Source organism: Rhodococcus sp. FG69 (assembly GCF_057808915.1).
Genome location: NZ_JBMDIX010000026.1, coordinates 1 through 84,027, shown reverse-complemented (window position 1 = coordinate 84,027; position 84,027 = coordinate 1). Strand labels below are relative to the sequence as shown.

The window sequence follows — 84,027 nt, the reverse complement described above, 5'->3', positions numbered from 1 at the left end:
CCCCCCCCCCCCCCCCCCCCCCCCCCCCCCCCCCCCCCCCCCCCCCCCCCCCCGCTTCGGCTACCGGCGTGCAGACAGAATCGCGAACGAATGCCCGGGAATCCTTGTCGAAGAACCGGTCTCGGACGAGGCCGGTTCTTCCCATGCGAGCAGCGACGATCCGCCCACAGGCACGGTGACCTCGTTCTCGGACAGGTTGCACACCACCCGGAGCGAGCCCCGGTACATCACGATCCAGCGTTCGTCCTCGTCGTAGTCGATCCGCAGGTGCTCCAACCACGGATCGGTCAGATCCGCATGCTCGCGGCGCAGTGCGAGCAATCCCCGGTAGGCATCGAGAAGCCGTGCGTGATCAGCTGTTCCGAGCTCGGACCAGTCGAGTTTGGATCGGGTGAACGTGTCCGGATCCTGTGGGTCGGGGATGTCCGCCTTGTCCCAGCCATGTTCGGCGAACTCGGCCTTGCGTCCTTCGGCAGTGGCCTTGCCGAGCTCGGGTTCGGGGTGCGAGGTGAAGAATTGGAACGGAGTCGATGCTCCCCATTCTTCGCCCATGAACAGCATCGGCGTGTACGGCGAGGCCAACACCAACGCAGCTTTGACGGCGAGCTGACCGGGCGAGAGATAGAACCCGGGGCGATCTCCGATTGCGCGGTTGCCGACTTGATCGTGCGTCGTCGTGTACGTGACGAACGAACTCGCTGGAATACGCCTTGTGTCCACGGGACGGCCATGGGTGCGGCCACGGAAACTGGAGTAGGTACCAGCGTGAAAAAAGCCCTGCCGCAACGTGTTCGCGAGCCCTTGAAGTGACCCGAAATCTCCGTAGTAGCCTTGTCGCTCACCGGAGACCGCGGCGTGGATTGCATGGTGAATGTCGTCGTCCCACTGCGCGTCCAGTCCGTATCCGCCGCCCGATCGTGCCGTCACCAGGTTCGGATCGTTCAGATCGCTTTCCGCGATCAGCGTCAGCGGCCGCCTGAGATGGGCAGCCAACCTGCGGGTGTCGACGGCCAATTCCTCGAGCAGATGCACCGCAGTGTGATCGACGATGGCGTGTACGGCATCGAGTCGGAGGCCGTCGATATGGAATTCTTCGAACCACCGCAGTGCGTTCTCTATTGCGTACCGCCGTACGACGCCGGAGTCGGCCTCGGCGTAGTTGATCGCCTGACCCCAGCTGTTGGCGCCTTGCGCCATGTACGGACCGAACCGCTCGAGGTAGTTGCCGGACGGCCCGAGGTGGTTGTACACGACGTCGAGGATCACGCCGAGACCGCGGCTGTGGCAGGCGTCGACGAGCCGCTGCAGACCGTCGGGGCCGCCGTATGCCTCGTGAACGGTGTACCAGAGCACCCCGTCGTAACCCCAGTTGTGAGTTCCGTTGAAGCCGTTGACCGGCATGACCTCCACGAACGTCACCCCGAGGTCGACGAGGTGATCCAACCGATCGATTGCTGCGTCGAAAGTCCCTTCGGCAGTGAAGGTTCCGATGTGCAGCTCGTAGATCACGCCGCCTTGAAGTTGACGACCGGTCCACGACGAGTCGGTCCAGACCGACTCGTCGAGACGGTGCAACTGCGAGGGCTGGTGCACACCGTCCGGCTGCCGCGGCGATCTGGGATCGGGCAGGACGGTGGTGTCGTCGTCGAGCACGAAACCGTAGCGGGCATCGGGGGAGGCATCGACGTCGGCAGACCACCAGCCGCTCTCGCCCCGGTGCATCGGATGCAGAGAACCGTCGACGTTCAGGCGGACGGTGTCCGGCGTCGGTGCCCAGACTTCGAAGCGATGCGTCATGCGTCGTGCTCTCCTAAGATGTCGCCTTCGGATACTTCGCGAACCAGCAGTGCTACCGGCAATGCGGCAAACACTGTGTCCGCCTGTATGTCACCGCTGTACACCGTGTCGGTCAACCGGTCTCGCCAGCGACCTTCGGGGAGTACCACCGATGTCGATCCCCAACCCTGCGAGGCCAGAGTCAGCGAGTGGCGCGTGGCGAGGGCGATGACGTCAGGGTTGCCCGTCACCGGCCCGCGGGCGAAACCGATCACGTGTGTCGACGCGGATCCGGTCGCGTTCACCGGGGCGTACGTGCCACCGACGAAGCTGTCCGGTCGGTCACGGCGCAACCGCAGCGCTGCGCGCACGACCCGGAACTTGGCCGCTCCGGTGATGTCGACGAGAGGAACAGACGTGTCCGAGAGGCGTTGCCGGCGAACGGTGTAGTCGACGGGGCGTCGATTGTCGGGATCGACGAGGGAGTCCTCCCACAGTTCCGTGCCCTGATAGACGTCGGGCACCCCTGGACCGACGAGGTGCAACAGCTTCTGTCCCAACGAATCACTGCGGCCGTGTGGGTCGAGTCGCGCCACGAGCATCGTGACCGAGTCTGCGATCGTGCCCTGCAGAATCGAATCCAACCACGCGTGAACGGACTTCTCGAACGCCTCGTCCGGCTCGCTCCAGTTTGTTCGAAGGCCGGCCTCGCGCAGCGCCTTCTCGGCATAGGCGTGGATGCGCGAACGCAATTCCTCGTCGAGGAGGCCGTCTGCAGGCCACACCCCGAACAGGTTCTGCCACAGGAACAGTCCGCTTGCCCCGTCGGGACTCGGAGTCATCAGCTCCCAGTCAGCGATGCATCGCGCCCACAGTTGGGGAGTCTGCGAGAGAACCCCGATGCGTGCGCGTACGTCCTCGCCTCGCTTGGTGTCGTGGGTGGAGAGAGTGGTCATCGCAGCAGGCCACCTCACCGCTCGATCGGCGTTCGCGAGGTGGAATGCGGCGGGACTCACGCCGAACGCAGCCGGGTCGCCGCCGACCTCCTGTAACGAGACCAATCTAGTAGCGCGGTAGAACAGGCAGTCCTCGACGCCCTTCGCAGTGACGGCTCCGCAGACCTGTTCGAAGCGCACTGCGGACTCGCCATCCGAGATCAAGGCTGCCGTGAGGGCATCGATACCTACGCCCAGGTCGGGCTGCTCCTCTGCCAGTGTTCCGATCACCCGGCCGATGGTTCCTGCGAGCGGTGCGTAATCGGATCGGTAGTACGGCATACGTGCGACCACGGCAACGATCGCATCGACGATCGGCTCTAGGTCGACGTCGGTGCCGGATTCGCGGATCACGCAGCGCGCCAGGCGTCTGACCTCGGGTGCGAGGTCCCCGCGTGCGACCGAGGTCTTGAGAGCTTCCTCGGTGGAGTGAAGCCACGACGCATCGTCGCTCGTCCCCGTGCGCGCCTGCGACAGCTCCAGCAGAGCATCGGCACCGGACGCGTCGATGAATACCCCGCCCAGATCTGCGAGGGCGTCGTAGCCGGTGGTGCCGTCGACCGGCAAAGATTCGTCCAGTGGTTCTCCGCGCGCGAGGATCTTCTCGATCACCAACCAGCGGTCCTGGCCGATGAGTTCACGGAGTTCGATGAGATAGGTCGCGGGATCCGCCAGCCCGTCCGGGTGGTCGACTCGAAGTCCGTCGACGAGACCGTCGGTCATCCAGCTTGCGACCTGGCTGTGCGAGCGGGTGAAGACGTCCAAGTCCTCCTGGCGCAGACCGGCGAGTCCGTTGACGGAGAAGAACCGTCGATAGCCGACGAGTCCGGCCTTCCAACTCACGAGCCGGTAGGCCTGGCGAGCGTGTATCGATTCCGGGTCGCCGTCATCGGTTCCGTCCGCGATCGGGAATCGATGCTCGTAGTAGGCCAACAGCGGCTTCTCACCGGAGCGATCGACCGTCAGTTCCTTGGAGTCCTCGTCGGAGCCGAGTACAGGCAGGGCGATCTTGCCGTCGGCTCCGTTGTCGGGCGCCCAGTCTATGTCGAAGAAATCTGCGTACTCGGACAAGCGGCCTTTGCCCAGAACGTCCCACCACCACGCGTTCTGCCGCGGGTCGTCGACGCCCACATGGTTGGGCACGATGTCGACGATTACGCCCATACCGCGTGAGTGCAGTTCTGCAGCCAGTGCTTCGAACGCTTCGCGGCCACCGAGGGCAGCGGAGATGGTCGTAGGGTCGACGACGTCGTAGCCATGCGTCGACCCCTCGGTAGCGGAGAGGATCGGCGACAGATATGCATGGGTGACGCCGAGGTCGTCGAGATAATCGACGATGTCTCGGGCGTCGTCGAGAGTGAACTGGTCCCCTCGCAGTTGTAGTCGATATGTGCTGGAGGGGATCGGCATATTCTTCAGTCCGTCTTTCGTAGAACGAGTAGCGACCGGGCGGCCACTTCGACTGGTGTACCCGCTTCTATGACATTCTCACTTGCCCCGGTGGGAACGGCGGTGTCGAGAGCCACCGTCCATTCGTTGGCGTATTCACCGTCCGGCGTCAGGAACTCGATGGCTTCGTGATGGGCGTTGAAGCACAGCAGGAACGAGTCGTCGACGACGCGTTCACCACGCTGGTTGGGCTCGGGGATTCCTTCGCCGTTGAGGAAGACGGTGAGACTCTTCCCGAAACCACTGTCCCAGTCCTCCGGGGTCATCTCCTCACCTGCTGGGGTGAGCCACGCTATGTCGCGGGCCTGTTCACCGCTGCGGATGGGGAGGCCTTCGAAGAATCGTCGACGACGGAACACCGGGTGATTCTTGCGCAGCGCGATAGCTGCCCTGGTGAACTCGATGAGATCGGCGTTGGTCTCGGCGAGTGACCAGTCCATCCATGCCAGTTCCGAGTCCTGGCAGTAGACGTTGTTGTTGCCCTGCTGTGTTCGCCCGAGTTCGTCGCCGTGTGCGATCATCGGCGTGCCCTGACTCAGCAGGAGCGTCGCCATGATGTTGCGAATCTGACGCCCACGAAGATCGAGGATCTCTGGATCGTCGGTCGGGCCTTCGACGCCGCAGTTCCACGACCGGTTGTGGCTCTCACCGTCGTTGTTGTTCTCGCCGTTCGCGTCGTTGTGCTTCTCGTTGTACGACACGAGGTCGTTCAGCGTGAAGCCATCGTGCGCGATGACGAAGTTGATGCTGGCACCCGGCCGCCTGCCGGTGGCCTCGTACAGGTCCGAGGATCCGGTGAGGCGCGACGCGAACTCGCCGAGGGTGGCCGGCTCGCCGCGCCAGTAGTCGCGCACGGTGTCGCGGTACTTGCCGTTCCACTCGGTCCACAGACCGGGGAAGTTGCCGACCTGGTAGCCGCCCTCGCCGATGTCCCACGGTTCGGCGATGAGCTTGACCTGACTGACGACTGGATCCTGCTGCACCAGGTCGAAGAACGCGGAGAGTCGGTCGACGTCATGCAACTCGCGGGCGAGGGTGGACGCGAGGTCGAAACGGAAGCCGTCGACGTGCATTTCGGTGACCCAGTATCGGAGCGAGTCCATGATCAGTTGCAGCGTGTGCGGGTGACGGGCGTTGAGGCTGTTGCCCGTTCCGGTGTAGTCCATGTAATGCGCGTAGTCACCGTCGACGAGTCGGTAGTACGCGGCGTTGTCGATTCCGCGGAAGCTGATGGTCGGACCCATGTGATTGCCCTCGGCGGTGTGGTTGTAGACCACGTCGAGGATCACTTCGATGCCAGCGGCATGGAACTCGCGCACCATGGCCTTGAACTCGGTGACGGCTCCGCCGGCCGTCGGGTTCGAGGAGTAGTCGGCGTGCGGCGCGAGGAAGCCGAAGGTGTTGTAGCCCCAGTAGTTGCGCAGGCCCTTGTCGATGAGCGTTTGATCCTGCATGAACTGGTGCACCGGCATGAGTTCGATCGCGGTGATACCGAGATTCTTCAGGTGCTCGATGATCGACGGGTGTGCAAGCCCCGCGTAGGTGCCTCGCAGCGATTCCGGAACGTCCGGATGTGCGATGGTCATGCCCTTGACGTGAGCCTCGTAGATGACCGTCTCGTGGTACGGACGGCGGGGTGCACGGTCGGCCTGCCAGTCGAAGAACGGGTTGATGACGACGCTGGTCATCGTGTGGCCCAGGGAATCGTACTGAGGGAAGTCGTTTCGCGGCGTCTCGTCGTGTGCGACCGGGTCAGGTTCGATGATCTCGTCGTTCGGATCGATCAGATCGGCCTCGTCTTCGAACGGCTTCGCGTCCGGGTCCGTTGCCGGTTCGGGCTCGGGCTGGGGCTCGGGTGTGTCGAGGCTGTACGAGAACAGCGAGCGGTCGCCGTCGAACTCGCCCTCGAACGCCTTGCCGTACGGGTCGAGAAGGAGCTTGCTCGGATCACAGCGATGCCCCTGCGCGGGATCCCACGGTCCGTGAACGCGGTATCCGTACTTCTGGCCTGGGATGACCGATGGCAGGTACGCGTGCCAGACGTAGCCGTCGGACTCCTCGAACCGGATGCGCGTTTCGGTGCCGTCGTTGCTGATCAGACACAGATCGACTGCCTCGGCAACCTCGGAAAACAGAGCGAAATTCGTACCGGCGCCGTCGTAGGTGGCTCCCAGCGGATATGCCGAACCCGGCCATACTTCGATCGCGGGCGGTTCGGAGGGTGCTTCGACAGACATGGATGAAACCCTACTGTGAGCGGATGGAACCGGCTCACCACCAACCCGTCGCGGCGGAGATTTCGCGGCCTAACTCTCTGGTCAGAGTACGTACGTAGGTGGCAGTGAGGTGATGTTCGTCGCGGTAGACCAGTACGTTTCCGACGACCGCCGGGCAGATCGGTCCGTCGCACAGAGCACTCGTCAGGTCCAGCGGTCGGACAGTGGGAAGCCGGAACGACGAGGCCAGTGTCGGATTGATCGGATCGAGAGCGTCGCGTCGCGGCATGCCGCACGACATCGCACTTCCACCGTCGGCGAGGCAGTCGATGGCGCGGTACACGACCCCGTCTCGAACCAGCCACGGCGTGTCCCGCATCGCGAGGATCGGGATGCCATACGACGTGAGCTCGTTCCAGACGTCGACGTAGAAGTCGGGTGTGTAGTCGCCCTGTCCGCCCTCTCGCGGGCGTGTCGACGTTGTGAACACATATTCCGGACCTAGTTGTTCGATTTCGCCCATGACCGTCTGGGTCCAGTCGAGGCAGTCGGGATACTCGGTTTCGCCGAGCATGGGCATGGTGCTCAGCGTGAGCGGGCAGCCCATCTTCAAGAACGTGACGACTCGAAAGCCTCGGTCACGTCCGAGCAGGTCGAGCGCGGTCACCCAGTGCTCGGCATGGGAACTGCCGGCGAGAGCAACCGTCCGGGACGCGTTGAGGTCGCCGTACTCGCAGCTGATGGCGTCGCGGGTTTCGAAGTCTGCAATGCACCCTTCGACGGACGTGACGGGTAGATCCTCCGGTGCTGAGAACAACGCAGGAATAACGTCCGCATCGGCTGCCGCAATTCCGTCGGTAAGTTCGCGTGCGCCGGGATAGGTGAAGGGGTCGAGTTCGTCACTGGCCTGAAGGCCTGCGACCGAGCGTTGTATGTAGAAGTTCCAGCCAGCGGATCCGCACACCAGGACGGCTGCAAGGGCGGCGGCAGTCGCTGTGATCGCAATTCTCGGAATGGAACCGCCAGGTGCTTGGAGCGGCTGCTCGACGAGCCGGACGGTGGCCATCGCGAGTAGGACCGATGCTGCAATGATCACCGCCCCGGTCGCTAGGTCTGCGGTAGACCTCCCGGTGTACGCCAACGTGAAGATCAGCAGCGGCCAATGCCACAGGTAGAGCGGAAAGGCGATCGAACCCAGCCACAGGCCGAACCGTGAGCGCAGCAAATGCGCGACGTGGGTGTCGGGACCCGCGACGATCAATGCAATCGTGGCTAGCACCGGGAACAGGGCCCACGGGCCTGGGAACTCGTTCACTCCGTCGAGAAGAAATCCGCAGGCGACAACAGCGGCGATTCCGACGCCAGCGAGAACATTCCTGCCGATCCGGAACTCGGAGGATATCCGCTCGTGAGTCGGTCGCGGATGGCGCGCTGCGAACAGCGCAGCGACCGCACCTCCCAGAAGGATTTCCCATAGACGTGCACCGGTGTCGTAGTAGTTCCAGGACTGCAGCCGCGACGTGCCGTCCGCGGCGTAGACGAACGACACCAGGGAGGCGCCCGCGAAGAGAACCAGATAGATGTGCGGCGGCGGGCTGGTTCGGTGCGCGCCTCTCGACCGGCGAAGGACCCACGCGAGGCCGAATACGACGGCGACGGCCACGAGATAGAACTGAAACTGGACGGCGACCGACCACAGGTGCTGCAGTGGGCTGACGGTGGGGTCCGCAGCGAGGTAGTCCTGTGACGTCCAGGCCAGCTCCCAGTTGGCGTAGAAGAAGACCGCAGACATCAGTTGATTCGCGATGTCGACCCATCGCGTTCTCGGCAACAACAAGGCCGTCGCGACTGCTACTCCGACGAGAACGACTATCAACGGCGGGCCGAGCCGGCGAAGTACTCGTCCGATTCGGGTGAAGGAGTTCAGTGAGCCCCCGGACTGCGCGGTCCGAATCAGCGATGCGGTGAAGAAGAACCCTGTCAGGACAAGGAACACGTCGACGCCGCCGGAGACTCTGCCCATCCAGATGTGGAAAACCACGACGAGTGCGATGGCCACGCCTCGCAGCCCGTTCAAGTCTTCCCGTATCGGTGGTCTGGGAGCAGTCTGTTCGACGCCGGGGGCATCGCCTATGGATACGCCGGCAGGTTGGTACGGGGCGGGCATAAGAGGGTGACGGCTCCGGCGGTCGGCAGTATTCGGAAACGGATGCGCGGTATTTCGGACAAACCATACTGCGCTCGCGCCCCGAGCGTTCACTCAGCCGACAGATGCAGGCAATCGGTGGATGGCGTCGACGAGGGGCGCGAGCTCGGGGAGCTGCTGCGCGGCCGACAACGAATTTTCCAGAACGTCGTCGTGAGTCGGACGTGCTCGCTCGAGCAACTCGCGGCCTTCATCGGTCAACTCGGTGTACATCCCGCGTCGATCGTCCTTGCACAGGACTCGGGTGAGTATTCCGCGATCCTCGAGCCGATTGACGAGGCGAGTGGTCGCGCTACTGCTGAGCGCCGTTGCGCGGGCGAGTTGCTGCATCCGCATGTGCCACCCGTCCTGCCGGTGGAGGGCATCGAGAACCGTGTATTCGACGACCGAGAGAGTGTGCTCGGCTTGCAGCGCACGTTCGAGGTCAGCCTCGATGTGAGCGTGCAGCGCAGACAGCGTGCGCCAGCCCTGAGCACGGATAAGGGACGAATCGTCGGCGATTCCCACTGTTCCTCCTTGGAGCTCTGAACTGTGATGGCCAGTTTAGCAGCTTGCACAGATATCAGGCGTATGCAACTATTTATGACGCGCGTGCAACTACATGCATGCGCTCGATGTATGCGAACGCAACAATGAGGGAGTTACGCCACCATGCCGCTAGGACTGCTTGCACTTGCCATCGGAGGGTTCGGCATCGGACTCACCGAGTTCGTGATCATGGGATTGCTACCCGAAGTCGCCGCAGACTTCGGCATCACGGAAGGTGTGGCCGGATGGCTGATCACCGGCTACGCGCTCAGCGTCGTCGTGGGAGCCGTCGGAGTCACCGCAGTCGTCACACGCTTTCCGAGGAAGAACGTCCTGATTGCACTGATGGGGCTGTTCATTGCGGGCAACCTGGTGTCCGCGCTCGCGGGTACGTACGAGGCGATGATGTTCGGTCGGATCGTCGCCGCTCTGTGCCACGGTGCCTTCTTCGGCATCGGGGCGGTCGTCGCCGCGTCCTTGGTGGCGCCGGAGAAGAAAGCGGGTGCGATCGCCATGATGTTCGCCGGACTCACCGCGGCCAACGTTTTGGGTGTTCCTTTCGGAACACTGCTCGGTCAGACGTACGGCTGGCGATCGACTTTCTGGGCCATCACCGTCATCGGTGTCGTAGCGCTGGTCGGCATCGTCGCTCTGGTTCCCGCAACGTCCGACGCCGAAGAACGTGGAGATCTCCGTTCCGAGCTCGGAGCGTTCCGCCGACTCCAAGTGTGGCTGTCCATCGCGATCACGGTGTTGGGCTACGGCGGAATGTTCGGCGCGTTCACCTACATCGCGTTCACTCTCACCGATGTCAGCGGATTCGCATCCAGCTCGGTGCCGTGGCTACTCATCTTGTTCGGTGTAGGCCTGTTCATCGGTAACTACCTCGGCGGCAAGGCCGCCGATCGCAACCTGACCGCTACATTGCTCGTCCTGCTGGTTGCGCTGACCGCCATCCTCGTGTTCTTCGCGTTCACCGCCGAAAGTCAGATCGCGACGATCGCGTCCCTTTTCCTCATGGGAGCTTTCGGTTTCGCGACCGTGCCAGGTCTGCAGATGCGTGTGATGTCCTTCGCCGAGGATGCACCGACAATGGCCTCGGGCGCCAACATCGCCGCTTTCAATCTCGGGAATGCCCTCGGCGCGTGGATCGGCGGCGTCACGATCACCGCAGGACTCGGCTACACCTCACCGATCTGGGCCGGTGCTGTCATCACCGTCGCTGCCGTCGCGGTGCTCGTCGTTGCGACCGCAGTGCAGCGCGAGCGGCAACCGGCACTCGTGTGACCGATGTGCTCGCACGTACGAGAAACGGCCCCCGGAGCGCGAGCTCCGGGGGCCGTTGTCGAGTGGATGCTTAACGCTCTAGCTGGACGCGATCTCGCGGTGCGGTAGCTTCCATCCGGGGCGCACGAAGTGGCATGTGTACCCGGTCGGGTAGTTCTGCAGGTAGTCCTGATGCTCGGGTTCGGCTTCCCAGAACGGCCCGGCCGCAGTGACTTCTGTGACGACCTTGCCCGGCCACAGCCCGGACGCGTCGACGTCGGCGATGGTGTCCAGCGCGACACGCTTCTGCTCGTCGCTGGTGTAGTAGATCGCCGATCGGTAGCTCATCCCGACGTCGTTGCCTTGGCGGTTCTTGGTGGAAGGATCGTGGATCTGGAAGAAGAACTCCAACAGATCGCGGAACGAGATCACGGACGGATCGAACACGATCTCGACGGCCTCGGCATGAGTGCCGTGGTTTCGGTAGGTGGCGTTGTCGACGTCGCCTCCCGAGTAGCCCACGCGAGTGGATACGACGCCTGGCCGATGACGGATCAGCTCCTGCGCTCCCCAGAAGCAACCTCCGGCGAGGATGGCGGTCTCGGTAGATGTGCTCACTGCTGCGCTCCTTCGTCTGAACTTCCGGTGCTGTCGGATTCGTCGCCGAACTGTGCCCTGTATTCACCGTAACCCTCGGCTTCGAGGCGATCCACCGGCACGAACCTCAATGCAGCCGAGTTCATGCAGTAGCGGAGGCCGCCCTGGTCCTTCGGACCGTCCTTGAACAAATGTCCCAGGTGTGAATCGCCTGCGGCCGAGCGGACCTCGGTGCGCACCATGAGGTGGCTGAAGTCCCGCTTCTCGACGACACTCGTCGCAATCACCGGTTTGGTGAAACTCGGCCACCCCGAGTGGCTCTCGAACTTGTCGACGGACGAGAACAACGGCTCACCTGTCACCACGTCGACATAGATGCCTGGTTCGTGGTTGTCCCAGTATTCGTTGTCGAAGGCGCGTTCGGTGCCGTTCTTCTGAGTGACGCGGTACTGCTCGGGCGTCAACTTGTCGACAGATGCGGAATCCTTGCCATAGGAACGTGTCATCGTGTCCTTTCTGCTGAATGAGGGCATTTCGGCCCCGCATGGCTCAACAACGATCACCCGTCGATATTCCGCTTCAGTAGTCTGACTGGGGCGGTACTCGTAGCAGTGACTTCACAGCAGTGGATTGGTGGACAACGGTGGCTTCTGATCGGTTCTGGCGCATACTCGGGCGTTCGGCTCAGAAGGGTCAGACGCGCTCACGCACCAGCGTCGATCGAGCCGGCGGTCACGCCGACTGGGCCGGCGCATTGTCCGACGCCGACATGGCCGCCGCAGCCGCTGACTTGCGGGTCGAAGGTTCCGACGCCCTCGACGTACCCCGCTACCTCGCGCTCGTCCGCGAGGCTGCGGCGCGTTCTCTCGACATGAAGCCGTTCGATGTTCAGCTTCTCGCCGCCGTCCGGATGCGTGAGGGTGATGTCGTCGAGATGGCGACCGGTGAGGGCAAGACCCTTGCCGGGGCATTGGCTGCCGTCGGCTATGTGTTGTCCGGTCGTTCGGTGCACGTCATCTCGATCAACGACTTTCTTGCTCGTCGTGACGCCGAGTGGATGGGACCGTTCTATACCTTGCTCGGTCTGACCGTCGGTTCGGTCGCGGAGGGCTCCACAGCATCCGAACGCCGGGCTGCCTACCGATGCGATGTCACCTACGCCTCCGTCAACGAGATCGGCTTCGACGTATTGCGCGATCATCTCGTCGACGATGCCGCCGAACTCGTCACTCCGATTCCCGACGTCGCATTGATCGACGAAGCCGATTCGGTTCTCGTGGACGAGGCCCTCGTGCCGTTGGTTCTTGCCGGATCGGTATCGATGGACGTGCCCACCGACAAGGTGTTCGACGTAGTCCGATCGCTCGATCGGGGAACACACTTCGACACCGACGCAGAGGGCCGCAACGTGTTCCTGACGGATGCGGGCGCCGAACGATTGGAGGTCGAGCTCGGCGGCATCGATCTGTACTCCGAGGGCCACGTCGCAACCACGCTCGTCGCGGTCAACGTCGCCCTTCATGCTCAGGTCCTACTTCAGCGCGACGTGCACTACATCGTTCGTGACGGACGTGTCCAACTGGTCAACGCATCCCGGGGGCGTGTCGCCGAACTGCAGAGGTGGCCTGACGGGTTGCAGGCTGCAGTGGAGACGAAAGAAGGTCTCGATCCGACCGAGACCGGTGAAATCCTCGACACGATCACCGTGCAAGCGTTGATCGGCCGATACGCGACAGTGTGCGGAATGACCGGAACCGCACTGGCGGCAGGGGAGCAGCTCAAGAAGTTCTACGGACTCGGGGTGTCGCTTGTTCCGCCGAATCAGCCCAACATCCGCGTCGACGAGGAGGACCGCGTCTACGACACGGCCGCCAACAGGAACGCAGCCGTCGTCCGCTATGTGGCGGACGCACACGAGACCGGTCAACCGATTCTGATCGGGACGCACGACGTAGCCGAATCGGAAGAAATGGCGAAGCTCCTCGAGGAGGCCGGAATCTCGGCCGTCGTGCTCAATGCCAAGAACGATGCAGAGGAAGCAGCGGTGATCGCCCGCGCAGGCGTGCGCGGATCGGTTACCGTGTCCACTCAGATCGCCGGTCGCGGAACCGACATAAAACTCGGCGGACCGACAGGGGAGGGCGCAGCGAAGGACGAGGTCGCGAAGTTGGGCGGCCTCCTCGTCGTCGGCGTCGGACGCCACACGACCGAGCGTCTGGACAATCAACTGCGCGGACGGGCCGGGCGGCAGGGTGACCCCGGCAGATCGGTGTTCTTCTCCAGTTGGGAGGACGAGGTCGTCACCGCGAATCTGGCGCCGAAGGAGCAGCCGAAGAATCACGACGATTCGGGCCTGATCACGGCCAGTGGCGTTGCGGGAAAGATGGATCACGCGCAGCGCATCGCAGAAGGTGTCATGCTCGAAGTGCATTCGCGCACATGGCGATACAACCAGCTGACTGCGCAGCACCGCGACATCCTCGACAAGCGTCGTGCGGCGTTGTTGTTCTCCGGCGAAGCGCTCGAGCTGTTGTCGTCGGCGGCGCCCGACCGTGTCGCCGAACTGCGCAAGACAGTGCCGGAGGAGACACTGGTCGTGGTTGCGCGCCGAATCGTGCTGTTCCACTTGGACCGATCCTGGTCGGACTACCTCGCTCATCTCGCCGATGTGCGCGAGAGTATTCACTTGCGCGCGCTCGGTCGAGAGAATCCGCTCGACGAGTATCACCGCATTGCTGTCGATGCGTTCAAGACGGTGTCGGAGAAGGCCGTCGAGTTGGCGACGTCGACCTTCGAGACCGCCGAGATCACTGCCGAGGGAATCGACCTGGACGACGCCGGGTTGGCGCGTCCGACATCGACGTGGACATACATGGTGCACGACAATCCGTTTGCCGGGAACACTGCCAACAGTGCGGGACTCGGGCCTGTCTTCGGCGGTTAGGCGCGGGCGCGGTCGCCGAGCCGTGAGCGGACCCCGTCGACCAACAATGCCAGTCCGAAGTCGAATCGACTTGTAGGATCCGGCTTTTCGAACAGTGGTGATGTGCCGTCGGCTAGTGCGCCCACGGAGTCCATCTGCATTCGGGCTTGCTCGTCGACAGTATGGCCGAGGATGTAGTAAAGCAGCGTGTCGGCGGTCAGTTCGGATTCGTCCCGGGACAGTCCCGCACGGATACCGACGGCGGCGATCCGTTCTCGGATCCGGTTCGTGACCATCCGTGAGGCATAGGTTGCGGCGACGAGTTCGGCGCCGTCGCGGTGCGAGAGTAGGCGGTCGCGAAGGCGGTGTGCGAGCTCGCGCAACTGACCGTCCCAGTTCTCCTGCTCCGTCGGGGCGTCGACGTCAGCCAGCAGTGAGTCCGCGATGGCACCGAGCAGTGTCTGTTTGTCCTTGAAATGCCAGTACAAAGCGCCTGGCTGCACATGCAGCGAGGTCGCAACGCGGCGCATCGTCAAATCGCCGAGCCCGTACTCGTCGAGGATGGAAATTGCGCCCTCCAAGACGTCTGCTCGCCGCAGCTGCACTCCGCACTCCTTGGTCGTGGTGGTGACCGGTCCTGGCTTTGACACTAACCGACGCTCAGCCTAACGTGAACGGCGTTCAAGTTGAACAGTGTTCAAGTCAGTCTTTTCATGTATCGCCTACTCGACCCCAGGAGCAGTCCGTGACGCAGGGATCCGTACGAACCGACATTCTCGACATCGCCAGATCTCAGGTGGTGGAGGGCGGCGTCGGACTCGACGAACAACAGGTGTTGACTGTGCTCCGACTGCCCGACGAGCGACTCGAAGAACTGCTGGCGGTGGCACACGAGGCTCGGTTGGCATGGTGTGGTCCCGAAGTCGAGGTCGAGGGCATCATCAGCCTCAAGACCGGCGGCTGCCCGGAGGACTGCCACTTCTGCTCGCAGTCCGGACTGTTCGAGTCGCCCGTGCGTGCAGCACGGCTGGATATTCCGAGCCTGGTCGAGGCTGCCAAGCAGACTGCCAAGTCGGGTGCGACCGAGTTCTGCATCGTGGCGGCGGTGCGTGGGCCCGACGCCCGACTGCTCGCCCAGGTCGCTGCTGGCATCGAGGCGATCCGCAACGAGGTCGAGATCGACATCGCCTGCTCGCTCGGCATGCTGACACAGGAACAGGTCGACCAGCTCGTGTCGATGGGTGTGCATCGCTACAACCACAATCTCGAAACGTCCCGTTCGTACTTTCCCAACGTGGTCACCACGCACACATGGGAGGAACGGTGGGAGACACTTGCTATGGTGCGCGATGCGGGCATGGAGGTGTGCTGCGGCGGAATTCTCGGGATGGGCGAGACGCTCGAGCAACGCGCTGAGTTCACGGCCGATCTGGCACGTCTGGAACCCGATGAGGTCCCGTTGAACTTCCTCAATCCACGTCCCGGAACGCCGTTCGGCGACCTGGATGTGTTGCCCGCCTCGGACGCGCTTCGGGCTGTCGCTGCTTTCCGATTGGCCTTGCCTCGGACGATCCTCCGGTTTGCCGGTGGACGAGAAATCACCCTCGGTGACCTCGGGGCGCAACAGGGGATTCTCGGCGGCATCAACGCCGTCATCGTCGGTAACTACCTGACGACGCTCGGCAGGCCCGCGGAGCAGGATCTCGACCTGCTCGACTCCCTGCGGATGCCGATCAAGGCCCTGAATTCGACCATCTAAGGTGGACGGCGTGACGACCAGCGGCGACAAGTTCAACCCGTACACAGGTCGGGCCCTCGTGCCGAATGCGATCGATGCCACCCCGCAGGCGGCGCTGCTCGGTTTGGAGCCGCCGAGGTTCTGCGGTGACTGTGGTCGGCGTCTGGTCGTGCAGGTCATGCCAAACGGCTGGCATTCGGTGTGTTCCAGGCACGGCGGTGTCGACTCAGAGTCTCGTGGTCAACGGTGACACTTATTCCATCCCAGGCTCGCAAGGTAGGGGCCACGAAGGTCTTCGCTCGTGCGGTAGCGGTGTCGGTCTTGTTCGGCGTAGTGGGCGGTGTGGTGTGGGCCGCGGTGGCGCCGCCGGAACAGTTCGTCGTTGTCGATCCGGGGCGTGGCTCGGCGTTGACGGGGGAGAGTCTTCATCGGTTCGACGGAATTGCAATGTTCGTGTGCATCGCGTTGGTCGCGGGAATCGTTCTGCCCGTCGCCCTGTGGACATGGACATCGGTCCGGGGCCCGGTTCTGTTCCTCGGCGTGCTCGTCGGTGCTGCACTCGGTTCGTCGGCGATGCTCGGAGTCGGAGTCTGGGTTGCAGGGCTGATCGTCCCGAGCCCCGACGATCCGCCGATAGGAAGCGTCGTGTCGATTGCGCCCGGGTTCGAATCCCCGCTCGTGCTGGTGGTTCAACCGCTTCTCGCGTCGCTCGTCGTGCTCTTGCTGGCGGCGATGAATCCGCACGACAACCTTCGGTTCACCCCGGACCAGGAACTTGCGCTGTCCGAGTCGAACGAGGTCGACGCCGACCGCTAGCTCGGTGGGCGGAGCGCCGCGAACTCGTCCGTCACCCGAAGCGATGACTCGGTGAACCGGTACAGCGCAGGGGGGCGGCCGCCGGATTTGCCCGACGGTGAGGTGCGCCCGGTCGGCTCGACCACGTTTCTGCGCCCGAGGACGCGGCCGAGGTTGGTGGCATCGACCTGATAACCGAGTGCGGCCGCGTAGATCTCGCGCAGTGTCGACATCGCGAATTCGACGGGTGCGAGTGCGAACGCGATGTTCGTGTAGGAGAGCTTCGCCACCAGCCTGTTCCGTGCATGAAGTACGACGGTGCCGTGATCGAACGACGTTGTGGGTAAGCGGGCGACGGGATGCCACGCGGTGTCGGACGGAAGTTTCGGTTCGGAGTAGATCGGAACGAGTCCGAGGAAGTTCGACGCGATTCGGCGGCTCCCGGGTACCCGATTCGGGTCGCTGAAGATCGACAGTTGTTCGAGGTGTGCCACCGTCCGCACGTCGACCTTCTCGGCGAGCTGTCGACGGGCCGATGTCGAGAGGTCTTCGTCGTCCTCCAGGACCCCGCCGGGGAGTGACCACGATCCCTTGTCGGGTTCGAGGGCACGTTGCCACAGGAGCACTCCCAGTTCGGGGGTCTGGCCTGCGACGAAAGTCCTAACTTGAAACACCGCGATGAGGACTTCGTGGACAGTGCTACGATGTGGCATGTTTTCGATCATAAGTCGAAAACCCCTACGAAGGAAATCCGGACCGGAAGAGCAGCCCGCGGGAGCAACCCAGCAGGACTGCACAGACCGGGCGAACGATGAAGGAGTCCCGCGATGACGAGCAATGCAACCCGGCTCGGAACCAGTGGTTCAGCAGCAGTCGACAGCGCAGTGTGGGCGGGGGCTGCAGACATCGTCGACGGTCCAGGCGGATTCAGCGGGGTCGAGGCGTCCGAGGAGTGGGCGGCCGAGATCAAGCGCCTTGCCCGCAAGCGCGGCGCCACGATCCTGGCCCACAACTATCAGTTGCCGGCCATCCAGGACATTGCTGATCACGTCGGTGACTCGTTGGCGCTATCCCGATTGGCTGCCGAAGTACCCGAGGACGAGATCGTGTTCTGTGGGGTGCACTTCATGGCGGAGACGGCCAAGATTCTGAGTCCGGCCAAGACTGTCCTGATTCCTGACCAGCGGGCCGGTTGTTCGTTGGCCGATTCCATCACCGCCGAGCAATTGCGCGAGTGGAAGGCCGACTACCCGCAGGCCATCGTGGTGTCCTACGTCAATACGACCGCCGAGATCAAGGCGTTGACCGACATCTGCTGCACGTCGTCCAACGCGGTCGAGGTCGTCGAGTCGATCGATCCGAACCGCGAAATCCTGTTCCTGCCCGATCAGTTCCTCGGCGCGCACGTCAAGCGCATCACGAAGCGGGAGAACCTGCATATCTGGGCCGGTGAGTGCCACGTCCACGCAGGCATCAACGGTGACGAACTGGCTGCGAAATCTCGTGTCCACCCCGACGCCGAACTGTACGTCCACCCCGAATGCGGTTGTGCGACATCGGCTCTGTACCTGGCAGGCGAAGGCTTCGTCGCCGAGGACAAGGTCAAGATCCTTTCCACGGGTGGCATGTTGGACGCGGCCCGCACGACGGGGGCCAAGCAGGTCCTCGTGGCCACCGAGGTCGGCATGCTGCATCAGCTGCGCCGCGCAGCGCCCGACGTGGACTTCCTGGCCGTCAACGATCGCGCGTCCTGCGGATACATGAAGATGATCACCCCGGCGGCCTTGCTGAGATGCCTCGTGGAGGGCAAGGACGAGGTTCACGTCGATCTCGATACAGCGCACGTCGCCAGCAAGTCGGTGCAGCGCATGATCGAGATCGGCAACCCTGGTGGCGGCGAGTGACACCCGAGGTGAGCGTTCGATGGGAACGCTCGGCTGACCTCGTTGTCGTCGGTGGCGGCGTCGCGGGTCTGAGTGCCGCCCGCGCTGCGTCTCGCGTCGGCTCGACGGTGCTGACCGTGGCCAAGACCGGCCCGTCGGACACGTCCACTCAGTACGCGCAGGGCGGCATCGCCGTGCCCGCAGGGTTCACGAATGCCACAGAGTTCATCAACACCGATGCCATCGACTCGCACGTGTACGACACGTGCGAAGCGGGCGGTGGCCTGTGCGATCCGGTGGCAGTCCGATCGATCGTCGCCGCGGGACCGGACGCCGTCGCGACGTTGGAGTCGTTCGGTGCCACGTTCGACCGCAGGGCCGACGGTGGGCTGGCGCGAACCAGGGAGGGCGGGCACCGCGTCAGGCGGATAATTCACGCCGGGGGCGACGCCACCGGAGCGGAAGTTCAACGTGCGCTGGACATCACCGCTTCCACCGCACATGCAGGAGAAGTGCTGTTCGGGACCACCGCAGTTCGGGTCCTGACAACCGACGAAGGAGTCGTCGGACTGCTCGTGCACTCGGAAAGCGGATACGGCGTGATTCATTGCCCGGCCGTTCTTCTCGCGACAGGCGGGCTCGGGCAGTTGTACTCGTGCAGCACCAACCCGCCCGGTGCAACAGCCGACGGGATTTCCCTCGCCCTCGACGCCGGGGCGGACGTCGCCGATCTCGAATTCGTCCAATTCCATCCGACGGTTCTGTTCGAAGCAGGGTCAATCGGCAGGCGACCGCTCGTCAGCGAAGCAGTACGCGGCGAGGGTGCGCACCTGGTCGACCTCGACGGTCTCAGGTTCATGGAGGGAGTCCACCCGCTCGCGGATCTTGCTCCGCGAGATGTGGTCTCGCGTGCGATCGCCGAGCGACTGCGGATCACCGGCACCGACCATGTTCTCCTCGATGCGCGGTCGATCGACAATTTCCGCACGCGCTTCCCGACGGTGGCGGCATCCGCGCTCGCGGCCGGAATCGATCCGCTCGTCGACCTCATTCCGGTCGCGCCCGCTGCCCACTACTCGTGCGGTGGGGTCGTCACGGACGTGTGGGGAAGAACAGGAGTCGACGGTCTCTATGCCGCCGGCGAGGTTGCCAGAACCGGCATGCACGGCGCGAACCGGTTGGCGTCGAACAGCCTCCTCGAAGGCCTCGTGCTGGGCCAACGTGCCGGCGCTGCTGCTGCCGAGCGTCGGGGGCGACCGACTCCCGACGTCGCTGTGCACCTTCCTTTGCTGCGTCGTCTCCGGCGGTCGGACCTGCAGCAGCTGATGACCGAGCATGTGGGGGTCGTTCGCGACGCTGACGGGCTCGCGTTCGCCGCGTCCGCGCTGTCCGCACTTGCCGGCACGTCGGCAGACGAAACGGACGGGACCTCGCCGTCCGTTCTCGGTGCCACGGTCACGGCATTGGAGGACTCGGCACTGACGCTGACTGCGTCGGCTCTCATGACTGCGGCTGCCGAACGTGTGGAAAGTCGCGGTTGCCACACGCGTCGCGACCACCCGACGAGCTCGGAGCACATGCGGCACAGCATTCGAATCCGTCTCGGCTCCGATGGAGAGTTGGAATCGCGACCGGTCCCGATCGGCGACACACACGCACAGACCATGACAGGAGTGAGTTGACAGTGAACGCGCTGACGACGCAAGGATTGGACGTGGAGGAAGTGCGCGCGCTGGTCATTGCCGCACTGGCCGAGGATCTGAAGTACGGGCCCGACGTCACCACTATCGCCACCGTGTCCGCCGACGCAGTCGCCACGGCATCCGTTGTATCCAGGCAGTTCGGAACCGTTGCGGGGCTCGATGTCGGCCTGCTGGTCTTGGACGAGGTGCTGGGAGCGGAGTCCTACGTAGTCGAGGATCGAGTGGTCGATGGCACGGAGGTGGTGCCTGGACAGAGTGTTCTGACGATCACCGGTCCTACCCGCGGGCTGTTGACCGCGGAACGCACGATGCTGAACTTGCTGTGTCACCTGTCCGGAATTGCGACGGCCACCGCAGCCTGGGTCGCAGAGGTCGCCGACACCGACACGAAGATCAGGGACAGTCGAAAGACCCTGCCCGGCCTGCGCTCGTTGCAGAAATACGCCGTCCGGGCCGGAGGAGGCGTGAATCACCGTATGGGTCTCGGCGACGCGGCTCTGATCAAGGACAACCACGTCGCCGCCGCAGGTTCGGTGGTCGCGGCGCTGAAGGCGGTGCGGGCCGCGGCCCCGGACATCGAATGCGAGGTCGAGGTAGACAGTCTCGAGCAACTCGACGAGGTGCTGGCCGAGGATGTCGGTCTGGTGCTACTGGACAACTTTCCGCTGTGGCAGACCCAGATGGCTGTCCAGCGGCGCGCCACACTGTCTCCGTCGACTCGGCTCGAGTCCTCGGGTGGACTGACTCTCGACGTCGCCCATGACTACGCGAAAACTGGGGTCGATTACCTCGCGGTAGGTGGACTCACACACTCGGTCACCGTGCTCGACCTCGGGCTCGACATGTAGTTCGGCGAGTCTTGTAGATTCGTTTCGATGTCCGACATGCAGAGCGTTCGCCTCGACAGCTGGATCTGGGCCGTGCGCTTGTTCAAGACGCGATCTGCTGCTGCGGCCGCCTGTCGCGGTGGGCATGTTCGCGTCAACGGCACGCCGGCGAAGGCCGGTCAGCGCATCGGGCCCGACGACGAGATCAGGCTTCGAGTCGACGGTCTGGAGAAGATCGTCGTGGTAGTCCGCATCGTCGCCAAACGAGTGGGTGCGCCGGTCGCGGCCGAATGCATGATCGACCGAAGCCCGCCACCGCCGCCGAAGGAGGTCCTCGCCTCGCAACCCCGCCGAGACCGCGGGGCCGGGCGGCCGACGAAGCGTGAGCGTCGAGAACTCGACAAGTTGCGCGGGCTGGGTATCTGATCGGTCGTCAACGCCTCGGTCGCTTGCTTCGGGGTGTCACAGCACGCTGAACCTTCTTGGCGGGTTTCGCGGGCCGGGGCTTCTTGGTCTTGTCCGGTGCGGTAGGCGTCCCGCGAGAGCTACGGACCGAACGGCCCCGCACGATGCCGACGAATTCGTCGACGTTGTCGGTTGTCTCCTGGGTCGGCCACGCAATCGCGATCGACGAGCCGGCGACACCGTCGACCGGCCGGTACACGAGATCTTTGCGTGCGTGCAGACGCGCTATCGATTGCGGCACGATCGCGATTCCCAGCCCAGCAGCCACGTACTCGACGAGCTCGCTGTTGGACCCGATCGGAGGTAGCGCAAGTCGAGTGCCGTCCGCAACCTCCGAGGCGACGGCGGTCCACTCCGGAACCTCGTCGAGATCGTGCAGCAGGTGCTCGTCGGACAGGTCTGACACCGAGATTCGATCGAACGCAGCAACCGGATGATCCTTGGGTACCACCACGACGGGTACCTCCTCGTACAGACCGATGACGCTCAGCCCGTCGCGGTCGACCGGCAATCGAACGAATGCCACGTCCACGGCGCCCTCCCGCAGCTGCGAGAGCTGAGTGTCCGGTGTGGACGGCACAAGGTCGATCGCGATCTCGGGAAAGCGCTCTGCCCAGATACGAACCCATTTCGTCGGCGTGACGCCTTCGGTGTACCCGACGGTCAGAGTGCGTAGCTGAGACGCTCTGAGCGCGGCTTCCTCGGCGACACGACGTTCGTCCTCGTCTACGAGAACGCGGGCCGTCGAGAGAAACTGGATACCGTCATCGGTCAGTTGAGTGGGAGATGCCCCGCGAACGAACAGCGGGTAACCGAGTTCGGTTTCCAGGTCGATCACTGCCGCGCTCAGTGTGGTGCGGGCGATGTTCAACGACTTGGCGGCGCGCGCGAAGTGCAGTTCCTCCGCCACAGCGATGTACCAGCGGAGAGTCTGTACCTCGAAGTTCACGCGTCCAACACTAGGCGACTTGATCGATCGTTCGACGACGGTGGCATTTTGCTATCCATCGGGAAGTTAGGCTGTGCGAGTGAGCCCGGAGAAGAAACCACAGAACATGAAGCCCCTGACCGCGGCGAACAAGCTCGGTATCTACCTGCCAGCCGCCCCCGAGGAGTTCCAGTCCACTCCCGTGAGCAGGGCTGATCTCGACGCGCTGCGTGCCGATCCGCCGCAGTGGTTGCTCGAACTCCAGAACAACGGTCCGTTCCCGAAGGACGTCATTGCGCGACGGCTCGGCATCTCCATTGCAGGTCTTGCTCGTGCCGGAGTGACCGACGCCCTCACGGCCGAGCAGATCGATTCGTTACTCGAAGAGAAGCCGGACTGGTTGGTCAAGGAACGCCGCACGCAGGATGAGGTCCGTGCCGAGGCCGAGCGCGTCAAGGCGAAAGACGAAGCCCGTCGGGCGGCGAGCAATCGTCCGCAGAAGCTCCGCAAGTGATCAGGTACTGACCCTGCCGTCGAGATAGAACCATCGTCCGTTGTCCCGGACGAATCGACTGCGCTCGCGGAGCTCACCGCCCCCGTCGGGATGGCGATAGAACGCGCTGAACTCGACCCAACCGTCGTGATCGAGAAGACCACCGGCCCCGGTGCCGTGAATGTCGAGTCGGTACCACCGTTGACCCGGGTCCAATTCGAGGGTTTCGGGTGCGGTGGTCGGGTGCCAAGTATCGAGCAGGTACTGGGCGTCGCCGACGCTGAACGCGCTGAATCGCGACCTCATCAACTGTTCCGCTGTCGGAGCCGTGCGAGGACCGCGAAGAAAAGGTCCACAGCAGGCGTCGAATCGTTCGCCGCGCAGACATGGGCACAGACTGCTCCCGCTCAGGGTGCGGTCCTCCATCAGACCGGATTCGAGCGTCGAACGGTCGCCAAGAAGGCTGCGGCGAAGAAGAACAGCCCTGCGAAGGTCCTGTTCATCGTCACCTGCTGCCGCTGTGACCGCATGACTTTCAGTACTCGCGATGCGAGCGAGGTGTAGCCGGTCATCACCGCCGCGTCCACGGCGACCATCGTCGCTGCAATGATCAGATACTGCGGCGCAAGCGTGGCAGAGGGATCGATGAACTGCGGTAGGACTGCCAGCATGAAGACGACCGCTTTCGGGTTGCTCGCATTCACCAGGAATCCGCGGCCGAGCATCGAAAAACCCCGGTCGGCAATCGGTGGGGACTCGGCGATCTCGGTAGGCGCCGCCCGCCACTGCCGTACTCCCAGGTAGACGAGGTAGGCAACGCCGAACCACTTGATGGCGGAGAAGGCGACCTCGGATTCGGCCAACACGGCGCCGAGACCGATCGCAACGATGGCAATCTGCAGCAACAGTCCGATCTGCAGCCCGAAGATGTTCCAGTAGCCCCGCTTCAAGCCACAGCGGAGACCGGTGGACATCGACGCGATTGCGCCCGCACCCGGCGACAAGCTGATGACCACACTTGCTCCAAGGAACGCGAGCCACAGATGTATGTTCATTCGCCCATTGAACAATGCCCGCCGAACGAGGCGGGTCTCGGTACCGCAAGTCGTGCGCACTATCCTGGTGAGTAGAAACCGGACCTCGGTGTGCTTTGTCGAAGGGAAAACTATGCCTGCCCGCATCGAGCTCGCCCGCGTGGATCTACGCGGTCGAACTCCATCCACCGCCGAACTACGCGGCGCGCTTCCACGAGGTGGAGTGGATGTCGATGCGGTGTTGCATCAGGTTCGTCCAGTGGTCGAGGCTGTTCGCGACCGTGGCGTCGACGCCGCTCTCGAGTTCTGCGAGAAGTTCGACGGCGTTCGACCGGACAGCGTTCGGGTTCCTGCCGAGGCCTTGGTGAAGGCACTCGACGAGTTGGATCCTGCGGTGCGCACAGCGCTGGAGGTCGCGATCGAGCGGACCAGGATCGTGCACGCCGATCAGCGTCGCACCGACACCACCACGCAGGTAGTGCCGGGAGGAACCGTCACCGAGCGGTGGGTTCCGGTAGAGCGTGTCGGGCTGTACGTCCCCGGTGGTAACGCTGTATACCCGTCCTCGGTCGTGATGAATGTCGTGCCCGCCCAGACGGCAGGCGTCGGCTCGCTCGTGGTGGCGTCTCCGCCGCAGAAGGCTTTCGGCGGTCTGCCGCACCCGACCATCCTCGCGGCCGCGCAGCTCCTCGGCGTCGAAGAAGTCTGGGCCGTCGGAGGAGGACAGGGGATAGCGCTGCTCACCTACGGCGGCACCGACACCGACGGAATCGAACTGGAACCGGTCGACCTCATCACCGGTCCAGGCAACATCTACGTGACGGCAGCAAAGCGGTTGTGCCGCTCGCTGATCGGCATCGATTCCGAAGCCGGTCCTACCGAGATCGCGATTCTCGCCGACGAGTCCGCCGACCCGATTCACGTGGCGGCCGACATGATCAGCCAGGCCGAACACGACGTCATGGCAGCCAGCGTGCTCGTCACGACCAGCGTGCAGCTGGCTGATGCAGTCGACGAAGCACTTGCGGCCCAACTCGACTTCACCAAACACAGCAAACGCGTGCTGACGGCACTCACCGGTGCGCAGTCGGGCACCGTGCTGGTCGACGACATCGACCAGGGCTTGGACGTCGTCAACGCGTATGCCGCCGAGCACCTCGAGATTCAGACCGTGGATCCGTCCGCCGTCGCCGCTCGCGTGCGAAGCGCGGGTGCAGTGTTCGTCGGCGCGTGGTCTCCGGTCAGCTTGGGGGACTACTGCGCAGGATCCAATCACGTTCTTCCCACCGCGGGATGTGCGCGCCACTCCTCGGGCTTGAGCGTGCAGACGTTCCTGCGCGGTATCCACGTAGTGGACTACTCGGAGGCCGCGCTGAAGGATGTTGCCGCTCACGTGATCGCGCTCGCCGACGCCGAGGACCTGCCGGCGCACGGCGAAGCCGTCCGTCTGCGGTTCGAAGGACTCTCATCATGAGCGGCGTTATCGGACAAGGTGTTTCAGTGGACTCGCTTCCGATACGAGAGAATTTGCGAGGCAAGTCGGCGTACGGCGCTCCCCAGTTGACTGTCCCGGTGCAGCTCAACACGAACGAGAATCCGCACCCACCGACGCAGGCTCTCGTGGACGATGTCGCCGAGTCGGTCCGGCAGGCGGCGACGCAGCTGCACCGCTATCCGGATCGCGACGCCGTCGAGCTTCGTTCCGCGCTGGCGGAGTACCTGACCGGTCAGACCGGATTCGATGTCGACGTGAGCAACGTATGGGCAGCCAACGGCTCCAACGAGATCCTGCAGCAGCTGCTTCAGGCATTCGGTGGTCCGGGGCGGTCATCGCTCGGATTCGTACCGTCGTACTCGATGCATCCCATCATCGCGTCGGGAACGCAGACCGAGTGGATCGAGGCGAAGAGGCGCGCCGATTTCTCGCTCGACATCGACTTCGCCGTCTCGTCGATCGCCGAGCGCACTCCGGATATTGTCTTCGTCACCAGCCCGAACAACCCCACCGGCCATAGCATTCCGACCGAAGATCTCCGGCGCATTCTGGATGCAGCCTGCGGGATCGTAATTCTGGACGAGGCGTACGCCGAGTTCTCGGCGCAGCCGAGTGCAATCGGTCTGATCGCCGAGTATCCGACGAAGCTCGTCGTCAGCAGAACGATGAGCAAGGCATTTGCCTTCGCGGGCGGCCGGCTCGGCTACCTCGTCGCGGCTCCGGCAGTCGTGGACGCCATGCTGCTGGTGCGTTTGCCCTACCACCTGTCCGTCGTCACGCAGGCAGCTGCGCTGGCGGCGTTGCGACACGCGCCCGAGACACTCGGAAGCGTCGAGAGGCTCTCCGCCGAACGCGACCGCGTCATGGCACGGTTGACCGAATTAGGTTTCGACGTGATCCCCAGCGATGCCAATTTCGTGCTGTTCGGTCGGTTCGCGAGTGCAGCGGCGACGTGGAAGCGCTACCTCGAACAGGGCGTGTTGATCAGGGACGTCGGCATCGACGGGTACCTGCGCACCACGATCGGACTCGACTCCGAGAACGACAGGTTCCTCGAAGTGAGCGCATCGCTCGTGCAGAGTGAGCTCGAGGACACACAGCAATTTGCTACGAACGAGCACGTGGAGACGAACCGATGACGACACCATCCGAAGGCCGGCCACCGAGAATCGCGCGGATCGAACGCACGACCAAGGAATCGGACATCACCGTCGAACTGAACCTCGACGGCACCGGAGTGGTGGATATCTCCACTGGCGTCCCGTTCTACGATCACATGCTGACGGCGCTCGGAACGCATGGGCGGTTCGATCTGACGGTGCACGCGACGGGCGACATCGAGATCGATGCGCACCACACCGTCGAGGACACCGCGATCGTGCTCGGGCAGGCCCTCGGGCAGGCGCTCGGGGACAAGTCCGGCATCACCCGGTTCGGCGATGCTTTCATTCCGATGGACGAGACTCAGGTGCACGCCTCGGTCGACGTGTCGGGACGCCCGTACTGCGTACACACCGGCGAGCCCGATTACATGGTGCACTCCATCATCGGGGGTTATCCGGGTGTTCCGTACGCCACGGTCATCAACCGCCACGTGTTCGAGTCCCTGGCGATGAACGCGCGGATCGCGCTGCATGTTCGGGTTCTGTACGGCCGCGACCAGCACCACATCACCGAGGCCGAGTTCAAAGCAGTGGCGCGGGCGCTGCGACAGGCGGTCGAGTACGACCCTCGCGTCACCGGCATCCCGTCCACCAAGGGCAGTTTGTGACAGCGGTGTGACCTCGCGGTCCAATTCGCTGCTGTCGATCCGAGGCCTGCCTGCTGCGATGGCGATGGGCGCTGCGGCGTTCGGTGGGTGGGGCCTGTTGCTTCCGGTCGTGCCGCTCGCGGTGTCCTTGGGCGGTGGCTCGGATGCCCTCGCCGGAGCGAGCACTGCGGTGTTCATGGCCGCAACGGTCCTCACTCAGCTGTTCGTGCCTACGCTACTGGTCCGTTTCGGACACCGGCTCGTTTTGGCGGCCGGCTGTGTCTTTCTCGGACTTCCCGCTGTGCTGTTCGCAGTATCGGTCGGCGCCGCACCTGCGCTGACCGTGTCGGCTGTGCGGGGCATCGGCTTCGGATTGTTGACCGTTGCTTCCGCAGCGCTCGTAGCGGAACTCGCTCCACCCGATCAGCTGGGCCGGGCAACTGGGGCACAGGGGATCGCGGTTGCGCTGGCACAGATGGTGACCCTGCCTGCCGGTCTCGTCTTGTTTGCGCTGTCGCCGGCTTCTGTGTTTCTGATCGGTGCGGTAGTCCCACTGATCGGACTGATCGCCATCGCGTTTCTTCCGGCGACTCATCCGGTCGCACCGCCAGCGCGGAAAGCTGCCGAGACACGCTCGGCGGCAAAACAGTTCGTGGTTCCATGCCTGGCCATTGCCGCCGCAGCTGCCTCGTTCGGCGGACTGTCGAGCCTGCTGCCGATCGCCGAACCCGGCCGCGAGTCGATGATCGGCGTCGCTCTTGCCGTCGTCAGTGGATCGATGCTGGTAGGTCGCTACGTCGCCGGTGCCGTAGCAGACCGCATCGGCATCGGCCGAGCCCTCACCCCCGCTCTCGTCCTCGTCAGTGCTGGGGTCGCCCTGTTCGCATTCGCGGTCGCGGACTCGCGCCCTGCGGTCGTGTTCGTCGTAGCGGCAGCAGTATTCGGCATCGGGTACGGCGCCACCCAGAACGACAGCCTGGTCATGACGTTCCGAGTCGCCGGCCCGGAACGCTTCAGTCAGGCGAGCGCCGCGTGGAACATCGGGTTCGACGCCGGGACCGGTGCCGGGGCGATGGCGCTCGGCGTCATCGTCGGGACCGTCGGCTACACCTCCGGTTTTGCCACGGCCGCAGCAGTTGCACTCGTGATGGCCGTGGTAGTCGGGGTCTTCGGTGCACGCTCGGCCGGATAGACTCGAGGATATGAAGTCTGTGGCACTGCTCGACTACGGTTCGGGCAATCTTCACTCGGCACAGCGTGCCCTCGATCGGGTCGGTGCCGACGTCACCGTCACCTCCGACCCCAAGATTGCGCTTGCCGCGGACGGGCTCGTCGTACCGGGCGTCGGCGCGTTCGCAGCGTGCATGGAAGGTCTGCTCGAGGTCAAGGGTGACCGCCTTATCGGTCAACGACTCGCCGGTGGACGTCCCGTCCTCGGTATCTGCGTCGGAATGCAGATCATGTTCGACCGAGGCGTCGAATTCGGCGTCGAGGCGGACGGCTGCGGAGAGTGGCCGGGCACAGTGGAGCGGCTTCGAGCCGAGGTGCTCCCACACATGGGGTGGAATACCGTGCGAGCGCCCGAGAAGAGCGTGCTTTTCAACGGTATCGACGCCGACACCCGGTTCTACTTCGTGCACTCGTACGCGGTCCAGAAATGGGAGATGCCGGTAGGGGACACCATCGCAGCCCCATTGCTGACGTGGGCCGATCACGGAGGCGATTTTCTTGCCGCCGTGGAGAACGGCCCTCTGTCGGCGACGCAGTTCCACCCGGAGAAGTCGGGCGACGCAGGCGCAGAATTGTTGAAGAACTGGGTCGAGTCCCTGTGAGGATGCCCCGGTGACCGATCGGGAGTTCTCCTTCGGGCGGCTGGCGATCGCTTCCCTGGGGAGCGCGACGGGGGTGCTCGTGATCACCACTGTTGTCCTCGCGCTCGTCCGGCCAGGGCCAGGCGTGGGTCTGGCCATCGTGGCCGTCGGCATTGCAGCAGCAATCACCGCGATGGGAGTCGTGTCGACGTCGATGACGCGACGCAGTCTCGGCGACGACCGTCACGACGAGCACGAGTAAGACCCTGGCGGGCTTGTGTGTCGGGGGTGGCAGTAGCATAAGCGCACGTGAGCCTGGTCTTATTGCCTGCTGTCGATGTCGCAGGTGGCGAAGCTGTCCGTCTCGTTCAGGGAGAGGCCGGAAGCGAAACGAAGTACGGATCTCCGCGTGATGCTGCGCTGGCATGGCAGAACGACGGTGCCGAGTGGGTACATCTCGTCGATCTCGACGCCGCGTTCGGTCGCGGATCGAACCGTGAACTCCTCGCCGACGTCGTCGGTGAGCTGGACGTGAAAGTCGAGTTGTCCGGCGGGATCCGCGACGACGAATCGCTTCGTGCCGCATTGGCGACCGGCTGCGCACGAGTGAACCTCGGCACGGCGGCGCTCGAAGACCCCGAGTGGTGCGCGCGAGCGATCGGCGAGTTCGGTGACCGGGTTGCCGTCGGACTCGACGTGTTGATCGTCGACGGCCAGAGCCGTCTCCGCGGACGAGGCTGGGTCAGCGACGGCGGAGACCTGTGGGAAGTTCTCGAGCGCCTCGAGCGCGATGGCTGCTCGCGGTACGTCGTCACCGATGTCACCAAGGACGGCACATTGACGGGACCGAACCTCGATCTGCTCGCCCAGATGTGCGAGAAGACCGACAAGCCGGTCATCGCTTCAGGCGGCGTGTCCACCATCGACGATCTGCGCGCCATCGCCGGTCTCGTCGACAAGGGTGTCGAGGGTTCGATCGTCGGAAAGGCACTGTACGCAGGTCGATTCACCCTGCCCGACGCCCTCGCGGCAGTGTCCGGATAGCCACGGATGACTCTGCCGGAGGATCCACAACGGTTGCTGGAGATTGCCGGTCGGCTGCTCGACGGCACCCATGACCGGTTCGTCGCAGGGGTAGGCGCGCCGAGCGCCGTACAGAAGGGCCCCGACGATTTCGCGACGGCGGTGGACCTCGAGCTCGAGAAGCGGCTCGCCGCCGAGCTCTTCGAGCAGACCGGAATTCCGGTGCACGGTGAAGAATTCGGCGGTCCCGAGTTGGGTTCCGGCACGGTATGGGTGCTCGATCCCATCGACGGCACTTTCAACTATTCGGCCGGGTTGCCCTCTGCGGGAACGCTGTTGGCGCTGCTCGACGACGGGGTCCCGGTACTGGGTCTCACCTGGCTTCCGCTGGTACAACAACGATTTGCAGCTGCGGCGGGCGGACCGCTGTTGCTCAACGGCGAAGCGCTGCCGATGCTCACCGAACGCTCGTTGTCCGACTCGATGATCGGGTTCGGCGCGTTCAACATCGCCAGCCGCGGACGGACTCCGGGTCTCTACCGGGTACGGATCCTCGAGGAGCTCTCGAAGGTGTCCTCACGTCTGCGCATGCATGGCGCCACAGGCGTCGACCTGGCGTACACGGCGAGTGGAGTCCTCGGCGGATGCGTCGTGTTCGGCCACCGCGCGTGGGACAACGCTGCAGGTGCGCTCCTCGTGCAGGCCGCGGGGGGAATCGTCACCGATCTGGCCGGCAAGCCATGGACCATCGACTCGCAGTCGGTGCTCGCCGCCTCACCGAGTGCCCATGCGGAATTGCTGTCCGTGATCACCGATCTCGGTGACCCTGCGGATTTCCTGGAAGGACGAGTTCGATGACCGTCGCAGTACGCGTGATTCCGTGCCTGGACGTCGACGCGGGACGAGTGGTGAAGGGCGTCAACTTCGAGAACCTGCGCGACGCGGGCGATCCTGTCGCCCTCGCGGCTGCGTACGACGCACAGGGCGCCGACGAGTTGACGTTCCTCGACGTGACGGCGTCGACGTCGGACCGCGGCACCATGCTCGATGTCGTCAGCCGCACAGCGGAGCAAGTTTTCATCCCGCTGACGGTCGGCGGGGGTGTTCGCACGGTCGAAGATGTCGACCGATTACTGCGTGCGGGTGCGGACAAGGTGAGCGTCAACACCGCCGCCATCGCCAGGCCGGAGCTGCTTCGTGAACTGAGCGAGCGTTTCGGTTCGCAGTGCATCGTGCTGTCGGTCGATGCGAGAACGGTTCCCGCTGGGCAGCAGGGCACACCGTCCGGATGGGAAGTCACCACTCACGGTGGCAAGCGCGGCACCGGGATAGACGCCGTGGAGTGGGCAACTCGCGGAGCAGAACTGGGCGTCGGCGAGATCTTGTTGAACTCGATGGATGCAGACGGGACGAAGGCGGGATTCGATTTACCGATGATCTCCGCGGTCCGCCACGCGGTCCATGTACCGGTGATCGCCAGTGGCGGCGCGGGCGCGGTCGAGCACTTTCCGCCCGCAGTCACGGCGGGCGCCGACGCAGTCCTCGCGGCGAGCGTCTTCCACTTCGGCGATCTTACGATTGCCCAGGTCAAAGATGCTATGCGAGCGGACGGCATCGTCGTTCGCTGAATGATTCTTTTCGACCGGCCGGAAAAGGTACAACGGAGAACATGACTCTCGATCCGAACATTGCGGCACGCCTCAAGCGCAACGAGGCGGGTTTGTTCAGCGCGGTCGTGCAGGAGCGATCCTCAGGCGATGTCCTGATGGTGGCCTGGATGGACGACGAGGCTCTCGCACGGACACTCGAGACGCGCAAGGGGACCTACTATTCGCGATCCCGTCAGGCGTACTGGGTGAAGGGGGAGACGTCCGGGCACACGCAATACGTCCACGAGGTCAGGCTGGACTGCGACGGTGACGCGGTGTTGCTCGTCGTGGATCAACAGGGCGGGGCATGCCACACAGGTGATCACACCTGCTTCGACGCCGACGTTCTGTTGAGCTGAGCGTCAGGCCTTGCCGGTGCCCTCGGCGATCCCCTTGTCGAGCTGGGTCAACATGACCGAACTCAGCTCGCCCAAGCGCTCGACTTCCTCGTCGTTCAATCCTTCGAACAGCAACGCCTGAACCGTGGCGACATGGCCGGGCGCGGACTCGACGACCTTGTCCATCCCCGCATCGGTGAGTACGGCATACGATCCCCGGCTTCCTTCGATGCTCTCGCGTTTCACCCAGCCGAGCTTCTCCAGTTTGGTCACCACATGGGACAGCCTCGACAGCGACGCATTCGCGAACTTCGCCAGATCCCGCAACTGAATTCGACGGTTCGGATCCTCGGAAAGAACCGACAGTACGAAGTAATCGAAGTGGGTCAGCGACGAGTCACGTTGCAGCTGAGTGTCGAGTGCGGCAGGTAACCGGGTCACGAGGGCAACGAGCGACCGCCATGCAGCTTGTTGGCGGTCCGTCAGCCAGAGTGGATCGGGATGTTCTGCCGACTCGTCCATCACGAGAGCCTTCCTGTCGAGCGCACACAGTTGGTTGTAGTCACCACAGTGTTTCACTTGACGGGAGGTTCGTGCGGCTGCCCCGCTGTTCACTCAAGTCGTCGAGCGGCTCCGAAGGAACGCCAGAGCGTGATCGGCGTGTTCTTCGAATCTGAATTCGCTGCTGTACACGTCGAGGACGGTGCGGTCGGTATCGATGACGAACGTCGATCTCTTGACGGGAGACAGTTTGCCGAGCAGTCCGCGCTTGACGCCGAACTGTGCGGCAACGGTGCCTGCCTCGTCCGAAAGCAACGGATAGTCGAACGATTTCACGTCGGCGAACTCTGCCTGTTTTGCGACAGCATCGGTGCTGATTCCGGCACGCGATGCGCCTGCTTCGGCGAACTCCGTTGCAAGATCGCGGAAGTGGCAGGCTTCGACCGTGCATCCAGGGGTCAGTGCGCCCGGATAGAAGAACAAGACCAGCGGTCCGTTCTCGAGCAAGCTTTCCAGCGAGCGTGGGGTTCCGGTCTGGTCCGGCAGGGTGAAGTTCTCGACGCGATCGCCTTGTCTCATTCTTCGGAGGCTACCGCGCAGTAAGTTCGAAGGCCACCGCGCGCAGATCCGGGCACAGGGCACCTGGGAGGATGAACGAATGCATGGCGAGACCACAACCCTGCCCGACGGACAAGACCGCGGGACATCGGATTCGACCACCAGTCGAGAGGTATTCCGGAGGCTCGCCGCAGAGCACCGTGTCGTACCTGTCGTCCGTAAGGTTCTCGCCGATTCGGAGACCCCCCTGTCGGCTTACCGCAAGATCGGCGGTGACCGGCCGGGGACCTTTCTGCTCGAGTCAGCGGAGAACGGGCGATCATGGTCGAGATGGTCGTTCATCGGGGCAGGCACCCCGGCAGCTCTGACGACAGTCGACGGCGAGGCGGTCTGGCGCGGCAACGTCCCCGCCGGAGTGCCCTCGGGGGGCAATCCGCTCGACGTGCTCGGCCGGACACTGGAACTCCTTCGATCCGAGCGCTTGCCCGGGTTGCCTCCGCTGACGGGCGGAATGGTCGGCTATCTGGGTTACGACGCGGTGCGCCGCATCGAGAAGTTGCCCGAGCATGCCGAGGACGATCTTCAGGTGCCTGAAATGGTGATGCTCTTGGCGACCGATCTGGCTGCCGTGGATCACCACGAGGGCGCGATCACTCTCATCGCGAACGCGGTCAACTGGGACGGTACCGACGACCGTGTCGACGAAGCCTACGACGATGCAGTGCGCAGACTCGATCGGATGTGCGCGGATCTCGCCGCGCCGGCACCGTCGACGGTGTCGACCATGGCCAGACCCACACCCGAGTACCGCCGTCAGCGAACCTCGGAGGGCTTCGGTCGCGACGTCGACCGACTCGTCGAGGAGATCGAAGCAGGCGAGGCGTTCCAGGTCGTGCTCTCGCAACGGTTCGAGATGGACACAGACGCTTCGCCCTTCGACGTGTATCGCATGTTGCGGGCGTCGAATCCGAGCCCGTACATGTACCTGTTGCACGTGCCGGGGGCCGACGGCGAGACCGCGTTCTCCATTGTCGGATCGAGCCCGGAAGCGTTGGTGACGGTCGTCGACGGTGTTGCGACCACACATCCGATCGCGGGAACGCGGTGGCGCGGCAACTCCGAGGAAGAAGACATCCTGCTGGAGAAGGACCTTCTTGCCGACGAGAAGGAGAACGCCGAACATCTGATGCTCGTCGATCTCGGTCGGAACGATCTCGGCCGCGTCTGCACTCCGGGCACAGTGCGAGTCAGCGATTACCGACACATCGAGCGCTACAGCCACGTCATGCATCTCGTCTCCACGGTTGCGGGCACGCTCGCGGAGGGCAAACAGGCGCTCGACGCGGTCAAGGCATGCTTCCCGGCAGGCACCTTGTCCGGCGCACCGAAGGTCCGCGCGATGGAATTGATCGACGAACTCGAACCGACGAGGCGCGGGGTGTACGGCGGCATCGTCGGGTACTTGGACTTCGCCGGTGATGCGGACACAGCCATTGCAATCCGTACCGCACTGATGAAGGACGGCACCGCCTATGTCCAGGCGGGCGCGGGCGTCGTCGCCGACTCCGTGGCCGAGTACGAGGACACGGAGGCCAGAAACAAGGCCATGGCTGTACTCGGTGCGGTGGCTGCAGCCGAGTCGCTGCGTGCGGTCGGCGAGCCGTGAGCACGCAGGCACCGGTGCGCCGCCGCTCGGGCCGTGCGGCGGTTCCGGTCGCTTTGCTCCTGCTAGGGGCAGTGTGCCTGTGGGGTAGCTCGCGGATGACGTGGGTCGCTGTCACCTCCTCGGATGGACTCGGCGAGGCGCGGTCGACGGACTTGCTGGGAAGCACCTGGGCGCCGGCGTCGACACCGTTGGCTCTGGCGTTGTTGGCAGCGGTCGCGGCGTCGTTCGCGGTGAAGGGGTGGGCGTCGAGGGTTCTCGCCTTGCTCGTCGGACTCGTCGCGATCGGGGCGGGCTTTCCGGCGGCGCAGGCAGTCGGCGGCGATGTGGACGCAAAGAAGGCCGCCGTACTTGCCGAGCTGCCCGGGCGGGCGGAAGTATTGACGGCGCAGGCTTACACGCTGCCCGCGGTTCTCGCGCTGATCGGAGCAGGATGCGCGTTCGGTGCGGCGGTGATACTGGTGCGAAAACCAACCGCGCGGAAGGTACTCTCATCCAGGTACGACGCACCTGCCGCACGTCGCGACGAGGTTGCGCAACGCGCGAAGTCGGCGTCGGAGCGGGCCGAGGAGAACGGCGAGGGGGAAGACTTGACCGAACGAATGCTGTGGGACGCGATCGATGCGGGGGAGGACCCCACCGATCGGTCGGGCACCCGAAATTCAGAAGACTGAAACCGCCCTCTACGCTAGGGCAGACCTGAAATGAGTTTCCTCACATCAGGTCATCGATGGGAAAGGATTCGGGTCACCATGACTGTTCTCGATTCGATTCTGGACGGTGTAAGAGCCGACGTAGCTGCGCGCGAATCGGTGATCGATTTCGCGAGTGTGAAGGCAGCTGCCTCCAAGGCTTCGGCACCGCTCAATGCGACTGCGGCTCTGCACGAGGACGGAATCGGTGTCATTGCCGAGGTCAAGCGTGCGAGTCCATCCAAGGGTGCACTCGCAGATATCGGCGACCCGGCCTTGCTCGCGCAGGCGTACGAGTCCGGCGGCGCGCGAATCATCAGTGTTCTCACCGAGGAGCGACGCTTCCACGGATCACTCGCCGATCTGGACGCAGTACGCAAGGCCGTCAGTATCCCGGTTCTGCGCAAGGACTTCATCGTGGGGCCCTACCAGATTCACGAGGCCAGGGCGCACGGCGCCGACATGATTCTGCTGATAGTGGCTGCGCTCGAACAGGATGCGCTGGCGTCGTTGCTCGACCGCACCGAGTCGCTCGGAATGACCGCGCTGGTCGAGGTTCACACCGAGGCCGAAGCGGATCGCGCGCTCGAAGCCGGTGCACGCGTCATCGGAATCAACGCACGCAACCTCAAGACCCTCGAAATCGATCGCGACAGCTTTGGACGAATTGCGCCGGGATTGCCCAGCGAGGTCATCCGCGTCGCCGAATCCGGAGTACGTGGAACTGCCGACCTGCTCGCTTACGCGGGCGCAGGCGCCGATGCTGTTCTCGTCGGCGAGGGTCTGGTCACCAGCGGTGACCCACGCACTGCAGTATCGGACCTCGTGACCGCCGGAACCCACCCGTCCTGCCCCAAGCCGGCGCGCTGACCGAAAATCCGTCGGACCGCTCACGCGACAGCCCCGATGGGCGTCGTCGAGGGCTGCTGAGGCAGACTGATCGGGTGAGCAGCGAGCTATCGAACCCCCGTTTCAAGGGCGGCGATCTACCTCAGACCAGCCTCGGGTTGACCGACCGCAGTCAGCACGATCCCGATATCGGCGGCCATTTCGGCGTGTACGGCGGACGGTTCGTGCCGGAGGCGCTCATGAGCGTGATCGAGGAAGTCACCGCCGCGTACGACAAGGTGCGCAGCGACAACGAGTTCCTTACCGAACTCGACCGCCTGCAGCGTGACTACACCGGTCGGCCCTCTCCGGTCTTCGAAGCCACCCGGTTGTCGGAACACGCTGGTGGTGCACGAATTCTCCTCAAGCGAGAAGACCTCAACCACACGGGATCTCACAAGATCAACAACGTTCTCGGTCAGGTCCTGCTTGCGAAGAAGATGGGCAAGACTCGCATCATCGCCGAGACCGGAGCAGGCCAGCACGGTGTCGCGACCGCGACCGCGTGTGCGCTGCTCGGGCTCGAGTGCATCGTGTACATGGGTGAGGTCGACACCGAGCGTCAGGCGCTGAACGTCGCCCGTATGCGGTTGCTCGGATCCTCCGTCGTGGCAGTGAAGTCCGGATCGCGCACGCTCAAGGACGCCATCAACGAAGCCTTGCGTGACTGGGTTGCCCACGCCGACAACACTTATTACTGCTTCGGCACGGTTGCTGGACCACATCCCTTCCCGGCCATGGTCCGTGACTTCCAGCGGATCATCGGTCTGGAAGCTCGACAGCAGGTACTCGCGTCGACCGGGCGTCTGCCGGATGCGATCGCGGCATGCGTCGGCGGAGGGTCCAACGCAATCGGGATCTTCCACGCCTTCATCGACGATCCTGCGGTGCGGCTGATCGGTTTCGAAGCTGCAGGTGACGGGGTGGATACCGGACGACACGCGGCGACCATCAGTGGCGGTTCGCCGGGCACCTTGCATGGAACATACTCCTACCTGCTGCAGGACGAGGACGGCCAAACCGTCGAATCACACTCCATATCAGCAGGTTTGGATTACCCGGGCGTCGGTCCCGAGCATTCGTACCTCCACGACATCGGCCGCGCCGAGTACCGCGGAATCACCGACACCGAAGCGATGGACGCGTTCCGACTGCTCAGTCGAACCGAGGGCATCATCCCGGCAATCGAATCTGCGCACGCGGTGGCAGGCGCGCTGAAGCTCGGGCAGGAGCTGGGCAAGGACGCGATCATCCTCGTCAACCTGTCCGGTCGTGGCGACAAGGATGTCGACACGGCTGCCGAGTGGTTCGGACTCGTGGACGGTGACGGTGAAGCGCACGTCGACGCGGTCGAGGGCGATCCCGACAAGAGTGAGAGCGCGCAGAGCGCGACCGAGAAGGGTGTGCAGGCATGACCGAACGACGTTCGAGGCTTGCCGAGACGTTCGAGGCCTGCCGCAGCGAGAATCGCGCAGCCCTCGTCGGATACTTGCCGGCCGGATTCCCGACGGTGCCGAAGTCGGTCGAGGTGTTCGAGACGATGGTTGCGAATGGGTGCGACATCGTCGAGGTCGGTATTCCGTACTCGGATCCGGTCATGGACGGCCCGACGATCCAGGCTGCGGCAGACACCGCGCTGCGAGCAGGCGCACGCGTGCGTGACGTCTTCACCGTCGTCGAAAAGGTCTCCGCTGCCGGCGGCAAAGCAGTGGTGATGACGTACTGGAATCTGGTGATGCGCTACGGCATCGACGCGTTCGCTCGCGATCTCGCCGGTGCGGGAGGACTCGGCATCATCACCCCGGACCTCATTCCCGACGAAGCAGGGGAATGGATCGCCGCTTCGGACGAGCACGATCTCGATCGGATCTTTCTACTCGCCCCGTCGTCGACGGAGGAGCGGATCGCCAGCACCCTTGCCGCAAGCCGTGGCTTCGTCTACGCAGCGTCGACCATGGGTGTCACTGGCGCACGTGACTCGGTGTCCTCGGCAGCTCCTGAGCTGACTGCCCGTATTCGCAAGCATTCCGACATTCCGGTCGGGGTCGGCCTCGGAGTTCGCTCCGGCGCGCAGGCCGCCGAGATCGCCCGTTACGCGGACGCGGTAATCGTCGGATCAGCGCTCGTCAGCGCGGTCGACGAGGGATTGGGAGCAGTCGCCGCCCTCACGAGCGAACTCGCCGAAGGCGTCCGATCCGCTAACGTGGCGTCGTGATCTCCGGCACCTCGGCCTCGACTGCAGTCCTCGCGTACATTCCGAGTCCTCCTCAGGGAGTCTGGTACGTCGGTCCGCTTGCATTGCGCGCCTACGCCCTCTTCATCATCGTCGGCATCGTCGTCGCAATCGTCTGGGGCGATCGCCGCTGGGTTGCGCGTGGCGGTACAAAGGGCACGATCCTCGACGTGGCCGTCTGGGCGGTGCCGTTCGGACTGCTCGGTGGTCGTCTGTACCACGTGGCCACGGACTGGAGCACCTACTTCGGGCCTGGTGGTGACCCGATCCGAGCGCTCAAGGTATGGGAGGGCGGTCTCGGGATCTGGGGAGCGGTCCTACTCGGTGGCGTCGGCGCCTGGATCGCGTGCAGGCGACGCGGAATTCCGCTGCCCGCACTCGGCGACGCTGTCGGACCACCGATACTGTTGGCCCAAGCGATCGGGCGACTGGGAAACTACTTCAATCAAGAGCTGTACGGCCGGGAAACCACTCGACCGTGGGGCCTCGAGATCTACGAACGCGTCAACGACGCCGGTCGTGTCGACCCGCTGACCGGGGTCTCGACGGGTGTGATCGAGAAGGTCGTGCACCCGACGTTCCTCTACGAGATGCTGTGGAGCCTCGTCGTCGTCGTGCTGCTCGTGATCGTGGATCGGCGTTTCGTCATCGGCCACGGACGACTGTTCGCGCTGTACGTGGCGGGATACTGCGCCGGCCGATTCTGGGTCGAACTGCTTCGCGACGACTACGCCACGCACATTGCAGGCATCCGTATCAACACGTTCACATCTGCAATCGTGTTCGTTCTGGCGATCCTGTACTTCGCGTTGGCGACCAAGGGACGCGAGGATCCTCGATCGTTGGTGTCGAACGATGCCGTCGATCCGGGTGAGGATCCAGACGCGGACATGGACGCAGACTCCGACGAAACGACGAAGTCCTCCGATGCCGGAGACGAAGACGCCAGCACATCCGGGGAGAAGGGCACCACGAGTGGTTGATTTCGAGAAGAAGCCCGAGCGCGACGAGGACGTCGATTTCGGCCAACCTTTCGATCAGTACTCGATGGCACCGACTGCCGGAGCGCCCCACGTTCCGAATCCGACCGAAAGCTATCCGTTTCCGGGGTATCCGGACGAAGTGCAGCCGACACAGGCGTATCCCACCGCCTACGGAGAGACAGCCCAGGCGGAAGCTCCGGCGTATCCGGTCTCTCCAGGCCATTACCCGGCACCCCAGTACCCCGCGTCTCAGTACCCCGCGTCTCAGTACCCCGCACCCCAGTACCCCGCGTCTCAGTACCCGCCGGTCCAGTACCCGGTAGGTTCCCCTCCGCCGTATTACGGTGGCCAGGCGCCCGCACAGAGCTATCACCAGTCCGGCCCGAGCTTCTACGCGTACGGGGCCGGATATCCGGCCTCCGCGGCTGACGCCCCCTTCGGTCGGGATCCGATGACGGGCGAGCCACTCTCGGACAAGTCCAAGGTGACGGCAGGTGTACTGCAGATATTCTTGGGTGGGTTCGGTGCTGGTCGGTTCTATATCGGCAGCAACGGCGTTGCGGTGGCGCAGCTCCTCCTTCTCGTGCTGGGGTGGCTCACTGCCATCCTCGGGGTGGGTGTTCTCATACTCATGGGTCTCGGAGTGTGGGTGATCGTGGACGGCATCATGATGCTGGTGGGCAATGTCAGGGACAGCAGCGGCCGTCGACTTCGGAATTGACCCCGTTCTAGTGGCACACTTCTCCTATCTCGATACTCGGTTTTCGACGTAGACCTGTTGCAAGGAGTGCCCGGTGAGTGAGTCCGACAAGAATCTCGGTGAGTCCGGTAAGAATGATCGGTCCGAATCCGCTGGTGGTTCGGACGCTACGCAGACACCGCCGGAATTCGGTTCTGCGTTCGATTACGACGCGACAGCGGAGGCTTCGCTGTCGGAACCACCCGCTACCTCCGAGATCGGCCCGGTGACAGGTGCGACCGGTTCGGGTTCGGGTTCTGGTCCTGGCTGGAACGTTCATTCCGGCGTTGGGAACGGTCCGGGTTGGGGCGAGAGTCCGAGCTATCCGCCACCCACCACACCGGATGCGCCGACCACACCTTCGTCGTCGATCAACTTCGACAAATCCGAACCGAATGATCCATACGGTCAGCCGTCGCCCCAGGCCGGAACCCCCGCTCCGGGCTACGGAGCCGGGCCGGTCTACGGACCCCCTGACCCGAACTACCCGCAGTCCGGTCAGTACGACCAGCAATTCCAGGGGCAACAATTCGAGGGATCGCAGTACCAGGGCTATCCACCGCCTCCTGGATATGGTGTCGGGCCACAGGGCCCTGAGTCGCAGGGGTATGGGCCGCCAGCCGGTTACGCCGGCCCGGGACCGTACGGATCGGGTCCGTACGGAGTCGATCCGACCGCACCTTTCGGTCGCCACCCGGTCACGGGGGAGCCGCTGTCGGAGAAGTCCAAGGTAACCGCCGGTCTGCTCGGGATTCTGCTCGGCGCGTTCGGCGCCGGTCGTTTCTATCTGAACCAGCCGGGGATAGCTGTGGCGCAGATCGCGGTGACGTGGTTGACGTGCGGCATCGGCGGGATTTGGCCGCTGGTCGACGGCATCATGATGCTCACCGGCAGCGTCCGCGACGAACACGGGCGTCCGCTGCGAGATTGACGAACCGTTCGTACAGTACGCCGTACCCGTGGTTTCGGTCTTCGTCGAAAGCTACGGTAAGCTTCCAGCATTCGGCCCTAGGGTCGAATTCCTTCGCGGGCCAGAGTTGTCCCGGTAGACCCGTTCAGTGAAACAAGAGCTTCGGCGCGCAGCACCATTCTCGCCGAAGCTGATCGCTAGCGGAGTTGCCGAGAAGAATGAAATGGCGCCGTGGATTCGGCGCCCATTCCTTCGTGGTGTCTCCCTGGCCCAGAGGGAGGTGACGGACTTGCTGTTCTCACAGTTGCCGACAGAACAAGGGCTCTACGACCCGTCCCACGAGAAGGATTCGTGCGGCGTCGCGATGATCGCGGACATCGCCGGTCGCCGGTCGCACGCGATCGTCGCCGACGGGGTACTTGCCCTGGAGAATCTAGAGCACCGCGGCGCTGCCGGAGCCGAGCCGAACAGTGGTGACGGCGCGGGCATCCTGATCCAACTCCCGGTGGAACTGCTCGAGTCTCTCGCTGACTTCTCGCTTCCTGCTCGTGCGGAGGACGGAACCAACGCTTTCGCCGCGGGAATCTGCTTCCTGCCACAGGGGGTTCGCGAACGGGGAGGTGCCATCGCGCGGGTCGAAGAGATCGCCGACGAGGAGGGTCTGGAGATTCTCGGCTGGCAAGAAGTGCACGTCGATCCTGACAAGGCCGACATCGGACTCACTGCACTCGGATGCATGCCGCACATGTCGTACCTGTTCGTGGCAGCGCCCGAGGTCGACGGTCACAGGCCGTCGGGAATCGAGCTCGATCGTCTCGTCTACGGGCTACGCAAGCGCGCGGAACGTGTGACACCCGAGATCGAGGACGCGGGCACCGGACTGTTCTTTCCGTCGCTCTCGTCTCGAACCATGGTCTACAAGGGCATGCTCACCACGATGCAGTTGCCGCTGTACTTCCCGGACCTCCGCAACCCTTTGTGCATGAGCGCAATTGCCATCGTGCACAGCCGCTTTTCGACCAATACGTTCCCGTCGTGGCCGTTGGCCCATCCGCACCGGTACGTGGCGCACAACGGTGAGATCAACACGGTCAAGGGAAACCGCAATCGCATGCGAGCGCGTGAAGCGATGCTGGCGTCCGATCTGATTCCCGGAGATCTGCAACGTCTGTACCCGATCTGCAATCCCGATGGCTCCGACTCGGTGTCACTCGACGAGGTGCTGGAACTGCTGCACCTGGGCGGCCGCAGCGTGCCGCACGTGGTGATGATGATGGTGCCCGAGCCGTGGGAGAACCACACGAGTATGGACCCGACGGTCCGTGCGTTCTATCAGTTCCACGGATCCATCATGGAGGCGTGGGATGGGCCCGCCTGCGTGACCTTCACGGACGGAACCTATGTCGGGGCTGTCCTGGACCGCAACGGGCTTCGTCCTGGCCGGTGGTGGCAGACCGTCGACGGTCGGATGATCCTCGCCAGTGAAGCCGGCGTGCTGGACGTTCCGCAATCGGAGGTCGTCGCGAAGGGACGGCTGGAGCCGGGCAAGATGTTCCTGATCGATACCGCCGCGGGCCGTATCGTCCCCGACGACGAGATCAAGACCCAACTCGCCCAGGAGCATCCGTACCAGGAATGGCTGCACGCGGGTCTCCTCGAGATCAAGACACTCCCCGAACGTGCACACATTCAGTACAACCACGATTCGGTGGTTCGCCGGCAGATCGCCTTCGGCTACTCCGAGGAGGACCTCCGAGTGGTCCTGACTCCGATGGCCGCGTCCGGCGGAGAACCCTTGGGGTCCATGGGAACCGACACACCGCCCGCTGTGTTGTCTCAGCGTTCCAAGCAGCTCTACGACTACTTCATCGAGCTGTTCGCTCAGGTGACCAACCCGCCCCTCGACTCGATCCGCGAGGAAATCGTCACCTCGCTGGCACGCGTGATGGGTCCGGAGCAGAACCTGCTCGAGCCGACGGCTGCGTCGTGCCGTCAGATCGTGCTGCCGTGGCCGGTTCTCGACAACGACGAACTGAACAAGATCATTCACATCAACTTCGATGGCGACCATCCGGGACTGTCTGCGACGGTCCTGCGAGGGCTCTACGAGGTCGAGCGCGGTGGCGAAGGACTCGCGGAGGCGATCGAGGAACTGCGGCGCCGAGCCAGCGATGCGATCGCTGCCGGCTACCGGACATTGATCATCTCCGACCGCGATTCCGATCACACCTATGCGCCGATACCGTCTCTGCTCGCGACGGCTGCCGTACATCACCACCTCGTTCGAACCAAGGAGCGGACCAAGGTTGCCTTGGTCGTCGAGTCGGGAGATGCGCGTGAGGTGCACCATCTGGCTCTGCTCATCGGATTCGGCGCGTCTGCGGTCAACCCGTATCTTGCGATGGAGTCCATCGAGGACCTCGTCGCCGAGGGCGAGCTCACCGGCGTCGAATCTTCGGTGGCGGTGCGCAATTACCTCTACGGCTTGGGTAAGGGAGTGCTGAAGGTCATGTCCAAGATGGGCATCTCGACCGTCAGCTCCTACACCGGCGCACAGGTTTTCGAGGCGGTCGGTCTCGACAAGGAGGTCGTGCGGGAGTACTTCAAAGGCACTGTCAGCACTCTCGGTGGCGTCGGGCTGGACGTGCTTGCCGAGGAAGTGAAGCTGCGTCATCGACGTGCATACCCAGAGAACCCCACCGACCGTGTGCACCGTCGGCTCGACATCGGTGGCGAGTATCAGTTCCGCCGCGAAGGCGAGCTTCATCTCTTCACGCCCGAGACCGTGTTCTTGCTCCAGCACGCAACGAGAACCGGCCGCTACGACGTGTTCCAGAAGTACAGCAGCGAGGTCGATCGCCTCGCCCGTGAGGGCGGCGCGTTGCGCGGACTGTTCGAGTTCAAGGAAGGTCTGCGAGAGCCGATACCTCTCGACGAAGTGGAGCCGGTCGAGTCGATCGTCACTCGGTTCAATACCGGGGCGATGAGCTACGGATCCATCTCCGCTGAGGCCCACGAGACGATGGCCGTCGCGATGAACAACCTGGGCGGCCGCTCGAATTCGGGGGAGGGCGGCGAGGACACCGATCGGTTGTACGACAAGAGCAGGCGGAGCGCTGTCAAGCAGGTCGCCAGCGGGCGTTTCGGCGTGACCAGCGACTACCTCGTCAACGCGACCGATATTCAGATCAAGATGGCGCAGGGCGCCAAGCCCGGTGAAGGTGGACAGCTTCCGGGGTACAAGGTGTATCCATGGGTTGCCAAGACTCGGCACTCCACTCCCGGGGTCGGACTCATTTCGCCTCCGCCACATCACGACATCTATTCGATCGAGGATCTCGCACAGTTGATCCACGACCTGAAGAATGCGAACGAGAACGCGCGTGTGCACGTCAAACTCGTCAGCTCGGTAGGAGTGGGGACCGTCGCCACCGGCGTCAGCAAGGCGCACGCCGACGTGGTTCTCATTTCGGGTTACGACGGCGGCACCGGTGCGGCGCCGCTGACTTCACTCAAACATGCCGGTGCCCCATGGGAGATAGGTCTGGCCGACGCCCAGCAAACGTTGGTGCTCAACGGTCTTCGCGACCGCATCACCGTTCAGTGCGACGGCGGGCTGAGAACAGGGCGTGACGTCATCGTCGCGGCCCTCCTCGGTGCAGAAGAGTTCGGTTTCTCCACCGCGCCGCTCATCGTGTCCGGCTGCATCATGATGCGCGTCTGTCACCTGGACACATGCCCGGTGGGCGTGGCAACGCAGAATCCCGAGCTACGCAAGCGCTTCACTGGCAAGCCCGAATTCGTGGAGGACTTCTTCAGATTCGTCGCCGAGGACGTGCGCAAGTACCTGGCGCAGCTCGGTTTCCGCAGTATCGACGAGGCAGTCGGGCATGCGGACGCCCTGGAGACTGCGGCCGGAGTCGCGCATTGGAAGAGCAAGGGGCTCGATCTCTCGCCGATCTTTGCGATGCCGACCGACCAACACGGGGCGCCGATGACACAGCGTCGGCGTCTGCGCGCGCAGGATCACGGGCTGGATCTGGCACTGGACCGGACGCTGATTCAGCTCGCCGAGGGTGCGTTGGAGGACGCGCATCCCGTCAAGCTCGAACTGCCTGTGCGCAACGTGAACCGCACCGTCGGCACCCTCCTCGGTGCCGAGGTCACCAGACGGTATGGAGGGGCAGGTCTGCCCGACGACACCATCCGCGTCGAACTCACGGGTTCGGCCGGGCAGTCGCTCGGTGCGTTCCTCCCGGCCGGGATCACCATCGATCTGATCGGTGACACCAACGACTATGTGGGCAAGGGTCTTTCGGGAGGGCGGGTCGTCGTACGTCCCTCTCCCGACGCCACGTTCGTGGCCGAGGACAACGTCATCGCGGGCAACACGATTCTGTACGGCGCGACCTCGGGTGAGATGTTCCTCCGTGGGCGCGCGGGCGAGCGGTTCGCAGTGCGGAACTCGGGCGCGACGGCTGTCAACGAAGGCGTCGGCGATCACGCGTTCGAGTACATGACCGGCGGTCGTGTCGTCGTGCTCGGTCCGACCGGCCGCAACATGGCGGCTGGCATGTCCGGGGGAATCGCGTACGTCCTCGGACTGGACGAGAGCAACGTCAACCTTGCGATGGTTGCTCTGCAAAAGCCGAATCCCGACGATCTGGCTTGGCTACGAGACACCGTGGAGAGCCATCGCGCGTGGACCGGGTCCGCGGTTGCCGCATCTCTACTCGCCGACTGGCCACGTCGTTCCGCGTTGTTCACCAAAATCATGCCCGTCGACTACCAGCGAGTGCTGGAGGCGACTTCGATGGCGCGCGCCGAGGGGCGCGACGTCGACTCTGCGATCATGGAGGCTGCACGTGGCTGATCCCCGAGGTTTTCTCGAAATAGCCAAGCAAGAGGCGGTCAAGCGGCCGATCGGCGAGCGCGTGAAGGATTGGAACGAGGTCTACTCGCACCAACCGGCGCAGCAGCGTGCAGATGAGGTGTCCGATCAGGCCCGCCGGTGCATGGATTGCGGCATTCCGTTCTGCCACTCGGGCACCGCTGGTTGTCCGCTCGGGAACTTGATTCCGGAGTGGAACGACCTCGTTCGGCGTGGCCGGTGGGACGCGGCCAGTGATCGCCTCCACGCAACCAACAATTTTCCCGAGTTCACTGGCCGCGTGTGTCCGGCGCCGTGTGAGTCGGCCTGTGTGTTGTCGATCTCCGAACGTGAGACCGGCGGCAGCGTGACGATCAAGCGGGTCGAGCAGACCATCGCCGACCTGGCGTGGGACCAAGGCAGCATCGTCCCGCAACCGCCGACGATCACCACTGGAAAGATCGTTGCAGTAGTCGGTTCGGGGCCGGCTGGACTGGCAGCGGCTCAGCAGTTGACTCGCGCGGGCCACGATGTCACCGTCTACGAACGTGACGACAGGTTGGGCGGCCTGCTTCGGTACGGGATCCCGGAATTCAAGCTGGAGAAGTCCGTTCTCGATCAGCGACTCATGCAGATGCGTGCTGAGGGAACACATTTCGTCACCGACTGCGAGGTCGGAATCGACTTCACCGTCGAGCAGCTCCGCGCCAAGTACGACGCCGTTGTGCTCGCCGTCGGTGCGCTACGAGCCCGAGACAACACTGCCGTCGAGGGACGTGAACTCGATGGAATCCATCTCGCGATGGAACATCTCGTGCCGTCCAACAAGGAGTGCGAGGGGGATGGGCCGACGTCGATCTCTGCCAAGGACAAGCACGTCGTCATCATCGGAGGCGGTGATACCGGTGCGGACTGCCTCGGAACTGCCCACCGCCAGGGGGCCGCGTCGGTGACGCAGCTCGACTACAACAGGGCCCTGCCCGATGCCCGCGACGATTCGACGTCACCGTGGCCGTCGTGGCCGCTCGTGCTGCGGACGTCACCGGCGCACGCCGAGGGCGGTGTCGTCCGCCACCAAGTGGCGGTTCAGCGGTTCCTGGGTGACGCCAACGGTCGCGTCCGAGCGATGGTGCTGGCCGAAGTCGAAGTGCAGCGCGATGCGGACGGCCGTCGGATCATCACCCCGGTCGGCGAGGAAGTCGAGCTTCCGTGCGACTTGGCGCTTTTCGCGATCGGCTTCGAGGGAGTCGAACACAGCCCGTTGTTGGACGACTACGACCTGTCGCTGACTCGGCGGGGTTCGCTGTCGTGCGGGCCTGACTGGCAGACGACCGCGCCAGGAGTCTTCGTGTGCGGTGACGCACATCGTGGGGCCTCGCTCGTCGTCTGGGCGATCGCCGAGGGACGTTCGGCGGCGCACGGGGTCGATGCGTATCTCACCGGACGCTCGGATCTTCCGTCGCCGGTGCATCCGACGGCCCTTCCGCTTGCGGTGGTGTGAGACCGCAGTCTGTACCGATCCAGGTGCTCTCAGCTGTGGCGATTCACTACTACCGGTCAGTAGGATCTGGATGGGTCCCTCTGCCGTAGAGAAGGTTGAAGGTACCGACTAGGCTCGTGGTCGTGAGCCGACGTACTAAGATCGTTTGCACCCTTGGACCTGCGACCGCTACCACTGAGCGAATCCGTGAACTCGTCGAGAGTGGAATGGATGTCGCCAGACTGAATTTCAGCCACGGTGATCATCCTGATCATCAGGCGAACTACGAGAGGGTTCGAGCAGCGTCGAATGCCACCGGCAAAGCCGTTGGCATCCTTGCCGACCTGCAGGGCCCCAAGATCCGCCTCGGTCGATTCGCCGAGGGCAAGACGACGTGGGCCAGCGGTGAATTGGTTCGAATCACCGTGGAAGAGTGCGAGGGAACGCATGACCGCGTGTCGACGACGTACAAGGAATTGGCGCAAGACGCCAAAGAAGGTGACCGTCTCCTCGTCGACGACGGCAAGGTCGGTCTCGTCGTCACCGGAGTCGAGGGCAACGACGTGTTGTGTCGCGTCACAGAAGGTGGACCGGTCAGCAACAACAAGGGTGTGTCCCTTCCCGGAATGAATGTGTCGGTTCCGGCGCTGTCGGAGAAGGACATCGCCGATCTGGAGTTCGCGCTCGCACTCGGTGTCGACTTCATCGCACTGTCGTTCGTGCGTTCGCCTGCCGACATCGAACTCGTGCACGCGATCATGGATCGCGTCGGACGCCGCGTTCCGGTTATTGCAAAACTCGAAAAGCCCGAAGCCGTCGACAATCTCGAAGCAATCGTCCTCGCGTTCGACGCGGTGATGGTGGCTCGCGGTGACCTCGGTGTGGAGTTGCCGCTCGAACAGGTCCCACTGGTACAGAAGCGTGCGATCCAGATCGCGCGTGCCAACGCCAAGCCTGTCATCGTCGCGACCCAGATGCTCGAGTCGATGATCGAGAACTCCCGCCCCACGAGGGCCGAGGCGTCGGACGTCGCGAACGCCGTACTGGACGGCACTGACGCGGTCATGCTCTCGGGCGAGACCTCGGTCGGCAAGTACGTGATGGAAACGGTCCGCACCATGGCCCGCATCGTCGAGACCGTGGAAACCGAGGGCGACAGCGTGCCTCCGCTGACCCACGTTCCCCGCACCAAGCGTGGCGTCATTTCCTACGCCGCGCGCGACATCGGTGAACGTCTCGATGCCAAGGCGCTTGTTGCGTTCACTCAGTCCGGCGACACGGTTCGTCGTCTCGCTCGTCTGCACACGTCGTTGCCGCTGCTCGCGTTCACCTCGATTCCCGAGGTTCGTTCGCAGCTGGCCTTGAGCTGGGGAACCGAGACGTTCCTGGTGCCCGAGGTTGCAACGACCGACGCCATGGTGCTCGAGGTCGACAAGGCGCTGCTCGAACTCGGTCGGTACAACAAGGGCGATCAGGTCGTGATCGTGGCTGGTGCTCCTCCCGGCACAGTAGGCTCGACCAACTTGATCCACGTGCACCGAATTGGGGAAGAGGACCGGTAAGTGACCGATGTGGGGGGAACGGGTGCAGCGACTGTACCGAGCAGTACCGATATCGAGAACGTCAGCATGAAGTCGGATTTGCAGACGCTCCTCGGGCTGCTCGAGCTCGAGGAGATCGGCGAGGACAAGTTTCGGGGGGTGCATCCTCGCCAGGTCGGGAGTCGCACGTTCGGTGGTCAGATGGTCGCGCAGGCACTCATCGCTGCGGGCCGGACCGTCACGGGCACAACGCGTGACGTCCACGCCATCAACGCGCATTTCATCAGGGGCGGCGACGTGTCGAAGCCGATCGACTACCACGTCGACCGTCATCGCGACGGTCGTGCGTTCGCGAATCGTCAGGTCACCGCGTATCAGGACGGCAACGAGATCTTCGTGATGCTTGCCGCGTTCCAGGATTTCGGGAAGGGCCTCGAGCACAGCGTCGAGGTCCCCGACGTGCCGTATCCGGATGCACTGCCGCCACTCGGGGATCACTTCGTCGGGTACGAGGACCGTTTGCAGATGTTCGTGGATGCGCTGAAGCCGATCGACATGAGGTATGCGAACGATCCCGCGTGGATTCTGCAGGGCACTGGCGAGAAGCTCAATCACAACCGAGTGTGGATGAAGGCCGACGGTCCGTTGCCGGACGACGCAATCTTCCACGCAGCGACCATGGGATATGCGTCGGACACGACGGTATTGGATTCGATCATCACGACGCACGGTCTGTCCTGGGGATTCGACCGGATCGTCGCGGCAACGGTCAATCACTCCATCTGGTTCCATCGCCCGTTCAGGTTCGACGACTGGGCGCTGTACGCGACAGAGTCACCGGTGGCCGCGGGATCCCGTGGACTGGCGACCGGGCGCTTCTTCTCGATGGACGGGTTGCTGCTCGCAACCGTCGTCCAGGAGGGTTTGATTCGGCACTTTCCGCGGAAGCCGACGACCTAGGCGGCCGTCGCCCGCCGTGAATGTGGAAGGCAGTTTCAGGGTGCGATGACACGCCATGCGTCGAGTTTGCGCTCGAAGCTCAGCGACGCGTTCGCAGGGCTGGTGGACGGAAGACGCACTGTGGTCAGGGTTCTCGGAAGCGGTGCGACGTACCGCTGGAAGCTGTTCTGGGCCTTGGCGCCATTGAAGAAGATCCGTTCGATCGAGCGGTGCTCGTCGAGGAGACCGGCAAGGTCGTTTGTCTCGATGGAGGATTCGACGATGGCCGAGTCCAGGCTTCCGTGCCTCGTGCACAGCTTCAACACGTCCCACACCGCGATGCCGTTGGTCGTCAGGATCGATGTCCGGTGTTCGTACGGAATCGACGGGCCGGCGTCGAACAGTGCTCCCATGATCGGCCAGAAGGCGTTTCGGGAGTGCGCGTAATACTCGCCGGCATCGAGCGAGGCGATTCCCGGCATCGACCCGAGGATCAGCGTATGGGCCGAGGCATCGACGATCGGTGCGAAGCTGTGCACGGTGGTCATCGATGCAGCCTGCCATCCTCGGCGAAATAGGTGCGCGCAGGACTGTCGGTGGCGGACAATAGAAGGCATGTTGGATCCCCGTGTTTTGGACAACCACGAACTCGACGCCGAACTTGCTGCCCTTAGACGCGGTCGCGACGCCTCGATGGACGAAGGTGCTCGGGATGTGGACCTCGCCGAGGCGGACCGCCTCATCGCGAGGTTCGAGGAAGAGATCCGTCGAAGACACGAAGATCCACCTGCCGACCTCTAGACCACCGACTTTCAGCGCCTCGCCGCGAGTGTCAGCAGGACGCAGGCGGCCACCGCCGCCGCCGTCCGTGCGTGGTTCCACCGCGTCCACCGCGTCAGGTAGTTCGACCAGACCTCGGCTCCTGTAGTGCTCCCTGGGTCGACGGCAGCGAGAGCGTCGTTGAGTGGCACGTTGACGGCCATGGTGACAAGTACACAGCCGCCGATGTACAGCAGTGCACCCGCCGTCACCGCCACACGTGTCTCCGACCCGGAGACAAGCACCGAAGCTGCTGCGATGCCAACAGCAACTGCGCTGCCGAGGAATACCGTCAAGAATGTGGGCGAAACGATGCTGACGTTGATCTGTTGCATCGTCGCGCCACCGTCCGATGCAGGGCGAATGCGGAGCGCGGGCATCACCGCGACCGAGAATGCGAGCATCACTCCGGCTGTGAGTCCGCACCCTACTGCCGCGATCATCGTGGCGACGGAGGCGATTCGGTCGATCACGACGCACGTCCGGCCGGTGTGTGCAGCGACGACACGAAGTGCTCGAAACTCGTCGGCGTGGTGTTCGCTGCCGTCCGCGGTACGGGGTCGGTGAGCTCGCGGCTGTTGAAGGCTCGCGTCATGTCGATGTACTGCCGGGCGTACTCCCGCGAGAACCCGATGCCGGTGAGGACGCCGATCATGTCCTCGTACTGCAGCTGGACGTACTCGGCATCGCCGATCGCCAAGTGCCTGCCGAGAATAGCGGTCGCTTCGTTGTAGCTCAGGTCGCGCTCACCCAGCAGATCGCGGACCACATGTCCGCTCCATGCCGAGTCCGTCAGTGCAGCACACGCTGCGCGCGCGACGTCGACCGTGCCGATCATCGGTATCGGCAGGTCCGCCTGCACCGAATCGACGTGACTGCCGGACTCGATCAACTGGTCGACCGCGGGCATCAGGTTTTCGAAGAACGACACGGGTCGGAGCACTGTCACGCGTGCCGACAGTGTCGCCAGTCTCCTTTCCTGTCGATGCAGTGCACCGATGACGCCCGGTGCGTCCGGCTTGTCTGCGCCCAGACTGCTCATGGCGACGACTGTAGAGATGCCGCTCGCTTCCATTGCGGCACAGATCGATTCGCCGAGCTGCTCCTGTCGGTGTGTGTAGTCTTGGCTGAAGGGATTGCTGGGGACCAACGCGAAGACGGCGTCGCTTCCGCCGAGTGAGTCGGTGAGCCATTCGGTGTCTTCGATGTCGCCGACGCGCACGTCTGCTCCGGCCTCGGTGAGAGGTGCCAGCAATCCGTGATTGCGTCCGAGTGCGCGGACACGAACGCCCGTGTCGAGAAGTTCCCGTGCGACCTTGCTGCCGATTTGTCCGGAAGCTCCGATGATGGTGATCACGATGTGTCCTTTCGTTGTATGCGTCCAGCTTCTCAGCGCATTGGTGGACAATCTATGATCAACGGTCGCTAGTTCATGCTCATTCGTCCAGCTTCGGAGTACGATCGGAGAATGCGCGGACAGGACCCATGGACCTCGGAGGACCCACTCGGCGAGGCGCTGCACTTTCTTCGCATGACCGGAGCGTTCTATGCACGCTCGGAGCTGTCGGAACCGTGGGGGTTCGCGATGCCGGAAATGGAGGATTGTCTCTGGTTTCACGTCGTGACCAGTGGACGCTGCCGACTCGAGGTATCCGGGGCACCGCCGAGGTACCTCGTGCCCGGTGAATTCGCGCTCGTGCCTCATGGTTTGGGGCATACCTTGTCCAGTGACGAAGCGTCCGGACGCACGGTACCGATCGTGTACGACCTACCCCACGATTACGTTTCGGACCGCTACGCAATTATTCGGCACGGAGGCGGCGGCTCTGCGACGACGTTGGTGTGCGGCGCTGTGCGGCTCGATCACCCGTCGGCGGTGCAGCTCATCAGGTCGCTGCCGCCGTTGATCGTGGTCGAATCCGCTCCCGCTCCGCACTTGTCGTGGATGCACAGCACGCTGGGTCTCGTCGCCGACGAGGCCAAGTACCTCCGGCCGGGCGGAGAGGCCGTCATTACGCGGCTGTCGGACATCCTCGTGATTCAGGCGCTCCGGTCGTGGATCGAAACCGACCCTGCTGCCAAGTTGGGATGGCTTGGCGCGCTTGCGGACCCGGCCGTCGGTCCTGCACTGGCGCTGATCCACCGCAACCCGGACACGCCGTGGACCGTAGCGTCGCTGGCGGCGGAGGTTGCGATGTCACGTTCGGCGTTCTCGGCGCGATTCACCGCCATGGTGGGGGAGTCTCCGATGCGCTATCTTGCGCGGTGGCGGATGCGCAGTGCACACGACACGCTGAGGTCCGGGGACGTGACCGTGGCGGAACTCGCGAAGCGAAGTGGCTATCGATCGGAGGCTGCGTTCGCGCGGGCATTCAAGCGTGTGCTCGGTGTCTCACCGGGGAGCGTGCGCACGCGAGCAGACACAGCCGTCTCGGCTTAGTCCAGTAGATGGCGTAAGTACGACGCTGGATCGTCGAGATAGCGACGCCAATGCGTCACGAGTTGTAGTTCCTCCCACGGCGTTCGCTGCATACCGTGATCGTCGACTTCGACGATGTCGGCGCCGGGGAGCGATGCCAGAATCGGTGAGTGGGTTGCGCAGAGAACCTATGAGCCGGACTCTGCCAGTTCGTCCATCAATGCCACCAGGTGAAGGCAGGCAGTGAACGACAACGCAGATTCCGGTTCGTCGAGGACGTAGAACCCCGGTTCTCGGAACATCGCGCGGAAGACCGCGAGGAAGCCCTCGCCGTGGCTCATCTCGGCGGTGTTCTCGTCCCAGTAACCCGGCACACCGCCGAGGTTCTCCGTCATCTCGAATGCGGTCTCGGCGCGAAGGAAGAAGCCCTTTTTCTGAAGCCGCGGCCCGCGAAGCATCCGTGCGCCCCGCGGTGTGGTCTCGAGTTCGATGAGCTCGCCGAGGGGCGTCAGAACCGTCTCCGAACGGGGTGGCCGAGACGCTCGCCCACCTCGGGAATCGAGCTGGAATCCCTCGGCTATCGCCTCGACGATCGTCGACTTTCCGGAGCCGTTGTCTCCGACGATCATTGTCACGGGTGCGTTGAACTCCAGCCCGTCGGTGGCGAGACGGTCGACAGCCGGGATGGTGAAAGGCCACTCCTGCGTACGGTTCTCAGACCGGATGTAGGCGCGTTCGACGAACATCGATCAGTCGGTCACCGGACGATCGACGTAACCGGTGACGTGCTCGGTGTCGGCGCTGCATTGGTAGTACACCCATTGAGGTTCCGACGGATCCGCAGCTTCTCCGAACCGGTGGGTGACACGCTGCGCGCACAAAGTGCCCGCACCGGTGTCATGGCAACGAAGATTGCTGGGTATGTACATGACTCCACTGTAGGCCTCAATTCGGACGGCTGTTTACCAGCGGTTTTACCGTCGAACGGGTTGTTCGGATTGGGGGAGTGGTGCCCTCGGTGAGACTCGAACTCACACTGCACGGGTTTTGAATCCGTTTCCTCTGCCAATTGGGATACGAGGGCTGGCGTTGTCTTGCGGTTCACTACTTTAGAAGATGCGCCGAGTAGGCCCCGCACCGGTACCCTTCAAGTGCTTCGACGGCCCAGCGGAGTCTGCATGGGTTCGATGGGCGTGCGAGGATTTCTGCTGGTCGAAGACTGTCGAAGGAGACTGGTACCTATGAATGCTCCTGTTGCGCAGGAGAGTGGCAAGCCCGCTCTGCGTGTCGTGGTGGCCGAGGACGAATCGCTCATCCGCCTGGACTTGGTCGAGATGCTGCGCGAAGAGGGCTACGAGGTGGTCGGTGAGGCCGCTGACGGTCAGCAGGCCGTGGATCTCGCGGTGGAGCTGCGTCCGGATTTGGTGATCATGGACGTCAAGATGCCGCGCCGCGACGGAATCGATGCGGCGTCCGAAATTGCCGAGAGGCGCATCGCGCCAGTGGTCATCCTGACGGCGTTCAGTCAGCGCGAGCTCGTGGAGAAGGCCCGAGACGCGGGTGCCATGGCGTACTTGGTGAAGCCGTTCTCGAAAGCGGATCTGATGCCGGCGGTCGAGCTCGCAGCGAGTCGATATACCGAGATCTCGTCGTTGGAGAACGAGATTGCGGATCTTCAGGAACGCTTGGAAACGCGCAAGCTCATCGAGCGTGCCAAGGGAAAGCTGATGGAGTCGCAGGCACTCACAGAGCCGCAGGCGTTCAAGTGGATTCAGCGCGCCGCGATGGATCGCCGGACAACGATGAAGGCGGTAGCGGAGGTCATCATCGAGACCCTCGACAAGCCTGCGGACGTGTGAGCGGTCCGCTCGAACGCTACGGCGATGTAAATCTTTGGGCTCACAGGTCACAGTCAGGTCACGAGCCGTCTTCTCGTCCATCGCAGATCGATTGGGACAGCTAGCGTCTGATCCACACATGGGGCGCATCACTGTGCACCATATTTAGATCGATCAAGGAGACCCTAGATGGCAAAACGGACCTATGTCCGCACGGCTGCGGTGCTGGGTGCTGCGTCATTGGCACTGTTCGGCTGTTCGTCGAGCGATGATTCCAGCTCGGGTGACAGTTCCAGCACTGCCAGCGGTGAAAGTTCGGCAGCAGAAGAAACGACCGTCACCACCGACTGCACGCCCGACCAGGCAACCGCAGGCGCAACCCCGGTCACGACGCCTTTGGTCGTCGGAACACTTCTGCCGGCAACCGGCAGCCTTGCATTCCTCGGACCTCCCGAGGTCGCCGGTGTTCAGCTCGCAGTCGACGAAGTCAACGGATCGGGCGGCGTACTCGGTCAGCCCGTGCAGTTGATTCAGGGTGACTCGGGTGACACCACGACGGATACGGCCAACACCACCGTCGACCGGTTGCTCGCCGGTGGCGCCGACGTCATCGTCGGTGCGGCGTCGTCCTCGGTGTCGCTCAAGGTGATCGACAAGATCGCCAGCGCAGGCGTCGTTCAGATTTCGCCTGCCAACACCTCGGATCAGTTCGTCTGCTACCCGGACAAGGGCCAGTACTTCCGTACGGCTCCGACGGACGTCCTGCAGGCTCAGGCTCTGTCGCAGCTCATCGCGGAGGACGGCGCTCAGCGCGTGTCCATTCTGGCCCTGAACGATCCATACGGAACCGGTTTGGCCACCAACACCGTCGAGAACCTCGAAGCTGCTGGCATTCCGTCCGACCAGATCCAGAAGATCATCTACGACCCCAATGCGCAGTCGTTCAACGCCGAGGTCGACGACGTCAAGAACTTCGCTCCCGACGCTGTGGCGATCATCGGTTTCGAGGAGTCGGCGAAGATCATCACGCGTATGCACGAGGTCGGCATCGGGCCGTCCGACGGCACCCTCGTCTACGGCGTCGACGGAAACATGGGCAACGCGCTCGGTGAGTCCGTTGCTGCAGGTCTGCTCGATACGATGCGCGGAACCACTCCGCTCACCGACGTCGGCACCGCCTTCCAGGACCGGCTCAAGACCGTCGATCCCGCTCTGGTCGACTTCAACTACGCCGGTGAGTCCTACGACGCGGTCGTAATTGCTGCTCTCGCCGCGGAACAGGCCAAGTCGACTGCAGGCACGGACATCGCTGCCAGCATCAACAGCGTCACCAAGGACGGCGAGAAGTGCACCACGTACGCACAGTGCCTCCCACTCGTCCAGGCCGGAACGGACATCGACTACGACGGCGTCACCGGTCAGCTGAACTTCAGCGACGCGGGTGAGCCGGCAACCGGTTCGTACGGCAACCTGGTCTTCGGACCTGACAACACCCTCACCACAGACGGATACATCGTCGTCGGAGAGTGATCGACCCGCAACACTGAACTGGCGAAGCACCCCGGTCCGATCCGTCGGACCGGGGTGCTTCGTTTGTGTGCCCGGCGGTGTCGGTCGTGTGGGCGCGGGTGGTTTCAGGTGACCGAATGGGACACTCGCTAGTGCGCCGGTGACCGAATGAGTCGTTCGCACACTCTGAGTGACCGAATGAGTCGTTCGCACACTCTGAGTGACCGAGACAGTCGTTCGCTCACACGCGGAGACCGAATCAGACATTCGGTCACTCCCACCCCTCCGGACGCCCGAAACCCCTGAATCGCCCCTGGGCAGCACAGAACCCGGGCCACGGAGCTGGACCCGGGTTCGTGAGCGAACGAAAGCTACTTCTTCTCTTTGCTTCCGGCGAGGGTGCCGAGGTAGAGCTCGATCACCTTGGGGTCGTTCATCAGATTGGTACCGGTATCGGTGTACGCGTTCCTGCCTTGGTCTAGCACGTATCCGCGGTCGCAGATCTGCAAGCAGCGACGTGCGTTCTGCTCGACCATGATGATGGAGACACCGGTCGCGTTGATCTTCTTGCAGCGGATGAACACTTCGTCCTGGAACATCGGAGACAGACCTGCCGACGGCTCGTCGAGTAGCAGCACGGACGGTTCCATCATCAGCGCGCGCCCCATGGCGACCATCTGGCGTTCACCGCCGGAGAGTGCACCCGCCTTGACCTTCTTGCGCTCACCGAGAAGTGGAAACAGCTCGCTGACGAACTCGAATCGCTCCGTGAACTTCTTCGGCCGCAGATAGATGCCCATCTCGAGGTTCTCTTCGATGGTGAGCGACGGGAAGACGTTCTGAGTCTGCGGGACGTATCCGACGCCCTTGGTGACGAGCACGTGTGCCTCGGCCGACGTGATGTTGTCCCCGCGCAGCTTCACCGATCCCTCGCGGACCGGAATCAGTCCGAACAGGGTCTTGAGCAACGTCGACTTCCCGGCTCCGTTAGGGCCGATGATGCCGACGATTTCACCGTCCTTCAGAAAGAAGTTGCACTCGTTCAGGATGTTGACGCCGGGAATGTAGCCCGCCACCAAGTTGTCCGCGCGGAGGAGTGCGCCTTCGGCGAGACGCGCGTGTTCGCCTGCTGTAGCGGCGAACTCCGCCGGGGTCAGTTTCGTTGTGCTCGGTTCGCTCATGAGCCGTCTTCTTCCTTGGCGTGCTTGCCTGGCGCAGGCGCGACGATGTCTGCCGGAGCCACGAATTCCGGCTCGGACAAGTTGCCGCCTGCTTCGAGTTCCTCGGCTTCGGCCTGCTCCAGTGCTTCGGCCAATTCGGCTGTCGCGCCGACCGGATTGCCATCCTCGTCGAACTCGAGCGCTTGGTCGTGGTGGCTGCCGAGATAGGCGTCGACGACGGCGCCGTTGTTCGACAGGTCTTCCGGGGTGGATTCGGCGATGACACTTCCCTGGGCCATGACGACGACCCAGTCGCTGATGTCACGGATGACGTCCATGTCGTGTTCGACGAACACCACCGTCATACCGTCGTCCCGCAGTGACTTGATATGGCCCAGAAGGCTCTGTGTCAGAGCGGGGTTGACGCCTGCCATCGGCTCGTCGAGCATGACGACTGCAGGATCGGTCATCAATGCACGCGCCATCTCCAGCAACTTACGCTGACCACCCGACATCGATCCTGCGAGGTCGTCGGCTTTGGTGTCGAGCTTGAACCTCTCGAGGAGTTGGTAGGCGCGTTCGGTGATCTCCTTTTCCTGCTTCTTCCACGTCCACGGCGCGAGCGTATTGAAGATTCGTTCGCCGCGTTGGCCGGTGGCACCGAGTCGGACGTTGTCGAGCACCGTCAACTTCGACAACGCCTTGGTGAGCTGAAACGTCCGAACGACGCCTTTGCGCGCGACCTGGTGAGGATGCATCTTGCCGAGTGACTGACCGTCCAGCGACCACGTGCCGGTGTCGGGTCGGTCGAAGCCGGTGAGCAGATTGAACAACGTCGTCTTGCCTGCACCGTTGGGGCCGATAAGACCAGTGATGCAACCACGTTGAATTTCGAGGTGGGCGACATCGACTGCCTTGAGGCCGCCGAAAGTACGGGACACCCCGTCGACGACGAGGGTGGGGTCCGGTTTGGGTGCGCCCGGTGTCTGTGGGACGGCGGCGAAGAGCGCCGATCGCTCTTCGGCGCTGAGCACCCGCTTGATGGCGTGCCCTTTCTTGGAACTAGGCCCTGCTTGTGACGAACCAGGCCCTGCTGTTGACGAACTAGGCATTGAGTTGGACCTCTCGCTTGTTGCCGAGGATTCCTTGGGGTCTGAAGACCATCAGGACGGCGATGAGGATGCCAAGTAGTACGAATCGTGTTGCGCCGACCTGCTGCTCGGTGAGATTCAACAGAGGGTCGGGACCGGAGATCGCTTGCCGGAGAAGGGCGTCGGGGATGGACAGCAGGAACCAGAACAGCATCGCACCGAGGACCGGTCCGAACACGGTCGCCGCACCGCCGAGGATCAGGGCGCCGAACGCGAAGAACGTCTGGGCCGTCGAATAGAAATCGGGGTTGATGGACTTGGTCTGCAGGGCGTTGAACACACCGCCCATGCCGCCGATCACGCCGCCGAGGACGAGTGCCTGCATCTTGTAGACGAAGACGTTCTTGCCCAGCGAGCGTGCAGCGTCTTCGTCTTCTCGAACCGCCTTGAGGACGCGGCCCCACGGACTGTGCGTGAGCAGATAGATCAATCCGCAGAGGAGAAGGACGAGTGTCCAACCCACGACCATCGCCCACAGATCGTCACCGTAGAACTTGACGCCGACGAAGGCGTACTGCTTGCCGGAGTCGAACGGACTGAGCGAGGTGAACGGATCTGCGAAACCGAAGATTCCGTTCGTGGACTTGGTCACAGGATCCGTTGCGGTCGACCTGAAGACCAGTCTGAGTATCTCAGAGGCCGCGATGGTGACGATCGCGAGATAGTCGGCGCGTAGACGCAGGGTCGGGATGCCGAGCACGAGTGCGAGCAGACCGGCTGCGCCGAGGCCGACGAGAATGCCGAGCCACAGGGGCTGTTGGTAGGTGATGGTCATGATGCCGACGCCGTAGCCGCCGAGCAGCGCGAATCCGATCTGGCCGAAGTTGAGCAGACCGGCGTAGCCGAAGTGCAGATTCAACCCGATGGCGAGCAATGCGTAGAAGATCGCCGACGGGCCGATCAGCTGGGCCAGTGAGACTTGGAGAGCTCCGAGGATATCCATCAGGTCACCCGATCCTTTGCCGCGAGCCGAGGATGCCCTGAGGCCTGACGACGAGGATGAGAATCAAGACGAGCAGTCCTCCGATGTATTTGAGATCGGGATTGATGATCATCGTGGACCACTGAACGAGGAGTCCGACGATAACGCAGCCGAGGAGTGCTCCGTATGCGGTTCCCAGCCCGCCCAGTGTGATTCCGGCGAACATGAGCAGGAGAAGTTTGAAGCCCATCTCCCACTGGACGCGCCCACCGAGCTCGGAGAGTCCGAACAGGACTCCGCCGAGTGCGGCGAGACCGCCACCCATGCACCATACGAAGGTCACGACTCGTTCGACGTTGATTCCGGACGATGCTGCGAGGTCGCGGTTGTCAGCGACCGCGCGCATCGCCTTGCCGATTCGCGTGCGTTGCAACATCAGTGCAACGGCGACGAGAACGACGATGCTGATGATGATGCAGGCGAGGTTGACGTTGGTGATGGCGAGAGGGCCCCACTCGTTCTGTGTCTGTGCCTGGTAGTCGTCGAACGGTTCGGCGCGATCCGAGAAGAAGATCAGGATCAGGTATCGAAGTGCGATTGCCAGACCGATCGATACGACGAGCTGAGCGATCAAGCCGGTCTTGCGTTTTCGGAGAGGCCGCCAGATGGCGGCGTTGTTCAACCATCCGATCGCGACTCCGACGATGATCGCGAGGATCGTGGCCGGGATCAGCTGAATGCCGAGACTGACGTTGAAGACCCACGCCGCGACGGCGCCGAGTGTGACGAGCTCTCCGTGTGCGAAGTTCGTCAGGCCGGTCGTGCCGAAGATCAGGCTCAGGCCGACGGCAGCGAGTGCGATGACGAGTCCGAAGCGCAAACCGTCGACAGTGGTTCGGAGGAACTCCTCGTAGAAGGGCACGTCGGTGGCTGTTCGAGCTTCACCGAACGAGAAGATGATGGTATTGGCCCGACCGGCTGCGACGTCGCGCTGTACTTCGCCCTGGACGCTGACGCCGTCCGGAAGTGTCTCTGCGTCGACTTCGAATGTATATGAGCCGGGCGATATTTCGAGTGTCCACCGTCCGCCTTCGACGGATGTGGTCCTGGCGACCTCCTCGCCCGACGCGTCGACCGCAACCACGTCGACATCGGCGAGGCGGTCACCGCCGTTGTTGAGGCTGCCACTCACCGACACCGCGTCGGCGGGAGGCGTAGCAGGTGATTCGGTAGTGGATGCTGCTGGCGGGGGAGTCGGGGTCGGTTCCTGCGCCAGTGCAGTTCCGCCGAACGCGACCGCTGCTATGGATCCTAGTAGCGCCAACATGAGGGTCTGTCTCAGTAAGCGAAGCGAGATTCGGTTGGTGGACCGAACTCGGATCTTTCTTCGGGTCCATCGAACATTTGGAGCCACGCACGTCCTCCGGACGGTTGTCGGGGTGAGCCCATGAGTGGGCTCGGCTGCTTGCAATTGTCGGACTCTAACCGTTGCAAGCGCACGAAATCGGCGTCTCGAATTTCCGGGAAGTATCATTTGTGTTTCGAACTCCGCGAGCAGGCGCGTTGCGGAAGATCTACATCCGCTTCGCCGGTGTCGGACCCTCTACATAGACTGGTCAACCGTGAGCCCCGCAATTGAAGCCAGTGCCGTACCCGCATCCTCGTCCGGTTCATCCACCGATGGCCCGCAGCCGACGTTGCTGCTGATAGACGGGCACTCCATCGCGTTCCGCGCCTTCTTCGCGCTACCGGTGGACAACTTCAAGACGACGAGCGGCCAGTCGACCAACGCCGTCTACGGGTTCACTTCGATGCTCATCAACCTGCTGCGCGACGAGAAGCCGACGCACATCGCTGCGGCGTTCGACGTCTCGCGCCAAACGTTCCGTGCCGAGCGATTCCCGGATTACAAAGCCAACCGCAGCAAGACGCCCGACGAGTTCGCAGGCCAGGTCGACATCACGAAGGACGTCCTCGGAGCGATGGGTATCCCGGTCATGGCCGAGGCCGGGTTCGAGGCGGACGACATCATCGCGACGTTGGTGACCCAGGCGGAGGCGCTCGGCTATCGAGTGCTCGTCGTGACAGGTGACCGAGATTCGTTGCAGTTGGTCACCGAGAACGTCACGGTTCTCTACCCCAAGAAGGGCGTCTCGGAGCTCACCCGGTTCACGCCCGAAGAGGTCACCACCAAGTACGGTCTCTCGCCGTCGCAGTACCCGGACTTTGCCGCGCTGCGCGGCGACCCAAGCGACAATCTTCCAGGCATCCCTGGCGTCGGTGAGAAGACTGCGACCAAATGGATCGTCGAATACGGCTCACTCGAGGAACTCGTCAACAACGTCGACAAGGTGAAAGGCAAGGTCGGCGACGCGCTACGGGCCAACTTGTCCTCGGTCGTTCTCAACCGAGAACTCACCGAGATGGTGCGCGATGTCCCCCTGCCCTACACACCGGACCAGCTCGAGCTTGCGCCATGGGACCGAGAGAAGATTCACGCCCTGTTCGACGATCTCGAGTTCCGTGTATTGCGTGACCGTCTCTTCGAGACTCTGTCGTCCGCGGAGCCGGAAGCCGAAGAGGGTTTCGACGTCAAGGGCGGCACCGTGCCTGTCGGGGAGTTGGCAGCGTGGCTCAGCGCGCATGCGTCGACTGGAGAGCGTCACGGATTGTCCGTAGTCGGTCCGCGGCGACCGTTCGACAGCGACGCCGTGTCCATCGCCATCGCGGCTCCCGACGGAGAGGGCGGGTTCGTCACCACCACCGATCTCGACGAATCCGACGAGAAGGCGTTAGCTGCTTGGCTCGCGGATCATGCACAGCCCAAGGCGTTGCATGAAGCGAAGTGGGCAATCCACGCGCTTCGAGGACGCGGCTGGACATTGGGCGGCTTGACGAGCGACACTGCGCTCGCCGCCTATCTGGTCCGACCGGGGCAGCGCAGCTTCAACCTCGACGATCTGTCACTGCGTTACCTCAAGCGTGAGCTCCGGGCCGAGGATTCGGTCGAGGGCCAGATGTCGCTCCTCGACACCGAAGACGTCGCAGAGGCCGCCGTCGCCGAGGGCGAAATCCTCCGTGCACAGGCCATTCTGGATCTCGCTGCGGCACTCGACACCGAGCTGGAGAACATCGAATCCACGTCGCTGCTGTCGGACATGGAGCTGCCGTTGCTCTCGGTGCTCGCCGATCTGGAGGCGACCGGCATCGCCGTCGACCGCACCCATCTCGAGGAACTGCAAAGCGGGTTCGCCGATCAGGTCAGCGAGGCCGCGAACGCCGCGTACGAGGTCATCGGCAAGCAGATCAACCTCGGTTCGCCCAAGCAGCTTCAGGTCGTGCTCTTCGACGAGCTCGACATGCCGAAGACGAAGAAGACCAAGACCGGGTACACCACCGATGCCGACGCGCTGCAGGGCATGTTCGAGAAGACCGAGCACCCGTTCCTGAGATTCCTCCTCGATCACCGAGATGCGACGCGAATGAAGGTCACGGTCGACGGGCTGCTCAAGTCAGTCGCCGACGATGGTCGCATCCACACGACGTTCAACCAGACGGTCGCCGCTACGGGTCGGCTGTCGTCCACGGAACCGAACTTGCAGAACATCCCGGTCCGCAACGAGGCAGGCCGTCACATCCGGGACGGTTTCGTCGTCGGCGAGGGGTACGACACGCTGCTCACCGCTGACTACAGCCAGATCGAAATGCGCATCATGGCGCACCTGTCCGGTGACGAGGGTCTGATCGAGGCGTTCAACACCGGCGAAGACCTGCACAGCTTCGTCGGTGCTCGTGCGTTCGGGGTCCCCATCGAAGAAGTCACTCCTGAGCTTCGCCGGCGAGTCAAAGCTATGTCGTACGGTCTCGCATACGGGTTGAGTGCCTTCGGGCTTGCTGCGCAGCTGAAGATCTCGACCGACGAAGCCAAGCAGCAAATGGAGGCGTATTTCTCGAGGTTCGGTGGAGTTCGCGACTATTTGCGGAACGCCGTCGAGGAGTCACGGAAAGTCGGCTACACGTCGACCCTGTACGGACGTCGTCGATACCTCCCCGATCTCAACAGCGACAACCGCCAGCGCCGGGAGGTGGCCGAGCGTGCCGCCTTGAACGCACCGATTCAGGGCACCGCGGCCGACATCATCAAGGTGGCGATGATCGATGTGCACCGCTCGCTGTCCGATTCGAAACTGAAGTCGCGCATGCTGCTTCAAGTGCACGACGAATTGGTGCTCGAAGTCGTCGAATCCGAACGTGAGCAGGTCGAAGCGCTCGTCCGCGAGAAGATGTCCTCTGCGATCGAGCTGTCGGTACCGCTCGAGGTCTCGGTAGGGACAGGCCGGAGCTGGGACAAGGCGGCGCACTAGCCTCCAACACGAACGAGGGACCGATCGCCAAGCGATCGGTCCCTCGTATTCGGTTGCTGCGCCTGACTACTCGGCGTCCGCACCGGCTTTCTGTTCTTCGAGCTGCTTGCGTACCTCATCCATGTCCAGTGCCTTGATCTGACCCACGAGGTCCTCCAACGCCGCCGCCGGCAATGCACCCGGCTGCGCGAATACGAGTACGCCTTCGCGGAAAGCCATGATCGTCGGGATCGACTGGATGTTCGCTGCCGCTGCAAGCCCTTGTTCTGCCTCGGTGTCGACCTTGGCGTGGACTACGTCCGGGTGCGACTCCGACGACTTCTCGAAGGTGGGTGCGAACTGGCGGCACGGCCCACACCACGACGCCCAGAAGTCGACCAGGACCACGTCGTTGCCGCCGACGATCTCGTCGAAGTTCTGCTGAGTCAAAGTCTGTGTTGCCACGCCTGCCCTTTCGTTGATGTGTTCTTCCTGCCCCTCTCAACGCACGACCGAGCTGGATTCTTCCCGGCTCACACAGGCTGCGGTGCAGCGCGGAATGTTCTTCGGTAGGAATTGGGCGTTGTGCAGCGCACTCGAACGAAGTGTTGGCGCAGGACGGCCGCATTGCCGAAGCCGACACGCTCGGCGATGACGTCCATCGACAGATCCGAATTCTCCAACAGCTGCTGAGCAGCGAGTACTCGCTGGTCGTTGAGCCAACGGGCCGGTGTGGTTCCAGTCTCTGCCTGAAATCTTCGTGCAAAGGTCCGTGCGGACATGTTGACCCTGGCAGAGAGAGCCTGCACGGTCAGGTCCGAATCGAGATGCTCGGTCATCCAGTCGAGCAGCGGCGCGAGAGTGTCGACCTCGGTGGTCGGCAGGGGAGTGGTGACGAATTGCGCCTGACCACCATCGCGGTGTGGCGGCACGACCATCCGTCGAGCGATGCCGTTCGCGACGGTGCTGCCCTGTTCCTTGCGGACGATATGCAAGCACAGGTCGATTCCCGCCGCGGTCCCGGCGCTGGTGAGCACGTTGCCGTCGTCGACGTAGAGCACGTTGCGATCGACGTCGGCCAACGGGTACTCCGCTGCCAGACGATCCGAATGCCGCCAGTGGGTGGTGCAGCGACGACCATCGAGAAGGCCTGCCTTGCCGAGCAGGAAAGCGCCGTTGCACAGACTGGCGACCTTTGCGCCGCGATTCACGGCTGCGCGCAATTTGACCAACAGAGGCTCGATGGCGGCGTCGTAGTCGGTGCCGCACACATAGCTGCCGTCGTCGGACGTCCGGGTTCCACCTGCCGGAATGACGATGAGATCGGCTTCGTCGAGTTGATCGAGGTCGTACGGCACGTCGATCGTGAACCCGAACCTCGACCTGATGGGTTCTGCAACACCCGCGACGAGAGAGAAGTCGTAGGTGGGCAAACCTTCGTCGGATCGATCGAATCCGAACACTTCGCACGCGACGCCCATCTCGAACTGTTCGGTCAACGGGAGCAGCGGTACGACTACACGTTTCAGCACCACACAAGTATGGCAGAAAATCGATGAACTATGTCATATCTGCCACTGTTGGTGTGGAACTGCTGGTTGCAGGCTTACGTGCATGACAATCATCCTTCTCATCCTGCCAGTTGTCGGCGCGATGTACCTCGCCTTGGCGGTCGGTCTTGCGCCCGACACTCACTCAGAGGTGTCTCAGTTCGGCGACTACCGCTTCTGACGCCGCGTCATCGAACGAGCCACTCGCTCTTGCTCTCTCCATCCCATCTCCGCATTGCCGAGATGTCGCCGACGAGATCGGACGGGCACGCATGCAGACGAAGAAACGCTTCCGCAAGCTCCGCGCGGGTGAGTTTGCGCGCCAATGTGACGTGTGGTGTCCACTTTCCCGTCGAGGTGTGCGACCGATAACCCTCGGCACTCGCGGCCAGCTGAGACACCCGACCATGCACTACCAGTAGCTCCTTGGACGGAACTACGAGACGCGCAAGCGTGGTCTGCTTGCCTCGGAAAACCACGAACGCACCGAGGCGCACGGGAAAGTGGACGTTCAGGAACTCATCGTCGATCCGTGAGTCGAGCTCATCGAATTCGTCCGCTACCGACAGCGTGATGTGCGGGCGATTCGACAACCCGGTGTGGCGACCCTGGGACGGCAGATCGGCGTCGAGCAGCAGTTGCCACTCCCGACGAATGGCAGCATCGAGCGAATCATCGAGCAGTAATTCCAGAGACTGAACCATAGTGAGCCATGATGGCTGATATGGCCCACGGCGGAGTGAAGACGGTACGCATCGGATCGATGCTCGGCGATGGCATCGGACACGAAATAGTCCCGGCGACGATGCGGGTCGTCGAAGCCGCGATGGAAGGCGAGCAAGATCTGACGGTCGACTGGGTTGTACTGCCGCTGGGGCGCGAGGCGATCGAGTCCGACGGATGTCCTGCTCCGGACTCGACGATCGACGAACTGAAGTCGCTGGACACGTGGATTCTCGGCCCGCACGACAGCGCGTCGTACCCGGAGCCGTTTCGGTCTCAGCTCACACCTGGCGGGGTGGTGCGAAAGACGTTCGGCCTCTTCGCCAATATTCGGCCCGCCGCAACCCATCCCGGAGTTCGAGCGGTGTCGCCGAACATGGATCTGGTTGTGGTCCGGGAGAACACGGAGGGCTTCTACGCTGATCGCAACATGTTCCTCGGTAGTGGTGAATTCATGCCGACACCGGACGTCGCGCTCGCGGTTGGAGTCTTCACCCGCGCAGCGTGCGAGCGGATCGCCCGGGAAGCGTTCACGCAGGCCCGGAGGCGCCGCAAGCACGTGACGATCGTCCACAAGACCAACGTGCTGTCCATGACGACCGGCATGTTTCGCGATGCGTGCATGACTGTGGCCGAGGAGTTTCCCGACGTCAGGGTGGACGAGCAACATATCGACGCGTTGACCGCGCTTCTCGTTCGACGTGGCGAGGACTTCGACGTGATCGTCGCGGAGAACATGTTCGGAGACATATTGTCCGACCTGGCCGGCGAGTTGTCGGGCTCGCTCGGAATGGCGCCGTCCTTGAATTGTTCGGAGACGAAGGCCATGGCTCAGGCCGCCCATGGATCGGCGCCCGATATTGCCGGGAAGAACAGGGCCAACCCGACTGCATTGTTTCTGTCCGCGGCGATGATGCTCGACTGGCTCGCCGACCACGACGGAGACACTCGATTGGCGCGCTCGGCGCGACGCATCAGACATGCGGTAGACGGGGCCCTCGAATCCGGAGTCGCTACTGCCGACCTCGGCGGACTGGCGTCGACGAGCGAGTTCGCCGAAACTGTTCTCGCGCGGACCCTCCGGGTCTGACCGATCCGACCTTCGCTTCCTATGTCTGTGGCTTTCGGGCGCTGAAGATCGCGGTACCGGGGAACAGTTGTCCGCGCAGCGGGCTCCACTGTCCCCATTCTCGATCGAGCCACTCGGGCCAATCAGGCTCGACGATGTCGCGCACCTCGAGCCCGGCTGCAACGATCTCGCGGACGCGGTCTCCGATCGTGCGGTGATGCTCGACGTACGTGGGGGTTCCGTCGGCGTCGAATTCGACATACGGGGTGCGGTCGAAGTACGGGATGGTCGCGGTCAGACCGATCGGTCCCGGATCGTCGGGAAAAATCCATCTCATGGGGTGATTGACCGCGAAAACCCACAGCCCGCCCGGACGGAGAACCCGGGCAACCTCGCGCATGACGCGTGCCGAGTCGGCCACGAACGGTACTGCCCCGAACGCCGAACATGCGATGTCGAAGCTGGCATCAGCGAACGGCAGGAACTCGGCGCTCGCCTGTACCAGAGGTACAGAGTCACCGGCGGCAGCCATCGCGTCGACTCCCTTGGCGAGCATGCCCGCCGAGATGTCGAGCCCGACGGCGCGTGCTCCCTGAGTTCCGAGCCATCGTGCGCACGGCGCCGAACCGCAGCCGACCTCGAGGACGTCCTTGCCTGCGACGTCGCCGAGGAGGTGGACATCGCCCTCGTGCAGGCCTTCGGGGCACCACACGAACTCGCCCTTCTCGGATCCGACGCCGAGGAACTCACCGTGCGTGCGGTGGTATTCGTCGGCATCGGAGTCCCACCAGGAGCGGCTGGCGCGGTCGCTCGCTTGGGAGCCGATCCGGGCACGCCCTGGTACAACGGGAGGCGGTGAGCTGTCGGACGAGGGCGTGCTGTCGGTCACCGACGACACGTTAGTCGTCTTCGGTGGTTGTGCTGGTCGGGGATGGCAAGTCGCGTTTGCCCACCTGTGACCTGGTCGCGTACCCTGTTGGACGCGAGTGTGTTCATGCTGCGTTCGATCCTGGGGGATTTGTCCGTCCGGTCCGAATTCGCGGTGGGAACAAATTCGTTCTGAATGTGTTCTTTCGCTTCGTGGCCCTCGGTGTCTTTCGACACGGAAGGTTCGCGTGGTGTTCAGAACCGAGATCTACAGTCCGACCGAACATCCATCAACCGATACCCAACCCGTCCGGAGCAACTCAACACATGCCCTCAACCACAACCTCACCGCAGGTAGCCGTCAACGACATCGGCTCCGCAGAGGATTTTCTCGCCGCTATCGACGCCACGATCAAGTACTTCAACGATGGTGACATCGTCGAAGGCACCATCGTCAAGGTCGACCGCGACGAGGTTCTGCTCGACATCGGTTACAAGACCGAAGGCGTCATCCCTTCTCGTGAGCTCTCCATCAAGCACGACGTCGACCCCAATGAGGTCGTCTCCGTGGGCGATGAGGTCGAAGCTCTCGTTCTCACCAAGGAGGACAAAGAAGGCCGCTTGATCCTGTCCAAGAAGCGCGCGCAGTACGAGCGCGCCTGGGGCACGATCGAGGAGCTCAAGGAGAAGGACGAGGCCGTCAAGGGCACCGTCATCGAGGTCGTCAAGGGTGGACTCATCCTCGACATCGGTCTCCGTGGCTTCCTTCCCGCGTCGCTCGTCGAGATGCGTCGTGTCCGCGACCTCCAGCCGTACGTCGGCAAGGAGATCGAGGCCAAGATCATCGAGCTCGACAAGAACCGCAACAACGTGGTCCTGTCGCGCCGTGCATGGCTCGAGCAGACGCAGTCCGAGGTCCGCAGCGAATTCCTGCACCAGCTGCAGAAGGGCCAGGTCCGCAAGGGCGTCGTGTCCTCCATCGTCAACTTCGGTGCCTTCGTGGACCTGGGTGGCGTCGACGGACTCGTACACGTCTCCGAGCTCTCCTGGAAGCACATCGATCACCCGTCCGAGGTTGTCGAGGTCGGCACCGAGGTCACCGTCGAGGTTCTCGACGTCGACCTGGACCGCGAGCGTGTTTCGCTGTCGCTCAAGGCAACTCAGGAAGATCCGTGGCGCCAGTTCGCTCGCACCCACGCGATCGGCCAGATCGTGCCCGGCAAGGTCACCAAGTTGGTTCCCTTCGGTGCGTTCGTGCGCGTCGAAGAGGGCATCGAGGGCCTCGTGCACATCTCCGAGCTGGCCGAGCGCCACGTGGAGGTTCCGGACCAGGTCGTGGGTGTCGGCGACGACGCACTCGTCAAGGTCATCGACATCGATCTCGAGCGTCGTCGTATCTCGCTGAGCCTCAAGCAGGCCAACGAGGACTACGCAGAAGAGTTCGATCCGTCCAAGTACGGAATGGCCGACTCGTACGACGAGGGTGGCAACTACATCTTCCCCGAGGGCTTCGACTCCGAGACCAACGAATGGCTCGACGGTTACGAGAAGCAGCGTGAAGAGTGGGAAGGACGCTACGCCGAGGCAGAGCGTCGCCACAAGATGCACACCGCTCAGATGGAGAAGACGGCGAAGGACGAGGCTGCAGAAGCCGCGAACACCAACTACTCCTCCGAGTCGGGTCAGGCACCCGCCGAAGCAGAAGGCGACGCTCCCGTAGCGTCGGCTCCGGCATCGACCGGCGGATCACTGGCCAGCGATGCTCAGCTCGCTGCGCTGCGTGAGAAGCTGTCGGGCAACGCCTGATAGAAGATGTCCACCCGTAAGGGTGTGACCGCAAAGCCCCGGTTCCCTCGTGGAGCCGGGGCTTTCTTCTGTTCTACGTCAGCAGCGGTCGGCCGTGCGCGGGCTCCAGTGACCGAATGTCTGTTTCGGTCACTGCCCGGTGACCGACCGACTCATCCGGTTACTCAGAGTGACTGAAACAGGCTTTCGCTCCCGCGAAGTGACCGAACGAGTCATTCGATCCGGCTGGTGCGCAACAATTTCATTTCCACACAAGAATGGACCCGATCCGCGGAGGATTCGGGTCCATCGTCGTATCGACGGGATGGCTCAACCTGCGACGGCGGGACTCCACTGGGCGACGGCGCCGGTCCGCTTGCGCATCGTGGCGAAGCTGTGACGTGCCGGGCTGAGGAGATTTGTGAACCAATTGCGCCGATGGTCGGCCAACGCCAGGGCAACCTCGGGAATCAAGATGACGTGAACTCCCGATTCCATGCCGAGACGGTGCCGACCCGGTTGGATCTGATTGCTTCGCATCGGAAGTCCTTTTCGCTAGAAGTGGGTCGGCAAATACTTGTCTCGCACGAAGATAACGGACGTTGCCCCAAACCTGTTGTATTTGGGGCTGGTGTGCTTCGGCGTGTTCGATGACAGACTGGAGGCATGTTGAGACTTGGCCTCACCGGAGGCATTGGAGCGGGCAAATCGACCGTGTCGAGAACACTTTCTGCATTGGGTGGGGTACTCGTCGACGCCGACGTGATTTCACGAGAGGTCGTCGAGCCGGGAACGTCCGGGCTCGCGCAACTGGTCGAGGCGTTCGGTGAGGACATTCTGGATTCGGAAGGCGCGTTGGACCGACAGGCGTTGGCGAACAAAGCATTCGGCGACGACGAGTCGCGTGCGAAGTTGAACTCCATCGTTCATCCGCTGGTCGGGAAGCGCACGGCGGAGCTGATCGAGCAGGCGCCGTCCGACGCCATCGTCATCCAGGACATCCCGTTGTTGGTGGAAGGAAAGATGGGGGGGTTCTTCCAGTTGGTCGCCGTGGTTTACGCGGACGCGGAGGAGCGAGTCGATCGACTGGTGAACCAGCGGAAGATGCCCGAGTCCGATGCACGAGCGCGGATCGCGGCTCAAGCAACCGACGAGGAGAGGCGCGCGGCGGCCGACGTCTGGATCGACAACAGCGGTGCGCCGGGCGATCTGGAGCAAGTAGTCACCGAACTGTGGCACGACCGGCTCGTTCCGTTCGAGCACAATATTCGTGAAGGCGTCGTCGTCAGGGCTCATCCGACGCTCGCTGCTGCCGATCCGACCTGGCCCGCGCAGGCGCAACGTCTCATCGCGCGTATTGCCGTCGTCTGCGGAACTGCCGCTGTGCGAATCGATCACGTCGGATCGACGGCCGTCGCCGGACTCGACGCCAAGGATGTCGTCGACATTCAGATCACGGTCGGGAGCCTCGAATCGGCGGACGCGTTGGCGGAACCCTTGCGTGCGATCGGCTTTCCTCGGATCGAGCACATCACGGCAGACGATCCCAAACCTGCGTACGGCGTGGGTGGTGAAGCTGATCCCGCTGTATGGGGCAAGCGAATCCATGGGGGAGCGGACCCCGGGCGGCCCGTCAACATCCACATCAGGGTCGACGGGTGGCCCGGTCAGCAGTTCGCCCTGGTATTCCGAGACTGGCTGCGCGCCAACCCGGACTCGGCCGCGGAATATCTTGTGCTGAAACAGCGGGCGGAGGCTGCGGCGGCCGAACGCACCGACTATGTGGAGGCGATGGCTGCCTACCAGGACGTCAAGGCACCCTGGTTCGATGGGGCGTACCAACGTGCGTGGGACTGGGCAGCGAAGACGGGTTGGTCCGCGTAGCCGAATCGATCGGCTTGAATGTGTCCTACAAGCGATCAGATCGTATGAATGGACCATTCAAGCAATCGGGGCCACACCGAAACCCACACGTCCGCCCTCCACACGTTCACCCCCTTACCGTCCATCCCCCATACGCCCATCCTTCGGACGCCACGTCGTCGGCATCCCGAGCGACGCCAGCCAGGCGTCGAGGTCGTAGTCGTGCGCGGCGAGACCTGCGACCGCGCGGACGGACCTGTTCATCGCCAGTTCCGCCGTCGCGGTATCGAGGTGGTTCTCCACCCGTGCCTCGACGAGTTCGTCCGCGTCCAGGAAGTCGAATCCGCGTCCGGTCCTGACCACGATGTCGAGGTAGTGGTCGACCGAGGTCCAGGCGTCGACTCCCGGTACGAATTCACCGACGTCGACGTAATAGTTCTGGTCGCGGACGTGTCCGGGGAGGTAGTGGAAGATCGACGCGCGGAGGCCGAGACTCGGCAGGAGCCACGACTGCAGATAGTCGAATTGGGGATGGTCCGACGGCCGTGCCATGTACAGACCCCACGGTTCGACGCGGTACTCGTCCACCGACCGCACGAAGCCCTTCGGGTCGGTGTTGGTGAGCCCGACGATGTCGAAGTACTCGACCTTGGGTGCGTGGACGTGAACGGCAGTGCTCGGTACATCCGTCGAAGCAGAATCGTCCATGGGTGATCAAGCTACCGGTTGCACCCGGTGCTTCTCGTCCATGCACGAATCGAACGTGTCGGTGGTCGCGTCTACCCTGGTTGTATGGCGTTTGCATCCGAACATCCCGTGGTGGCTCGCTCCGAGCACCGCCCCGTCGGGGACATCGAGCGTACCGGTCCCGCGTTCAAGGTAGTCAGCGAGCACAAGCCTGCTGGTGACCAGCCCACGGCTATCGCCGAACTCGAACGCAGAATTCTGGCCGACGAAAAGGACGTGGTACTTCTCGGTGCCACGGGTACCGGTAAGTCGGCGACGACGGCGTGGCTCATCGAGAAGCTGCAACGCCCGACGCTGGTCATGGCTCCCAACAAGACTCTTGCTGCGCAGCTTGCCAACGAGCTGCGCGACATGCTTCCCAACAACGCCGTCGAGTATTTCGTGTCCTACTACGACTACTACCAACCCGAGGCGTATATCGCGCAGACCGATACCTACATCGAGAAGGACTCGTCGGTCAACGACGACGTCGAGCGGCTTCGCCATTCGGCCACGGCGAATCTGCTCTCGCGGCGCGATGTCGTCGTAGTCGCCTCGGTGTCGTGCATCTACGGCCTGGGCACTCCGCAGTCGTACGTCGATCGGTCCATCGAACTGCAGGTCGGCGTCGAAGTGCCTCGCGATGCGCTGCTGCGCTTGCTGGTGGATGTCCAGTACACCCGCAACGACATGGCCTTCACTCGTGGCTCGTTCCGTGTCCGCGGCGACACCGTGGAGATCATTCCGTCGTACGAGGAACTCGCCGTGCGGATCGAGTTCTTCGGCGACGAGATCGAGGCGCTGTACTACCTGCATCCGTTGACCGGCGACACGGTGCGCAAGGTCGATTCGGTGCGCATTTTCCCGGCCACGCACTACGTTGCGGGTCCGGAAAGGATGGAGAAAGCCGTCGCGAACATCGAGTTGGAACTCGAGGAGCGGCTCGCCGACCTCGAGAACAAGGGAAAGCTGCTCGAGGCGCAGCGGCTGCGCATGCGCACCCAGTACGACCTCGAGATGATCAAGCAGGTCGGATTCTGCTCGGGCATCGAGAATTACTCACGGCACATCGACGGCCGCGGCCCCGGTACAGCGCCCGCGACGCTGATCGACTACTTCCCGGAGGACTTCCTCCTGGTCATCGACGAGTCGCACGTGACAGTGCCGCAGATCGGCGCGATGTACGAGGGCGACATGTCCCGAAAGCGGAACCTGGTGGAATTCGGCTTCCGGCTCCCGTCCGCCACCGATAATCGTCCGCTGACCTGGGAAGAATTCACTCAGCGCATCGGGCAGACGGTGTACCTTTCTGCCACTCCTGGCAAGTATGAACTCGGTCAGACCGGTGGAGAATTCGTCGAGCAGGTCATCCGTCCGACCGGTCTCGTCGACCCGAAGGTGGTCGTGAAGCCGACCAAGGGACAGATCGACGATCTGGTTCACGAGATCCGCGAACGAGCCGAGAAGAACGAGCGCATTCTGGTCACCACGCTGACCAAGAAGATGTCCGAGGATCTCACGGACTACTTGTTGGAGCTGGGCATCAGGGTCCGGTACCTGCACTCCGACATCGACACGCTGCGTCGAGTGGAGCTGTTGAGGCAGCTCAGGCTCGGCGAGTACGACGTGCTCATCGGTATCAACTTGCTTCGCGAGGGCCTCGACCTTCCCGAAGTGTCGCTTGTCGCCATCCTCGACGCCGACAAGGAAGGCTTCCTGCGAAGCGGCACTAGCTTGATCCAGACCATCGGCCGCGCCGCTCGTAACGTCTCCGGCGAGGTCCACATGTATGCCGACAAGATGACCGATTCGATGAAGTACGCCATCGAGGAAACCGAGCGCAGGCGCGAGAAGCAGATCGCCTACAACAAAGAGAAGGGCGTCGACCCGCAGCCGCTTCGAAAGAAGATCGCCGACATCCTCGATCAGGTCTACGAGGAGGCGGAGGATACTGACGAGTCGGTCGAGGTCGGTGGTTCCGGTCGCAACGCCAGTCGTGGACGTCGTGCGCAGGGCGAGAAGGGACGGGCTGTCAGTTCAGGGGTCTACGAGGGTCAGGACGTCAAGTCGATGCCGCGTGCTGAGTTGGCGGCGCTTGTGCAGAACCTCACCGACCAGATGATGAACGCCGCTCGTGAGCTGCAGTTCGAGTTGGCAGGCCGGTTGAGGGACGAGATCCAAGATCTGAAGAAGGAACTCCGCGGCATGGATGCGGCGGGCTTGAAGTAGGGGAGCTTCGATACGGTTCTCTCCATGGATGCTTCCACTGTCGGCCGGAGTGCTCGCGCACTCGAACTACTGCACTCTTTGACCTATTTCGTTCCGGAGACGCAGGAAGCGCTCAGTGAGGCGGGGCTGCAAGGTCGTGCGTGCTACTTTGCCGGGCGCGCAGCTCCGTTGGGTGCAGTCGGTGCGGGAGTGGTGACGGCAACCTTCTACAGCTTCAACCGCGAGCTGATCGAGCCTCTGGTACCCGCAGCGTGGTCCGTTGCATCACCTGAGAAGATCCTCGATATTCGCTATCGAACGCTCGACGAGGCATACACCCGACTGCTGGGTGCCGAGATTCTGGATTCCCCGGAGATGTCCGAGGCCGCGGAGCTCGCGTCGATCGCAGCGCGCGGTATCCCGGGCGACGACGGTCGTCCCCTGTATGCCGCCTACGCCGACCTCGAATGGCCTACCGCGCCACATCTCGTCTTCTGGCACGCGCTGACTCTGCTGCGCGAACACCGGGGTGACGGGCACATCGCTGCGTTGCAGACAGCGGAGCTGAACGGTATCGAAGCGTTGATCACCCATACCGCGACCGGCAAGGGCTTCGAGAAGGAGTTCGCGCGGAAGCGTCGTGGATGGTCGACGGAGCAATGGGACGCCTCGACCGTGAACCTGACGGACCGAGAGATCCTCGACGCCGCCGGCGCACTCACCGAACACGGAGTCGACCTTCGGAACTTGGTCGAGGACATCACCGACGACCTCGCGCTCGCTCCGTGGACCGCCCTCGGCGAGGACGGCGCGACGAGGCTCGTCGAGCTCGCCTCACCGTGGCGCGACACTGTCATCGCGCAGAATGTGTTCCCGGACGGTGTGTTCGGTCCGGCCGTCAAGCGTTGAGCGCCGCTCAGCTGGTGATGTCCTTCGTGGAAAACCTCTGCCACGCCACGACGCCGAAGAGCGCGGCGTACGCGACGGCCGAGAACGAACCGACGACGATGTCGTTCCATTCGATGGTCGGTGACAGCGCGTCGATCCACGAGTTTGCATAGTGCCCGGGTAGATAGTTACGCAGCGAGCCCAGTGCGGTGATCTGGTCGAGAATCTGCATCAGAATCGACGTCATGACTGCTCCTCCGACTGCGCCGAGGGGTGCGTCGGTCAGCACCGACAGCAGCATCGCCAAGCCCGCAACCCACAGCAGGTTCACGCCGATGTAGGCGACCGCGACGACGAGCCTGCCCAGGGCGTCGATGAAGGACAGTCCGTCGCCGAACGGTGTCACCAAAGGTTCGGCTCCGTACAGCGCGGTGCCGAGTGCGAGCGAAACAACGACGAGCGTGAGGATCGCGGCGATCGACAGAGTCGCCGACACCAGAGCTTTCTGTACGAGCAGTCGTGTTCGAGGAACCGGTATCGCCAGTAAGTACCTCAGCGACGACCACGACGCCTCGCTGGCCACCGAGTCCCCGAAGAACAACGCGACGACGACGATCAGCAGGAATCCGACGGACATGAACAGCGCGAATACGGTGAAGTTCACTCCGCCGCGGGTGCCGAGTTCGATCAGGCCTCCCGCGTCGGAGTCCTCGGATGAGCTGCCGATGGCGAACGCGATCGCCAGTATCACCGGGAGCAGTGCGAGGAATCCGATCGCGAGCTGGGTCCGTCGGCGACCGAACTGACGCCGGAGCTCGGTGGTGAACGGCAGTGTCCTGCCCGCGGAGTATCCCGCGGCCCGGCCGTCGGGCGGCCCGGAGTCGGGCCTGGCGTTGTGTGTCGTACTCATCGGTCGTCCTTCGTGGGAATCGGACCTGCTGGGAGCGCGTCGTTGTGGACCAGATCGAGAAACACGTCCTCGAGGCGGGTCGACTGGGACAGTCCGCGCACTCGGAGTCCAGCGTCGAACAACGCGCGGGTGACGTCGGCAGGGTCGATGGTGCCGAGATCGGCGCGCAGGATGGAGTCGTCGACGACCGTCGGTGTGCATCCGAGGCCTTCGAGGACCGTCGCCGCCACTGCGGTGTCGTCGACGCGGATCTCGGTTTGCCCACCAGCTGCCGTCAGGTCGCGGACTGTGCCCGCGCTGATGACCGACCCGCGGTTCATCACCACTACGTGCGTGCAGGTCTGCTCGACCTCGGCCAGCAGATGGCTCGATACGAGCACCGTCCGTCCTGTCTTCGCGTAGTTGATCAGGACGTCACGCATGGTTCTGATCTGCGGTGGATCGAGACCGTTGGTCGGCTCGTCCAGAACCATGAGATCCGGAAGGCCGAGCATTGCCTGAGCTATGGCGAGGCGTTGCCGCATACCCTGGCTATACGACTTGACCTTGCGTTCGATTGCGGTCCCGAGATCGGCAATCTCCAGCGCTTCCTCGAGATGCGCGTCCTCGGGTGGGCGACCGGTGGCCTGCCAGTACAGGTTCAGGTTCTCCTTCCCACTGAGGTGCGGCAGGAACCCGGATCCTTCGACGAACGAGCCCAGCCTCGACAAGACCGGAGCTCCCGGTGACACCTTGTGCCCGAAAACTCGAATGTCACCGCTGGTCGGTGAGATCAGCCCCATGAGCATGCGAAGTGTCGTGGTCTTGCCTGCGCCGTTGGGGCCGAGCAGCCCGAGCACCTGGCCTTGCTGTACCTCGAAGCTGACACCGTCGACGGCTTTGAAACCGTTTGAGTACGTCTTGGCGAGGTCGGTGATGACAAGCGGTGTGTCGACGAGGTCCTGATCGACCTCGGCGACGACTCGACGCCGCCCCCTGATCACGTTGATCCCGATCAGGGTGAGCAGCGCCAGGGCGATGATCCCGATGCCGACGATCGGTGCCGTCGGAACCGAGCTCGCGTTGGTGGATACGCCGTCGACCGACGGAATCGACAGCGTCGAATCATCGAGAGCAACGACGAATTGGGCGGGCTCGAGGGGTACCGCGTACGCCTGATCGGTCGTGGCCACCGAGATCTCGATGCGGTGTCCCTCGGGCACAACGTAACTGATCCCGGGCAGGGTCACCGTCACCGGGATCGGACCGTCACCGACCGAATCGGGAAGTCGCACAGCCGCAACGGCGCTGCCGGGAAGTGTGCGCCCACCGTTGGGCGCGACGTCGTACAGCTTGACGAACAGCACCGCCTCCTGCGGCTGGGCGAACGCCCCGACCCGCAGGTTCACGCGAGAGGAGCCGGTGATGGTCAGAGGGTCGTTCAGTGCCTCACTCGTGAACGTCGCGGACTGGCCTGGGATGTCGGCGGATAGCTGCGCCCCGGCAGAGGTTGCCGACAGGGTGGACAACACCGACCCCAATCCTGGAACCGACGAGATCGCCGACGGCGATGCTCCCGGCGGCCGGATGATCGTCTGTTCGTCGGAACCTGCCTGTCCGCCCCCGTCGGCCCCGGATCCGAGTTCGACAGGCACCGTCCGGGTCGGTTCGGTATCGGCTGCCAATCCCGGGTATTCGGGCGCGGTCATCCGCCGCGAACGTGCCTGTTGCTGCTCGGCGGCCGAGCCTTGCATGGCATACGTGAACGGCGGTGGTGTCGATGTCGGCTCGGTGTCGGTCCGAAGATGGTCGTCGAGGAAATCGCGCATTGCGTTGTCGGCGCTGCCGTTGGTGCCGCCGGCGTCGTGTCCGCCGCTGAACCACCGAACCTCGACGTCGCCGCCGGACTCCGAGATCTGCCTGGCGGTGGCGTCTGCCTGATCGAGACCGAAGAGGGTGTCCTGCATCCCTTGAACCAGGAGTGTGGGCGCGGTGATGCTCGACGCGACGGCGACGGGGGAGTGCTCGGTGAGCAACTGGAGCAATTCCGGGGACGGCTCGCCGGTGACAGCCGATTGCGCGTACGCCGAACAGAACTCGGGTGCGAAACGACCGCATCCTGCCTGGGCCGCGGTCTCGCTCTCGACGACGGCATCATTCCCTTCCGGGCCGGCTGCGTCCGTGCTCTCGGACGGCGCACTGCCCGCTCCGAAGAAGACGCCGGCCCACCCTCGCTTGAGCACACCCGGTCCGCCGTAGACGGAACCGGCGGGTGAGTCGATGCCGGCCAGTTCCGCGCGGTCTTCGTCGGTCGTGACGCCGTAATTCGGGAACAGAGCGTGGCCCAAATCGTTCCACGTGATCGAAGCCGCGACCGCGTCGATCCTGGGGTCGGTACCTGCGACGCTCAGCGCGAGCGCACCGCCGTACGATCCTCCTGCAACTCCGACTCGCGGATCCCCCGGGGCGTCCAGCAGTACCTCGGGCCGATCGGACAACCAATCGATCAGCGAGCGTCCGTCGGCGACTTCTCCGTCGGGATCGTTCAGCGAGATCGAACCGGTGCTGGCGCCGAAGCCGCGCGCGCTGTAGGTCAGAACGACGTACCCGTCGGAGGCCAGCGACCGGGCTTGGTCGTCGACCGAAAACTTGTCGCCCCCGAATCCATGTGCGAGCAGCACCGCTGGGGCGGGCGTTGTCTTCGGTACGAACAGCCGAGCGTCGAGGGCTACCATCTCAGAATTGCCGGGTGTCTCCGGTACGGTAATCGTGGTGTCGAGCGTGGAGACGTCGTCGTTCTCGCTGGAGGAGCGGGAGACGAGGTAAATCGAAACGACTGCGAGTACCGCAACCAGAAGGACCGCGAGCATGACGGTCTTCGACGACCTGAGCGGCCGGGGGATGTGCATGTGAACCAATGTATGTGAGGCGCGGACTTCACGTTGTGAGCGAACTACGCATCATGAACGGCCGATGCAGATAAGGTCATCGAAACGGTCACTGGGACCGGCACATCGGGCCTATGACGGACCACAAGCATGCAGATCGAATTCGTCACCGAATGTGTGACAGAACACCTATAACTGGAGGAATGAATGAGTGCCTACCGCACCGTCGTCGTCGGAACCGATGGGTCCGAATCGTCTTTGCGGGCTGTAGAGAAGGCCGCTGCTCTCGCCGGTGACGCCGACGCGACGCTCGTCATCGCATGTGCCTACTACCCGGCAGATCCGAAGGACACCAGCAAGGCCGCCGACGCGCTCCGTGAGGATGCTTATCAGATCACCGGCTCCGCACCCACTCACGACATCCTTCGTACCGCCCGCGAACATGCCACCAAGGCTGGAGCAAAGACCATCGACGAGCGTGCGATCGTCGGCGCTCCGGTCGAGTCCCTGTTGCAGCTCGTGGACGACGTGAAGGCTGATCTGCTGGTGGTCGGAAACCGTGGCCTCAACTCGCTCACCGGTCGACTTCTCGGTTCGGTGCCGTCCGACGCCGCACGTAAGTCCACGTGCGACGTGCTCATCGTGCACACGGTTCGGTAGCAGTACTGCTCGGTCGAGTGGCCCGGTAGCTCCCGCGAGGCGAGCTGCCGGGCCACTCGTCGATCTACTGGACGAGGACGTCGAACGCAGCCAGGCCGGAAAGTTCGGCGGGTAGTTCACGAGCATGGACCACGCCGAGGCGCTGCGTCGCACGGGTCAGAGCGACGTAGAGATCTCCCATTCCGCGCGGAGATTCCGCGACGATGTCGCTCGGTTCCACGATGAGAACCGAATCGAATTCGAGGCCCTTGGCATCCTTCACGGTCGATACGGTGACCACGTCCGATCGCAGGTGCACGAACTGCTCCAACATGGCCTGGGGAACGAGGACGACACTGATTCCGGGCCTGGGATGCTCGGCGAGCCGATCGCTCACGGTCGGCACGAGAGTGTCATCGTCGACGTACTGTGCCCACGGCTCGTTGCCGGAATCGCGGACGGATCGAGGAACCGACTGGACGGGGTCGATAGCGGCGAGTACGTCACGGGCGATGGTCATGATCTCGGACGGTGTTCGGTAGTTCACCGTCAGTTCGGTTCGCTTCCATCGTTGTGCGACATACGGTTCCAGTACTTCAGCCCATGACGTCGTACCTGCGGGGTCGCCGGTCTGTGCGACGTCGCCGACGAGTGTCATCCATCTGTTCGGAATGCGACGCATCACCATTCGCCATGCCATGTCGGAAAGCTCCTGGGCTTCGTCGACTATGACGTGTCCGTACGTCCAGGTGCGGTCGCTCGCAGCGCGTTCCGCCGTGGTCAGCCTGGCGCCTGCATCCTGCCTGCTCGCGAGCTGGCTGGCGTCGATCAGGTCGTAGGCCATCAGAATTTCCGGATCGAGTTCGTCTTCCAGATCCTGTGGTGCCGAACCCGTCAGGATGTCCAGTGCGCCTTGAGCATCGGCGATTTGATTGCGCCACTGCCGGTTTGCCTGTTCTCGCTCGGCGGCATCGTCGGTGCCGAGGAGTTCGGCAAGTTCGTCCAGCAGTGGTGCGTCGGCGGAGGAGAACCCGCGATCGATGCGGATCAACGATTCGCGTTGGTCCGCGGTGAGGTCCGGAGCGGCCGAGAGGATCCGTTCAGGCGACGACAGCAGATCCCGAAGTACTTGCTGAGGAGTCAGGTCCGGCCACAGTGCGTCGATGGCGGCCATGACGTCTGCGTCCTCTTTCATCTCGTCGCGCATATCTGCGATGTCGTCCCGGCTGAGCAGGCTGCCGCCGTCGACGACATTCTCGCCCAGTCGCGCAGCGAGTTGCTGCGCGAGGCCGTCGATGGCGGAGGCGACGAACAGTGGACGTGCGAGGTTGTGGGGACGCCGCGAAGATCGTGCCCGCCCACGTGCGCGAGTGACTATCTTGCGATCGAGAACGATGTCGTAGGTGTCGAACCGCAAAGTCTTCGGTGCGGAGGGAACCTCTTGGCGGTCACGCACCGCTTTCGTCAGAATCTGCACCATCGCTGTCGAACCTTTGACCTGTGCCGCGGTCGGAGATTCGTCGAGGGTTGCTCGGACGCCTGGGTAGAGGTTGCCGATCGTCGAGAGCAAAACGCCCGTCTCCCCGAGCGACGGAAGCACCTGCCCGATGTAGTCCAGGAATGTCGCGTTCGGTCCGATGATCAGAACTCCGCTCTTCGCGAGCTGCTGTCGGTAGGTGTAGAGAAGATACGCGGCACGGTGGAGCGCCACCGCCGTCTTGCCGGTTCCAGGACCGCCCTGTACGACGAGAACGCTTCGATGTTCCGAGCGAATGATGGCGTCCTGCTCGCTCTGAATGGTTTCGACGATGTCGTTCATCTGGCCGGTGCGAGCTGCGTCGAGAGCCGACAGCAGCGCGCTTTCGCCGGCGACACCCGTCGCGTCGGACTCGAGGCCGGCCTCCCGTGCTGCAGCGAGATCGAGATACTCGTCGGCAAGCGAGGTGACGCGTCGACTCCTGCTTCTGATGTGACGTCGGCGCAGAACGTTCTCGGGTGCAGCCGGCGTGGCGAGGTAGAACGCTCGTGCCATCGGGGCGCGCCAATCGAGCAGCAACGTCTCGTAGTCGTTCGCTTCGTCGAGGATGCCGACACGACCGACGTACCGTACCGGAGCGTCGTCGTCGGGACCGAGATCGATTCGCCCGAAGCACAGGCCGTTCTCGGCGGCGTCGTACTTGGCGATGTCGTCGGTGTAGAGGTGGGTGAAGGATTCGCGTTCGCTTCGTGCCTGGGGTGTGCCGCCGGTCTCGAGCAGGACTGTGCTGAGTCGGTTCTGTGCGTACTTACGTAGTGCGTCGAGTTGGTCGTAGAGCATCGAGACGTAGGACTGTTCGCGGTCCTGGTCGGACACATCGCGGTCGGTCACGGCCACTCGGTCGTCGGCCGTGTCGGTGTACATGGAGGGGCCGTCGTCCGGCAAAGGATCTCCTCGGGAGTTCGGCAAAATACTGGCTCGTAAACAAGCCAGAGCAGTCTACGACGAAGAAGAGCCCCGCCGCAGAACCGCAGTTCAGGGCGGGGCTCTTCAGTCAGCCGCGTCGAAATGGTGCGTGACTAGGCGGAGTACTTCTGCACTCGCTTGTCGAGATCCTTGCGTGCCTTCTCGACCTTCTTCTCCAACTTGGCGCGTGCCTTCTCGGTTGCCTTGTCGAATTCACGACTCTGCTTTTCGGCACGCTGGCGTGCTCGCTTGCTGAGGCCCTCGGTCCGGTCGGCGGCGATGCCGGCCCACTTGGTGCCGCGTTCCTGAGCAAGATCGGCCAACTCCGCTGCACGGCCGGCGGCGACGTCGGACCACTTGCCACCGCGATCCTGTGCAAGTTCGACCAGCTCGGCGCCACGGTCCGCAGCGGTGTCTGCCCACTTCGATCCGCGCTTCTGTGCGAGTTCGGCCAGCACGGCGCTTCGTTCGGCTGCCTCGTCGGCAAGCGTCGATCCACGCTTCTGCGCCTGCTTGGCCAGCTTGGAGCCGCGCTTGGATGCGATCTCTGCGAGCTCCTCGGTGCGGTCGGCGGCTTTGTCAGCGAGCGTGGCGCCTCGCTTCTGGGCTACCTCGGCGAGGTCGGATCCGCGGTCGGCCGCCTTGTGCGCCCAGCGAGAGAGAACAGGCTGTGCTGCGTCGGCGAGGTCCGAGCTCTTGTCCGCAGCCACCTCGGCCCAGTGGGACACGACCGGTTGTGCGGCCTCGGCCAGGTCCGAACTCTTCTCAGCGGCCGCGTCTGCCCACTTGGAGACGACCGGCTGCGCGGCTTCTGCGAGCTCGGCGCTGCGAGATGCGGCGACTGCGGCCAGTCCCTTGATTCGTTCCGAAGCGACACCGAGGTGATCGGCGGTGTCGTGCGTGCCCGGAAGCGCTGCGACGACGGACTCCTGTGCCTTGCGAGCCGCACGACGGCTGCGCCATGCAATCGACGGCTTTCCTTCGGTGTCGACTGCCGCGATCAGCAAACCGCCGAGCAAGCTGACGTTCTTCAGGAATTGGATGCGCTGCGCAGCTTTTGTCTCGGGGTCGGTCTCGTTCCAGAACGCGTGACCGGCGACGGTGGTCGGCACGAGACTGCCGGCCAGAGCGAGTGACGCGATACGAGGAGCCTTACCGGTCGCGAGGAGCAATCCGCCGCCGACCTGAATTGCGCCGTTGATGCGGACCAGAGTCTCCGGGTCGCTCGGTACATTCGCTGTCACGCTGTCGGGCAGCGTCTCCTGCCCCTGCTCGATCAAGGGAGTCGCAGCCTTGGCTTTCCCTGCGGGATTTCGGAGCGCGTCGATACCCCCGGCGATGAAGATGGTCGACATCAGCGGACGAGCGATACGGCGGACCAGCATTGACAGCCTCCTGGTTTGTTGGGTGAACGTCGTTGTTCGGCGGCGGGGGGGGGGGGGG

The 84,027-nt window shown here is 63.5% G+C and carries 76 protein-coding genes and 1 tRNA gene; 43 read left to right on the top strand and 34 right to left on the bottom strand.

The features are described 5' to 3' along the window. Positions 1–60: 60 nt before the first annotated feature. From treZ to ACODSO_RS19620, 5 genes are all read right to left on the bottom strand, one after another. Positions 61–1,797 carry a malto-oligosyltrehalose trehalohydrolase gene (gene treZ / locus ACODSO_RS19640; protein ID WP_489038449.1) on the bottom strand — a complete coding sequence of 579 codons (1,737 nt, stop codon included), beginning with the start codon at positions 1,795–1,797 and terminating at the stop codon, positions 61–63. Next, positions 1,794–4,181: a malto-oligosyltrehalose synthase gene (gene treY / locus ACODSO_RS19635; RefSeq protein ID WP_489038448.1), complete on the bottom strand. Its 2,388-nt coding sequence runs from the start codon at positions 4,179–4,181 to the stop codon at positions 1,794–1,796. Before treY ends, treZ begins: the two co-directional genes overlap by 4 nt. Positions 4,182–4,186: 5 nt before the next feature. After that, positions 4,187–6,457, bottom strand: a complete 2,271-nt coding sequence (glgX, locus tag ACODSO_RS19630) for a glycogen debranching protein GlgX (protein WP_489038447.1) — start codon at positions 6,455–6,457, stop codon at positions 4,187–4,189. 34 nt (positions 6,458–6,491) lie between these two features. Beyond that, positions 6,492–8,603 (bottom strand): acyltransferase family protein, encoded by a 2,112-nt coding sequence (locus ACODSO_RS19625; RefSeq protein WP_489038446.1) that lies wholly within the window; start codon positions 8,601–8,603, stop codon positions 6,492–6,494. A 93-nt stretch (positions 8,604–8,696) separates the two neighbouring features. Next, positions 8,697–9,149: a MarR family winged helix-turn-helix transcriptional regulator gene (locus ACODSO_RS19620; protein WP_068381275.1), complete on the bottom strand. Its 453-nt coding sequence runs from the start codon at positions 9,147–9,149 to the stop codon at positions 8,697–8,699. Between the two features lie 144 nt (positions 9,150–9,293). Here ACODSO_RS19620 and ACODSO_RS19615 point away from each other — a divergent pair, with 144 nt between their 5' ends. After that, positions 9,294–10,457, top strand: coding sequence for an MFS transporter (locus tag ACODSO_RS19615; RefSeq protein WP_489038445.1), 1,164 nt, complete (start codon positions 9,294–9,296; stop codon positions 10,455–10,457). Between the two features lie 78 nt (positions 10,458–10,535). On the opposite strand, the gene msrA is transcribed toward ACODSO_RS19615, so the two are convergent. Further along, positions 10,536–11,054: a peptide-methionine (S)-S-oxide reductase MsrA gene (gene msrA, locus ACODSO_RS19610; RefSeq protein WP_489038444.1), complete on the bottom strand. Its 519-nt coding sequence runs from the start codon at positions 11,052–11,054 to the stop codon at positions 10,536–10,538. After that, the gene (msrB, locus tag ACODSO_RS19605; protein WP_489038443.1) at positions 11,051–11,539 is read right to left on the bottom strand and encodes a peptide-methionine (R)-S-oxide reductase MsrB; all 489 of its coding nucleotides are present in this window, start codon (positions 11,537–11,539) and stop codon (positions 11,051–11,053) included. Before msrB ends, msrA begins: the two co-directional genes overlap by 4 nt. Positions 11,540–11,676: 137 nt before the next feature. Between msrB and secA2 the strand changes: the two genes are divergently transcribed. Then, positions 11,677–13,977 (top strand): accessory Sec system translocase SecA2, encoded by a 2,301-nt coding sequence (secA2, locus tag ACODSO_RS19600; protein ID WP_489038442.1) that lies wholly within the window; start codon positions 11,677–11,679, stop codon positions 13,975–13,977. Here the strand turns inward: secA2 and ACODSO_RS19595 are convergent. Next, positions 13,974–14,561 (bottom strand): TetR/AcrR family transcriptional regulator C-terminal domain-containing protein, encoded by a 588-nt coding sequence (locus ACODSO_RS19595; protein WP_489038455.1) that lies wholly within the window; start codon positions 14,559–14,561, stop codon positions 13,974–13,976. The two genes, secA2 and ACODSO_RS19595, sit on opposite strands and share 4 nt — an antisense overlap. 140 nt (positions 14,562–14,701) lie before the next feature. Here ACODSO_RS19595 and bioB point away from each other — a divergent pair, with 140 nt between their 5' ends. Genes bioB through ACODSO_RS19580 form a run of 3 tightly spaced genes read left to right on the top strand, consistent with a single transcriptional unit; the run spans position 14,702 to position 16,510 of the window. Beyond that, on the top strand, positions 14,702–15,715 hold the full coding sequence (bioB, locus tag ACODSO_RS19590) for a biotin synthase BioB (protein ID WP_068381257.1): 1,014 nt from the start codon (positions 14,702–14,704) through the stop codon (positions 15,713–15,715). A 10-nt stretch (positions 15,716–15,725) separates the two neighbouring features. Continuing rightward, positions 15,726–15,944, top strand: a complete 219-nt coding sequence (gene bsaP / locus ACODSO_RS19585; protein WP_489038441.1) for a biotin synthase auxiliary protein BsaP — start codon at positions 15,726–15,728, stop codon at positions 15,942–15,944. Beyond that, on the top strand, positions 15,941–16,510 hold the full coding sequence (locus ACODSO_RS19580; RefSeq protein WP_489038440.1) for a DUF2567 domain-containing protein: 570 nt from the start codon (positions 15,941–15,943) through the stop codon (positions 16,508–16,510). The genes bsaP and ACODSO_RS19580 overlap by 4 nt, the downstream gene beginning before the upstream one ends. Here the strand turns inward: ACODSO_RS19580 and ACODSO_RS19575 are convergent. Further along, the gene (locus ACODSO_RS19575; RefSeq protein WP_489038439.1) at positions 16,507–17,202 is read right to left on the bottom strand and encodes an NUDIX hydrolase; all 696 of its coding nucleotides are present in this window, start codon (positions 17,200–17,202) and stop codon (positions 16,507–16,509) included. The genes ACODSO_RS19580 and ACODSO_RS19575 overlap by 4 nt on opposite strands. A 114-nt stretch (positions 17,203–17,316) precedes the next feature. Between ACODSO_RS19575 and nadA the strand changes: the two genes are divergently transcribed. From nadA to ACODSO_RS19555, 4 genes are read left to right on the top strand one after another with little or no spacing between them, the layout of a single operon-like run. Then, positions 17,317–18,393 (top strand): quinolinate synthase NadA, encoded by a 1,077-nt coding sequence (nadA, locus tag ACODSO_RS19570; RefSeq protein WP_489038438.1) that lies wholly within the window; start codon positions 17,317–17,319, stop codon positions 18,391–18,393. After that, positions 18,390–20,054 (top strand): L-aspartate oxidase, encoded by a 1,665-nt coding sequence (locus tag ACODSO_RS19565; protein ID WP_489038437.1) that lies wholly within the window; start codon positions 18,390–18,392, stop codon positions 20,052–20,054. The genes nadA and ACODSO_RS19565 overlap by 4 nt, the downstream gene beginning before the upstream one ends. Positions 20,055–20,056: 2 nt before the next feature. Continuing rightward, complete coding sequence (gene nadC / locus ACODSO_RS19560) at positions 20,057–20,923, top strand: carboxylating nicotinate-nucleotide diphosphorylase (RefSeq protein WP_489038436.1); 867 nt, start codon at positions 20,057–20,059, stop codon at positions 20,921–20,923. A 27-nt stretch (positions 20,924–20,950) separates the two neighbouring features. After that, the gene (locus ACODSO_RS19555; protein ID WP_068381244.1) at positions 20,951–21,328 is read left to right on the top strand and encodes an RNA-binding S4 domain-containing protein; all 378 of its coding nucleotides are present in this window, start codon (positions 20,951–20,953) and stop codon (positions 21,326–21,328) included. A 7-nt stretch (positions 21,329–21,335) separates the two neighbouring features. Here the strand turns inward: ACODSO_RS19555 and ACODSO_RS19550 are convergent, their stop codons facing one another. After that, the gene (locus ACODSO_RS19550) at positions 21,336–22,316 is read right to left on the bottom strand and encodes a LysR family transcriptional regulator (RefSeq protein ID WP_489038435.1); all 981 of its coding nucleotides are present in this window, start codon (positions 22,314–22,316) and stop codon (positions 21,336–21,338) included. 79 nt (positions 22,317–22,395) lie between these two features. Here ACODSO_RS19550 and ACODSO_RS19545 point away from each other — a divergent pair, with 79 nt between their 5' ends. Further along, on the top strand, positions 22,396–22,809 hold the full coding sequence (locus tag ACODSO_RS19545; protein WP_489038434.1) for a DUF5997 family protein: 414 nt from the start codon (positions 22,396–22,398) through the stop codon (positions 22,807–22,809). Here ACODSO_RS19545 and ACODSO_RS19540 read toward each other — a convergent pair whose 3' ends face one another. Together ACODSO_RS19540 and ACODSO_RS19535 are read right to left on the bottom strand one after the other, a co-directional pair. Continuing rightward, on the bottom strand, positions 22,810–23,214 hold the full coding sequence (locus tag ACODSO_RS19540) for a YchJ family protein (protein ID WP_489038433.1): 405 nt from the start codon (positions 23,212–23,214) through the stop codon (positions 22,810–22,812). After that, the gene (locus tag ACODSO_RS19535) at positions 23,214–23,843 is read right to left on the bottom strand and encodes a LysE family transporter (RefSeq protein WP_489038432.1); all 630 of its coding nucleotides are present in this window, start codon (positions 23,841–23,843) and stop codon (positions 23,214–23,216) included. The genes ACODSO_RS19540 and ACODSO_RS19535 overlap by 1 nt, the downstream gene beginning before the upstream one ends. Positions 23,844–23,955: 112 nt before the next feature. Here ACODSO_RS19535 and hisD point away from each other — a divergent pair, with 112 nt between their 5' ends. The 10 genes from hisD to hisI are packed head-to-tail and all read left to right on the top strand — an operon-like array spanning position 23,956 to position 31,909. Next, the gene (gene hisD, locus ACODSO_RS19530) at positions 23,956–25,296 is read left to right on the top strand and encodes a histidinol dehydrogenase (protein WP_489038431.1); all 1,341 of its coding nucleotides are present in this window, start codon (positions 23,956–23,958) and stop codon (positions 25,294–25,296) included. Next, positions 25,293–26,456, top strand: a complete 1,164-nt coding sequence (locus tag ACODSO_RS19525; protein WP_489038430.1) for a histidinol-phosphate transaminase — start codon at positions 25,293–25,295, stop codon at positions 26,454–26,456. The genes hisD and ACODSO_RS19525 overlap by 4 nt, the downstream gene beginning before the upstream one ends. Continuing rightward, positions 26,453–27,088, top strand: a complete 636-nt coding sequence (hisB, locus tag ACODSO_RS19520; protein ID WP_489038429.1) for an imidazoleglycerol-phosphate dehydratase HisB — start codon at positions 26,453–26,455, stop codon at positions 27,086–27,088. The genes ACODSO_RS19525 and hisB overlap by 4 nt, the downstream gene beginning before the upstream one ends. 7 nt (positions 27,089–27,095) lie before the next feature. After that, positions 27,096–28,259 (top strand): MFS transporter, encoded by a 1,164-nt coding sequence (locus ACODSO_RS19515; RefSeq protein ID WP_489038428.1) that lies wholly within the window; start codon positions 27,096–27,098, stop codon positions 28,257–28,259. Positions 28,260–28,269: 10 nt separating this feature from the next. Further along, positions 28,270–28,899, top strand: coding sequence for an imidazole glycerol phosphate synthase subunit HisH (gene hisH, locus ACODSO_RS19510; protein WP_489038427.1), 630 nt, complete (start codon positions 28,270–28,272; stop codon positions 28,897–28,899). Between the two features lie 10 nt (positions 28,900–28,909). Next, on the top strand, positions 28,910–29,140 hold the full coding sequence (locus tag ACODSO_RS19505; RefSeq protein WP_489038426.1) for a hypothetical protein: 231 nt from the start codon (positions 28,910–28,912) through the stop codon (positions 29,138–29,140). A gap of 47 nt (positions 29,141–29,187) precedes the next feature. Beyond that, positions 29,188–29,922, top strand: a complete 735-nt coding sequence (priA, locus tag ACODSO_RS19500; RefSeq protein ID WP_068381215.1) for a bifunctional 1-(5-phosphoribosyl)-5-((5-phosphoribosylamino)methylideneamino)imidazole-4-carboxamide isomerase/phosphoribosylanthranilate isomerase PriA — start codon at positions 29,188–29,190, stop codon at positions 29,920–29,922. Positions 29,923–29,928: 6 nt separating this feature from the next. Continuing rightward, the gene (locus tag ACODSO_RS19495; RefSeq protein ID WP_489038425.1) at positions 29,929–30,759 is read left to right on the top strand and encodes an inositol monophosphatase family protein; all 831 of its coding nucleotides are present in this window, start codon (positions 29,929–29,931) and stop codon (positions 30,757–30,759) included. Further along, positions 30,756–31,529 carry an imidazole glycerol phosphate synthase subunit HisF gene (hisF, locus tag ACODSO_RS19490; protein WP_068381206.1) on the top strand — a complete coding sequence of 258 codons (774 nt, stop codon included), beginning with the start codon at positions 30,756–30,758 and terminating at the stop codon, positions 31,527–31,529. Before ACODSO_RS19495 ends, hisF begins: the two co-directional genes overlap by 4 nt. 41 nt (positions 31,530–31,570) lie before the next feature. Next, positions 31,571–31,909 carry a phosphoribosyl-AMP cyclohydrolase gene (gene hisI, locus ACODSO_RS19485; RefSeq protein WP_489038424.1) on the top strand — a complete coding sequence of 113 codons (339 nt, stop codon included), beginning with the start codon at positions 31,571–31,573 and terminating at the stop codon, positions 31,907–31,909. A gap of 3 nt (positions 31,910–31,912) precedes the next feature. Here the strand turns inward: hisI and ACODSO_RS19480 are convergent, their stop codons facing one another. Continuing rightward, on the bottom strand, positions 31,913–32,410 hold the full coding sequence (locus tag ACODSO_RS19480; RefSeq protein WP_489038423.1) for a MarR family winged helix-turn-helix transcriptional regulator: 498 nt from the start codon (positions 32,408–32,410) through the stop codon (positions 31,913–31,915). Positions 32,411–32,503: 93 nt separating this feature from the next. Beyond that, positions 32,504–32,968 carry a peroxiredoxin gene (locus ACODSO_RS19475; RefSeq protein WP_068381200.1) on the bottom strand — a complete coding sequence of 155 codons (465 nt, stop codon included), beginning with the start codon at positions 32,966–32,968 and terminating at the stop codon, positions 32,504–32,506. A 79-nt stretch (positions 32,969–33,047) separates the two neighbouring features. On the opposite strand from ACODSO_RS19475, the gene ACODSO_RS19470 reads away from it, so the two are divergent. From ACODSO_RS19470 to ACODSO_RS19415, 12 genes are all read left to right on the top strand, one after another. After that, complete coding sequence (locus ACODSO_RS19470; RefSeq protein WP_489038422.1) at positions 33,048–34,613, top strand: anthranilate synthase component I; 1,566 nt, start codon at positions 33,048–33,050, stop codon at positions 34,611–34,613. Next, a complete protein-coding gene (locus ACODSO_RS19465; protein WP_068381196.1) occupies positions 34,610–35,284 on the top strand; it encodes a TIGR02234 family membrane protein in 675 nt (224 codons plus the stop codon). Before ACODSO_RS19470 ends, ACODSO_RS19465 begins: the two co-directional genes overlap by 4 nt. Positions 35,285–35,362: 78 nt before the next feature. Further along, complete coding sequence (gene trpC, locus ACODSO_RS19460) at positions 35,363–36,172, top strand: indole-3-glycerol phosphate synthase TrpC (protein WP_068381193.1); 810 nt, start codon at positions 35,363–35,365, stop codon at positions 36,170–36,172. Between the two features lie 74 nt (positions 36,173–36,246). After that, on the top strand, positions 36,247–37,605 hold the full coding sequence (trpB, locus tag ACODSO_RS19455) for a tryptophan synthase subunit beta (protein WP_068381190.1): 1,359 nt from the start codon (positions 36,247–36,249) through the stop codon (positions 37,603–37,605). Further along, positions 37,602–38,405, top strand: a complete 804-nt coding sequence (gene trpA, locus ACODSO_RS19450; RefSeq protein WP_489038421.1) for a tryptophan synthase subunit alpha — start codon at positions 37,602–37,604, stop codon at positions 38,403–38,405. The genes trpB and trpA overlap by 4 nt, the downstream gene beginning before the upstream one ends. After that, entirely contained in the window at positions 38,405–39,406 is a 1,002-nt protein-coding gene (gene lgt / locus ACODSO_RS19445; RefSeq protein WP_489038454.1) for a prolipoprotein diacylglyceryl transferase, read from the top strand. Before trpA ends, lgt begins: the two co-directional genes overlap by 1 nt. Then, positions 39,399–40,127: a TM2 domain-containing protein gene (locus tag ACODSO_RS19440; RefSeq protein ID WP_489038420.1), complete on the top strand. Its 729-nt coding sequence runs from the start codon at positions 39,399–39,401 to the stop codon at positions 40,125–40,127. Before lgt ends, ACODSO_RS19440 begins: the two co-directional genes overlap by 8 nt. 73 nt (positions 40,128–40,200) lie before the next feature. Continuing rightward, positions 40,201–41,076 carry a TM2 domain-containing protein gene (locus ACODSO_RS19435; RefSeq protein ID WP_489038419.1) on the top strand — a complete coding sequence of 292 codons (876 nt, stop codon included), beginning with the start codon at positions 40,201–40,203 and terminating at the stop codon, positions 41,074–41,076. Positions 41,077–41,344: 268 nt separating this feature from the next. After that, on the top strand, positions 41,345–45,928 hold the full coding sequence (gene gltB / locus ACODSO_RS19430) for a glutamate synthase large subunit (RefSeq protein ID WP_489038418.1): 4,584 nt from the start codon (positions 41,345–41,347) through the stop codon (positions 45,926–45,928). Next, complete coding sequence (locus ACODSO_RS19425; protein ID WP_068381169.1) at positions 45,921–47,426, top strand: glutamate synthase subunit beta; 1,506 nt, start codon at positions 45,921–45,923, stop codon at positions 47,424–47,426. Before gltB ends, ACODSO_RS19425 begins: the two co-directional genes overlap by 8 nt. 122 nt (positions 47,427–47,548) lie before the next feature. After that, complete coding sequence (gene pyk / locus ACODSO_RS19420; RefSeq protein WP_489038416.1) at positions 47,549–48,967, top strand: pyruvate kinase; 1,419 nt, start codon at positions 47,549–47,551, stop codon at positions 48,965–48,967. A gap of 66 nt (positions 48,968–49,033) precedes the next feature. After that, positions 49,034–49,906 carry an acyl-CoA thioesterase gene (locus ACODSO_RS19415; protein ID WP_068381179.1) on the top strand — a complete coding sequence of 291 codons (873 nt, stop codon included), beginning with the start codon at positions 49,034–49,036 and terminating at the stop codon, positions 49,904–49,906. A gap of 35 nt (positions 49,907–49,941) precedes the next feature. Here the strand turns inward: ACODSO_RS19415 and ACODSO_RS19410 are convergent, their stop codons facing one another. Further along, positions 49,942–50,433, bottom strand: a complete 492-nt coding sequence (locus ACODSO_RS19410) for a DNA-deoxyinosine glycosylase (protein WP_489038415.1) — start codon at positions 50,431–50,433, stop codon at positions 49,942–49,944. A gap of 67 nt (positions 50,434–50,500) precedes the next feature. Here ACODSO_RS19410 and ACODSO_RS19405 point away from each other — a divergent pair, with 67 nt between their 5' ends. After that, positions 50,501–50,686 carry a hypothetical protein gene (locus ACODSO_RS19405; RefSeq protein ID WP_489038414.1) on the top strand — a complete coding sequence of 62 codons (186 nt, stop codon included), beginning with the start codon at positions 50,501–50,503 and terminating at the stop codon, positions 50,684–50,686. 11 nt (positions 50,687–50,697) lie between these two features. Here ACODSO_RS19405 and ACODSO_RS19400 read toward each other — a convergent pair whose 3' ends face one another. Together ACODSO_RS19400 and ACODSO_RS19395 are read right to left on the bottom strand one after the other, a co-directional pair. Beyond that, positions 50,698–51,177, bottom strand: coding sequence for an anthrone oxygenase family protein (locus ACODSO_RS19400; RefSeq protein WP_489038413.1), 480 nt, complete (start codon positions 51,175–51,177; stop codon positions 50,698–50,700). Continuing rightward, the gene (locus ACODSO_RS19395; protein ID WP_489038412.1) at positions 51,174–52,061 is read right to left on the bottom strand and encodes an NAD(P)H-binding protein; all 888 of its coding nucleotides are present in this window, start codon (positions 52,059–52,061) and stop codon (positions 51,174–51,176) included. Before ACODSO_RS19395 ends, ACODSO_RS19400 begins: the two co-directional genes overlap by 4 nt. Before the next feature lie 111 nt (positions 52,062–52,172). On the opposite strand from ACODSO_RS19395, the gene ACODSO_RS19390 reads away from it, so the two are divergent. Then, the gene (locus ACODSO_RS19390; protein WP_489038411.1) at positions 52,173–53,144 is read left to right on the top strand and encodes an AraC family transcriptional regulator; all 972 of its coding nucleotides are present in this window, start codon (positions 52,173–52,175) and stop codon (positions 53,142–53,144) included. A gap of 167 nt (positions 53,145–53,311) precedes the next feature. Here the strand turns inward: ACODSO_RS19390 and ACODSO_RS19385 are convergent, their stop codons facing one another. The 3 genes from ACODSO_RS19385 to ACODSO_RS19375 all read right to left on the bottom strand — a co-directional run bounded on the left by ACODSO_RS19385 (position 53,312) and on the right by ACODSO_RS19375 (position 54,207). Then, entirely contained in the window at positions 53,312–53,869 is a 558-nt protein-coding gene (locus ACODSO_RS19385; protein WP_489038410.1) for an AAA family ATPase, read from the bottom strand. Between the two features lie 3 nt (positions 53,870–53,872). Beyond that, positions 53,873–54,052, bottom strand: coding sequence for a hypothetical protein (locus ACODSO_RS19380; protein WP_068380971.1), 180 nt, complete (start codon positions 54,050–54,052; stop codon positions 53,873–53,875). A 78-nt stretch (positions 54,053–54,130) separates the two neighbouring features. Beyond that, positions 54,131–54,207 (bottom strand) — tRNA-Leu (locus tag ACODSO_RS19375). 157 nt (positions 54,208–54,364) lie between these two features. Here ACODSO_RS19375 and ACODSO_RS19370 point away from each other — a divergent pair. Both ACODSO_RS19370 and ACODSO_RS19365 read left to right on the top strand, forming a co-directional pair. Next, a complete protein-coding gene (locus tag ACODSO_RS19370) occupies positions 54,365–54,982 on the top strand; it encodes an ANTAR domain-containing response regulator (RefSeq protein ID WP_338891792.1) in 618 nt (205 codons plus the stop codon). Positions 54,983–55,150: 168 nt separating this feature from the next. Next, positions 55,151–56,491 carry an ABC transporter substrate-binding protein gene (locus ACODSO_RS19365; protein ID WP_489038409.1) on the top strand — a complete coding sequence of 447 codons (1,341 nt, stop codon included), beginning with the start codon at positions 55,151–55,153 and terminating at the stop codon, positions 56,489–56,491. 350 nt (positions 56,492–56,841) lie between these two features. Here ACODSO_RS19365 and ACODSO_RS19360 read toward each other — a convergent pair whose 3' ends face one another. From ACODSO_RS19360 to ACODSO_RS19345, 4 genes are all read right to left on the bottom strand, one after another. Continuing rightward, the gene (locus tag ACODSO_RS19360; RefSeq protein WP_068376246.1) at positions 56,842–57,651 is read right to left on the bottom strand and encodes an ABC transporter ATP-binding protein; all 810 of its coding nucleotides are present in this window, start codon (positions 57,649–57,651) and stop codon (positions 56,842–56,844) included. Continuing rightward, positions 57,648–58,664: an ABC transporter ATP-binding protein gene (locus ACODSO_RS19355; RefSeq protein ID WP_489038453.1), complete on the bottom strand. Its 1,017-nt coding sequence runs from the start codon at positions 58,662–58,664 to the stop codon at positions 57,648–57,650. The genes ACODSO_RS19360 and ACODSO_RS19355 overlap by 4 nt, the downstream gene beginning before the upstream one ends. A gap of 70 nt (positions 58,665–58,734) precedes the next feature. Further along, complete coding sequence (locus ACODSO_RS19350; protein ID WP_489038408.1) at positions 58,735–59,724, bottom strand: branched-chain amino acid ABC transporter permease; 990 nt, start codon at positions 59,722–59,724, stop codon at positions 58,735–58,737. A 4-nt stretch (positions 59,725–59,728) separates the two neighbouring features. Further along, on the bottom strand, positions 59,729–61,030 hold the full coding sequence (locus ACODSO_RS19345; RefSeq protein ID WP_489038407.1) for a branched-chain amino acid ABC transporter permease: 1,302 nt from the start codon (positions 61,028–61,030) through the stop codon (positions 59,729–59,731). 295 nt (positions 61,031–61,325) lie between these two features. On the opposite strand from ACODSO_RS19345, the gene polA reads away from it, so the two are divergent. Next, a complete protein-coding gene (gene polA / locus ACODSO_RS19340) occupies positions 61,326–64,067 on the top strand; it encodes a DNA polymerase I (protein WP_489038406.1) in 2,742 nt (913 codons plus the stop codon). 66 nt (positions 64,068–64,133) lie between these two features. Here the strand turns inward: polA and trxA are convergent, their stop codons facing one another. The 3 genes from trxA to ACODSO_RS19325 form a co-directional block, all read right to left on the bottom strand. Next, positions 64,134–64,511 carry a thioredoxin gene (gene trxA / locus ACODSO_RS19335; RefSeq protein WP_489038405.1) on the bottom strand — a complete coding sequence of 126 codons (378 nt, stop codon included), beginning with the start codon at positions 64,509–64,511 and terminating at the stop codon, positions 64,134–64,136. A gap of 68 nt (positions 64,512–64,579) precedes the next feature. Continuing rightward, a complete protein-coding gene (locus tag ACODSO_RS19330) occupies positions 64,580–65,578 on the bottom strand; it encodes a helix-turn-helix domain-containing protein (protein WP_489038404.1) in 999 nt (332 codons plus the stop codon). 206 nt (positions 65,579–65,784) lie between these two features. Then, positions 65,785–66,300 carry a 2'-5' RNA ligase family protein gene (locus tag ACODSO_RS19325; RefSeq protein ID WP_489038403.1) on the bottom strand — a complete coding sequence of 172 codons (516 nt, stop codon included), beginning with the start codon at positions 66,298–66,300 and terminating at the stop codon, positions 65,785–65,787. 20 nt (positions 66,301–66,320) lie between these two features. Here ACODSO_RS19325 and ACODSO_RS19320 point away from each other — a divergent pair, with 20 nt between their 5' ends. Further along, positions 66,321–67,409 carry an isocitrate/isopropylmalate dehydrogenase family protein gene (locus tag ACODSO_RS19320; protein WP_489038452.1) on the top strand — a complete coding sequence of 363 codons (1,089 nt, stop codon included), beginning with the start codon at positions 66,321–66,323 and terminating at the stop codon, positions 67,407–67,409. Between the two features lie 19 nt (positions 67,410–67,428). On the opposite strand, the gene ACODSO_RS19315 is transcribed toward ACODSO_RS19320, so the two are convergent. Continuing rightward, a complete protein-coding gene (locus tag ACODSO_RS19315; protein WP_489038451.1) occupies positions 67,429–68,214 on the bottom strand; it encodes a class I SAM-dependent methyltransferase in 786 nt (261 codons plus the stop codon). A gap of 368 nt (positions 68,215–68,582) precedes the next feature. Between ACODSO_RS19315 and rpsA the strand changes: the two genes are divergently transcribed. Beyond that, a complete protein-coding gene (gene rpsA / locus ACODSO_RS19310) occupies positions 68,583–70,061 on the top strand; it encodes a 30S ribosomal protein S1 (protein WP_489038402.1) in 1,479 nt (492 codons plus the stop codon). A gap of 309 nt (positions 70,062–70,370) precedes the next feature. Here rpsA and ACODSO_RS19305 read toward each other — a convergent pair whose 3' ends face one another. Next, entirely contained in the window at positions 70,371–70,580 is a 210-nt protein-coding gene (locus ACODSO_RS19305) for a hypothetical protein (RefSeq protein ID WP_068376234.1), read from the bottom strand. 126 nt (positions 70,581–70,706) lie between these two features. On the opposite strand from ACODSO_RS19305, the gene coaE reads away from it, so the two are divergent. Continuing rightward, positions 70,707–71,924, top strand: coding sequence for a dephospho-CoA kinase (gene coaE, locus ACODSO_RS19300; protein ID WP_489038401.1), 1,218 nt, complete (start codon positions 70,707–70,709; stop codon positions 71,922–71,924). 114 nt (positions 71,925–72,038) lie between these two features. On the opposite strand, the gene ACODSO_RS19295 is transcribed toward coaE, so the two are convergent. Next, entirely contained in the window at positions 72,039–72,611 is a 573-nt protein-coding gene (locus ACODSO_RS19295; protein WP_489038400.1) for a ribonuclease FAU-1 family protein, read from the bottom strand. 84 nt (positions 72,612–72,695) lie between these two features. Here ACODSO_RS19295 and uvrB point away from each other — a divergent pair, with 84 nt between their 5' ends. Together uvrB and ACODSO_RS19285 are read left to right on the top strand one after the other, a co-directional pair. Next, a complete protein-coding gene (gene uvrB, locus ACODSO_RS19290) occupies positions 72,696–74,858 on the top strand; it encodes an excinuclease ABC subunit UvrB (RefSeq protein ID WP_068376226.1) in 2,163 nt (720 codons plus the stop codon). Between the two features lie 24 nt (positions 74,859–74,882). After that, a complete protein-coding gene (locus ACODSO_RS19285; RefSeq protein WP_489038399.1) occupies positions 74,883–75,746 on the top strand; it encodes an SCO6745 family protein in 864 nt (287 codons plus the stop codon). Between the two features lie 7 nt (positions 75,747–75,753). Here ACODSO_RS19285 and ACODSO_RS19280 read toward each other — a convergent pair whose 3' ends face one another. Together ACODSO_RS19280 and ACODSO_RS19275 are read right to left on the bottom strand one after the other, a co-directional pair. Further along, positions 75,754–76,635, bottom strand: coding sequence for an ABC transporter permease (locus ACODSO_RS19280; RefSeq protein WP_068376223.1), 882 nt, complete (start codon positions 76,633–76,635; stop codon positions 75,754–75,756). Next, a complete protein-coding gene (locus tag ACODSO_RS19275; RefSeq protein WP_489038398.1) occupies positions 76,632–79,523 on the bottom strand; it encodes an alpha/beta fold hydrolase in 2,892 nt (963 codons plus the stop codon). The genes ACODSO_RS19280 and ACODSO_RS19275 overlap by 4 nt, the downstream gene beginning before the upstream one ends. A gap of 186 nt (positions 79,524–79,709) precedes the next feature. Here ACODSO_RS19275 and ACODSO_RS19270 point away from each other — a divergent pair, with 186 nt between their 5' ends. Further along, positions 79,710–80,162 carry a universal stress protein gene (locus ACODSO_RS19270; RefSeq protein ID WP_068376218.1) on the top strand — a complete coding sequence of 151 codons (453 nt, stop codon included), beginning with the start codon at positions 79,710–79,712 and terminating at the stop codon, positions 80,160–80,162. A 64-nt stretch (positions 80,163–80,226) separates the two neighbouring features. Here the strand turns inward: ACODSO_RS19270 and ACODSO_RS19265 are convergent, their stop codons facing one another. Beyond that, positions 80,227–82,542: a HelD family protein gene (locus ACODSO_RS19265; protein WP_489038450.1), complete on the bottom strand. Its 2,316-nt coding sequence runs from the start codon at positions 82,540–82,542 to the stop codon at positions 80,227–80,229. Positions 82,543–82,697: 155 nt separating this feature from the next. Further along, on the bottom strand, positions 82,698–83,969 hold the full coding sequence (locus ACODSO_RS19260; RefSeq protein WP_489038397.1) for a DoxX family protein: 1,272 nt from the start codon (positions 83,967–83,969) through the stop codon (positions 82,698–82,700). Between the last annotated feature and the right edge of the window lie 58 nt (positions 83,970–84,027).

Bases quoted from the DNA above. Each gene is read 5' to 3' on its own strand.
- hisH (WP_489038427.1), top strand. From the start codon at position 28,270: ATGAAGTCTGTGGCACTGCTCGACTACGGTTCGGGCAATCTTCACTCG.
- ACODSO_RS19625 (WP_489038446.1), bottom strand. From the start codon at position 8,603: ATGCCCGCCCCGTACCAACCTGCCGGCGTATCCATAGGCGATGCCCCC.
- ACODSO_RS19280 (WP_068376223.1), bottom strand. From the start codon at position 76,635: ATGAGTACGACACACAACGCCAGGCCCGACTCCGGGCCGCCCGACGGC.
- hisF (WP_068381206.1), top strand. From the start codon at position 30,756: ATGACCGTCGCAGTACGCGTGATTCCGTGCCTGGACGTCGACGCGGGA.
- ACODSO_RS19325 (WP_489038403.1), bottom strand. From the start codon at position 66,300: ATGGTTCAGTCTCTGGAATTACTGCTCGATGATTCGCTCGATGCTGCC.
- ACODSO_RS19540 (WP_489038433.1), bottom strand. From the start codon at position 23,214: ATGGAGGACCGCACCCTGAGCGGGAGCAGTCTGTGCCCATGTCTGCGC.
- ACODSO_RS19535 (WP_489038432.1), bottom strand. From the start codon at position 23,843: ATGAACATACATCTGTGGCTCGCGTTCCTTGGAGCAAGTGTGGTCATC.
- trpA (WP_489038421.1), top strand. From the start codon at position 37,602: ATGACCGAACGACGTTCGAGGCTTGCCGAGACGTTCGAGGCCTGCCGC.
- ACODSO_RS19495 (WP_489038425.1), top strand. From the start codon at position 29,929: ATGACTCTGCCGGAGGATCCACAACGGTTGCTGGAGATTGCCGGTCGG.
- glgX (WP_489038447.1), bottom strand. From the start codon at position 6,457: ATGTCTGTCGAAGCACCCTCCGAACCGCCCGCGATCGAAGTATGGCCG.
- ACODSO_RS19270 (WP_068376218.1), top strand. From the start codon at position 79,710: ATGAGTGCCTACCGCACCGTCGTCGTCGGAACCGATGGGTCCGAATCG.
- ACODSO_RS19345 (WP_489038407.1), bottom strand. From the start codon at position 61,030: ATGTTGGCGCTACTAGGATCCATAGCAGCGGTCGCGTTCGGCGGAACT.
- ACODSO_RS19320 (WP_489038452.1), top strand. From the start codon at position 66,321: ATGGCCCACGGCGGAGTGAAGACGGTACGCATCGGATCGATGCTCGGC.
- ACODSO_RS19405 (WP_489038414.1), top strand. From the start codon at position 50,501: ATGTTGGATCCCCGTGTTTTGGACAACCACGAACTCGACGCCGAACTT.
- ACODSO_RS19380 (WP_068380971.1), bottom strand. From the start codon at position 54,052: ATGTACATACCCAGCAATCTTCGTTGCCATGACACCGGTGCGGGCACT.
- trpC (WP_068381193.1), top strand. From the start codon at position 35,363: ATGACTGTTCTCGATTCGATTCTGGACGGTGTAAGAGCCGACGTAGCT.
- treY (WP_489038448.1), bottom strand. From the start codon at position 4,181: ATGCCGATCCCCTCCAGCACATATCGACTACAACTGCGAGGGGACCAG.
- ACODSO_RS19615 (WP_489038445.1), top strand. From the start codon at position 9,294: ATGCCGCTAGGACTGCTTGCACTTGCCATCGGAGGGTTCGGCATCGGA.
- ACODSO_RS19275 (WP_489038398.1), bottom strand. From the start codon at position 79,523: ATGCACATCCCCCGGCCGCTCAGGTCGTCGAAGACCGTCATGCTCGCG.
- ACODSO_RS19350 (WP_489038408.1), bottom strand. From the start codon at position 59,724: ATGGATATCCTCGGAGCTCTCCAAGTCTCACTGGCCCAGCTGATCGGC.
- ACODSO_RS19390 (WP_489038411.1), top strand. From the start codon at position 52,173: ATGCGCGGACAGGACCCATGGACCTCGGAGGACCCACTCGGCGAGGCG.
- ACODSO_RS19295 (WP_489038400.1), bottom strand. From the start codon at position 72,611: ATGGACGATTCTGCTTCGACGGATGTACCGAGCACTGCCGTTCACGTC.
- nadA (WP_489038438.1), top strand. From the start codon at position 17,317: ATGACGAGCAATGCAACCCGGCTCGGAACCAGTGGTTCAGCAGCAGTC.
- ACODSO_RS19480 (WP_489038423.1), bottom strand. From the start codon at position 32,410: ATGGACGAGTCGGCAGAACATCCCGATCCACTCTGGCTGACGGACCGC.
- ACODSO_RS19475 (WP_068381200.1), bottom strand. From the start codon at position 32,968: ATGAGACAAGGCGATCGCGTCGAGAACTTCACCCTGCCGGACCAGACC.
- ACODSO_RS19370 (WP_338891792.1), top strand. From the start codon at position 54,365: ATGAATGCTCCTGTTGCGCAGGAGAGTGGCAAGCCCGCTCTGCGTGTC.
- ACODSO_RS19470 (WP_489038422.1), top strand. From the start codon at position 33,048: ATGCATGGCGAGACCACAACCCTGCCCGACGGACAAGACCGCGGGACA.
- ACODSO_RS19285 (WP_489038399.1), top strand. From the start codon at position 74,883: ATGGATGCTTCCACTGTCGGCCGGAGTGCTCGCGCACTCGAACTACTG.
- ACODSO_RS19265 (WP_489038450.1), bottom strand. From the start codon at position 82,542: ATGTACACCGACACGGCCGACGACCGAGTGGCCGTGACCGACCGCGAT.
- ACODSO_RS19525 (WP_489038430.1), top strand. From the start codon at position 25,293: ATGAGCGGCGTTATCGGACAAGGTGTTTCAGTGGACTCGCTTCCGATA.
- ACODSO_RS19260 (WP_489038397.1), bottom strand. From the start codon at position 83,969: ATGCTGGTCCGCCGTATCGCTCGTCCGCTGATGTCGACCATCTTCATC.
- coaE (WP_489038401.1), top strand. From the start codon at position 70,707: ATGTTGAGACTTGGCCTCACCGGAGGCATTGGAGCGGGCAAATCGACC.
- ACODSO_RS19360 (WP_068376246.1), bottom strand. From the start codon at position 57,651: ATGAGCGAACCGAGCACAACGAAACTGACCCCGGCGGAGTTCGCCGCT.
- uvrB (WP_068376226.1), top strand. From the start codon at position 72,696: ATGGCGTTTGCATCCGAACATCCCGTGGTGGCTCGCTCCGAGCACCGC.
- ACODSO_RS19385 (WP_489038410.1), bottom strand. From the start codon at position 53,869: ATGTTCGTCGAACGCGCCTACATCCGGTCTGAGAACCGTACGCAGGAG.
- ACODSO_RS19365 (WP_489038409.1), top strand. From the start codon at position 55,151: ATGGCAAAACGGACCTATGTCCGCACGGCTGCGGTGCTGGGTGCTGCG.
- msrB (WP_489038443.1), bottom strand. From the start codon at position 11,539: ATGACACGTTCCTATGGCAAGGATTCCGCATCTGTCGACAAGTTGACG.
- rpsA (WP_489038402.1), top strand. From the start codon at position 68,583: ATGCCCTCAACCACAACCTCACCGCAGGTAGCCGTCAACGACATCGGC.
- hisI (WP_489038424.1), top strand. From the start codon at position 31,571: ATGACTCTCGATCCGAACATTGCGGCACGCCTCAAGCGCAACGAGGCG.
- treZ (WP_489038449.1), bottom strand. From the start codon at position 1,797: ATGACGCATCGCTTCGAAGTCTGGGCACCGACGCCGGACACCGTCCGC.
- ACODSO_RS19575 (WP_489038439.1), bottom strand. From the start codon at position 17,202: ATGCCACATCGTAGCACTGTCCACGAAGTCCTCATCGCGGTGTTTCAA.
- ACODSO_RS19415 (WP_068381179.1), top strand. From the start codon at position 49,034: ATGAAGTCGGATTTGCAGACGCTCCTCGGGCTGCTCGAGCTCGAGGAG.
- ACODSO_RS19410 (WP_489038415.1), bottom strand. From the start codon at position 50,433: ATGACCACCGTGCACAGCTTCGCACCGATCGTCGATGCCTCGGCCCAT.
- ACODSO_RS19305 (WP_068376234.1), bottom strand. From the start codon at position 70,580: ATGCGAAGCAATCAGATCCAACCGGGTCGGCACCGTCTCGGCATGGAA.
- hisD (WP_489038431.1), top strand. From the start codon at position 23,956: ATGCCTGCCCGCATCGAGCTCGCCCGCGTGGATCTACGCGGTCGAACT.
- hisB (WP_489038429.1), top strand. From the start codon at position 26,453: ATGACGACACCATCCGAAGGCCGGCCACCGAGAATCGCGCGGATCGAA.
- ACODSO_RS19555 (WP_068381244.1), top strand. From the start codon at position 20,951: ATGTCCGACATGCAGAGCGTTCGCCTCGACAGCTGGATCTGGGCCGTG.